The organism is Variovorax sp. P2_H12, from assembly GCF_056403395.1.
On the sequence record NZ_JBFUFO010000017.1, the window covers coordinates 1 to 111939 of the forward strand.

103 protein-coding genes and 1 pseudogene (1 of these 104 only partly in view) are annotated in these 111939 nt (G+C 65.2%); 61 read left to right on the forward strand and 43 right to left on the reverse strand.

Annotation, left to right across the window (positions count from 1 at the left end):
• A partial coding sequence (locus AC1DYK_RS13690) for a PhoX family protein (protein ID WP_478166813.1) occupies nt 1-1134 on the reverse strand: 1134 nt, incomplete at its 3' end.
• Nucleotides 1135-1690: 556 nt separating this feature from the next.
• On the opposite strand from AC1DYK_RS13690, the gene AC1DYK_RS13695 reads away from it, so the two are divergent.
• The gene (locus tag AC1DYK_RS13695) at nt 1691-1942 is read left to right on the forward strand and encodes a hypothetical protein (protein WP_478166814.1); all 252 of its coding nucleotides are present in this window, start codon (nt 1691-1693) and stop codon (nt 1940-1942) included.
• 128 nt (nt 1943-2070) lie between these two features.
• Here the strand turns inward: AC1DYK_RS13695 and AC1DYK_RS13700 are convergent, their stop codons facing one another.
• The 3 genes from AC1DYK_RS13700 to AC1DYK_RS13710 all read right to left on the reverse strand — a co-directional run bounded on the left by AC1DYK_RS13700 (nt 2071) and on the right by AC1DYK_RS13710 (nt 4969).
• Nucleotides 2071-2868 carry an IclR family transcriptional regulator gene (locus tag AC1DYK_RS13700; protein ID WP_478166815.1) on the reverse strand — a complete coding sequence of 266 codons (798 nt, stop codon included), beginning with the start codon at nt 2866-2868 and terminating at the stop codon, nt 2071-2073.
• Nucleotides 2869-2909: 41 nt separating this feature from the next.
• Nucleotides 2910-3971 (reverse strand): Gfo/Idh/MocA family protein, encoded by a 1062-nt coding sequence (locus AC1DYK_RS13705; RefSeq protein ID WP_478166816.1) that lies wholly within the window; start codon nt 3969-3971, stop codon nt 2910-2912.
• An 86-nt stretch (nt 3972-4057) separates the two neighbouring features.
• A complete protein-coding gene (locus AC1DYK_RS13710) occupies nt 4058-4969 on the reverse strand; it encodes a helix-turn-helix domain-containing protein (protein WP_478085338.1) in 912 nt (303 codons plus the stop codon).
• A 107-nt stretch (nt 4970-5076) separates the two neighbouring features.
• Between AC1DYK_RS13710 and AC1DYK_RS13715 the strand changes: the two genes are divergently transcribed.
• From AC1DYK_RS13715 to AC1DYK_RS13725, 3 genes are read left to right on the forward strand one after another with little or no spacing between them, the layout of a single operon-like run.
• Nucleotides 5077-5892, forward strand: coding sequence for an SDR family NAD(P)-dependent oxidoreductase (locus AC1DYK_RS13715; protein ID WP_478166817.1), 816 nt, complete (start codon nt 5077-5079; stop codon nt 5890-5892).
• 23 nt (nt 5893-5915) lie between these two features.
• Nucleotides 5916-7685 (forward strand): FAD-dependent oxidoreductase, encoded by a 1770-nt coding sequence (locus tag AC1DYK_RS13720; RefSeq protein WP_478166818.1) that lies wholly within the window; start codon nt 5916-5918, stop codon nt 7683-7685.
• Nucleotides 7685-8029, forward strand: a complete 345-nt coding sequence (locus tag AC1DYK_RS13725; protein WP_478166819.1) for an NIPSNAP family protein — start codon at nt 7685-7687, stop codon at nt 8027-8029. The genes AC1DYK_RS13720 and AC1DYK_RS13725 overlap by 1 nt, the downstream gene beginning before the upstream one ends.
• Here the strand turns inward: AC1DYK_RS13725 and AC1DYK_RS13730 are convergent.
• From AC1DYK_RS13730 to AC1DYK_RS13750, 5 genes are read right to left on the reverse strand one after another with little or no spacing between them, the layout of a single operon-like run.
• On the reverse strand, nt 8026-9612 hold the full coding sequence (locus tag AC1DYK_RS13730) for an acyl CoA:acetate/3-ketoacid CoA transferase (protein WP_478166820.1): 1587 nt from the start codon (nt 9610-9612) through the stop codon (nt 8026-8028). The two genes, AC1DYK_RS13725 and AC1DYK_RS13730, sit on opposite strands and share 4 nt — an antisense overlap.
• Before the next feature lie 5 nt (nt 9613-9617).
• Nucleotides 9618-10877, reverse strand: coding sequence for an acyl-CoA dehydrogenase family protein (locus tag AC1DYK_RS13735; protein WP_478166821.1), 1260 nt, complete (start codon nt 10875-10877; stop codon nt 9618-9620).
• On the reverse strand, nt 10823-11632 hold the full coding sequence (locus AC1DYK_RS13740; RefSeq protein ID WP_478166822.1) for a sugar phosphate isomerase/epimerase family protein: 810 nt from the start codon (nt 11630-11632) through the stop codon (nt 10823-10825). The genes AC1DYK_RS13735 and AC1DYK_RS13740 overlap by 55 nt, the downstream gene beginning before the upstream one ends.
• A 34-nt stretch (nt 11633-11666) precedes the next feature.
• Complete coding sequence (locus AC1DYK_RS13745; protein WP_478166823.1) at nt 11667-12293, reverse strand: NIPSNAP family protein; 627 nt, start codon at nt 12291-12293, stop codon at nt 11667-11669.
• 9 nt (nt 12294-12302) lie between these two features.
• On the reverse strand, nt 12303-14078 hold the full coding sequence (locus tag AC1DYK_RS13750; RefSeq protein WP_478166824.1) for an FAD-dependent oxidoreductase: 1776 nt from the start codon (nt 14076-14078) through the stop codon (nt 12303-12305).
• A gap of 103 nt (nt 14079-14181) precedes the next feature.
• Between AC1DYK_RS13750 and AC1DYK_RS13755 the strand changes: the two genes are divergently transcribed.
• The 10 genes from AC1DYK_RS13755 to AC1DYK_RS13800 all read left to right on the forward strand — a co-directional run bounded on the left by AC1DYK_RS13755 (nt 14182) and on the right by AC1DYK_RS13800 (nt 24298).
• On the forward strand, nt 14182-14970 hold the full coding sequence (locus tag AC1DYK_RS13755; protein ID WP_478166825.1) for a shikimate dehydrogenase family protein: 789 nt from the start codon (nt 14182-14184) through the stop codon (nt 14968-14970).
• A gap of 224 nt (nt 14971-15194) precedes the next feature.
• Complete coding sequence (locus tag AC1DYK_RS13760) at nt 15195-16949, forward strand: FAD-dependent oxidoreductase (RefSeq protein WP_478166919.1); 1755 nt, start codon at nt 15195-15197, stop codon at nt 16947-16949.
• A 130-nt stretch (nt 16950-17079) separates the two neighbouring features.
• Nucleotides 17080-17925, forward strand: coding sequence for an SDR family NAD(P)-dependent oxidoreductase (locus tag AC1DYK_RS13765; RefSeq protein WP_478166826.1), 846 nt, complete (start codon nt 17080-17082; stop codon nt 17923-17925).
• Nucleotides 17926-17951: 26 nt separating this feature from the next.
• Nucleotides 17952-18803 (forward strand): branched-chain amino acid ABC transporter permease, encoded by an 852-nt coding sequence (locus AC1DYK_RS13770; RefSeq protein WP_478166827.1) that lies wholly within the window; start codon nt 17952-17954, stop codon nt 18801-18803.
• 24 nt (nt 18804-18827) lie between these two features.
• Entirely contained in the window at nt 18828-19814 is a 987-nt protein-coding gene (locus AC1DYK_RS13775) for a branched-chain amino acid ABC transporter permease (RefSeq protein WP_478166828.1), read from the forward strand.
• Nucleotides 19815-19837: 23 nt separating this feature from the next.
• The gene (locus AC1DYK_RS13780) at nt 19838-20557 is read left to right on the forward strand and encodes an ABC transporter ATP-binding protein (protein ID WP_478085360.1); all 720 of its coding nucleotides are present in this window, start codon (nt 19838-19840) and stop codon (nt 20555-20557) included.
• Complete coding sequence (locus tag AC1DYK_RS13785; RefSeq protein ID WP_478166829.1) at nt 20554-21261, forward strand: ABC transporter ATP-binding protein; 708 nt, start codon at nt 20554-20556, stop codon at nt 21259-21261. The genes AC1DYK_RS13780 and AC1DYK_RS13785 overlap by 4 nt, the downstream gene beginning before the upstream one ends.
• Nucleotides 21262-21336: 75 nt before the next feature.
• Nucleotides 21337-22542: an ABC transporter substrate-binding protein gene (locus AC1DYK_RS13790; RefSeq protein ID WP_478166830.1), complete on the forward strand. Its 1206-nt coding sequence runs from the start codon at nt 21337-21339 to the stop codon at nt 22540-22542.
• Nucleotides 22539-23462: an NAD-dependent epimerase/dehydratase family protein gene (locus tag AC1DYK_RS13795; protein ID WP_478166831.1), complete on the forward strand. Its 924-nt coding sequence runs from the start codon at nt 22539-22541 to the stop codon at nt 23460-23462. The genes AC1DYK_RS13790 and AC1DYK_RS13795 overlap by 4 nt, the downstream gene beginning before the upstream one ends.
• Nucleotides 23463-23467: 5 nt before the next feature.
• On the forward strand, nt 23468-24298 hold the full coding sequence (locus tag AC1DYK_RS13800) for an SDR family NAD(P)-dependent oxidoreductase (protein ID WP_478166832.1): 831 nt from the start codon (nt 23468-23470) through the stop codon (nt 24296-24298).
• A 205-nt stretch (nt 24299-24503) separates the two neighbouring features.
• Here the strand turns inward: AC1DYK_RS13800 and AC1DYK_RS13805 are convergent, their stop codons facing one another.
• The 4 genes from AC1DYK_RS13805 to AC1DYK_RS13820 all read right to left on the reverse strand — a co-directional run bounded on the left by AC1DYK_RS13805 (nt 24504) and on the right by AC1DYK_RS13820 (nt 29935).
• Nucleotides 24504-25280, reverse strand: coding sequence for a DeoR/GlpR family DNA-binding transcription regulator (locus tag AC1DYK_RS13805; RefSeq protein ID WP_478166833.1), 777 nt, complete (start codon nt 25278-25280; stop codon nt 24504-24506).
• A gap of 118 nt (nt 25281-25398) precedes the next feature.
• The gene (locus AC1DYK_RS13810; protein WP_478166834.1) at nt 25399-27513 is read right to left on the reverse strand and encodes a phosphocholine-specific phospholipase C; all 2115 of its coding nucleotides are present in this window, start codon (nt 27511-27513) and stop codon (nt 25399-25401) included.
• Nucleotides 27514-27521: 8 nt separating this feature from the next.
• Nucleotides 27522-27827, reverse strand: coding sequence for a hypothetical protein (locus tag AC1DYK_RS13815; RefSeq protein WP_478166835.1), 306 nt, complete (start codon nt 27825-27827; stop codon nt 27522-27524).
• Between the two features lie 11 nt (nt 27828-27838).
• Nucleotides 27839-29935: a LamG-like jellyroll fold domain-containing protein gene (locus tag AC1DYK_RS13820; protein WP_478166836.1), complete on the reverse strand. Its 2097-nt coding sequence runs from the start codon at nt 29933-29935 to the stop codon at nt 27839-27841.
• Between the two features lie 569 nt (nt 29936-30504).
• On the opposite strand from AC1DYK_RS13820, the gene AC1DYK_RS13825 reads away from it, so the two are divergent.
• Entirely contained in the window at nt 30505-30756 is a 252-nt protein-coding gene (locus AC1DYK_RS13825; protein WP_478085847.1) for a hypothetical protein, read from the forward strand.
• A gap of 66 nt (nt 30757-30822) precedes the next feature.
• Nucleotides 30823-32316: a type I glutamate--ammonia ligase gene (gene glnA / locus AC1DYK_RS13830; RefSeq protein WP_478166837.1), complete on the forward strand. Its 1494-nt coding sequence runs from the start codon at nt 30823-30825 to the stop codon at nt 32314-32316.
• On the opposite strand, the gene AC1DYK_RS13835 is transcribed toward glnA, so the two are convergent.
• On the reverse strand, nt 32301-33284 hold the full coding sequence (locus AC1DYK_RS13835; RefSeq protein ID WP_478166838.1) for an aldose 1-epimerase family protein: 984 nt from the start codon (nt 33282-33284) through the stop codon (nt 32301-32303). The genes glnA and AC1DYK_RS13835 overlap by 16 nt on opposite strands.
• Nucleotides 33281-35077, reverse strand: a complete 1797-nt coding sequence (locus AC1DYK_RS13840; protein ID WP_478166839.1) for a glycoside hydrolase family 15 protein — start codon at nt 35075-35077, stop codon at nt 33281-33283. The genes AC1DYK_RS13835 and AC1DYK_RS13840 overlap by 4 nt, the downstream gene beginning before the upstream one ends.
• A gap of 237 nt (nt 35078-35314) precedes the next feature.
• Here AC1DYK_RS13840 and AC1DYK_RS13845 point away from each other — a divergent pair, with 237 nt between their 5' ends.
• The 4 genes from AC1DYK_RS13845 (at nt 35315) to AC1DYK_RS13860 (ending at nt 39321) form a co-directional block, all read left to right on the forward strand.
• On the forward strand, nt 35315-36862 hold the full coding sequence (locus AC1DYK_RS13845; RefSeq protein ID WP_478166840.1) for a GMC oxidoreductase: 1548 nt from the start codon (nt 35315-35317) through the stop codon (nt 36860-36862).
• Nucleotides 36859-38133, forward strand: a complete 1275-nt coding sequence (locus AC1DYK_RS13850; RefSeq protein WP_478166841.1) for an MFS transporter — start codon at nt 36859-36861, stop codon at nt 38131-38133. Before AC1DYK_RS13845 ends, AC1DYK_RS13850 begins: the two co-directional genes overlap by 4 nt.
• Nucleotides 38134-38136: 3 nt before the next feature.
• Nucleotides 38137-38904 carry an SDR family NAD(P)-dependent oxidoreductase gene (locus AC1DYK_RS13855; RefSeq protein ID WP_478166842.1) on the forward strand — a complete coding sequence of 256 codons (768 nt, stop codon included), beginning with the start codon at nt 38137-38139 and terminating at the stop codon, nt 38902-38904.
• Nucleotides 38905-39006: 102 nt separating this feature from the next.
• Nucleotides 39007-39321, forward strand: a complete 315-nt coding sequence (locus tag AC1DYK_RS13860) for an NIPSNAP family protein (protein WP_478166843.1) — start codon at nt 39007-39009, stop codon at nt 39319-39321.
• Nucleotides 39322-39375: 54 nt separating this feature from the next.
• On the opposite strand, the gene AC1DYK_RS13865 is transcribed toward AC1DYK_RS13860, so the two are convergent.
• Nucleotides 39376-40716 (reverse strand): serine hydrolase domain-containing protein, encoded by a 1341-nt coding sequence (locus AC1DYK_RS13865; RefSeq protein ID WP_478166844.1) that lies wholly within the window; start codon nt 40714-40716, stop codon nt 39376-39378.
• Between the two features lie 414 nt (nt 40717-41130).
• On the opposite strand from AC1DYK_RS13865, the gene AC1DYK_RS13870 reads away from it, so the two are divergent.
• The 4 genes from AC1DYK_RS13870 (at nt 41131) to AC1DYK_RS13885 (ending at nt 47513) form a co-directional block, all read left to right on the forward strand.
• Complete coding sequence (locus AC1DYK_RS13870; protein WP_478166845.1) at nt 41131-43008, forward strand: serine hydrolase domain-containing protein; 1878 nt, start codon at nt 41131-41133, stop codon at nt 43006-43008.
• 44 nt (nt 43009-43052) lie between these two features.
• Nucleotides 43053-44969, forward strand: coding sequence for a serine hydrolase domain-containing protein (locus tag AC1DYK_RS13875; protein WP_478166846.1), 1917 nt, complete (start codon nt 43053-43055; stop codon nt 44967-44969).
• 28 nt (nt 44970-44997) lie between these two features.
• Nucleotides 44998-46935: a serine hydrolase domain-containing protein gene (locus AC1DYK_RS13880; protein WP_478166847.1), complete on the forward strand. Its 1938-nt coding sequence runs from the start codon at nt 44998-45000 to the stop codon at nt 46933-46935.
• A gap of 284 nt (nt 46936-47219) precedes the next feature.
• On the forward strand, nt 47220-47513 hold the full coding sequence (locus AC1DYK_RS13885) for a hypothetical protein (RefSeq protein ID WP_478166848.1): 294 nt from the start codon (nt 47220-47222) through the stop codon (nt 47511-47513).
• A 228-nt stretch (nt 47514-47741) separates the two neighbouring features.
• On the opposite strand, the gene AC1DYK_RS13890 is transcribed toward AC1DYK_RS13885, so the two are convergent.
• Nucleotides 47742-48680: a LysR family transcriptional regulator gene (locus tag AC1DYK_RS13890; RefSeq protein WP_478166849.1), complete on the reverse strand. Its 939-nt coding sequence runs from the start codon at nt 48678-48680 to the stop codon at nt 47742-47744.
• 100 nt (nt 48681-48780) lie between these two features.
• Between AC1DYK_RS13890 and AC1DYK_RS13895 the strand changes: the two genes are divergently transcribed.
• Nucleotides 48781-50559 carry an arylsulfatase gene (locus AC1DYK_RS13895; protein ID WP_478166850.1) on the forward strand — a complete coding sequence of 593 codons (1779 nt, stop codon included), beginning with the start codon at nt 48781-48783 and terminating at the stop codon, nt 50557-50559.
• 975 nt (nt 50560-51534) lie between these two features.
• Here AC1DYK_RS13895 and AC1DYK_RS13900 read toward each other — a convergent pair.
• On the reverse strand, nt 51535-52170 hold the full coding sequence (locus AC1DYK_RS13900) for a Crp/Fnr family transcriptional regulator (RefSeq protein ID WP_478166851.1): 636 nt from the start codon (nt 52168-52170) through the stop codon (nt 51535-51537).
• Between the two features lie 216 nt (nt 52171-52386).
• On the opposite strand from AC1DYK_RS13900, the gene AC1DYK_RS13905 reads away from it, so the two are divergent.
• Nucleotides 52387-54396, forward strand: coding sequence for a lipoxygenase family protein (locus AC1DYK_RS13905; RefSeq protein ID WP_478166852.1), 2010 nt, complete (start codon nt 52387-52389; stop codon nt 54394-54396).
• 31 nt (nt 54397-54427) lie between these two features.
• Here the strand turns inward: AC1DYK_RS13905 and AC1DYK_RS13910 are convergent, their stop codons facing one another.
• Nucleotides 54428-58231 (reverse strand): serine/threonine-protein kinase, encoded by a 3804-nt coding sequence (locus AC1DYK_RS13910; protein ID WP_478166853.1) that lies wholly within the window; start codon nt 58229-58231, stop codon nt 54428-54430.
• Nucleotides 58232-58352: 121 nt separating this feature from the next.
• Between AC1DYK_RS13910 and AC1DYK_RS13915 the strand changes: the two genes are divergently transcribed.
• Complete coding sequence (locus tag AC1DYK_RS13915) at nt 58353-60086, forward strand: FHA domain-containing protein (protein WP_478166854.1); 1734 nt, start codon at nt 58353-58355, stop codon at nt 60084-60086.
• Here AC1DYK_RS13915 and AC1DYK_RS13920 read toward each other — a convergent pair.
• Nucleotides 60074-60334: a helix-turn-helix domain-containing protein gene (locus tag AC1DYK_RS13920; RefSeq protein WP_478166855.1), complete on the reverse strand. Its 261-nt coding sequence runs from the start codon at nt 60332-60334 to the stop codon at nt 60074-60076. The two genes, AC1DYK_RS13915 and AC1DYK_RS13920, sit on opposite strands and share 13 nt — an antisense overlap.
• A 107-nt stretch (nt 60335-60441) precedes the next feature.
• Between AC1DYK_RS13920 and AC1DYK_RS13925 the strand changes: the two genes are divergently transcribed.
• The 4 genes from AC1DYK_RS13925 to AC1DYK_RS13940 all read left to right on the forward strand — a co-directional run bounded on the left by AC1DYK_RS13925 (nt 60442) and on the right by AC1DYK_RS13940 (nt 62863).
• Nucleotides 60442-60714: a hypothetical protein gene (locus AC1DYK_RS13925; protein ID WP_478166856.1), complete on the forward strand. Its 273-nt coding sequence runs from the start codon at nt 60442-60444 to the stop codon at nt 60712-60714.
• Nucleotides 60715-60734: 20 nt separating this feature from the next.
• Nucleotides 60735-61160, forward strand: a complete 426-nt coding sequence (locus AC1DYK_RS13930; protein ID WP_478166857.1) for a hypothetical protein — start codon at nt 60735-60737, stop codon at nt 61158-61160.
• A 331-nt stretch (nt 61161-61491) separates the two neighbouring features.
• Nucleotides 61492-62223 (forward strand): hypothetical protein, encoded by a 732-nt coding sequence (locus AC1DYK_RS13935; RefSeq protein WP_478166858.1) that lies wholly within the window; start codon nt 61492-61494, stop codon nt 62221-62223.
• 202 nt (nt 62224-62425) lie between these two features.
• Complete coding sequence (locus tag AC1DYK_RS13940; protein WP_478166859.1) at nt 62426-62863, forward strand: SRPBCC family protein; 438 nt, start codon at nt 62426-62428, stop codon at nt 62861-62863.
• Nucleotides 62864-62982: 119 nt separating this feature from the next.
• Here AC1DYK_RS13940 and AC1DYK_RS13945 read toward each other — a convergent pair whose 3' ends face one another.
• The 8 genes from AC1DYK_RS13945 to AC1DYK_RS13980 form a co-directional block, all read right to left on the reverse strand.
• Nucleotides 62983-64020: an L-idonate 5-dehydrogenase gene (locus AC1DYK_RS13945; RefSeq protein WP_478166860.1), complete on the reverse strand. Its 1038-nt coding sequence runs from the start codon at nt 64018-64020 to the stop codon at nt 62983-62985.
• Nucleotides 64021-64034: 14 nt separating this feature from the next.
• A complete protein-coding gene (locus tag AC1DYK_RS13950; protein WP_478166861.1) occupies nt 64035-65315 on the reverse strand; it encodes a TRAP transporter large permease in 1281 nt (426 codons plus the stop codon).
• Entirely contained in the window at nt 65312-65893 is a 582-nt protein-coding gene (locus AC1DYK_RS13955) for a TRAP transporter small permease (RefSeq protein ID WP_478166862.1), read from the reverse strand. The genes AC1DYK_RS13950 and AC1DYK_RS13955 overlap by 4 nt, the downstream gene beginning before the upstream one ends.
• Nucleotides 65894-65938: 45 nt before the next feature.
• The gene (locus tag AC1DYK_RS13960; RefSeq protein ID WP_478166863.1) at nt 65939-66973 is read right to left on the reverse strand and encodes a TRAP transporter substrate-binding protein; all 1035 of its coding nucleotides are present in this window, start codon (nt 66971-66973) and stop codon (nt 65939-65941) included.
• Between the two features lie 83 nt (nt 66974-67056).
• Entirely contained in the window at nt 67057-68205 is a 1149-nt protein-coding gene (gene dgoD, locus AC1DYK_RS13965) for a galactonate dehydratase (protein WP_478166864.1), read from the reverse strand.
• Between the two features lie 13 nt (nt 68206-68218).
• Nucleotides 68219-69466, reverse strand: a complete 1248-nt coding sequence (locus tag AC1DYK_RS13970; protein WP_478166865.1) for an enolase C-terminal domain-like protein — start codon at nt 69464-69466, stop codon at nt 68219-68221.
• Nucleotides 69467-69491: 25 nt separating this feature from the next.
• Nucleotides 69492-70460 carry a tripartite tricarboxylate transporter substrate binding protein gene (locus tag AC1DYK_RS13975; protein WP_478166866.1) on the reverse strand — a complete coding sequence of 323 codons (969 nt, stop codon included), beginning with the start codon at nt 70458-70460 and terminating at the stop codon, nt 69492-69494.
• A 31-nt stretch (nt 70461-70491) separates the two neighbouring features.
• A complete protein-coding gene (locus AC1DYK_RS13980) occupies nt 70492-71262 on the reverse strand; it encodes an SDR family oxidoreductase (RefSeq protein ID WP_478166867.1) in 771 nt (256 codons plus the stop codon).
• A 173-nt stretch (nt 71263-71435) separates the two neighbouring features.
• Between AC1DYK_RS13980 and AC1DYK_RS13985 the strand changes: the two genes are divergently transcribed.
• A complete protein-coding gene (locus tag AC1DYK_RS13985) occupies nt 71436-72257 on the forward strand; it encodes a GntR family transcriptional regulator (RefSeq protein WP_478166868.1) in 822 nt (273 codons plus the stop codon).
• Between the two features lie 107 nt (nt 72258-72364).
• On the forward strand, nt 72365-73240 hold the full coding sequence (locus tag AC1DYK_RS13990) for a DMT family transporter (protein ID WP_478166869.1): 876 nt from the start codon (nt 72365-72367) through the stop codon (nt 73238-73240).
• 243 nt (nt 73241-73483) lie between these two features.
• Here the strand turns inward: AC1DYK_RS13990 and AC1DYK_RS13995 are convergent, their stop codons facing one another.
• Nucleotides 73484-74491 (reverse strand): hypothetical protein, encoded by a 1008-nt coding sequence (locus tag AC1DYK_RS13995; protein ID WP_478166870.1) that lies wholly within the window; start codon nt 74489-74491, stop codon nt 73484-73486.
• Between the two features lie 183 nt (nt 74492-74674).
• Between AC1DYK_RS13995 and AC1DYK_RS14000 the strand changes: the two genes are divergently transcribed.
• The 7 genes and pseudogenes from AC1DYK_RS14000 (at nt 74675) to AC1DYK_RS14030 (ending at nt 77757) form a co-directional block, all read left to right on the forward strand.
• Entirely contained in the window at nt 74675-74851 is a 177-nt protein-coding gene (locus AC1DYK_RS14000) for a hypothetical protein (protein ID WP_478166871.1), read from the forward strand.
• Nucleotides 74852-74891: 40 nt separating this feature from the next.
• Nucleotides 74892-75119: pseudogene (locus AC1DYK_RS14005) on the forward strand (IS30 family transposase); the annotation flags it as partial.
• Nucleotides 75120-75189: 70 nt separating this feature from the next.
• A complete protein-coding gene (locus AC1DYK_RS14010) occupies nt 75190-75681 on the forward strand; it encodes an N-acetyltransferase family protein (RefSeq protein WP_478166872.1) in 492 nt (163 codons plus the stop codon).
• A gap of 96 nt (nt 75682-75777) precedes the next feature.
• A complete protein-coding gene (locus tag AC1DYK_RS14015) occupies nt 75778-76275 on the forward strand; it encodes a hypothetical protein (RefSeq protein WP_478166873.1) in 498 nt (165 codons plus the stop codon).
• A gap of 44 nt (nt 76276-76319) precedes the next feature.
• Nucleotides 76320-76649, forward strand: coding sequence for a hypothetical protein (locus tag AC1DYK_RS14020; RefSeq protein ID WP_478166874.1), 330 nt, complete (start codon nt 76320-76322; stop codon nt 76647-76649).
• A 32-nt stretch (nt 76650-76681) separates the two neighbouring features.
• On the forward strand, nt 76682-77161 hold the full coding sequence (locus tag AC1DYK_RS14025; protein ID WP_478166875.1) for a GNAT family N-acetyltransferase: 480 nt from the start codon (nt 76682-76684) through the stop codon (nt 77159-77161).
• Between the two features lie 26 nt (nt 77162-77187).
• The gene (locus AC1DYK_RS14030) at nt 77188-77757 is read left to right on the forward strand and encodes a hypothetical protein (protein WP_478166876.1); all 570 of its coding nucleotides are present in this window, start codon (nt 77188-77190) and stop codon (nt 77755-77757) included.
• A gap of 345 nt (nt 77758-78102) precedes the next feature.
• On the opposite strand, the gene AC1DYK_RS14035 is transcribed toward AC1DYK_RS14030, so the two are convergent.
• The 4 genes from AC1DYK_RS14035 to AC1DYK_RS14050 all read right to left on the reverse strand — a co-directional run bounded on the left by AC1DYK_RS14035 (nt 78103) and on the right by AC1DYK_RS14050 (nt 80917).
• Complete coding sequence (locus AC1DYK_RS14035; RefSeq protein ID WP_478166920.1) at nt 78103-78708, reverse strand: isochorismatase family protein; 606 nt, start codon at nt 78706-78708, stop codon at nt 78103-78105.
• Nucleotides 78709-78772: 64 nt separating this feature from the next.
• A complete protein-coding gene (locus tag AC1DYK_RS14040) occupies nt 78773-79600 on the reverse strand; it encodes a pirin family protein (protein ID WP_478166877.1) in 828 nt (275 codons plus the stop codon).
• Complete coding sequence (locus tag AC1DYK_RS14045) at nt 79597-80703, reverse strand: alkene reductase (RefSeq protein WP_478166878.1); 1107 nt, start codon at nt 80701-80703, stop codon at nt 79597-79599. The genes AC1DYK_RS14040 and AC1DYK_RS14045 overlap by 4 nt, the downstream gene beginning before the upstream one ends.
• 49 nt (nt 80704-80752) lie before the next feature.
• Nucleotides 80753-80917, reverse strand: a complete 165-nt coding sequence (locus tag AC1DYK_RS14050) for an SDR family NAD(P)-dependent oxidoreductase (RefSeq protein ID WP_478166879.1) — start codon at nt 80915-80917, stop codon at nt 80753-80755.
• 105 nt (nt 80918-81022) lie between these two features.
• Here AC1DYK_RS14050 and AC1DYK_RS14055 point away from each other — a divergent pair, with 105 nt between their 5' ends.
• On the forward strand, nt 81023-81916 hold the full coding sequence (locus tag AC1DYK_RS14055) for a LysR family transcriptional regulator (RefSeq protein ID WP_478166880.1): 894 nt from the start codon (nt 81023-81025) through the stop codon (nt 81914-81916).
• Nucleotides 81917-81943: 27 nt separating this feature from the next.
• Here the strand turns inward: AC1DYK_RS14055 and AC1DYK_RS14060 are convergent, their stop codons facing one another.
• A complete protein-coding gene (locus AC1DYK_RS14060) occupies nt 81944-83236 on the reverse strand; it encodes a flavin-containing monooxygenase (RefSeq protein ID WP_478166881.1) in 1293 nt (430 codons plus the stop codon).
• 365 nt (nt 83237-83601) lie between these two features.
• On the opposite strand from AC1DYK_RS14060, the gene AC1DYK_RS14065 reads away from it, so the two are divergent.
• Nucleotides 83602-85296, forward strand: coding sequence for a SulP family inorganic anion transporter (locus AC1DYK_RS14065; protein ID WP_478166882.1), 1695 nt, complete (start codon nt 83602-83604; stop codon nt 85294-85296).
• Nucleotides 85297-85311: 15 nt separating this feature from the next.
• Here the strand turns inward: AC1DYK_RS14065 and AC1DYK_RS14070 are convergent, their stop codons facing one another.
• Nucleotides 85312-86142, reverse strand: coding sequence for a patatin-like phospholipase family protein (locus AC1DYK_RS14070; protein ID WP_478166883.1), 831 nt, complete (start codon nt 86140-86142; stop codon nt 85312-85314).
• Nucleotides 86142-86348 (reverse strand): hypothetical protein, encoded by a 207-nt coding sequence (locus AC1DYK_RS14075; protein ID WP_478166884.1) that lies wholly within the window; start codon nt 86346-86348, stop codon nt 86142-86144. Before AC1DYK_RS14075 ends, AC1DYK_RS14070 begins: the two co-directional genes overlap by 1 nt.
• 311 nt (nt 86349-86659) lie before the next feature.
• Between AC1DYK_RS14075 and AC1DYK_RS14080 the strand changes: the two genes are divergently transcribed.
• The 8 genes from AC1DYK_RS14080 (at nt 86660) to AC1DYK_RS14115 (ending at nt 93616) form a co-directional block, all read left to right on the forward strand.
• On the forward strand, nt 86660-87994 hold the full coding sequence (locus AC1DYK_RS14080; RefSeq protein WP_478166885.1) for a ClC family H(+)/Cl(-) exchange transporter: 1335 nt from the start codon (nt 86660-86662) through the stop codon (nt 87992-87994).
• Between the two features lie 134 nt (nt 87995-88128).
• Complete coding sequence (locus AC1DYK_RS14085) at nt 88129-88404, forward strand: DUF2164 domain-containing protein (RefSeq protein WP_478089317.1); 276 nt, start codon at nt 88129-88131, stop codon at nt 88402-88404.
• Between the two features lie 25 nt (nt 88405-88429).
• Complete coding sequence (locus tag AC1DYK_RS14090; protein ID WP_478166886.1) at nt 88430-88852, forward strand: hypothetical protein; 423 nt, start codon at nt 88430-88432, stop codon at nt 88850-88852.
• 273 nt (nt 88853-89125) lie between these two features.
• Nucleotides 89126-89446, forward strand: a complete 321-nt coding sequence (locus tag AC1DYK_RS14095; protein ID WP_478166887.1) for a hypothetical protein — start codon at nt 89126-89128, stop codon at nt 89444-89446.
• 17 nt (nt 89447-89463) lie between these two features.
• Nucleotides 89464-89685, forward strand: a complete 222-nt coding sequence (locus AC1DYK_RS14100) for a hypothetical protein (protein ID WP_478166888.1) — start codon at nt 89464-89466, stop codon at nt 89683-89685.
• Nucleotides 89686-89812: 127 nt separating this feature from the next.
• The gene (locus AC1DYK_RS14105; protein ID WP_478166921.1) at nt 89813-92212 is read left to right on the forward strand and encodes a penicillin-binding protein 1A; all 2400 of its coding nucleotides are present in this window, start codon (nt 89813-89815) and stop codon (nt 92210-92212) included.
• A 143-nt stretch (nt 92213-92355) separates the two neighbouring features.
• Nucleotides 92356-92835: an aminoacyl-tRNA deacylase gene (locus AC1DYK_RS14110; RefSeq protein WP_478156812.1), complete on the forward strand. Its 480-nt coding sequence runs from the start codon at nt 92356-92358 to the stop codon at nt 92833-92835.
• 31 nt (nt 92836-92866) lie between these two features.
• Nucleotides 92867-93616 (forward strand): Mut7-C RNAse domain-containing protein, encoded by a 750-nt coding sequence (locus tag AC1DYK_RS14115; RefSeq protein ID WP_478166889.1) that lies wholly within the window; start codon nt 92867-92869, stop codon nt 93614-93616.
• Between the two features lie 40 nt (nt 93617-93656).
• Here the strand turns inward: AC1DYK_RS14115 and AC1DYK_RS14120 are convergent, their stop codons facing one another.
• Nucleotides 93657-93974 carry a hypothetical protein gene (locus AC1DYK_RS14120; protein ID WP_478166890.1) on the reverse strand — a complete coding sequence of 106 codons (318 nt, stop codon included), beginning with the start codon at nt 93972-93974 and terminating at the stop codon, nt 93657-93659.
• A 360-nt stretch (nt 93975-94334) separates the two neighbouring features.
• Here AC1DYK_RS14120 and AC1DYK_RS14125 point away from each other — a divergent pair, with 360 nt between their 5' ends.
• From AC1DYK_RS14125 to AC1DYK_RS14135, 3 genes are all read left to right on the forward strand, one after another.
• Nucleotides 94335-94748 (forward strand): hypothetical protein, encoded by a 414-nt coding sequence (locus AC1DYK_RS14125; RefSeq protein ID WP_478166891.1) that lies wholly within the window; start codon nt 94335-94337, stop codon nt 94746-94748.
• Between the two features lie 241 nt (nt 94749-94989).
• A complete protein-coding gene (locus AC1DYK_RS14130) occupies nt 94990-95514 on the forward strand; it encodes a P-loop nucleotide/nucleoside kinase family protein (RefSeq protein ID WP_478166892.1) in 525 nt (174 codons plus the stop codon).
• 134 nt (nt 95515-95648) lie between these two features.
• Entirely contained in the window at nt 95649-95876 is a 228-nt protein-coding gene (locus tag AC1DYK_RS14135; RefSeq protein ID WP_478166893.1) for a hypothetical protein, read from the forward strand.
• 67 nt (nt 95877-95943) lie between these two features.
• Here AC1DYK_RS14135 and AC1DYK_RS14140 read toward each other — a convergent pair whose 3' ends face one another.
• The 5 genes from AC1DYK_RS14140 to AC1DYK_RS14160 all read right to left on the reverse strand — a co-directional run bounded on the left by AC1DYK_RS14140 (nt 95944) and on the right by AC1DYK_RS14160 (nt 102939).
• The gene (locus AC1DYK_RS14140) at nt 95944-96198 is read right to left on the reverse strand and encodes a DUF6868 family protein (protein ID WP_478166894.1); all 255 of its coding nucleotides are present in this window, start codon (nt 96196-96198) and stop codon (nt 95944-95946) included.
• Nucleotides 96199-96303: 105 nt separating this feature from the next.
• Nucleotides 96304-98757, reverse strand: a complete 2454-nt coding sequence (locus AC1DYK_RS14145) for an efflux RND transporter permease subunit (RefSeq protein WP_478166895.1) — start codon at nt 98755-98757, stop codon at nt 96304-96306.
• A gap of 21 nt (nt 98758-98778) precedes the next feature.
• On the reverse strand, nt 98779-99876 hold the full coding sequence (locus AC1DYK_RS14150; RefSeq protein ID WP_478166896.1) for a WD40/YVTN/BNR-like repeat-containing protein: 1098 nt from the start codon (nt 99874-99876) through the stop codon (nt 98779-98781).
• Nucleotides 99877-99889: 13 nt separating this feature from the next.
• Nucleotides 99890-101239 carry a DUF1329 domain-containing protein gene (locus tag AC1DYK_RS14155; RefSeq protein WP_478166897.1) on the reverse strand — a complete coding sequence of 450 codons (1350 nt, stop codon included), beginning with the start codon at nt 101237-101239 and terminating at the stop codon, nt 99890-99892.
• A gap of 14 nt (nt 101240-101253) precedes the next feature.
• Nucleotides 101254-102939, reverse strand: a complete 1686-nt coding sequence (locus AC1DYK_RS14160) for a DUF1302 domain-containing protein (RefSeq protein ID WP_478166922.1) — start codon at nt 102937-102939, stop codon at nt 101254-101256.
• Nucleotides 102940-103201: 262 nt separating this feature from the next.
• Here AC1DYK_RS14160 and AC1DYK_RS14165 point away from each other — a divergent pair, with 262 nt between their 5' ends.
• A complete protein-coding gene (locus AC1DYK_RS14165) occupies nt 103202-103432 on the forward strand; it encodes a hypothetical protein (protein ID WP_478166898.1) in 231 nt (76 codons plus the stop codon).
• 68 nt (nt 103433-103500) lie between these two features.
• Here AC1DYK_RS14165 and AC1DYK_RS14170 read toward each other — a convergent pair whose 3' ends face one another.
• Nucleotides 103501-104532, reverse strand: coding sequence for an AraC family transcriptional regulator (locus AC1DYK_RS14170; RefSeq protein ID WP_478166899.1), 1032 nt, complete (start codon nt 104530-104532; stop codon nt 103501-103503).
• A gap of 160 nt (nt 104533-104692) precedes the next feature.
• On the opposite strand from AC1DYK_RS14170, the gene AC1DYK_RS14175 reads away from it, so the two are divergent.
• The 7 genes from AC1DYK_RS14175 to AC1DYK_RS14205 form a co-directional block, all read left to right on the forward strand.
• Nucleotides 104693-106129, forward strand: coding sequence for an FAD-binding oxidoreductase (locus AC1DYK_RS14175; protein ID WP_478166900.1), 1437 nt, complete (start codon nt 104693-104695; stop codon nt 106127-106129).
• 55 nt (nt 106130-106184) lie between these two features.
• On the forward strand, nt 106185-107678 hold the full coding sequence (locus tag AC1DYK_RS14180) for a tetratricopeptide repeat protein (RefSeq protein WP_478166901.1): 1494 nt from the start codon (nt 106185-106187) through the stop codon (nt 107676-107678).
• Nucleotides 107587-108336, forward strand: coding sequence for a DUF899 domain-containing protein (locus tag AC1DYK_RS14185; protein WP_478166902.1), 750 nt, complete (start codon nt 107587-107589; stop codon nt 108334-108336). The genes AC1DYK_RS14180 and AC1DYK_RS14185 overlap by 92 nt, the downstream gene beginning before the upstream one ends.
• Nucleotides 108337-108582: 246 nt before the next feature.
• A complete protein-coding gene (locus AC1DYK_RS14190) occupies nt 108583-109170 on the forward strand; it encodes a dihydrofolate reductase family protein (protein WP_478166903.1) in 588 nt (195 codons plus the stop codon).
• Nucleotides 109171-109357: 187 nt separating this feature from the next.
• Nucleotides 109358-110065 (forward strand): alpha/beta hydrolase, encoded by a 708-nt coding sequence (locus AC1DYK_RS14195; RefSeq protein WP_478166904.1) that lies wholly within the window; start codon nt 109358-109360, stop codon nt 110063-110065.
• Nucleotides 110066-110224: 159 nt separating this feature from the next.
• Nucleotides 110225-110650, forward strand: coding sequence for a MarR family winged helix-turn-helix transcriptional regulator (locus AC1DYK_RS14200; protein WP_478166905.1), 426 nt, complete (start codon nt 110225-110227; stop codon nt 110648-110650).
• Between the two features lie 128 nt (nt 110651-110778).
• Nucleotides 110779-111939: the 5' portion of a class II 3-deoxy-7-phosphoheptulonate synthase gene (locus AC1DYK_RS14205; protein WP_478166906.1), read on the forward strand. Its footprint extends 198 nt past the window's final position; 1161 of the gene's 1359 nt are visible here — the first part of the coding sequence; its start codon is at nt 110779-110781; its stop codon lies beyond the right edge, outside the window.

Genomic DNA, 111939 nt, shown 5'->3' on the forward strand with positions numbered 1-111939 from the left:
AAGCATGCCCGTGGCCAGGTCGTACTCCCATACCGCGCCTTCGCCGTTGCCGCCCGCGCCCGCGTCGTTCACCCCGGTCGCGGTGTCGACGATGAACAGCTTGCCGTCGTGATGCCAGATGCCTTCGCCTCGCGCCATGCGCAAGCCGCCCTGCGCCCAGCCCTGCGCAAACGGGCCGGCCACCGATGTGGTGCCCGCGAAGCCTGGCAGCGCAATCGACGCCGGGTTGGCATCGGGATCGGCGATGTCCACCCATTCGAGGCTGTGCGTGTCGCCGGTCGAGGCGACATTGAGGTCGGCGTTGGCCTTGCCGACCACCTTGGCCATCTGCAGCTTGCCGCCCGCTTCGTAGCTGCCCGGGCGGCCGCTCGCATCGTTGGGGATGAAACGATAGAAGCCCGACTTGTTGCGGCTGTCCTCGGTGAGGTAGGCGAAGCGCGTCTTCGGGTCGACGGCGACGGCCTCGTGGCTGAACCGGCCCATCGAGACGATCGGCTTGCCCGTCGTCTCGGCCGCGTTTGCGCGCACCTCGAACACGTACCCGTGCTTCTTGCCGCCTTGCGACTCGAGGTTGCTGCCGGTCTCTTCGCAGCTGAGCCAGGTGCCCCAGGGCGTGGGACCGCCGGCGCAGTTGGTGAGGGTGCCGCCCAGGCTCGCCTCCATGCCGAGCCACTGGCGGCCCTTGAAGCGCAGGTTGGTGGTTCCGCCGCCGGCAAATCGACCGTTCACGCTGCTCGAGGCGGTGTCGTACATGGCCGGCGCCTGGATCAGGCCTGTCGATTGGCCGCGCTCGTGGTTGCGCACCAGCACCACGTCGACGCTGTTGCCGCGACCGTACGAAGCGATCACCGCCATGCCGTCGTGATTGCTCGGGCAGGGTTGGCCGTTGTTCATCGGGTCACCGGTCCAGCCGTAGGACCGGTAGGCAAAACCCTCAGGCAGCTGCAGCAGCGGCAGGCCCGTGGCTTCATCGAGCGCAGGCGCGACGGGACCGTACGGGCTGGCGACGAGGCCGGTGCTGCCGGTGGCGGCGTTGGCGTTTCGAGCTTGCAGCGCCTGCATGGTGCCGATGAACGAGAGGGCGGCAACCGAGGTCGAGCCGCGCAGAAAACCGCGGCGGGAATTTAGCGACATGAGAGCTCCTGAGGGTGTGGGGGGTGCCCCGCATTGAAGAGCGTCGCTGTGACAGCGCCGTTACAGGCCGCGGTTCTTGGGGGTTATGGTGAGCGAGCCTGGTCAAAGTTGTTGAGCCAGCCGTCCCAGATGGCGAGCTTTCCCAGACACGCGACACTTGGGGCCTCTTCCCGCGAAGCCGCTTCCGGGCCCTGATCGGCTGCTGATGGCTGGGCCGCCGGCAGCAGGGCGCCTCACCTCTATTGATGAGGTCGAGCCTGAGGCGCGCCAGTTTTTCTATCAATTTTCGGTTCCCGCCCTAGACTTCACGTCGCGGCCGCTACGTCGTGCACATCGACAGGTTCTTTCGGTGCCCTGTCGGCCACAACGGCGATTGGGTTCGAGTCGAGGTGGCAAACGCGGTTTTCCATCGCACAACCTCGACAGCGATGTGGCGGTCTCCGGCGCTGGTAGGGGACGCTGAGGCGCCGCTCTTGACCGAGCGGATTCCCCGATGCCGGGGACCGCCTTCCCGACCGGTCTGGGTAGGTGCTGACCATCGTTCGAGGAGTCTGCCATGCCGATGCCGCTAGAGTTGCTCCAGGCGCTCGCTGATGCCGAACCGCCGATCGACATCGTCAATCCATCAGTCCATCGGGAACTGCGAATCCTTCATGAGGCTGGCCACATCATCTGCAGCTTCCCGCCGCTGGGGACGGCCCGGCCGCAACCCGCCTGCGTCCACATGGTGACGGCGCTCGGTCACAAGGCGCTCAGGTACTTCGGGCCAGGAGCGTCGTGGCGCAAGAGCGGCGATGCAGCTTGGTGAGAATGTCGGAGAGTGGGCACGTTTTTTTTCATCTAGTCTCGGCCCAGCTCCGCACCTCTCGGCAAGTCGATCGGAGCCAAGAGGCCGATCGATGTTACAAGTACGCTGCGTCGGCTCCCTCGGAAAACTTAGTATCCCGCGCCTGCATGGGCGCGATTGAGCAACGGCGAGGCCGCACTCACGGCCGCAATTTCGTTAGCGGCCTCCGTCAACGCCGGGGCGAGTTCCCGAAGCTTCTTTTCATTCAGGCGGACGGTCGGCCCGGAAATGACCAACACGCCGACTGCGCCCTTGTTGCCAGGCCGGATCGCGACTGCGACAGACGCCAGCCCTTCCACATAGGTCTCGCTCGTGATGGCATAGCCATCCGCTCGGATTCGGCGTAGCGCCTTCATCAGCGCGGCAATGGAAGGGGGGGCCTTGGGACCGAAGCGCTCCGGCTTTCCCAGCCCCTGTTTGGTAACGAGTGCAATTGCATCGTCGTCGCTCAATGTCGCGAGCCAGCACTGCCCTGAAGACGTACAAGACAGCTGTGCGTCGATTCCCATGTCGGGGTCGTACTTCAAGCCGCTGCGCGCGCCCTGTGAAAGCGCCACCCAGGTCAGGTGATCCACATCCACCACGCCGAGGCGCACCAGTTCGCCGCTGGATTCGGCCAGCCGGTCCAAGATGGGCTGGCACAGATCCACGACACCGGAATACTTCAGGTAGTTGAGGCCGAGAGAAACCAGTTTTGTCGTCAAGACATAGTCTCCGCGCTCTCGCGACTGCCGAACGTATCCTTGCGCTGCAAGTTCCAGGAGCAAGCGATGGGCCGCGCTGCGCGGCATCTCCAGCTCATCGGCCAGGGTGGCGAGGGAAACGCCGTTGACGTCGGCGGCCAGCCGTTCGAGGATACCCAGGGTTCTTTGCAATACGCCGGACATTCGGATCTGCCTTCAGCGGCCTCGAGGCGCGCGTGGGTTGTTTAAATGGCCAAGCTTACCGGTTGTCGGGTCTGCGCCGCCCGAAGCACAGCCTGGATCGCCTGGAGGGTCCGCAACGCGTCGGGCCCCGAGCACACCGGCGTCTCCTGACCTTCCGCTACGGCACGGAAATGGCGCAGTTGTTCGGTGTAGGGGTCGGCGGCGTGGACCGCCGTGCGTTCGTGCGTCAACGGAGCGTGCCAGCCGCGGCTGCCACTGTAGCGCCACACATCGAGCCGCGGCAATGTCAGCGAGCCTTCCGTGCCGGAGATGAAATGCGAGTTCACGTCCTGCTGCGCATAGTGTGATGCTTCTCCGGCGGCCAGATCCCAGTTCCACGGCGAGACTGCCGCGTCCGAAACGCACATCGTGCCGAGCGCCCCGTTGGCGAATCGCAGCGTCACTGCCGCAGTGTCCTCGACCTCGAAGCCGCGCAAGGCGTTGGAGGTGAGCGCCTGGACTTCTGCGATTTCGCCCAGCAGGTAGCGCAGCATGTCGATGTCGTGAATCAGATTGATCAGCACCGGGCCTCCGCCCGGCTGCCGCCGCCAAGCCAGGTCGTAGTAGCTGTCGGGCTTGAGCCAGGTCGCCATCGCGTTCACGCTGACCGGGCGGCCCAGCACGCCATCTGCGATGAGCGCCTTGGCCGCACGCATGATCGGATTGTGGCGCCGCTGGTGACCGACCATCAGCGGCACGCCGTGCGCCGATGCAGCATCGCACAAGCGCTTCGCTTCTTCGGCGTTGTCGGCGACCGGCTTTTCCATCAGGACGGGAAGCCCGCGGGCGATGCAAGCCAGGCCGATTTCGGCATGGGTGGCGTTGGGCGTGGCGACGATCGCGCCCTCGATCGGCGCGCGTGCAAGCATGTCGCGGAAGTCGGCGAACCATGGCACTGCCAGGCGGTCGGCCAGCAGGCGAGCGCCGTCGGTCGGGTCGGCGATGGCGCCCAGCGCGACCACGTCGTGTCGCGCAAGACGTTCGATGTGCATGCGACCGATGGCACCCGCTCCGATCACGCCGATGGGGAAGCGGGTATGAGGTTCGCAAGCAGATGAAGACATGTCAGATCCCCGATGCGGGTGTTGGAATCAAGTTTAATTTCTGAATAGTATTCCAAGAAGCAGGATCGTGCAGTGACGTCCTCGCTCTACGGCTTGAGCGTTCGCTCCGGGTTGCGCATGGCCTCGGCCGCGCGAGCGCGGAACTCGCGTGGCGTCATGCCGGTTCGCTTGCGGAAGAATCGACTGAAGTAGGCCTCGTCCGCAAAGCCGAGCCCGTCGGCCAACTGGCGGACGCTGCTCGCGGTATAGACGAGTTCCCGCTGGGCCTCGTGGATCAATCGGGCTTGCACCACTTCCAAGCCAGACATGCCCAGTGCGTCGCGGCAGAGACGTGTCAGCTGGCCCGGTGTGACGCCCAGCTGCGATGCGTACGCCTGCATCGGGAGGTGCTCCTTGAAATGCCGGTCGACGAGGGCCCGGAACTTTTCGATCTGCACGGCCTTGCGTGAAGCGAGCCGCACGGGTTCCGTCGCCTGGATAGCCTGCAGTCGTGCAATCTTCACGAGCAGGGCGATCAACAGTGACATGCCCGCCGCCACATGCCCGGTGGCGTGGAAGCGACTCTCGCGCTCGATCGCCAGGAAGAGTGGCATGAGTTCTTCAATGTCGCGTTCGCTTGGCAGAGCGGTGGCGCCCGGCTTGTGGACCGTCTGCAGCAACTCCGGCATGAGGACGCCGGCCAAGGATTCCAGGGGGCGTTGTGCAGCCGTGATCACCGGGCCGTCGACGTCGGGAGAAAAGTGAAATCCATGCACGGTTTGTGCAGGAATCAGAAGAATGCAGGGCGACGCCAGCTGGATCCGTGCCTGATCGAGCAGCACTTCGACCGAGCCCTGCGTCAGGCAAAGGATCTGGATGAATGCATCGTGCGTGTGGGGTCGGATCTCCCAGTTGTAAGGGAGCGAGCGCTCCGGGATCCATTCGAAATCGAAGAAGCTCTGCCAGGCTGGCAGAGCTTGATCCCCGTAGAGGGAGTAGTTCGGAATGTCCCGCGCCATGTGATTTCCGTCGAAGCCTGCACGAATTGTCCTGACATTTGCTGGATTCGTCAAAACCAGTCAGCGCGGGCATGCCAACAATTTGGTCTTCAAAAAAAGGAGACCTCATGACCCCCAACTCTCGGCCGCACTGGCTCGGCCTGGAAGGACAGGTGTGCGTCGTGACCGGCGCCGCCAGCGGCATCGGCGCTGCCGTCGCCCGCAGCCTGGCGCAGGCAGGCGCAAAGGTCGCGCTGCTCGATCGCGATCTTGCGGGGGCACAGGGCGTGGCCTCGGAACTCGGCGCCTCCGGTCTGGCCGTGCGCTGCGACATCGCGGACGAGGCCAGCGTGGAGGCCGCTGCGCAGCACGTGCGGGCCGAACTCGGCAACTGCCGAGTCCTTGTCAACAACGCCGGCCTGCTGCGCCCGGGGGGGTTGGCGGATGTGAGCCTCGCCGACTGGAACCATGTCCTGTCGGTCAACCTCACGGGCTACCTGCTGTGCGCACGGGCCTTCGCAGAGCCCATGCGAGAGGCCGGGTGCGGCAGCATCGTCAATGTGGCTTCCATCTCGGCCCTCTTTCCGCAGACGGGCAGCGGCGCCTACAGCGCCAGCAAGGCGGGCGTGCTGCTGATGTCGCGCCAGATGGCGGTGGAGTGGGGGCCCGAAGGCGTGCGCAGCAACGCCATATGTCCCGGAATGATCCGAACGGCGCTTTCGGCCGGCTTCTACGAGCAGGCCGGCTTCGAGGCCCGTCGCGCCGCCGTGACCGCCAGCCGCCGGATCGGGGAGCCGCAAGACATCGCCGACGTGGCGCTATTTCTTGCCAGCCCGCGCTCGGCGTACGTGAACGGCGCTGAGCTTTCGGTCGACGGTGGCATGTCCTCCATGTTGATGGACATGGTCCCGCGCCCCGGATTCAACAACGCTGTCGTCCACTGAACCCGCGAACGGAGATCGAGAAAATGTCCCAAGACTTCAAGTGCGATCTGATCGTGATCGGCTCCGGCGCGGCCGGCCTTGCCACCGCCATCACGGCAAGAAAGCGCGGCCTCGATGTGGTGGTGCTGGAGAAGGAGCCGGTGTTCGGCGGCACCACCGCACTTTCCGGGGGCGTGCTGTGGATTCCGATGGGCCCGCATGGCCGCAAGCAGAATCCGGCCGACACGCGGGAGGCCGTGCGAACCTACATGATGCAGGAGACGGGCGCGTTCTACGACGAAGCCGCGGTCGAAGCGTTCCTCGACTTCGGCCCGCGGATGGTCGAGTTCTTCGAACGCGAGACCGACATGAAGTTCGTGCCGACACTCTATCCCGACTACCACCCCGATGCCCCGGGCGGTGCAGACATCGGTCGCTCGATCCTGGCGGCCCCCTACGACATCCGCGGTCTTGGCAAGGACATGGCGCGCTTGAAACCCCCGCTCAAGACCATCACGTTCATGGGCATGATGTTCAACTCGTCGAACGCCGACCTCAAACACTTCTTCCAGGCGACGAAGTCGCTGACCTCTTTCCTGTACGTCGCCCGGCGACTCGCAACGCACATGAAGGAATTGCTGCTCTACCGTCGCGGCATCAACGTGACCAGCGGCAATGCGCTGGCGGCACGTCTGGCGAAATCTGCACTGGATCTGGGCATCCGGATCCTCACGAGCTCACCCGCGAAGCAGGTGCTGCTCGAAGGCGGCAAAGCGGTCGGCGTGCTTGCGACAGGCCCGCAGGGCGACTGCCGGATCACCGCACGCCATGGCGTGGTACTGGCCTGCGGCGGATTTCCGCACGACATTCAACGCATCGCCAAGGCCTATCCACACGTTCAGCGCGGCGCAGAGCACCTGTCGCCTACGCCTGTCGGCAACACCGGCGACGGCCTCGCGATGGCTGAGGCCGCCGGCGGCACGGCCGACATCCGCTTCGCAGACAGCGCGGCTTGGATGCCGGTGTCCCGCGTGGACTATGGCAAAGGCGAAATCGGCGTGTTCCCGCACCTGCTGGACCGCTACAAGCCGGGCGTCATCGGTGTGTTGAAGAACGGCAAGCGCTTCACGAATGAATCGAACTCCTACCACGACGTGGGCGCGGCCATGGTGCGCGCCTGCGCCGGGCAGAAAGAGACAGCGATGTGGCTGGTGTGTGACAAGGAGACGCTCGGCAGGTACGGCATCGGCTTCGTCAAGCCTGCGCCCATGCCAATCGGAAAACACCTTCGCAGCGGCTATCTGATCCGAGGGGCGACGCTGTCCGAACTCGCGAGAAACGCCGGCATCGACCCGGCGGGTCTGGAGGCGACGGTGCGCGCGTTCAACGTCGGCGCGGTCAAGGGTGAGGACCCGGAGTTCGGCCGCGGCACCACCTCGTTCAACCGCTATCTGGCAGACCCCGAGAACAAGCCGAACCCGTGCGTGGCGCCGGTCGAGAAGGGGCCTTTCTTCGCCGTCAAGCTCATCATGGGAGACCTCGGCACTTTCGACGGCATCAGGACGAGCGTGGTCGGCGAAGTGCTCAAGCGCGACGGCACGCCAATTCCAGGGCTGTATGCCGTCGGCAACGACCGCGCCAGCGTGATGGGCGGAAACTACCCCGGGGCCGGCATCACGCACGGCCCGAACATGACTTTCGGTTTCGTGACCGGCAATCACATTGCCGACAGGGCAGCAGCGCGCAAAGGCGGTGGCCGGACATCTGCAGGCATGGATGCGCGCATCTCAGCGCACAGCGTCGAGGTTGTCTGATGAACGCGATCAACAAGCCACTCGTCGATCACCGCATCTACACCATCGCGCTGCGCAAGATGCCCGAGTTTCTGGAGGTTTTCAACCGGCTCGCCATGCCGGTTCTGCTGGAGACGCTCGGCCATCCGGTCGGCTTCTACACCGCATGGGTCGGACCGCAGAATCAGTTCGTTCACCTTTGGGGCTATGACGATCTGGCGGACTACGAGCGCCGGTGCCAGGCCCGCGATGCGCACCCGGATTTCCCCGCCTACCTGGCGGCGTCGGGCCACCTGATCACCGCTCAGGAAACGCGGCTGATCAAGCGGGTGGATCTCCCCGGCTGGTGGTTGCAGCCCATCTAGGCTTCCGATGCCAGAAAGTGCTTCGCGGCCATGATCTCGACTTCGTGCGCCATCCTCGGCGTGAACCCCATCTGGTCAAGCACGTCGCGCTGCAGGTCGATGCCCGGCGCAAGCTCAAACAGCTCGATGCCCTGTCGCGTCAACCGAAAGCTGGCGCGCTCGGTCAGGAACAGCACCTGCTGCCCGCGCTGGAGGGCTTGAGGCCCACTGAAGGTGATCTGCTCCACTTGCGCGACGACCTTTCGCACGCTGCCTTGTTGGCGTACCTGCATCCGTCCATCGCCGGTTTCCAGTTTGACGCCCTTGGCCGCGAAGGTGCCGCAGAACACGACCTTGCGCGCGTTCTGCGCGATGTCGATGAATCCTCCGGGGCCGACCGTCAATCCGCCCAGCCGCGATGCATTGACGCTCCCCTGGGCGTCGAACTCTCCGAAGCCCAGGAAGGCGATGTCCAGGCCGCCGCCAGCGTAGAAATCGAACTGCGTGGCCGCGTCGAGCATGGCGCTGGCGTTGCGCGCGTAGCCGAAGAGCACGCCGTCAAGCAGGGTGCCGCCGTAGGTCCCGTGCTCGATCGTCTGGTAGATGCGGCCCATTTCGCCGCGCGAGGCGATCAGTTTGGCCACGGCATCGGGCACGCCCACGCCGTAGTTCACGACCGGTCGGAGCTTTCCGGTGTTGAACAGCTCCAATGCGGCTCGGCGTGCGATGGCCTGGCGTTCGCCGAATGCCTCGGCCGCCGCCGCCTTCTCGGCTTCGTGGTCGCGCCGTTCGCTGGCGAGGCGTTCGGCGCCGGACAGCTCACCGCTGAGGGCTGGGTCGAAGGGTATGTCGTAGCTGGCTCGCTGCTCGGCATCGACCACGATGGCATCGACCCAGGCGGCTGGGATCCGCACCTCACGCGCCTTCAGTGCGCCGTGCGCCAGCCGCTCCTTGACCTGCACGATGACTTTGCCGCCGCTGTTGCGAGCCGCCAGCGCCAGCGATTGGGCATCGAGGTTGGCCGCTTCGTGCTCAAAGCTGATGTTGCCGTCTTCGTCGGCCGCGCTGGCGCGTACCAGCGCGACGTGGATCGGAAAGGGCTTGTAGCGCAAGTATTCGCGCCCGTCCATCTGCACCACCTCCGACAGGTCTTCCTTCGCCGATGCATTCATCCTGCCGCCGCCCTGGCGCGGGTCGCACACGGTGCCCAGGCCGACATGGGTGAACAGGCCGGGGCGGCCGGCGCCGATCTCGCGCATCAGCTGGCTGGAGACGCCGCCTGGCAGGATGTAGGCCTCGATCTTTTCGTCTTCCGCGAGCTTCTGCATCGCGGGCGACCAGACCCAATGTCCGCCGATCACGCGCGCGACCAATCCTTCGTGCGCAAAGCAGTTCATCCCCTTGGTCTTCTTGTCACCGATGCCCAGCGCGTGAATCATGGTCAGGCGTCGCGGATGCTGCGTGGCGAGGTACCGGGCCTGGACGGCTTCGAACAGGCAGGTGGCTTCCATCAGGCCGCCACCGCCGCCCATCAAGCCAACCGTGTCGCCGTCGCGGATCAGCGCTGCGGCCTGCGCAGCCGTCATGAATTTTTCGTTGTTCATGGCTTTCACCGGTTCACGTCGAACAGCTGCGCACCCTTGCGCAGGGCGCTCTTGGCGATGACGCCGCGGTGAATCTCGCTGGTGCCGTCGAAGATGCGATAAATGCGCGCGTCGCGGTAATAGCGTTCGATCGGCAACTCCTTGCAGAATCCCATGCCGCCGAAGACCTGAACCGCTCGATCCACCACACGACCCAGCGTCTCGGCCGCGAGGACCTTGACCATGGCGATCTGTTCTCGTGCATCCAGGCCCTGATCGAGCATCCAGGCGGCGTGGTAGACCATCCACCGCGCGGCGTTGATCTCGATCACGCTGTCCGCAATCATCTGCTGAACCATTTGGAAGTCGCCGATGCGGGTGTTGAACTGCCTGCGCTCGTTGGCGTAGCCCACCATCAGTTCGCAGACATGCGTGGCTTTGCCGACCGCGCGAGCGCCAACTTGCGCCAGCCGCACCACGTTGAGAGCGCCCATGGCGAGCTTGAAACCTTGACCGGCTTCGCCGAGCAACGCCTCGTCCTCGAGTGCCACGTTGTCAAAGAAGAGTTCCAGGTGCGGTGTGCCGCGGATGCCCATCATCTTCTGGTCCTTGCCGACGGTGAAGCCGGCCAGGCCCTTGTCGACCATGAACATCGATATCTCCTTCTCGCCGGTCTTCGCCGAGACGAGGAAGAAATCGCTCCATTCGCCATCGCTGATGAAGTGCTTGCTGCCGTTGAGCACCCAGCCGTTGTCGGTCTTCTTCGCGTGGGTCTTGATGCCCGCGGCGTCCGAGCCGGCGCCCGATTCCGTGATGGTGATGGCGCAGGTTCGCTTTCCTTTCACCGAGGGTAGAAGCCATCGCTCCACCTGCGCGCCCTTGCAGTGCAGCAGCGGCTCGTACACATTGCCAAAGGCTCGGCGAATCAGGTAGTCGCTGGTATGCCCGAATTGCTCCTCGCACAGGATGCGGTCGAGGTTGGAGAGGCCGCCTCCGCCCAGTTCGGTGGGCATGTTCAGTGCATACAGGCCGAGTTCCTTTGACTTTTGATGGACGGCGGCAGCCTTGGCGTCGTCAAGACGGCCCTGGTTCTCCAGTTCTTCTTCGAGGGGGCGAAGTTCTTCGGCGATGAATCGACGCACCGTGTCGATCATCATTCGTTGCTCGTCGTTGAGGGCGAAGTCCATGGTTGCTTGTCTCTCTGGATGATGTGTTTCGGGGAGGATGCTGCTCAGTTCTTCGGATCGGTGAACGGGCGGCTGTGAGCCAGGCATTGCCGCGCCCATTCGGTCTGGCCCACTTCGGCCATTCGCTCGAGGTGAACGACTTCTACGCTGATGGGCAGGTCGGCCGGCAAGGCGTGGAACAGCCCTTGCAAGTCGATGCCGCCCTCGCCGGGCTGCAAGCGCTCGCAGCGTGCGGTATGGATCATTTCTTCGATGGCGAATGGCCTGCCGTGCTGAGCCTGGGTCGGCGCGTCGCAGATTTGCGCGTAGTGCAGCAGCGAACGCGGAATGGCCCGGATTTCTTCCAGCGTGGTGTCGGAGCGGTCAAAGTGCAATGCGTCGACCAGGATGCCGGCGTTGGCCGGGTTGTCTGCGGCCTGTATGACCCGCAGCGCGGCCTTGACGTCGGGCACCGCTGTCCAGGGCATGAACTCCAGGTCGGCGGTCATGCCGTAGGGACGCATCAATTCGCACAGGCGAGCGTAGCCTTCGCTGAGGCGCGCCTGGTTCGGGTCATCGCCGGCCACCAGCACGGCCTTCGCACACAGTGCCGCGCCGGTTTCCAGCAGCGCAAGGAAGCTTCGAGCTTCGAAGCCTTCGCCGATCCGAATGATCTCGAGGTCGAACACGCCGACGCCCGTATCGCGGAGTACTGAGACGGTTTCGCGCATCTGCTCGGGGCGGTCGATCAGGAATTGCTGCTGCGCGCCGGCTGCATTGGGCAGGAGGCGAAGGCCCACATGATCATAGCCAAGCTGCGCAGCGAGGCGCACGGCTTGCGACGGAGAGAGCATGCAGGAGCTGAGGTAGGCCAAGGAATGAACGCGCGACACGATGTGTTTCTCCGACTCACTTCAACGGCGAGACCACAGTCGGCAACGCGATGATCGAGGTCATTTGCGTCGTCAGGTGCGCAGGTCCGCCTTTGGGCGGCCAGATCCCTTGTGCGACCGCCTCGGCGCGTGCCTTGCTGCGCGCGTCGAGTGTCGGGTAGGCCCAGATGTTGGTGAAACGCAGGGGACCGTCGAGCCCGACCATCGCCACCACGCAGGGCGAAATCTCTTCTCGCGCAGGCAGGTACTGCTGCCACAGATCCAGGGTCGGCTGAACGCCGCCCGGCTTGATCCCGTAAGTGCGTATCTCATACACCGGGCCGCCGATACCCGATTCGGTGCTGGGGCGCACCGGCTTCATCCAGCTGAAGCCCTGGTAGCTGTGCTGCTCCATGCCTTGGAAGATGTCACCGCAGCCGAACGGGCTTGCGTCACGTTGCGTGCGATCGCGTTCGAGCTGCAGCGTGGCCAGGTCGTCGAAGCCGCGCATGACGATCATCTGGTTGAGTGGGCCGATGTCAGTCGACCAGCAGGCGAGAAACTCGCCGCGGGCCTGGTTCGCCGCGGCGAAGGCCTGCACGTTGGCTGCCGCCTGTGCGGCAGTGCCCATGGGCAGGGTCATGGTGGTGAGTTCGTAGTACATGGCGGTTCCTCAAAGTTCGGGATCAATGCACGCGTGCTCGCGCTCCCCACGCGAGGGGGCTGCACGGCCTGTGGTTCTGGATGTCGCGGCGTGGTGCGCGGCGATGAAGCCAAAGGTCATGGCTGGGCCGAGCGTGATGCCGCCGCTGGGATAGCGCCCCCCCATCACGCTGTTCATGTCGTTGCCGCCTGCATAGAGCCCGGCGATCGGATTGCCTTGCGCATCCAGCACTTGCGCGTTGGCGTTGACCTGCAGACCTGCGAAGGTACCGAGGCTGCCCGGCAAGATCTTGACGGCGTAGAACGGCGGCTTCAGGAGCGGGGCCATGCAGGGATTGGGATGGCCAGCAGCCACGTCGCCCTGGAGGCGGTTGTAGGGCGTTTCGCCCTTTCGGAAGTCAGCGTCCTGGCCGTCCATCGCTTGCGCGTTGTAGCGCAGCACGGTGGCTCGAAGCATTGGCGCGTCGATGCCGCACACGCCGGCCAGTTCGTCGAGCGTACGGCCGCGCTTCAAGTAGCCATTGCGAAGCAAGCGCCCGCGCGGCATGGGTGCGGGCTTGACGGCGCCAAGCCCGTAGCGGCGAAGGAAGCCGTGGTCGCAGACCAACCAGGCTTCGACGGGATCGCCGGCGGGAGTGGCGGCCAGCAGGTCGCACATGAAGTCGTGGTACGAATCGGCTTCGTTCGTGAAGCGCCGGCCGGCGCGCGTCACCGCGATCAACCCGGGTTTGGCGCGCTCGATCAGGTGAGGGAAGTGCGTCACCGTGCCATCGGCCCTTGGCACCAGGGACACCGGCGCCAGCGCCGCGGCGTGCGCCAGATCCGTCGCCACCACACCGCCCGCCGCTTCGCCCAGGCGCAGGCCATCCCCGGTATTGCCGCGTGACGCAGCCGACCAATGTGCATGGCCGGTTCGGGCGTGCGCAAGCAGCACCCTCTTGCGCTGCACATCATGAGGGAAACCTCCGCAAGCCAGCATCACGCCGCGGGTGGCCCAGATGTCGACTTCGCCCGCTGGCGTAGCGATCAAGGCACCGGCCACGCGGCCATCGCGCTTCAACAGCCGAAGCGCCGGGCTTCCGACGCGGATCTCGACACCGGCGTCGAACGCCGAAGCGGCCAGGCCCGCCACCAGGGCGTTGCCATTCACGAGGCGCATGCCGCGCCGATGCGCCAGCAGATCGCGCCAGTGGCTCAGTACGCGCCTTGTCACATGACGGAACGACGCCGCGGATCGCATCGCGTTGAGGAAGTGGCGCAACTCACCGGACGCGATACCCATGCCCCACAAGGTCGTTTCCTCCAGCGGGGGCTTGAGTTGTGTGATGTGGTCGCCAAGCCGCCGTCCGTCGAAGGGCGCGGCGCAGAGCGAGCGGCCGCCGGTCGCGGCGTCGACCGTCCGGCCGTGGAAGTCGGGAACCCCGTTGCCGTCGATGAACTGCAGTGCGGTGCGCGAACTGAAGAATTCGACCATTCGCGGGCCGTTCTCCAGGAAGGCGCGGGCGAGCGACTCGTCGAACCGAGCGCCGAGTTCATGGCGCAGGTAGGACAGCGGCTTGCCGATGTCTTCGTCGATGCCGGCGGCGATTGCCAGCGGATTCCGCGGAATCCACATCCAGCCGCCAGACCAGGCGGTGGTGCCGCCGTACTGCGCCTCCTTCTCCACCACCAGCACCTTGAGCCCGAGGTGCGCCGCTGTCACTGCGGCGGAAAGGCCCCCGGCGCCAGACCCGATCACGAGCAGGTCGCAGTTGTCGACGGATCCGCGAGAGGGCGTAGAGGGCATGGCGCGATCCTAACGAAAAAAAGAATTACGTTCAATACTTGAACACAATTCCATTTTCACCTACGATCAGCCCCAACCGATCCCGTTCGCAGGAAACATCACCATGACTCTCGACGGCGCCACACGCGTCCACTTCATCGTCGGAGACCCGATCGCGCAAGTGAAGTCACCGGCCGCTGTGACGCGGGCCTATCAAGACCGCGGGCGCAACGCCATGGTCATGCCGGCGCACGTTTCACCTGCCGACCTTGCCGCCTGGCTGGCCGGCGTCTCGCTGTCCAAGAACGTCGACGGCATCATCGTCACGGTGCCGCACAAGTTCGCCTGCTTCGACCTGTGCGCCACGTCCTCGGAGCGGGCGGCATTTCTGCATACCGCGAACACCATGCGCCGCAATGCGAACGGCAGCTGGCACGGCGACATGTTCGATGGCTTGGGTTTCGTCGCCGCCCTGCGCGACAAGGGTTGCGCGCCCGAAGGCAAGAAAGCCTTGCTGGTCGGCGCGGGCGGTGCCGGCTCGGCGATTGCTCATGCACTGGTGATGGCGGGCGTGAGCGCGCTCGCCATTCACGACGAAGACGCGCAGCGCCGCCACGCGCTGGTGGCGCGGCTGGGCGGCCTGGACAAGTGCCCGGTCCACGAGGGCTCGGCCGATCCGGCCGGCTACGACATCGTGATCAACGCGACGCCCGTTGGCATGAAAGACACCGATCCACTGCCGCTGGCCACGGACAAGCTTGCCGCCAACACATTCGTGGGCTGCGTCATTACCGCGCCGGCCATCTCGGCACTCATCGCCGCGGCACGCGCCCAGGGCTGTCCCACCCTGACCGGCGTTGACATGTTCGCGAAGGTGAGCGACCTGATGGTCGACTTCCTCCTCGAGGTCTAGGATGAAAAACCCCCGAAGCGCCTGCGGCGCCCCGAGTCGCTGCCAGAGGCAGCGGCTCTTCGAGTCCGTCCAAGCCTGCGCAGGCAGGCTTGGAGCCGCGGACCTCAGCCCCTCGAGGGGGCGATACCAGCGGCCCGGCAAAGCCGGTTCCGCGGTATCCCTGGCATTTGGCTGCGCCGGTTTCATGCGTCGCGGGTCACGCGATCACGTGGTGGAGCACTGAGATGCGGATTTGCCAGAACGACCTCGCCGCTGTTCACGACGGTGCCCGCTACGACATCGTTGTGATCGGCGCCGGCGGCGCCGGCATGGCGGCTGCGCTCTATGCTGCGATCGATGGCAAGAAGGTCTTGCTTGTCGAACGCACGGAGTATGTTGGCGGCACCACTGCTCGCTCCGCCGCGACAACGTGGGTGCCCGGCACGCATCACGCGGCCTCCGTGAATCCGACGGACACGCTGGAGGACGCCGCACGCTATCTGACAAATGCAATCGGCGAGCGCACGCCGGCGTCTATGCGGCAGGCCTTCCTGGACAACGGCGCGCAGGCGGTCAAGCAGATCGAAATGCATTCCGAAGTCAAGTACCGGCCGTACCCGAAGCATCCCGACTACATCTCCGACCTTGGCGGTTCAACCCTCAACGGCCGTGCGCTCGAGCCGCTGCCCTTCGATGGCCGCAAGCTCGGCCCGCTCCTGTCCTTGGTGCGGCCGCCGATCCCCGAGTTCACGGTCTTGGGCGGGATGATGGTCGATCGCAACGACATCAACCACTTGCTTGGCATGACTCGATCGATGGCGTCATTCAAGCATTCGGCCAAGATCATTTCGCGTCATGCGAAAGACCGGCTGACCCATCCGCGCGGCACGCGCCTGGTCATGGGCAATGCGTTGATCGGGCGCTTGCTGTATTCGCTGGCGCAGCACGACAACGTCACGCTCGCGCTGAACACATCGATCGAAGGCATCGATCGTGAAGCGAACGGGGAGGGCGCCATCGATGCCGTCACGCTGGAGCAGAACGGCGAGCGGCGCAGGGTGCGCGTCGACGGCGGCGTCATTCTGGCCAGCGGGGGCTTCAATCGCCACGCCGACCTGCGCAGGACCCTGCTGCCGGGCATCGAGCCGGACTGGAGCCCGGCCGCGCCAGGCCACACGGGTGCCGCGCACGATCTGGTGCGCAAGCTCGGTGCGCGCTACGGAAATGGCGGCCTGTCGCACGCATTCTGGGCGCCCGTGTCGCTGCGCCAGCGCGCAGATGGCAGCATGGCGTCGTTCCCGCATTTCGTGATGGACCGCGCCAAGCCTGGCATGCTGACCGTGAATCAAGCGGGCCGGCGCTTCGTCAACGAAAGCACTTCATACCACCTGTTCGGGTTGGCGATGCAGACGGCACACGAAGTGTCGCCGTCGATTCCAGCCTGCTTGGTCTGCGACGCCGAGGCATTGCGAAAGTACGGGATCGGCATGGTGCGCCCCGGCGGCAAGGGCCTCGCGCCGTTCCTTGCCGACGGCTATCTCACGCGGGGCAAGACGCTTGATGAATTGGCGGCCAAGCTCGGTATCGATGCCGCCGGCCTGAAGGCCAGCGTTGCCGCGATCAACAGCTACGCGGAAACGGGCGTCGACCCTGACTTCCAGAGAGGCGAGACGGCCTACCAGCAGAACATCGGCGATGCCGCGTGGAGCGGCAAGAACCCGAACATCGGGCCGTTGAAGCGGGCGCCTTACTACGCGATACGGCTCTACCCCGGCGACATCGGTGCTTCCACCGGCTTGGCGACCGATGCCGACGCGCAGGTGCTGGGCGAGAACGATCGACCGATTCCCGGCCTGTACGCGGTCGGCAACGACATGCACTCGATCATGGGCGGCGTCTATGTCGCCCCTGGCATCACCCTCGGCCCCGGCCTCGTTTTCGCCTACCTCGCGGCACGGCATGCCGTTGCGCGTAGCGGCGCTCACTTAGGGAAAACCTGACTCGAGCGCGCACGAAAAGTCCTGCTTTCAGCCGCAATCGTCGACTGACGGCGAGGCTCGGCAAAACATCATTGCCTATCGCGGCGCCGAGTTGAACGGCCTGCACGAGACCGAACAGGAGACAAAGAGAATGCAAGCCAAACGCCCGGATTTGATGCCGGAATCGGACGAGCCTCCGCCTGCACCATCCGTCCAACGCGTCGCGGTCATTACGGGCGCCGCCGATGGCATCGGCTGGGCCACGGCGCAGCGCCTTGCCAGTGACGGCTGGCGCGTCGCGCTGCTCGACCTGCGGACCGAGGCGGTGGAGGCGCGCGCCGGCGAACTCGGGCAGGGCCACCTTGGCCGGGCCTGCGACGTGACCGATGCCTCCAGTGCGGACGCTGCCATTGCCGCCGTCGCCGCGGACATGGGCCGAATCGATGCACTCGTGAACAACGCCGGCATCGGCGACCAGACCCGTCCGACCCTCACGCAATCGATCGAAGCTTTCGATCGGGTGCTGGCTGTGCATCTGCGCGGCACCTTCCTGATGAGCCAGGCCACGCTGCGAGTCATGCAAGAGCAGCCGCGCGACGGCCGAGGCAACCGCGGCGCCATCGTCAACTTGGGTTCGATTGCCAGCTTGGGTGGTATCCCCGGCCGCAACGCTTACTGTGCCGCCAAGACCGGCGTCGTGGGGCTCACGCGCGCATTGGCCAGCGAATGGGCGCGCGAGGGCGTGCGTGTCAACGCCGTGGCGCCCGGCTATGTGCGCACGGCGATGGTGGCGCGATTGGTGCGCGAGCGCGCGATCGATGGCCTTGCCATCGCGCACCGCACGCCGTTGGGCCGCATGGCCGAACCGGCCGAGGTCGCCGAGGCCATCGCCTTCCTTGCCTCGCCGCAAGCCAGTTACGTCACTGGCGCAGTGCTGCCGGTGGACGGAGGCTGGTCCGCCTTCGGCGCCCCCGAAAGTGCGATGCCCGCACTCTGACTCAAACACACCCAGGAGGCGAACCCATGCTCACCATCAACATCTTCAACGGCCTCGTATACGGCGCATTGCTTGTCGTGATGTGTTCCGGCCTGGCGCTCATCTACGGACTGCGCCGCGTCGTGAACTTCGCCCATGGCTCGCTCTATATGCTGGGCGCGTACCTGGGCTACTCGATCGCGCTGCACAGCAATTTCTGGGTGGCACTGTTGGCGGCTCCTGCCATCATGGCGCTGTTCGGCGTGTTGCTGGACCGCTATGGCTTTCGCCTGCTGCAGGATCGCGACCCGCTCACGGTGGTCCTGGTGACCTTCGGCCTGCTCCTGATCATCGAGGACTTCGTCCAGACGGTGTGGGGGAAGAGCAATCTCACGGTGACCATGCCGAGCGCGCTGGCCACGTCGTTGGATTTCCTGGGCACGCAGCTGCCGGCCTACCGGTTGGCCGTGATCGGCGTCGGCGCGCTGGTAGCGCTCGGGCTGACCGCCTGGCTGCGCATGTCCAAGATCGGCCTGTTCGTGCGGGCTGCCAGTACCGACCCCACCACGACGGCCATGCAGGGCATCAACACCGACCTTCTCAGCGCGGGGGTGGTCGGCCTGGGCACAGCCCTCGCGGGCCTGGCCGGCGTCGTGGCCGCGCCTTTCCTGTCGCTGTCGCCCTCGATGAGCAGCGACGTGATCATCGATTCCTTCGTCGTGGTGGTTGTTGGCGGCCTCGGGTCGCTGGCAGGCGCCTTCGTTGCCGCGATGGTGCTGGGCATGGTGCAGGCGCTCGGCGCCGTGTACGTGCCTGATCTGTCCGCGGTGTTGCCCTTCGTGATCATGGTCGCGGTGCTGATCTGGAAGCCATCGGGCTTCGCAGGCAGCCGTACCTGAGTCGCACAACCTGGAGACATCGCAATGACAAAGCTTCGATTGGGAACGAGCGCCGCCGGTGCGCTGGCAGCAGGCGGGGTCGTGGCCGCATTGGTCGGCTCGGGCACCGTGTTGTCGCTGCTGACGCAAGCCGTCATCTTCGGCGTATTTGCCCTGGGCGTGGGCCTGCTGCTGCGGCAGAACGGCATGGTCAGCTTTGGCCATGCGCTGTTCTTCGGCCTGTCCGGCTACTCGATGGGCATCGTGCTGGAACTGGGCTGGATGCCGGCCGAGCTGGCCATCCTTTGCACTCTCGCCATGGTGGCGCTCTGTGCCTTCGTCGTCGGGCTCGTGATCGTGAGAGTGCCGGGCGTTGCCTTCAGCATGATGACCCTGGCCATCGGCCAGATGTTCTTCCTCACCGCCTCGCGCTCGCGTGGACTGACTGGCGGAGCCGACGGCATGAACGTCAACTGGCCCGCCACGCTGTTCGGAATTCCGCAGTCGCTGCTGCACAAGCCGGTGGTGCTCTTTCTGATCTGCTGGACGGTCCTGGTCCTGCTGATGCTGGCGCTCGCGTTAATGCTGCGCAGCCGCTTCGGCAGCGTGACCGAGGCGGTCCGAGACAACGAGGAGCGCGCCCGCTTCATCGGTGTGCGCACGCTGCTGCCGCGCGCCGCCGTGTATGCGTTGTCGGCAACCGTGGTGGCGTTGGCCGGACTGCTGTCGGCGCTGAACACCGGCTTCGTATCACCCGAAGCGCTGCATTGGAGCGTGTCGGGCGTGGCGTTGATGATGGTGGTGGTGGGCGGCTACAAGGCGCTGTGGGGCCCACCGCTTGGCGCCATCGTGTACTTCCTGTTTAAGGATGTGCTGGGCGACTACGCCAATCACTGGATGGCGATCTTCGGCGTCGCACTCATCACCGTCATCGTGTTCTCGCCCACCGGCATCGCCGGCGCATTCGAGCGCCTGGGCAAGGGCAAGCACCGCGAGGTGGACGCCCCGGGCCGGCCGGCCTCGGTGCACTGACAGTCAGAGAGGAGACGACAACCATGAACGACTATGTGTTGCAGGCCGACGATGTCGCCATCCACTATGGTGGGGTGAAGGCGGTGGACGGCGTGGGCCTGACCTTGGAGCGCGGCCAGATACGCGGCTTGATCGGTCCCAACGGCGCAGGAAAGTCCACCGTGATCGACGCCATCACCGGTCGTCGCCGCCTGACGCGCGGCAGGGTGATGCTGGGCGGTCAGGACGTGACCGCCCTTGGTGTGGTGGAGCGGCGCATGCGCGGGCTCTCACGCAGTTTCCAGCGCACGAGCATCTTCGGCCAGATGAGGGTGCGCCGACAGGTCGAATTGGCCTCGCACCGCATGAATCCAGAGGGTTACGAGGCCGACGCCGAGGCAGTGCTCAGGGAGTTGGATTTGCACCCGCGCGCCGACGACGTGGCCGATGACCTGGGCTACGGCGAACAGCGCCGGCTCGACCTGGCGCTGGCGCTGGTCGGCCGGCCTGCCGTGCTTCTGCTGGACGAGCCGATGGCCGGTCTCTCGGTCAAGGAATCGCTGGACCTGGCCCAGCATCTCAAGGCGCTGACCTCGCGCTGGAACGTCTCGGTGCTGCTGGTCGAGCACGACATGGACGTGGTGTTCGGCATCTCGGACGTGGTGACCGTGTTCGAGCTCGGCCGCGTCATCGCAAGTGGCGAACCGGCCGCCGTGCGCGCCGATCCGCGCGTGCGAGAAGCCTACCTGGGGAGCGCGGCATGACAAGCTCCTTGCTGGAACTCGAGAAGGTCAACGCCTTCTACGGCTCGGCCCACATCCTGCATGACCTGAGCCTGGCAGTGCACCCGGGCGAGCGCGTGGCCCTGGTCGGGCGAAACGGGATGGGCAAGACAACGGTGGTCAACACCATCCTTGGCTTGGCAGCATTGCGCAGCGGGCGGGTGCAGGTCGGCGGGAAGTTGCTGGCGCGGCCGCGAACCTACCAGGCGGCCCAGCAGGGCGTGGTTGTGGTTCCGCAGGGACGCCGAATCGTGGCCAATCTCAGCGTCGAGGAAAACCTGCAACTCGGCGCTGCCGTCGGCCGCAAGGGTCCGTGGACCGTGCAGGAGATCTACAAACTCTTCCCCATCCTGAAGGAGCGTTCCCACACGCCTGGCACCGCGCTCTCGGGCGGCCAGCAGCAGATGCTGGCCGTGGGCCGCGCGTTGATGGCGAACCCCTCCCTCATCCTGCTGGATGAGCCGACCGAAGGCCTGGCTCCGGTGATCGTCGACCAGTTGGCCGTCATCTTCAACCGGGTGGCCGGCCAGGGCACCGCGCTGCTGCTGATCGAACAGAACATGAGTCTCGTGGTGCGCGTCGCCAGCCGCTACTACGCGATGGCGAAGGGCTCGGTCGTCGCACAGGGGCCGGTCCGCAACAGCCGTGAAGGCCTGCACGACCTCGAAGCGCACGTGATGGTCTGAGCCTGCGGCGGTCGATGCCCCGTTCTTTCGTTACGGCCGCCGGACCGCCTCCGGCGTTTGATTCAGGAGACACACATGCCCACAAAGAAACCCCTCTTGCAGCTCTGCGCTGCATCCGTCCTTGCGCTCGGCGCGGCACTGCCCCTGGCGGCGCTCGCACAGGGCAAAGAGCCCGTCAAGGTCGGCCTCGTATCGTCCAAGTCGGGCGTGTTCGCCCAGCAGGGCGAGGAGGTGATGCGCGCGGTCAAGTTCGCCATCGAGGAAGCCAACAGCAAAGGCGGCGTCGACGGCCGGAAGGTCGAGGTGCAGGAGGGCGATGACGAAGGTACGCCCGATGCCGGACGGCGGGTGGCCGAAAAGCTTGCGCGCGATGGCAACAACCTGCTGATCGGCGCAATCCCGTCGTCGATCTCGCTGGCGATCGCCCAGAATCTGGACCGCTGGGATGCTGCCTATTTCGTGGTGGCCAGCAAGTCCGACAAGCTCACGGGCGACACCTGCAAGCCGCGCAGCTTTCGCACCAATCATTCAGACGCGATGGACATCGCGATGATCAACGAGTGGGCCAAGGGGCTCCCTGAGAAAAGCTTCGCAGTACTCGCCGCCGACTACGTGTGGGGCCGCGATTCGGGTGAATCCTTCAAGAAGGCGGCCGAAGCCGCGGGCAAGAGCGTCAAGCTGAGCCTCTACGTGCCGCTGGGTACCAAGGACTTTTCGCCCTACATCGCGCAACTGAAGGACGCCAACGTCGAGGCGATCTGGGTTGCAGAGACCGGCCGTGACGCGATCGCCTTCGTCAAGCAGGCGGAGGAGTTCGGCCTGATCCCGAAGACCAAGCTGATCGGCCATGCATTGATTCAGAACTTCATGATCAATGCGACCGGAAAGGCGCTCGAAGGAACTCCCGGCAACACCGCCTTCACAGCGACGCTCGACAACCCGAACAGCAAGGCGTTCGTCGCGGCTTGGAAGGCCAAGTTCAACCGTGTCCCCACCGACAACGAAGGTCAGGCCTACAACGGCATGCAGGTCATGTTCGAGGGCGTGAGGAAGTCCGGAAGCGTCAAGCCCGCGGAGGTCAGCAAGGCACTCCGCGGCGCGGAGATCGAGACGATCTACGGCAAGGTCACAATGCGCGCTGCCGACAACCAGCTCTTGCTGCCCAACTACGTCGCGCGTGCCAAGTCGGTCGACGGCGCGATCGTTCCGGTGATCGAGCACATCTACCCCGCCTCGCTGACACCGCCACCGTCGCCGCTGTGCAAGATGGCCCAAGGATGACGGCGCTGACTGCCGGAGGAACACAGTTGAAGAGAGTGCTGGTCACGGGCGGCAGCGGCTTTCTTGGCGCCTGGATCGTGCGTCGCCTGAGCATGCGTGGCATTCAGGCGCGCGTTTTCGACGTCCAGGAGAGGCGCAGCACAGTGGCCGCCATCGCTGGCGACTCCCTGGCCCGGGAACTCGACTGGCGAGTGGGTGACATCCGCCGGGCCGACGACGTACGCCAGGCCATGGGCGGCTGCGACGGTGTCGTTCATCTGGCCGGTGTGCTGACACCGGACTGCAGTGCAAACCCGGTGCTTGGCGCCGAGATCAATCTGATCGGTTCGCTCAACGTGTTCGACGCCGTGCGTGCCCAGGGCATCGGCCAGCTCGTCTACGCGAGTTCCGCTGGCGTCTATGGTCCGGATGATGCGCAGCGTCCGATGCCCGCGACGCACTACGGTGCCTTCAAGCTGGCGGTCGAAGGATCTGCGCGTGCCTACTGGCATGAGCATCGCGTGGCGAGCGTCGGCCTGCGGCCATTCGTCGTCTACGGACCGGGGCGCGAGACCGGCGTGAGCGCCGGTCCCAGCCTCGCGTGCCGCGCCGCGGCACGCGGTGAGGCGTTCACGATCGGCTACACCGGCGCATCGGGCCTGATCTTCGTCGAGGACGCAGCGCATGCATTTGAACAAGCGTTGCTGACGCCGACGCAGGGCGCCAATGTAGGCAACCTGGTTGGGGAATCGGCTACCGTGGAAGAGTTCATTGCCGAGATTCGGCGCCAAGTTCCGGGGGCCCGACTCAATGCAGAAGGTCCACCACTCACCATTGCTTCAGGCATTGCGGAGGAAGGATTGGACGCCCTGTTGCCTCCCCGCCAGCGCACAAGCCTTTCTAGCGGGATCGCGTCGACTATCCGGCACTACTTCCAATAGGCCTCATGAAAACCGAAACATTCCATCTGCCTCCCGTTCATGCCCTTGTCACTGGCGCCACCGGCGGCATAGGTCGTGGAATCTGCTTTGCGCTGATCAAGCAGGCGCGCGAGGACGGCGCACCGATACACATCAGCGCCGCCGCCTCGCAAGGAGGCAAAAAGCTCGATGGCCTGCTCGAGGAGCTTTGCGCCGCGGGTGCTACTGCAAGCGGCGTCACGGGGGACATCACGGATGCCGCGCAGTGTTCAGCGCTTATCGCGCAGGCGTCGAATAAAGGCGGAGACTTGACGACACTGATATGCAATGCTGGCGCCTCCGGCCCCGGGAAGCTGGCCGACCTGCCGTTGGCCCAGTGGGACAAGACCTTCAATCTCAACGCCAGATCGTGCTTCCTGCTATCGCAAGCCGCACGACCACAACTGATGCGCACGGGGGGAAGCATCACCGCGGTGGCCTCGATGTCGGGCTTATTGCCCCATCCCGGCTACGGCGCGTACTCGGCATCAAAGGCTGCACTCATCATGTTATGCCGCCAACTTGCACAGGAGTGGGCGGTCGACCGGATCCGCGTCAACACCGTGTGTCCGGGCATGATTCGTACGCCTCTGACGGAGGCGGTCTATCAGGACGACGCGATACTCGATCAACGCCTGTCGTTGGTGCCGATTGGGCGCATTGGTACGGCGCAGGAGATAGGTGCGGTCGTTGCATGGTTCGCTAGCGCGGGCGCGGCATACGTGACCGGGCAGAGCCTGACAGTTGATGGCGGTATCTCGGATCGAATTCTTTCGCTTATCCCCGGACGGCCCGGAAGGGGGCCGGTCGTGCAGTGAGGCCTCGGGAGTGACCCCCTCGGGGTGGACAGGATGGTGCTCGCGAATTGACCTGGCGTCGGGCGTGCAGTTGCTCGAATTGGCTCTGACTGACCTTTCGGGTCGCCCGGCAACACTCCGGGAGCGCTGGCCTTAGCCACGCAACTCGCCACTGGCCGCAGGGCGGAATGATGACGCCCTGTCCCCGGCCGGGAGACCCGCTGCGTCAGGCGATGATCACGCGATGGCAGGTCTTGCGCAACAAGGGCAGGGCGGGCAGTTCGCGGGCCTTGGCGTCGGTGACGACGACGTCGATGTCGGCCGTGCGGATGTAGGTCACGCGGCTGGCCTGTCCGATCTTCGCGTGGTCGGCCAGGATGACCACCTGCTGCGCCTGTTCGGCCATGGCACGGGCGACCGCGGCTTCGTGGTGCTCGAAGCTCATGGCGCCAAGCCTGGCATGCAGGCCCACCGGCGACAGCAGGGCGACGTCGGCGCGGTAGCGGTGGATTTTCTCGATCGTGGTGTCGCCGTGCGTCGCCTGCGTCTTCACGTCGATGTGGCCGCCCAGCAAGATGGTCTGGTTGCCCGTGAGGCGCCCTTCGCTGGCGCCTGCGAGCTTGAGCGCGATGCTCAGCGAATTGGTGATGACGGTCATGCCGCTGAGCGTGCCGATCTCCTCCGCGAGCATCGAGGTGGTGCTGCCGGCGTCCAGAAAAACCGTCTGCCCCGGCTGCAGCAGCCGGATCGCAGCCTTGGCGATGGCACGCTTTTCCCGTTGGCGCGCCACCAGCCGCACCGCCAGCGGCGGCTCGGGTTCCGCGCTGGTGGCGATGGCGCCGCCGTGGACACGGCGGAGTTCGCCCAATCCTTCGAGTTCGAGCAGGTCGCGGCGCACTGTCTCGCGCGACACCGCCAGGTCCTGGACGATGCGCTCGACGCTGAGCCGCGAGAACGTGGCGAGAAGGCTGCGGATGCGCAGGAATCGTTCGTCTTGAAGCATGGGGATGCCGGCGTGTGAAAGAAGGTTGCAGCGGGACGCCGTGCCGACCCGCAAGCGGACGGGCGCGGGACGGGTGCCATTGTGCCGATCAATGCACCCGTCGGGGCGAAGCCGAGTGTCAGGACAGCACGCCCATCGCCGGGTCGCTGATGCCGTCCGCGCCGGTTTCCACGCGGCCCGCAAAGCGCCGCAGATAGGTCGTGCCGTCGTCCACATTGGCCGACACGCTGAAGTCGTACCAGTGCTTGCTGTAGGCCAGGTCCCATTGCTGCGTCAGCACCTGACCGGGCGCGAGCGCGAAATTCCACGGGCCGTCGGTGCGGTAGGCGGTGGGCGCGACCGCGACGGTGCAGCTGATGTTGCCGAGGTTGTGCATTTCCAGGTGCACGTCGCCGTTGGCGGTGTCATAGCAGACGCGGATCTCGGGCAGACCGGCACCGCCCGCAAGCGACTTCGGCAGCTTGCCGCGGAAGCGGCGGAAGTAGCCGTTGGGCCCGAACACCGACAGGTCGTAGCTGCCGTCGGAGGTCGGCGTCCAGCTGTCGTTGAGCAGCTTTCCCGGCTCCACGGTGTAGCGGCGCGGCAGGTCGCCCAGCGACAAGTGGTTGTAGACGTGGAAGACCGCGCCCGCCTTGCCGGTGTTGCCGAACACCAGCCAGTACTTCTGCCGGTCGACGTCGGGCCGTCCGCTGGTGTGCAGCTCGTAGGGCAGCGCGCGCGAGTAGCGCACGCCGGTGGCCTGCAGCGGCATCGTGCCGGTGCCGGGCGTCGGCGCGACCGGCGTAGGCAGCAGCAATTGCATCGCGATGGCGGCATCGGCCGCGGCGCTGTCGATGGTCGGCAGCGCCGGCAGCTCGGCATTGGGCGTCGCGAAGTTGAAGCACGAGGTGAGATCGCTGCTGACAGAGCGTCGCCACGCGCTGATGTTGGGTTCGGTCACGCCGAAGCGCGTTTCGAGAAAGCGGATGACCGAGGTGTGCTCGGCGACCTGCGAGTTGACCCAGCCGCCCTTGCTCCACGGGCTCACCACATACATCGGCACGCGCCAGCCCATGCCGTAGGGCGAGCCGATGTACGGCGCCTTCAGCTCGTTGCGTTCGCCGAGCGTGGAGACGGTGCTCTTGCCCGCGTCGGTGCCGTCGGGGTTGCGCGAGGGAATGGCGGGCGGCGGCATGTGGTCGAAGTAGCCGTCGTTCTCGTCGAACATGATGAAGAGCACCGTCTTGCTCCACACCGCCGGGTCGGACGTGAGCGCGTCCAGCACGCGTTCGGTGTACTCGGCGCCCCACAGCGGCGACGACGGGCCGGGGTGCTCCGAGTACTTGGCGGGCGCCACGATCCAGCTCACCTGCGGCAGCAGGCCGTTCTTCACGTCGTCGGCCAGGTCGGCCAGCGAACGCGTCGACAGGCCGCGTGCCTTGAGCGAGCGCTGCGCTTCGGTCGGGGCCGCTGCATAGTAGGCACGGCGGAAGGTGTCGAAGCCTTCGAGCGGGTTGTCCGTGAAGTTGTCCGCCATGTCCTGGTAGATCTGCCAGCTGACGCCGGCCGCTTCCAGCCGCTCGGGGTAGGTCGTCCAGCTGTAGCCGGGGGTGTTGGCCAGGTCGTCGTTGGTGTTGTCGATGGCCGGGCCGCCGCCCTGGCCCAGCGGATCGTTGCTGCCGGTCCAGAGGAACAGCCGGTTCGAGTTGGTGCCGGTGAGCTCGCTGCAGTGGTAGGCGTCGCACACCGTGAAGGCGTCGGCCAGAGCGAACTGGTAGGGCATGTCGCTCTGCTGGTAGTAGCCGAGTGCGCGCGCCGACTTCGCCGCCACCCACTGGTTCATGCGCCCGCCGTTCCAGGCTTGCTGGCCGTCGGCCCATCCGTGCGCCATGCCGGTGGTGCGTTGCGCGCTGGTGCTGGTCGTGTCGTAGTGAAAGGGCAGGCAAGTCCCGCTGCCGGATGCCGGCGGCTGGTTCCAGACCGGCTTGCCGTTGGCCAGCGGCACCGGAAAGCGGTCGCCGAAACCGCGCACGCCGCGCAGCGTGCCGAAGTAGTGGTCGAAGGAGCGGTTCTCCTGCATGAAGATCACGACGTGCTTGACGTCGCTGATGGTGCCGGTGTCCTGTGCGGCCGGAATGGCCAGGGCACGGCGGATGCCTGGCGGCAGCAGGCCGAGTGCGGCAGCGGCACCGGCGGTGGTGGCGGCACCGCGCAGGAAGCCGCGTCGGGAACTGGAGGTGTGCTTGTCTGTCATGTGCGATCTCAGGGGGCACAACGCACCGACTCGGGACGGCGAGCGGGTGGTTTGTTGTCGGGCGTGGCACCGGGCGGCGTCACGGCTTCGGCCGGAGGCCCGGCGGTGGCCGGGTCGTTCGGGGTGACCACCACGCCGGGTGGCGCGGCCGTGCTCGACGGGTTGCCGGTCGGGGTGAGGGGCGCATTGATGCCGCTTCCTCCGCCGCCACCGCCGCACGCGCCCAGCGCGGTGGCGGCGACCAGCGTCGCGAATGCAAAGAGGAGGCGTCGGCCCGCGGTCGGGCGCGCGGTGGGCGTGGGGTCGCTGTGCATGCGCATCTCCATCAGGGAACCAGCGTGGTCAGCGAGGTGCCGGAGCGGCCGATCGATTCGACCTCCGGAGCGGTCAGCACGCGGTTCCAGGTGCCGAATTCGCCGAAATCGAAACGGCCGCCGATGGTGTTGCTCGCATTGCCGTTGCGATAGCCGGGGCCATAGCCGCCGTCGCCGTCCTCGTTCAGCGTGAAACCGTTGTTCAGGCCGTTCAGGGCCGCGACGTAGGCGCTGGTCAGGGGTACCGATGCGCTCTGCATGCCGTAGACCGGGTCGTACACATAGAACCTTGCCGCCAGGCCCGGCACATCGACCACCATGGCGGCGTACACCCAGGTGTTGGCGCTGAAGTTCAGGTCCTTGTCGCCGGCCCGGGCGCCGCCGCGGCCGATGTTGAAGCGCAGCGTGCTGCCGTACTGGCCGATCGCCAGGCCCGCGTTGTTGCCGCTGCCCCAGTCCTTGTTCGAAACCACAGGCATGCCCGAGCGGGTGGCGTCCGAGCGGAACCAGAAGCCGAAGCTGAAGGGTGCGCTGGTGCTGCTCACGTTGGCCGTGGGAATGCGATAGCCGCCATCGCAGGCGGTGCAGACGGTCGGGCCGGCATAGTTGGTCGATTGCAGCGCGCTGTCGGTGCCGCCGAACGGGCCGTCGCCCGCGGCGGTGTAGATCGGCGTGGCGCCGCTCACCCAGGGTGTGAAGGCCAGCGCGCCGTTGATGCGGTCGGCCAGCGTCGTCTTCAGTGCGAACAGGTGCGTGAGGCCGGTGGCCACGCCGGGCATCAGCGAGATCGGCTTCACGTAGTCGAGCGTGGCACGCAACGAAACCGGCGTCTGGTCGGCGACCACGGTGTAGTTGTAGGTGAAGAAGCCGCTGGCTGCAGGCGCCATCGTGGTGTCCTCGAACTCCAGGGCGTTGCCGGGCAGCGTGGCGACGGCGATGCCGTCGCGCATGACGGCGATGGCCGCCGGCGTGGCCGGCAGGGTCCATGTCAGGCGAATGCCGCTCCGCTTCTTGTTCATGTCAGCGGCCAGCTGGCGCACACCGGCGGCGCCGGTCAGCGGGCTGCCGTCCATGGCGTACTTGTCGGCCCCGGGGCGTGCCGAGAGATGCGTCAGCACCGTGGGCGTGATGTCCGTCGCGGCGGCGTAGACGTACCAGGGCTCGATGGCCACCGGCAGCGTGGCGGGTGCGGCCGCCGCCAGGTTGGCGGGCTTGTCGATGGCGATGACCGTCGCCAGGTTCGACGCGATCGGAATGCCGTCGGCCACGCCGGTGGCACCCAGGCCGTGCGTGGTGGTGACGATCACCATCCAGTCCTCGCCGGGCTGGGCCGCGCGACGCTTGGCGAGCGAAGCCTTGAGCGTCGCGATCTGCCGGTCGACTTGCGCCAGCGCGTTTTGGTAGTCGGTGCCGTAGCCGGCCACGTCCGCCACCTGTGCCGGGCCCTGGTAGTCGGCCACGATCAGGTCGTAGCCGCCGCCCTCGATGGCCGCGGCCGCCTCGGACGAGACGCAGCTGTCGTTGCCTTCGCAATCCTTCACCAGGTCCAGGTAGCCGGCGGCCCTGTCGGCGCGCAGCAGTTGCGGCAGGCCGCTCCAGCTGGCAATGGCCGCGGTACGCGCCGAGGCGTGGCTTTGCTTCAGCAGCTTGAAGACGGTGTCGGCCTTGAAGCTCTGGCCCTCGTAGTTGGAGCGGATCTCATGGCGGTCGGCCCAGGCGCCTGTCAGGAGCGTGGCCCACGCCGGGCCGTCGGTCGCCTGCTGTTGCGTGGTCTTGCCCTTGATGCCCCCGGTATAGGCAGGGAGCACCACGCCAAGCCCCTGGAGGGACGGCATGCGAGCGGCGACTAGCGCGTGCTGCAGGGCCTCGTACTGCACGCCGTCGATGCCGATCACCAGCGCCTTGCCTTGCGGCGCTGTGCCGGGCGCAGGCGCTGGCGCTGGCGTTGGCACCGGCGCGGGAGGCGCTGCGGAAGCGGGTGAGGGCGCTGGTGTGGGCGGGAATGGGAATGCAGGCGTCGAGCCTCCACCGCCGCCACAGGCGACCAGCAGAAGCAACGGGCTCATGCTCAGGGCGGCACGCGCGAGGCGGCCTCTCAGTGTGTTCATCAGGGATCTCCGGCAAGGTAGGACACCGGAGGTCGCGGGGGACCTGTCCGGCCTCGAATGAGAACGTGGTTGCGTCAGGCACTTCGCGGAATTGCAGCTACCGGGACCTGTGCGCTTCCAAGCTATGTGCAATAAATGCCTCAAACGCAACCAATGCCTCGGATGTTGCGGGAATCAAATGACAGAGCTTTGACAGCGCCGGCTCATGGCCGAACACGAACGGCTGAATCGGACGCGCTATGAGGCCCACTTCCTCACGGAACCATCCCTCTGTTGCCGGCGAGCAACTCTGGGCTGAATGCGTGCCTGAGGCGCAGGGGGCCGTCGGACTTGTCAGTCAAGTGGAGAGGCGCCGTGCATCAGTGGCGTGTCGCTGGGGGTCCGGACCGAAGCGCCGCGGACGGTGCAGCCGCTCGCGCCAGCCGCGTCCGCACGGCGAGCCACGAATGTCGGAACTTCACCGTCAGCGGTTCGTCAAATTCCTTCTGACGTGCGCCTTCTGGTCGCGCGCGAGCGCATCGGGATGCATGAAGGCGCCTGGTTCTGTCGGATACAAGGAGAGCGCGCGCATGGAAAAAATGCTTCACCTGCTCGAGACTTTTACCGCCCGCGGAAGTGATGGACTGACCTACCGCGTCCAGGCCTATGAACACCTCGCCCGTCTCGACGCGGTTCCCGACACGCAAGGACAGTGGGAGCCGACGGGGCTCACCGAATACAAGCTGGCCGATGGTCGGCATGTCGGCGTCGACAAGGATGGCGTGATGACGTTGGCCGGCACGGGGATGAGGCTGAATCGCGACCCTTCCCCGCAGGACTGAGAGTGATGCCCGCGTGAGCGGGAGTCGTGGTGGATTTCTGGGTGACCCCAACCCGAGGAGAGGACCATGCCCACCGAGAAAAAGCGCCTGATCGCCCAGTTCGAGCCCGGCGTCTACCGGGTGAATCCGCCGAAGAATGCGAAGGAGGTGATTGCCCTCGTGCAGGAGCACGGAGTCCAGATCGTCGACCTGAAGTTCACCGATCTGCCCGGACTGTGGCAGCACTTCTCGATCGGGCTGCCGGAACTCAACGACGAACTGTTCAACGATGGCATCGGGTTCGACGGCTCCTCGATCCGCGGTTTCCAGGAGATCCACGAGTCGGACATGCTGCTGCAGCCGGACCCGACCACCGCATTCATCGATCCGATGTGCGAGACCCCGACGCTTTCGATGATCTGCAACGTGATCGACCCGGTCCGGAAGGGGCCCTACACGCGCGATCCGCGTTTCGTGGCCCGCAAGGCCGAGCGTCACTTGAAGGACACCGGGGTCGCGCAGACCTGCTACTTCGGCCCGGAGCTCGAGTTCTTCATCTTCGACTCGATCCGGTTCGAGCAGAACACGCATTGCGGCTACTACTACGTCGATTCGGTCGAGGGCGCATGGAACTCGGGCCGGGACGAAGGCGCGTTCGGGGGCGGGAATCTCGGCTACAAGCCGCGCTACAAGGAAGGCTATTTCCCGGTGCCCCCGCACGACACGCTGCAGGACATCCGCTCGGAGATCGTGCTCGGGCTGATGAACGCGGGTGTGCAGGTCGAGATCCACCACCACGAGGTGTCGACCGCGGGCCAGAACGAGATCGACATGAAGTTCGCGCCGCTCGTACGAATGGCCGACAACGTGATGGTCTACAAGTACTTCGTCAAGAACATCGCGCGCCGGCACGGCAAGGTGGCCACGTTCATGCCGAAGCCGCTCTTCGCCGACAACGCGAGCGGCATGCACTGTCACCAGAGCCTGTGGAACGAGAAGCGCAATCTCTTCTACGACGCCAAGGGTTGGGCACTGACCTCCGAGCTGTGCCGCTGGTACATCGGCGGACTGCTCCAGCATGCCCACGCGCTGATGGCGATTTGTGCGCCGACCACCAACTCCTACCGTCGGCTCGTCCCGGGCTACGAGGCGCCGGTGAACCTGGTGATGTCGCAGCGAAATCGCTCGGCCGCGGCGCGCATTCCGATGTATTCGGAATCGCCGAACGCGAGGCGCGTCGAGTTCCGTTGTCCGGACCCGACCGCAAATGCCTACCTCGCGTTCGCCGCAATGCTCATGGCGGGCCTCGACGGGGTCGCCAACAAGACCGACCCGGGCCCGCCGCTCGACAAGAACATCTACGAGCTGCCCCCTGAAGAGGCCAAGGGCATCGCGAAGGTGCCCGGATCGCTCGAGGAGTCGCTGCGCGCGCTGGAGAAGGATCACGACTTCCTGATGCGCGGAGACGTGTTCACCCAGGACGTGATCGAAACCTGGCTCGAATACAAGTGGAAGCACGAGGTCGATCCCGTGAGGCTGCGCCCGCACCCGTGGGAGTTCTATCTCTACTTCGATGCCTGAGACTCGGCGCGATCCCGATCGCCCTTGCCGCGGAAGGCCCAGTCCGGCACCAACCCCCAGCGGCCCTCGACGAGTTGCCCTGGCTCCATTTTCAAGAGATCGATCCCTGAACGAAGAGCATTCGGTGGGCACGTCATTGGCTCGATCGCAATAGCGCGTCGTCGACGCGAGACGGCCTCGAGCTTGTCGCCCGTGTAAACCATGAGGTATCGGAACAACGAGTCGGCCCAAAGGCTTGCACTACGGCCGTCGTCGGGCCCTGCCACGGATGCGCGCGCGAGGCCGTCGGCCCCTCGCACGAGGGCCGTATAGCCAGTATCGAGCCGCATCGAACCGATCGACTTCGGTTCGGTGAAATCCCGGTCCGACCCGGCGACCGCTTCGTCTCCGATCGGCAGCCCGCGGTCGTCCATCACCAGGCATCGGGTCGCCGGGATCTGCAGGACCGCGTCATCGATGGCGGTACCCACTGTCAGGTAGGGATGGAAACCGATTCCGAAGGGCGCGGGGACGCTCGAGGCGTTGCGCGCCCGGAAGGAAACCGTCAGGCCTGTTTCATCGAGTCGATACCCAACCTGCAGGTCGAGCCGCCACGGGTACCCCGGCTGCGGATGAAGGGCGCAGGTCAGCTCGACTTCATCGGATGACCTCGATACGGTTTTCCATGGGAGCCATCGCACCAGCCCGTGAATCGCGTTCTGCAACTCGGGCTCGTCGAGCGCCGCTCGGCCGCCCCGACCCTCGAACCGGTACTGCCCGCGGTCGAGGCGGTTCGGCCAGGGAGCGAGCACCTGTCCGCGGCCGCTGGGCGACCACTCTTGCATCCCGAATCCATCGATGATGTCCGCGTCCTCCACCGAGTAGTGGCGCAGAGTCGCGCCAACTTCGGTCACGATGGCCCGCTGCGAGCCGTGACGGATTTCGTACTGCGCGCCCGAGTGCGGCGAGACCGCGTAGACCGAGCTCATCGGTCCGGGGCGGTTGAGCCGCGAGCACCGGTAGCCTCCGAGAGGGTCATGGCGCTGGCGATGAGCGTCAGGTGAGTGAACGCCTGAGGGAAGTTGCCGATCAGTCGCAGGTGCTGCTGGTCGTACTCCTCGGAGAAGAGTCCGAGATCGTTTCGAAGAGAGAGCAAGCGGTCGAAAAGCGCCTGGGCCTCTTCGAGTCTCCCGAGCATGGCCAGGTCGTTGACCAGCCAGAAGCTGCACGCGAGGAACGCGCCTTCCCCCGGCGGCAATCCGTCGGCCGCGTCCTTGTCCGGGATGTATCGCATCACGAACCCGTCGTGCACGAGCTCCCGTTGGATGGCTTCCACGGTGCCCACCACACGCGGGTCGGTCGCCGGCAGGAACCCAACCTGCGGGATCAGCAGCAGGGCCGCATCGAGCTGCGTGGACCCGTAGTACTGGGTGAACGTGTTTCGCTCGGCGTCGTAGCCCATCCGGCACACCTCCTCGTGGATGTCGTCCCGCATCCGAAGCAACGCCTCCGGCGCGCCCTCATGACCCGACGTTTCCAACATCTTCACGACGCGGTCGGCGGCGACCCAGGCCATCACCTTCGAGTGGACGAATTGACGCCGAGGGCCCCGAACCTCCCAAATGCCATCGTCAGGTTCGCGCCAATGGCGCTCGAGCCACTGGACGAAACTTTGCGTGGGATCCAGCGCTGCGGCGACGGGCGTCATGCCGAGCCGCCGTGCCCGATAGATCGCGTCGGCCAACTCGCCATACACGTCAAGCTGCAGTTGCCCCGAGGCAGCGTTTCCAACCCGCACAGGGGCGGACCCCTCGTAGCCCGCCAGCCAGCCGAGTTCGTACTCGTCGAGGCGGCGCTCTCCGCCGATCCCGTACATGATCTGCAGATCGTCAGGGTCGCCTGCGACGGCGCGGATCACCCAGTCGCGCCATTGGGTCGCCTCCTCCACGTAGCCAGCCGCCATGAGCGCGTCGAGCGCGAGCGCCGCGTCCCGGATCCAGCAGAACCGGTAGTCCCAGTTCCGCACGCCGCCGAGGAACTCGGGAAGCGACGTGGTGGGGGCGGCCACGAGCCCGCCGGTGGGCGCGTGTGTGAGCGCCTTGAGCGTGATGAGGGAGCGTTCGACCTCGTCCTTCCACGCACCCTTGTAGGTCGAACGACCCGACCAGGCGCGCCACCAAGCCTCGGTTTCGGCCACGGCAACGACCGCTTCGATCGGCGGCGGCGTGTCTTCCCAGGAGAGGTGCCACGTGAGAACGAAGCAAGCGCGCTCGCCCGCGCGCACCGAGAAGTCGGCTTCGAGCCGACGCTCCCGCGGCGTGATCGGCACGTCGGCCCGCAACTCCACCGCCTCGGGCCCCGCGCCGGCGCTCACCGCCTGATCCCTGGCGATGATCCACGGGGCGGTCTTGCCGTAGTCGAACCGCGGGTTGAGCCGACTGGACATCGGTACGGTGCCGCGCACGCCCTCCACGATGCGGACGATCCGTGGATGCGATACCCGCAGGGCCATGCAGTCGATGATCCGAACCATGCCTTCGGCCGTCTCGAACTCGGTTTCGAGAACGAGCGTCGAGGGCCGGTACCGTCGCGTCGTGGCGACGATGTCTCCGGCCGGAGCGATGCGCCATCGACCGTTCTCCTGCGTGCCCAGCAGATTCGCGAAACACGCGGAAGAGTCGAAGCGCGGCAGACACAGCCAGTCGATGGAGCCATCGATGCCGACCAGTGCCGCAGTGTGCATGTCGCCGATCAGTCCGTAGTCCTCGATGCGAAGAGCCATTCGACCTCCCGTAGGGCAGCCGGCGCCGAGGCGGATTCGGCGATGGCACCGGTTTGTCAGTCTAGTCGGTCGAGCCGTCCGTTGGAAGCCAACTTCCATCCTGATTTTGGCGCGGCGGTTTGCCCGCTCGCGTGCGGCACCGACATCGTCCAGTTACCAACGTAACGATTTCCGACCCTGTCGGAGACGGAAGAGGCGCCCACTCCTGAAGTTAGGTTCCACCGGCAGGGAAACCTCATGCAAAGCGATGATCACTACGATTTCATCATCATCGGCAGCGGCGCCGGTGGCGGCACGATCGCCCTCAAGCTGGCGCCTTCCGGCAAGCGCATTCTCATTCTCGAACGCGGCGACTACCTGCCGCGCGAGAAGCAGAATTGGGATCCGACCGAAGTCTTCGTGAAGAACCGCTACGTGTCGCAGGACGCGTGGTACGACTCGGAGGGCAAGCCGTTCCAGCCGGGCGTGCATTACTTCGTGGGCGGCGCGACCAAGATGTTCGGCGCTGCGATGTTTCGGTTGCGCGAACGGGATTTCACTGCCCATCGCACTGCCGACGGCTCGACGCCCGACTGGCCGATCCGGTACGAGGAGTTTGAGCCCTACTACACGCAGGCAGAAAAGCTCTACCACGTCCATGGCCAGCGCGGCGACGACCCCACCGATCCACCGGCCAGCGCGCCTTATGCGTTTCCACCTGTAAGCCATGAGCCGCGCGTCCAGGAGATTGCCGATGGCTTGAAGCGCGCGGGTTATCGACCGGCGTACGCGCCGACGGGCATCATGCTCGACGAGGCGGACCGTCCCCACAGCCGGTGCATACGCTGCAATTCCTGCGACGGCTATCCCTGCCTCGTCCACGCGAAGGCGGACGCTGAAGTCATCGCCGTCCGGCCCGCGTTGCAGTACCCCAACGTGACGCTGGCAAGAAACGCCCACGTCCAGCGGCTCGAAACCGACGCCGGCGGACGCGCGGTGACCCGCGTGATCGTGCAACGCGACGGCCGGCGGGAGGCGTACACCGGCAGCATCGTCGTCGTCGCCTGCGGCGCCGCCAATTCCGCACGGCTGCTTCTCATGTCGGCGGACGAAAAACATCCGCGCGGCCTGGCCAACGGATCGGACATGGTCGGTCGCCATTACATGTTTCACAACGCCGTCGCGCTGGTCGCCCTTTCCCGGCGCGAGAACCCGACCGAGTTCCAGAAGACGCTCACGATCAACGATTTCTATTTCGGCGCGCCGGACTATGAGTTTCCGCTCGGCAACATCCAGATGCTCGGCAAATCCCAGGGGCCGATGTTCAAGGAGGATGCGCCGGAGTTCGCGCCCGGCTTCACGCTGGATCAGATGGCCCGGCACGCGGTGGATTTCTGGCTCACCAGCGAAGACTTGCCGCTTCCGCAGAATCGCGTGACGGTGAATTCCGGAGGCGAAATCCAGCTTCACTACGAGTTCACGAACGTGGAGCCGCTCAATCGCCTGCGAAGGAAATTGCAGGCGATGCTCGAGCACATGGACATGCATCCGCACCTCATCCCGAACACGCTCTACATGGGAAAGCACATTCCCATCGCCGGCGTGGCTCACCAGGCCGGCACCTGCCGCTTCGGCATCGACCCGAGGTCCTCCGTACTCGACGTCAACTGCAAGGCGCATGAGCTCGACAACCTGTACGTTGTGGACACGAGCTTTTTCCCGAGCATCGGGGCGGTGAATCCGTCGCTGACCGCCATTGCGAACGCCTTGCGCGTCGGCGAGCATCTGCTGCAACGCGTTCGATGACAAATCAACCGATCGTTCGGCGCAAAGAGATCGCAGCCGTGTACGGCGCAGGCTTGATACAGGGCGTGGCGCTGGTCACGTTTCCGGCCGCGAGCGCCGTCTTCACGAGCGCGAGCGATTTCGGTCTGTCGAGGACGGAGTACGGCGGCATGTTCGTGCCCCAGGCGGCCACAGCCATCGGCTCGGCCCTGCTGGGCGCCGGTTTGGCACGACGCCTCGGCGCCAAGCGCATCTACCTGATTGGACTCGTCGCGAATCTGGCGTCGATGGCGTTGCTCGTTCTGAGCCGGTTCGTGATGAGCGAACACGCAGTCGCTTACGTGGTCCTGCTCGTCGCCACCGGCTGCCTCGGCGTCGGTTTCGGGTTCACTGTGCCGACGCTCAACACGTTCGCCGCCGCGTTCTTTTCCCAGAAAGTGGACAAGGCGGTGCTGGCGCTGAACGCCCTGCTTGGTTCGGGAACCGCGCTGGCGCCGATCCTGGTCGCGGTGTTCGTCGGCTTGGGTATCTGGTGGGGACTGCCGGTGCTGGTTGGCGCGTTGATCCTGGGATTGCTCATGTTCAGTGCGCGATTGCCGCTCAGTCCGAGTGTTGGGGCCGACAGCACCGGGGTCATGAGCGGGTGGACGAAATTTCCTTCCCGGTTCTGGGTCTTCGCCGGATTCGCGCTCTTGTACGGTGTCTGCGAAACGACGAACGGCAACTGGGCCTCGCTCTACATGACGAGGGAGCTCGGCGCAAGCGCCACGCAGGCCTCGCTCGCTCTCACCGTGTTCTGGGGGATGGTGACCGCGGGGCGCATCCTCTTCGCCGTCATCGAGAAATGGTTTCCCGAGCGTGCCGTCTTCCAGGTCTTGCCGCTGCTCGTGGCCGCTGGCTTTGTCGTCATTGCCTTCCTGCGGCCGACCCGGCCGCTCTTCGGCATCCCGGCCTTTGCCCTGGCAGGATTCGGTTGTTCGGCGTTGCTGCCGCTGGTGATCAGCTTCGGTCAGGCGGAACTCAAGACCATCGGCGCATCGGTGGCGGGCGGCTTGATTGCGTCCTACCAGATCGGCTACGGGATTGCGGCCTTCGGCGTCGGCCCTCTCGAGTCCCGGTTGGGCTTGAGCCTGGGCGCGATCTATGGCGCGACCACCGGCGCCGCGCTGGCACTCGCCGTGCTCGCCGTGCTCATCACCCGCCGCCCGCCCATCTCCACTCGTCACGGAAGTGCTGCGCGCGCGGATTCAAAGCTCGACCCGGACCTCAACCATCACCCATCAAGGAGATGAACCATGAACCTGAAAGGCAAAGTCGCCGTCGTCACCGGCGGCAACAGCGGCATCGGTCTCGCCATCGTCCTGGAACTCGCCAAGCAAGGGGCCAACATCGTCATCGACTATGTCGTGCATCCCGAAGCGACCGAGGCCGCAGAGAAGCAAGTCCTCGCCTTGGGAGACCAGTCGATCGGGGTAGAAGCTGACGTGAGCAAGGTCGCCGACTTGCAAAGGCTGGTCGCCACTGCCGTCAAGAGGTTCCGCCGCGTCGACATCATGGTCAACAACGCCGGGATCGAGACACGCACCTCCGTGCTCGACACGGACGAGGCGGGTTACGACAAGGTGCTCGCCATCAATCTCAAGAGCGCGTTTTTCGGCACCCAGTTCGCCGCGCAGCAGATGATCAAACAGGGAGGAGGTGGGCGCATCATCAACGTCAGCTCCGTGCATGAGGACTGGCCGATGCCGGGCAACGCAGCCTACTGCCTGTCGAAGGGCGGGATACGCATGCTCACGCGCACGGCGGGCGTCGAGTTGGCGCCACACAACATCCTCGTTGTCGGCGTCGGTCCTGGTGCCGTGGCCACGCCGATCAATCGGTCGACCATGAACGATCCGGTGTTGCTGAAGAAACTCAACTCGGCCATTCCGCTGGGCCGCATGGCGCGTCCGGAGGAAATTGCGAGCGTGGTGGCGTTCCTCGCGAGCGATGGCGCGAGCTACCTGACGGCTACCACGATCTTCGCGGACGGCGGCATCATGCAAAGCAGTCCTGGACTGTGAGGGGATCGACGTGGCCGACACTTTGGCCCTGCAAATGTCGATTGCCCCGCAAGCGTCCAAGTGCTTCAATATCGGTCTCTTGCTGTGACGAAGGAGACTTCCATGGCCTACGAAGCACGATATGTCCTGCGACCCAACCCCGGCGCCGATCTCGGGGCCGTTATCGAAGCCGTGAAGGTGGGCGCGGCACTCTGGAAGAAGCATGGCGCCCCCAATCCGCAGTTCTGGAGCGTGGCCGCGGGCGAACTGGGCAACTATGTTCTGACTGTGCAGTTCGAGAACGCGACGGCGTACGCCAAGGTCACGGACCCGTTGTCAGCCGATCCCGAATTCCGCCGCTGGCAAGCGAACAACGTCCAGTCCGGGGCGTTCACGTGGGTGCGAAGCAACCTCATGCGCGAGCTTCCTCTGCCGTAAGGACATCCGTACTCGGGCAGCGCGTTGGGGGGCGGGGTGACTAAGGGCTTTCTTTCAGCTTCGCGCAATGGGTAGCAGGTCGTCAGGCAATAGCGCCGTGGCAATCCTGACGAACAGGTTCTCCGCTTCGTTGCCGTTCTTGTAGTCACCCGCGTCGTTGAAAGCCTCGGGTGTGTAAGTCACGGCCACAGCAATGGCCAGCCGGCTGCCTTCGTGATAGCCCGCGACCGCCGAGTACCCGCCGAACATCGGGGGCTGGAGCACCCAGTTGCCACTCGTGACCACGCCGAGCCCGAAGGCGTAGCCCTCCCATTGGCGAAGGCAGGTCACACACCCGGGAACCGGGGTGCTCTTGCCACGCAGCGCGGTGGACACTTGGGCCGCGTGAGATTCGGGGGAGAGGATTGTGCCCCTGCCAAAGGCAATTGCACTGGTGTGCAGGTCGTACAGGTCGGTCACCTGCACCGCACCGTGCGTGATGGTCCACGACGGGTCCCAGAAGGTGGACTCCTCATAGAAGGGCGTACCGGCCGCAACGCCGAGAAATTCTCTGCGCTCTGATGAGAACGCACGCAGCACCGGTTCGGGGATGGAGGCGCTTTCCGGGTCGGAGGTCTGCGTCATGCCGAGGGGGCCGAGCACCTTGTCCTGCATCAGGTCTTTGACCGAACGGCCTGTGAGCTTCTCCAGGGCGAGGCCGAGGATGATGTAGTTCGTGTGGGCATAGGCCCAGTTGGTGCCCGGTTCGAAGAAAAGCGGCTTGTGGATCGCGAAGGCAAGAAGTTCGTCAGGTGTCCAGCGCCGGAACGGGTCCGCAAGGAATGCATTGACGAAATCCGGGTCCCGCACGTAGTCCGCATAGCCGGCGGTCATCTGAGCCAGGTGCCTGAGGGTCACGCGGTCTCCATGCGGGAGCTTCGGCAGCCAGGTGGCAACCTTGTCATCGAGAGCCACCTTCCCCTCGTCCACCAGTCGCAGCAGCAGCATGGCGACCAGTGCGATGGCCACCGCACCATTGCGGAAATGCATGTCCGTGGTGGCCGGCACCCCGGCGGCGGACTCGCCGAAGGCCTCGGTGATGATTTCCTTGCCATCCACCGTGACGCGCACCAGGACCGCGCGCGCAAAGCGGGTCTTGAGGGTGGCGCGTGCGATGGCACGCACCGTCTCGGCCTTCACTGGGTCGGTGGAAGCCATCGGCATGCGGCTCGTCAGGGGGGCGCCGGCACCGCCGATCACCGTACTACCGGTGCCGCCGCCGCCGCAAGCGGGCAGCATCCAACCCAATCCGGCACCGGCGCCGACACCCAGAAGGCGGCGGCGGGTGAGGGCGGACGACATGGAATCCCACAGGCCGTTCGTGCGGAAGTCGGGTCGCTGGTCAATTTCGTTCATGGTGTGGTGTCGGGATTCGCGAGCGCTGCCGGAACGGGATCTTGCGGGCTTGATTGAATCAATAATACGTATTATATTGCCACGATATGTCAGCGTTGCAACAATGTCAGACGCCGATCCGACGCCAGAGCAGTGGGACGCATCCCGCTGGCGGCCGGCACGCGTGCCGTCCTGTCCGATTCAGCCGCCGCTCGTGATCGGCCCCAAAGCCGCCGCTGCCCGCAGCAGATCGAATCTGCACGTCGATTCGAGGCGAAGGCCTCGGCACGTCCTGGCCAACCATCCTCAGCGCGTTGTCACGCGCGCGTTCCATGCCCGGTGCCACGTGATCGGCGATCGCGCGGACAGGATCGCCAGCGTGGCGGATGGGCGGGCGAGCGACCTCCATTCACCCCACACAGACAGCCCGTCAGCATGACCTCTGCACCCACTTCGCTCGAATCCTCCGCCTTCCCTGCATCCCGCCTGTCGCGTCGGCAGTGCCTGGGCCTGGCCACGGCGGGGCTGGCCGCCCCGCTGTTGCAAGCCTGCGGCGGAGGCGGGTCCGGCACGTCCGCCTTTCTTTCGGTCCCGCCCGATGCTGAATCGGTGCGCTGGTGCCGGGAGGCCATCCTCAAGACGCTGAACCGCAGCGACAGCGCCACCACCGCCGTGTCCGTGGCGCTGCTGGCCGACAACCGCGTGGTCTGGCGCGAAGCCTTCGGCCAGGCCAACCGCGAGACCGGGCTTCTGGCGGCCCCCGACACGCGCTTCAACATCGGTTCGGTGGCCAAGGTCTTCGCTGCCCTGGCCGTGATAGTCCTGCGCGACCGGGGGCAGCTCGCCCTCGATCAGCCGGTGGTCGAGCTGCTGCCCGCCTTCGGCATGCGCTCGGGCAACTTCAAGCAGATCACCGTGCGCCACCTGATCTCCCACTCTTCGGGGGTACCGGGCGTCAACTTCCGCAACGTCTTCAATTTCGCCCCGGTACCGGGCTATGCGCAGGACACCCTGCAGTCGCTGGCGTTGTCGCGCATGAAGCACGAACCGGGCGAACTCACGGTCTACTGCAACGACGGCTTCACGATGGTGGAACTGCTGGTGCTCCAGCTCAGCGGGCTGTCGTATCCGGCCTTCATCCAGCGCGAGTTCTTCGACCCCCTGGGCATGAGCCTCTCCGGCTTTGCGCTGGCACCCGCCGCCGAAGGCACCTTCGTGCACCCTTGGTACAAGGGCCGGACCTTGTCGCAGGAGATGCCCGCCGCCTACGCGACCGGAGGCGCCATCAGCACGCCCACCGACATGATGAAGCTGGCGCGCCTGTTCCTCGACGCAGGCGTGTACGAAGGCCGCCGGATCGTCTCCGCCGAGTCGATCCGGGACATGGGCGTCAACCAGGTCCTGCGCACGCGCATCAACCTCACGCCCACCTTCAGGGTGGGACTGGGATGGGATACGGTGGGGCAGCTGGGCATGGAGGCGGCAGGGCTGCGGGGCTGGTCGAAGAACGGCGGCACCACCTTCTTCTCGACCGAGTTCTTCGTGCTCCCCGAGGCCCGGCTGGCCATGATGATCACCGGCAACGGCTTCGACTACGGCTCGCTGGCACTGACGGAGGGCTTGCTGCTGCGCACGGCCGCGGAGCGCAGCGCGATCCAGGCGATGCCTGCCGCGATCGTCCCCATCGTTGCGCCGGCGGTGTCGCCTGGACCGGACCGCGCAGCGCTGGTGGGCATCTACGCCAATCACAGCGCACCCGCGCAAGTGCTCGCCGCAGACGATGGTTCGCTGACTGTGCGCAGCTGGGGCGAGGCTGGCTGGACCACCGTGCAGGCGCAGCTGCGCGCACGCACCGATGGCCGCTGGTGGTCCGATGGCCAGCCCTCCGTCTGCTATCGCTTCCAGACGATGGAAGGCCGTCGCTACCTGATCCGGCGCAGTCTCTCCGACAACCAGCTGTACTGGAACGAATCACCCGTGGGCGAATGGCTGCCGGCGCTGGACGCGCCACTGCCGCCAGCGTGGCAAGCCCGGCGGCGCAGCCGATGGCTCAGTGTCAACGACGACCCGGCTTCGGTCGAAGTCCGGCTCGGCCCGAGGATCTGGCTCATCGACGAGTTGGCCGAGATGCCGGGCTACGTCCTCTGGGACAACGCGCAGCTGCTGCGGGTGATCGACGACAACGAAGCCGGCATGACCATCAAGGTTCCCGTCAACGCAGGACGCGAGCTGGTCGAGTTGCGCATGGTGATGGTGAACGGGCAGGAAGAAATGCACAGCGGCACGCTGGTGTTCCAGCGGATGGCGACCTAGGCAACGCACGCATGCATGACCACGACCCCGACACACGACGCCCGATGACCACACCACACGCCACGCCGGACTCCCCTGCACCATCGTCCCTTCGACTGTCACGCCGCGATTGCCTGGGCTGGGCGACCGCAGGACTGGCGACGCCACTGCTGCAGGCCTGCGGCGGCGGCGGCTCCAGCCCCGGCGCCGCAGCACTGCTGCCCCAGCCCGATCCCGAGTCGGTGCGCTGGTGCCGCGAGACCATTCAAGCGACGCTGAGCCGAAGCGACATCGCCACCACCGCCGTGTCCATCGCGCTGCTGGCCGACGACCGCGTGGTCTGGCGTGAAGCCTTCGGCTATGTCGATCGCGACAACGGTGTGCTGGCCACCCCGGACACACGATTCAATATTGCCTCGATCTCCAAGATGGTCGCGGCCCTGACCGTGATGATCCTGCGCGACCGCGGGCAACTGGCGCTGGACCAGCCGCTGGTGGAACTGCTGCCCGCCTTTCGCATGCGCTCGGAGGGCTACACCCGCATCACCGTGCGCCACCTGATCTCGCATGCGTCGGGCGTGCCGGGCAACAACTACCGCAACGGCATCAACTTCGTCCCTTACCCGGACTACGCGAAGGACACCATGGAGGCGCTGGTGCAGTCACGCATGAAGCACGAGCCGGGCGAGCTTGCGATGTACTGCAACGATGGATTCACGATGGTGGAGCCGCTGGTGAAGCAACTCACCGGGCTGACGTATCCGGAGTTCGTCCGGCGCGAGATCTTCGCCCCTCTGGCCATGAACCTCTCGGGCTATGCGCTCGCACCCGCGGCCGAGGGCACTTTCGTGCACCCTTACGACAAGGGGCAGCGACAGTCGCAAGAGTTGCCCGCGAACTACGCGAGCGGGGGCATGGTCTCCACGCCCACCGACCTGCTGAAGCTCGCCCGCCTGCTGCTGGACGAAGGGGTCTACGAAGGCCGGCGCATCGTCTCGGCCGAGGCGGTGCGCGAGATGGGCAGGGACCAGAGGGCCCGCACACGCATCATGCCCGACCCCGCTTCATCATTGTGGCGCTGGGGACTGGGATGGGACACGGTTCAACAGCCGGGCCTGCATGCGGCCGGCCTGCGGGGCTGGAACAAGAGCGGCGCGTTCGAGTTCTTCGGGACCCAGTTCTTCGTGCTGCCCGAGGCTCGGCTGGCCATGATGATCACCGGAAGCGGGCTCGACTACGGGCCGCTGGAGCTGGCCGAAGGGCTTCTGCTGCGCATGGCGGCCGAACGCGGCGTGATCCGCACGATGCCTCCCGCCATCGCCTCCGTCGCGCCGCCGCTGGCGTCGCCTGCGCCGGACCGCACCGCGTTCCTGGGCATCTACGCCAACAGCAGTGGCCCGCTGCAGGTGCTCGCCGCGGCCGACGGTTCGCTGACCTTGCGCCGATGGAGCCTCGATGGCTGGACCGCCGTGCAGGAACGCCTGCGCGCGCGCAGCGATGGCTGTTGGTGGGCCGATGGGCAAACCCGCATCTGCTATCGCTTCCAGACCCTGGCGGGGCATCGCTATCTGAACCAGCGCACGCTCTCGATCAATCAGCTGTACTGGGACGAAGAGCCCATCGGCGAATGGCTGCCGCCACTGAGCACGCCGCTGCCGGACGCATGGAAGGCCCGGCTCGGCAGCCGATGGTTGCGCGTGAACGATCTGAACGATTCGATCACGCAGGCCACGCAACGGAAGGTGCCTTGGATCTTCGAGATCGACCAACTGGCCGAGTTGCCCGGCTACGTCCTGGCCAACACCGCTCAGTTGGTGCGCGTGATCGACGACAACCAGGCCGGCATGACCATCCAGATCCCCTCCGCCGCAGGGCGCGACCTGTTCGAGCTGGACATGGTGATGGTGAACGGCAAGGAAGAACTGCACACCGGCGTCCTGGTGTTCCAGCGAATGGACGCCGAGAAACCTCGCGCACCCTGAAGCCCACAAGCCTTGCGAACCTGCTGCCATGACCTCATTGCCTACCCATACCAGCACCAACACCGACCCGGACGAATTTTCTTCACCGCGCCTTTCGCGTCGCGGATACCTGAGCCTCGCCACGGCGAGTCTGGCCACGCCGCTGCTGCAAGCCTGCGGCGGCGGCAGCTCCGGCACGCCAGTCTTCGCAACCGGCACCGTGGACCAGCTCCACCCCGAATCGGTGCGCTGGTGCCGCGAGGCCATTCAAGCGGCACTGAACCGAAGCAACAGCACCACCACGACCGCGGTTTCCGTGGCCCTGCTGGCCGACGACCGGGTGGTCTGGCGTGAGGCCTTCGGCTACGCCGACCGCGAGCGCGAAGTGCAGGCCACCACCGACACCCGCTTCAACATCGGCTCGGTCTCCAAGGTCGTGACCACCCTGGCCGTGATGATCCTGCGCGACCGCGGCCAGTTGACGCTCGACCAGCCGCTGGTCGAGCTGTTGCCCGGCTTCCGCATGCTCTCGCCGGAGTTCAAGCAGGTGACAGTGCGCCACCTGTTGTCCCATGCCTCGGGCTTCCCCGGCAACAACATGCGCAACAACGGGGCCTTCGTGCCTTATCTGGACTATGCCCAGGACACCATGCTGGCGCTGGCGCAGTTGCACCTGAAGCACGAGCCGGGCGAACTCGCGGTCTACTGCAACGACGGCTTCACCATGGTGGAGCCACTGGTCCGCGCGCTGAGCGGGCTGCCTCTCTACGAATTCGTCCAGCGGGAAATCTTTGGCCCCCTGGGCATGACCCTGTCCGGCTATCCGGTGACGCCTGCCGCCGAAGGCACCTACGTGCACCCCTATTTCAAGGGTCGCAGCCTGTCACAGGAAATGTCCACGCCCTTCGCGTCCGGCGGAGTTTTCAGCACACCCACCGACATGCTGAAGCTGGCGCAGATGTTCCTGGACCAGGGCGTCTACCAGGGCCGGCGGATCGTCTCGGCCGAGGCGGTGCGGGAAATGGGCGTCGACCAGAGTGCCCGTACACGCATCAACCCGTCTGCATCGTCGTGGCGCTGGGGGCTGGGGTGGGACTCGATGCAGCAGGCCGGCTTGAATGCGGCCGGGCTGCGGGCCTGGAACAAGAACGGCGGCACCTTCTTCTTTTCCACCGATTTCTTCGTGCTGCCCGAAGCCCGGCTGGCCCTGTTGATCAGCGGCAGCGGGCACGACTACGAGCCGCGCCTGCTGGCAGAGGGGCTGCTTCTGCGCGCCGCGGCGGAACGCGGAGCGATCCAGGCGCCGCCCGCCGCCATCGTCTCCACGGTGCCGCCTTTGGTGTCTCCTGCTCCAGACCGCGCCGCCCTGGTGGGCGTCTATGCCAACTCCATCGCCCCCGTGCAGGTCTTGAGCGCAGCCGACGGTTCGCTGACGCTGCGCCGCTGGAGCAAGGACGAACGCCAGTGGGACACCGCGAAGCAGGAGCAGCTTCGCGCGCGAGGCGATGGGAACTGGTGGCCGGATGGTCAAACCACCGTGTGCTACCGCTTCCAGACCGTGCTGGGGCACCGCTACCTGATCGGGCGCACGCTCTCGGCCAACGCGCTGTACTGGGGCGAGAACCCCATGGGCGAATGGCTGCCGCCGCTGGAAACACCGCTGCCGGCCGCGTGGAAAGCGCGCGTGGGGAGTCAATGGCTCTATGTCGGCGACTCCCCCGATTCGCTCGTGAGCCGCCTGCTCCCGCCGGTGATCTGGCGCATCGACGAATTGGCGGAAATGCCGGGCTACGTCATGCTGGACAACGAACAGTTGCTGCGCGTGGTCAACGACAACGAGGCCGGCATGACCGTCAAGGTCCCCGGCAACGACGGCCGCGACCTGGCCGAGCTTCGCATGGTGATGGGGAAGGACCTGGAGGAAATGCACATCGGCGGCCTGGTGTTCCAGCGGGTTGGGGCGCAACCTCCCGTTCGAGCGCCTTGACCTCACGCGGCGCCTCTATCTGGAGAACGTCAATGTCGTTCGTGCGGCGCAGGCCGCGTCGACCGATTGCGCTGCGTCGCGCTCACCAGCGCACCTTCATCCCCACGCTGGCGTTCAGCCCCCCCGGTGCGGGTGGTGCCGCCGCTGGCGCGCAGCTGCTGCACTGGCGACGGTCCGGTTCCGGGGCCGGGAACGACGGGCGTTTGGCGCTTTTCTCTGACCCTGGGTGATTGTTGCGTCACAGTGCCATGTCAGCCACGCCCACTTCAACAAGGAGCTTCCCCATGAACAGGTCCATCGTTCGTATCCTGCCGGCCGCAGTGACCCTGGCATTCGCGTGCATCGGCGTGTCGGCCGTCGCACAAGGCGCCACCCAGAAGCTGGAAAAAGACGCCGAGAAAGCCTGGGACGCGACCAAGACTGATACCAAGAAGGCCGAGAAGGCGACCGGCAAGGCGGTCGACAATGCGGCGTCCGACGCCGCGTCAGACACGCGCAAGGTCGGCAACAAGATCGGCGAGAAGGTTCCGGGCACGACCCAGAATGAAGCTGTCAAGAAAGAAGCTGCCAAGCCCTGATCCGCACGCGGCTCCCGAAACGAGATACCCGCTTTCGACGGGCCTCGGCGCCGCCATCGGCCAAATGCTTGGGCCGCATCGCCAGCACCGGTTCGATCCATGCATCCCCGAATCCCCATAGCTTCGTAGCCTTCTGTGGCTCCGTTGGGGCATTCCGCGGCTTCCGCCAAAGACGCGCGACGCCGTAGATCACTGTGAGGCCCAACCTTCCACCCCAAATCGTGCACGTCAGTGGCGCAGACGTCGATCCGGGTTGCTCTCGTCCCTGCTGTACTGGCCACCCAGTGTTGCTGCCAGGTCGATGGCCCGCGCAGCCAGAGGCGACAGGCTGCGGCCGCGCAACCAGAATGCGTGTATCTCCGCGATCAGCGGGGCCGTGGCGCTCTCCGTTGCGATGCGCCGCAATGAGCGCCCTGCACTCGACGCCAGTTGATGCGGCAGCACCGCCAGCAGATTGCTCTGGAGCGCGAGCCGCATCAATGTATTGAGATCGTCGCACTCCAGAGTGACCGGCAGCGGCTCGGCCGGTCCGAAGCCGAGCGCACTGGCAACCAGTGCCCGCACCGTCGATGTTGCCGAGACCATGCCGATGCCATGCTCCTTCAACGCTTCGCGCTTCGCGGGAGTCTTGCGCGCAAGAGGGTGCCCGCTCCGGCAATAGAGGCCTCCATGCACTTGACCCAGCGCCCGCGTCCGCAAGCGCGTATCTGGCTGCATCAGGCGAGGGTCGGCAATGAAAAAGTCGATGGCTTCGGCATGCAGCAGATCGAGCAGGCTGGTCAGGTTGCCGCTGCGCATTCGGAGTACGACACCCGGGCCAGCCTTGCGCAACTCCGCCAGCAGTGGCGGAACCAGGGTGGCGGCCGGAATCGGGCCGGCGCCGAAGTTCAGTTCGCCCAGTGCCCCGCCGCGCAACAAGGAAACGTCGCGTTCGAAGCAGTGATCTTCGAACACAAGCTGCCGGGCCCGCATCAGTACCGTCTGGCCGGCCACGGTCAATTGCGCTCCTGCGGGAGTTCGGTCGAACAGTTGCACGCCCAGTCTGGTCTCCAGGGCCTTGATGCTTCGGCTGAAGGCTGCATGGCTTAGATGTACCCGTTCAGCCGCGCGGGCAAAGCGGCCTTCTTCGGCCAGCGCGATCAGGTGGTGGAGTTGTCGCAAATCCATGTTGTGTCAAACGCAATGGAACGTAATGAATTGTGCACTGGACGTCATATCGCCGCACCGGGATGATCGGCAACCTACTAGAGATTCATCGGAGACTGTGTTGTCAAGATTACTTGTGTTGGCGGCGGCGGCCGCACTCGCCGTGGGGCCCGCCTGGAGCGCCGTTCCCAAGCGTCCGAACATCGTGATGGTCGTTCTGGATGACGTAGGCATGAGCGATCTCGGTGCCTTTGGCAGCGAGATCGCCACGCCGGTGCTGGACAAGCTCGCCAAGGATGGCGTGCGCTTCACCAACTTCCACGTCGCCGCAGCCTGCTCGCCGACCCGGGCCATGCTCATGACCGGTGTCGACAACCACCGCGCGGGGGTGGGCACGCTGGAGAACGTGATCGCCGACAACCAGAAGGGCAAGCCGGGCTACGAGGGCTATCTCAACAATCGCGTCGTTTCGATCGGCAGCCTGCTCGCCGGCGCTGGCTACCGTACCTACTTTTCGGGCAAGTGGAATCTGGGCGAAACCGGCGACAGGTCGCCCGCCACGCACGGTTTCCAGAAGTCGGTGGCCTTGGCGCAGACCGGCAGCGACAACTTCGAGAGCAAGCCCTATGCGCCGATCCACGAATCGTCGCACTGGTTCGAGGGCACGCGCGAAATGACCTTGCCCAAGGACTTCTACTCGAGCCGCTACTACGTCGACCGCATGATCGGCTGGCTCGATGCCGACAAGGCCCAGGACAAGCCATTCTTTTCCGTGGTTTCGCTGCAGGCGAATCACTATCCGCACCAAGCGCCAAAGGAATACATCGATCGCTACCTCGGCCGCTATGACCAGGGCTGGGACCAGTTGCGCGCGGAGCGCTACGCGCGCCAGGTGCAGATGGGCCTCTTCCCAGCCGGACTGACGCCGCGTCAGAGCCCCAACGCGCGTGCATGGACTGACCTGAAGCCACAGGAGCGGCGGGACTACGCGAAGCGCATGGCCGTCTACGCTGGCATGCTCACGGCGGCGGACACTGAAATTGGACGCCTGCACCAGCACCTGCAACAGACCGGCGAGCTGGAAAACACACTCTTCATCGTGCTGTCGGACAACGGCGCCGATCCCTATCGCCTCGACAAGACGTTCTGGTTTTGGTATCCGTTCAATTACTCGGTGGACTACGAGAACTTGGGCGAGAAGGGGTCGTTCTCTGCCTATGGCCAGGAGTGGGCACAGGTGTCCAACACGCCGCTGCATCTTTTCAAGGGAAATGCCCATGAAGGTGGCGTGCGCACACCCCTGATCGTGTCGTGGCCGGCGCGCTTTGCCGGCGGTCGGATCAGCGAAAGCCTCACTCACGTGAAAGACATCGTGCCTACCTTGCTGGAGTTGGCCGCCGGGGATGAGCCCAATAGCTCCTATAAGAACAGCGAAGTGCTGCGCCCCGAGGGTTCGAGCATGCTCGCACACTTGGACGGACAGAGTTCAACTGTTCATCCGCCAGATCGACCCATTGGCTATGAAATGGCGGGCAACTCGGCCTTGTTCAAAGGAGATCTCAAGCTGGTCAAGGACCTGGCGCCTTTCGGTGACAACGCCTGGCACCTCTATGACATTCGCCGCGATCCAACGGAGTCGAGGGATCTGAAGGAGCAGCAACCCGAAGTGTTCAAGTCCATGCAGGCGGATATGCAGGAATACCTGGCGAGCAACGGTGTGGTACCTCTGCCCGACAACTATCACCCGATACGCGCGCTGGTCAAGAACAATGCAGGATTGCTGTTCAAGATGTTGTGGCCTTACCTGCTGACATTGTTCGGCGCGTTCGGCCTCATGAGCTGGGGAGCTTGGCGGCTGGGCAGAAGCCTTCGCCGCAAAGGCAGAGTCACAAACTCATGATCCAGGGCGCACGTCGTGGATACGGCTTTTCCGAACACGTACGTGGAAATATGTGGGCATCGATCCCGCGGGCAACGTCTGGGCGTCGAACAACTGGCAGGATCCCCAGTCATGCTACGGCAAGTCTGACGAAAGTCGGTCTACGCGCTGCGGCGGCCAAGGCATGGTCGTTTTCTACGGCATGGCAAAGCCTGTTCGCTCCCCGCTGATTGGGCCGGTCCGAGGTTTCTGACGGCTTTGCGATCTTTCGGCTGGTTTCGAGCATCGACCGATTTCCTGGTCTACCGCGAAGCTCCCAGGTCGCCACGGTCATGTCGAGCGCAAAGCTGATGAGATGCCCCGGGGCGCAGCGGCCCCGGAACCTCGCGGCGCCCTGATCAGCTGATGCCGCTGTGATCTCTATTGCGTCATGGGCGTCAGCTGGCGGGGCGTTTTTCGGTAGGAATGAGTGAGCGAACGAACGCCTGCTTTGCCGTCGCGAGAACTGTTCCTCGGGAAGCCCCATCCAGTTGAAGTTGTTGCCAACAATGTTCTCGTCAGCCGAATGGCGCTTGAGGCCCAGGCAGTGGAGCTTGCATCATCGGATCGATTCGCTAAGTCATGGGCGTCAATTCGTGCGCTGCTCTTGGCTTCGGCAAGCTGCGTAGATGAAGCAGTCACCAGGCTCCAGGGAGATGTTCCGATGGGGAACGCAGTCACCGTCGCGGGTGGGTGACCTGCAGCCACAGGTCAGCATCGTCGTGCGCATCAACCAACAGACCGCCACCGTCGCGTGGGCAATGGTCACTCGTGGCGCGTTCCGTTCCATATGCTGCGCCAGGTCGTCGACATCTGAGCGTTTGTCACGGTCAAGAGGGTCTTGGGGAGACGCTTACCCGTCGTCCTGAGCGCTCTTGGCCCACCCTCCTTTGTCGCCTTGGCCATGATCGAGTCGCTGCACTAGTCATGGTATTTACGTTTCCGTCTGCGAGTGACTCACCACTTCGGCGGCAACTTTCTGAGCAGCACGATGCGCTCGCGCGAGACTTCGATGTAGCCACCCTTGGCCAGGTCGGTCAGCAACCGGTTGACCATCGCCTTCGAAGCGCCCACGCGCTCAGCGATGCGCTGCTGGCTCAACGGCCCGGGCACCACGCGCAGGCCTTTGTCGTCGACCGCCAAGGCGTCGAAGAGCCCCACGAGCCGGCCGTAGACGTCTACCGAAGCCAGGCGGCCCACCGTGCGCGTCAGGGTGCGCACGCGCTGCACCAGGCGCTGGATCATCTGAAACGCAAGCTCGGGCCGCTGCGCCAGTACGCGCTCGGCCTGGGCCCGTGTCACGCGCGTCAGCCGCGCTCGCGTGGTGACCTGCACCGTGGCGGAGCGAAGTTCACCACTGAGCATCAGCTCGCCGAAGAGTTCACCCGCGTGCAGCGTATTGAGCTCCACCACGCGCCCGCCGTCCCCGACCACAAACGCGCGCAGCTCGCCTTCGTGGATGAGATACATGCAGTCGGCAATGTCGCCCTCGGTCACCACCGAGGCACCAGGCTCCCAGGTACGCGTCTCGCCCAGCCGCGCCAACTCGGCCAGGAAGTCGCCGGAATTCTCTGCCCTCGACCCTTCAAACATGCCTGCTCCTAGCTTGCACCTGAGGCCGAGACTGTACGGCACGGCCCGCCGGTCGCACGCCTTGCTCGAACGCTCGGGGCCTGGGCGCAACTCGCCAGACGGTCCGCGCATGTGATGGCGGGCCGGGCCTAGCTTTAAATCCACGCAAATGTCCACGGAGCCGTTAGTCTTGCCGACTGCGCCTTTGAAACCGTCTGCGGACCCGGAGAACCCATCATGCCAGCGATGAACGTACCCATTCCCACCTTGCCAGGTCAAGGCACCGCGGCGCGCGCGTTGCAGCTGTCGCTGTCCCGCACGGCCTATAACTACGTTCGAAGCTATCCCCATCTCGAGGAAGTGCCGATGTGCGCGGGCGTGCCGCCTGGCGAGGAGTTCAGCGCCGCCTACAACGCGCTGGTCGCGCAGATCAGCGCGCAGATCGCCGAGAACTTCGCCCGGAATGCGCGCAGGTTCCTGGCGCAGGAGATCGAGAAGGACATGGACAGCATCCAAAACGACATACCCTTCCATGCCTTGCGACTCAGTACGGATTTACGCCAACTCGAGCAGGATGTTCAAAAGCTGGTCGACGGCATCTTTGCCGCCGCCGCCGAGACGGTGGAAAAGGGTCCCACGGCGATTCTCAAGTCGACCCTGTTCGACCTGGTACGGTCGCCCTTCCTCGAGGCCAAGGCAGAGTCGGACTACGAAAGCCTGATCGCCACGCTGCCCACGCCCCAGATGTTGGCGATGGAGGAAAAGGATTGGATGCGGGGGAAAGACAAGCAATGCGAGCAGGATTGGTTCTTCGGCTATCTGCAACTGGCCGGCTTCAACACCACCAATTTGCGCCGCGTCGTGCAGGACAAAGCGACGGGCAGCAAGGCCCTGGCCTGGAGCGAGCTGAAGGCGAAAATGACGATCCCCGATACGGTGAAAGTCCTGAGCCGAGGCGGCTCCACCACCCTCTCGCTGGCCGAGATGATCAGCGACGGCAAGCTCTACGCCTGCGACTACGCCGCGCTGATCGGCGACGGGAAGCTGGAACCCAAAGAGAGCTGCCTGCACGACAAGCACCGCTACCTGCCGTCGCCCATCGCCCTGTTCTATTGGAACGAGTCACCTCCCGAGGGCTATCCGCCGGCCTACGGGCAAAGCCAAGCCGGCGTGTTGCAGCCCATCGCGATCCAGTTGGGGCAGTCCCCGGACTCTGCCATCTTCAGCCCGAACGATGCTTTCGAAGCGAACGATTCCAATCAACTGAAGTGGAAGGTCGCCAAGTACTTCGTCAACGTGGCCTGCGCGATTCAACACGAATCGGTCGCCCATCTCGGGGATTGCCACTTGATCATGGAGGCCGTCGCGGTGGCCACGCACCGCCAATTGGCAAAGGAACACCCTCTGTTCCATCTGCTCGAACCGCATCTGCGGTTCACCATCAGCATCAACGATGGCGCCGCGCACAACCTCATCGTCCCGGGTGGCGTGGTGGCCGCCAACGTCGGCGCCCACATCGATTGGACGCTGCAGATGGTCAACGACGCGCGCATGGCCTGGCGCTGGGGCGAGAACAGCCCGGACGAGATCTTTTCCCTGCGCGGCGTAGACCAGCTGGCGGCCTACCCGTTTCGCGACGACACGCTGCTGCTGTGGAAGGCCATCAAGGATTTCGTCACCGGCTACGTGGCGATCTACTACACCAACGACCACGCCGTCAGTACCGACCGGGAACTCAAGGCGTGGGTGGACGAACTTGGCTGCGCCCAGTACGGCAATCTGCCGGGGTTTCCCGCGACGCTGAACACCCGGGACCAACTCGTTGAAGTCGTCGCGCAAATGATCTACACCGCAGGCCCTCTGCACGCGTCGGTCAACTACGGTCAATATCCCTTCGCGGGCTTCGCGCCCAGCGTGGCCGCGGCGATCTACAAGGCCGCGCCGACACGCGACGACCTGATCGACAAAGAGGAGCAGTATCTGGATTGGCTCCCGCCGCTGGACGTCGCGCTGTACACCGTGTCGTTCGTGTACCTGCTCAGCAGCATCCAGTTCGACGCGCTGGGGCACTACGCCAGCAACCCGCAATATCCGCACTTCGCGCACCGCCCGGCCCAGAAGGCCCTTGAGGCTTTTCAGGCGGCGTTGGCGCAGTCCGAGATCACGATCCACCAGCGCAACCTCGAACGGCCGATTCCCTATCTTTTCCAGTTGCCGTCCAGGGTACCCAACAGCATCAGCATCTAGGCCGCGCGCAACCAGCGTGCCCCGTGGGTTGTCAGCAGGCCTCGGGCTGGCATCCCGGTGCCAGCATCTCGGTCGTTGCTTCGACGTCGATCACGCCTTGGCTGTGCATGACGGCCTCTGCAGCGATCACCAGCGCGCGGCCTGCCTCGCCGCCCATCCACTGCCCCTGCCTGCGCCGCGCGGCGGCGCTGTACAGCTTCAATCCCGTGGCGTCGAAGGTCACTGTCGCAGCCTGCAGCCACTCTGCCGCCCGAGCCGGTTGCCGCTTTTCGCACGCCAGGCCAGCTTCAAGCACCGCGGCCCAACCGGGCAGGTGGGGCAGGCGGGTCTTGTTCATCAGCCTGACAGTCGTTCTGGCAATCTCCAGACCTTCGGCGACGTCCGTCGAGCGTTGCCGCGCGGCAGCCAGTGCACAACCGGCTCGGTAATAACTCATCAACCCGAACGCAGTCTTCATGCGCAGGAGCTGCGATTTTTCAAGCGCCGACCACTGTTGCGCTGTCAGCAAGACGCCTCGCGCCGGCTGGCCCTCGTAAAGCGCCAGGTTCAGATCGGCCAAGAGGATCAGGTAGTCAGCCCATTGATAGATGCTTTGAACTTGATAGCTGGCCTTGGCCTGGCCGATCCGCGTGCCCGCGTCGGCAAGTCCGCGGTGCGCCAGCAAGGCAGGCGCCGCAAAACCGACCACGCCGCAAGCCAGATACTGGTCGCCCCGTCGCAAGGCATTCTCGACAATGCCAGGCGCCGTGGTCGAGGTCTGGGCATAGTCGCCAAGATGATTCGCCGCATTCACGCAGTAGAGTTGGGTGCCGGCCAACTCGAACGGCACCTCCGTGCATTGAGAGCCCAGCCACTCCAGGGCGTCTTGCAGTACCGGTTGGGCTTCGGCAAACCGACCTTCATGAGCCAGTACGCAGCCGCGAATCTGGCGCACCCAACCCGTCAATTCGTTCTGCGACACCTCGCTGGCCAACCGCTCGGCTTGCAGCATGATCGGGTCCGTCTTTGCGCGCGTGCCCAGTCCATCGAGGCTGACCATGTAGGCCTCCATGGTCAGGGCCCGCGCAGCATGCGCACGTGAGCCCGTGTTCAGGGCCAGCCGCGCATAGCGGGCCGCCATGTCGACCATCACGAATGCATTGTTGCCGACCGAGCCTTGGACCACCGACCACATCGCGCCCAGCCGGGCTTGATCGCCTGGTCCGGGTGCTGCGTTTTGGTCGATCTTCAGCCCCCTGCACATCAGCAGAAAGCGCGAAGCCAGCGCCGCGACGATCGCTGCCCGCGGCGACCGCGGCATGGACAGGCCGATGGCGGCAAGCACCTCGCCCAACAGAACTCGCGCCTCGTCGGTAAAGCCACTGGTGCTGAGCAAATGTGCCGCTGCGCGCTTGTGTTCGAGCGCTTCCTGCGGCGGAGCACCGATGCTCGCAGCGCGATAGACCTCTGCGGCCTCGCGGCTGTTGCCCATCGATGCCAGCATCGCGGCGAGCTTGACTTGCACATGCCGGAACCGCGCAGGGTCGGCACCGATGAGGTCCAGGCACTGTCGATACTGGCGGGAAGCGAACTCGAACGCCAGCGCGGCTGCAAAGACATCGCCTGCCTTCTCGTAGTAGACGCTGGCACGCTGGCTGTCCCCGGCGCCATGAAAGTGCAACGCCAGGTGCTCCGGCTCCGAGTCCTCCTGCACGGACAGCGCTTCGGCCAGGCGGGCGTGTATGCGGCGCAGGGCGTCGGGGGTCAAACCGTCGGCCACGGACTCGCGAATCTTGTCGTGATAGCACTCCAGCACGCGACTGTGCGCACTGACCCTGGCGGTGCGTACGAGCCGCTCGAACAACAAGGCGTCGAGGGTTTCATGCGTCGCATCGGCGGCATCCACGGCCAACTGCGCTGCCATCGGGCGCCCTGCCACTGCCAGCACGTTCAGCACATCGCGCGCTTTCGCGGGCAGCAGGCTGACGTGCCTGTCCACGGTCTGGCCCAGCGTGAGCGCGGTCGGGGCGGCCCCCGTCAGCCGGGCCGAGAGCGCCTGGCGAACCAGTTCACCGACGAAGAAGGGACTGCCTCGGCCCTCGGCCGCGATCGACGCGGAGTCCGCGGCGCTGGCCGAACCGAGCAGGCGCTGCGCCAACAGCACCGAAACTGCCGGCGGCAATGGGCCCACGTGCAGAGAACGGCACTCCACCCGCGGACTTTTGGCCGCGATGCCCAGGACTTGCTGCAAGAGCGCGTTGTCCTTGGCGCCTTCGCTGCGGTGCGTCGCCACCCACAGGAACGGCGTCGGTTCCGGCTGGCTGAGCAGGTACTCGAAGACGACGATCGAATCGCTGTCGGTCCATTGCAGGTCGTCCACGAAGATGACCAACGGCCGCCGGTCGCGCATGCGTCCGAGCAGTTCACTCAGCGCGGCGAACGCGCGCAGCCGCAGTTCCTGGAGATCGGGGATGACCTTCCTCGGCCCCTGGGCCACGGCGTCGACACGCTCGAGCACGGGGAAGAGGCGGGCCAAGGCGTACATCTCGCGCGGCATCAGATCGCCGGCTTCTTCGCGCGTCAGCCCGTGCAGGTGGCTGCTGAGCTCGTCCATCACCGAGTCGAAGGCCTTGAAAGGCACGCTTTCACGGTCGTAGCAGCGTCCCTCGAGCGCGACTGAGCGTCCACTGGCTCTCACCTGGTCGAGAAACGCCTGCAACAGCGCACTCTTGCCCATGCCCGATTCGCCGCTGACAAACATCGCGACCGGACGGCCGGCCAGCATGGACGCATGGGCGGCGTGCAGCGCGGCCATTTCGCTCTCGCGTCCGAGCAGGATGTCGGCCCGCAGCGCCATGCCCGTCAGTTCCGCATGTGCAGGGCCCGATACGGGGGCCACTTGGCCTGGCGCGTCCGCCCGGTCAAGGGCTGCCTGCAGCTGGGCCGCATCAGGCCGCGCTGCCGGGTCGCGCTGCAGCAGCGCATCGCACAGCTTGGCAAGGTCGTGCGGCGCGTCCGCACACAGGCTGTGCACGCGGGGTGCGGCCTGGTGCCGTTTGAGCTCGAGCACGTCACGCAGCGGCCCTTCGAACGGCAGCCTGCCGGTCAGGGCAACGAACAACATCGAGCCGATCGCGTACAGGTCGCTGGCGGTCGTCGGAGCCGAATTCGCCGCGCTCGAAGTTTGCTCGGGTGCCAGGTAGCCGGGTGTGCCGCTGAAGCCGACTTCGACCGCCGGGCGCCCGGCCGCCCTGGCATGCCAGTCCACGACCAACCCGAAGTCCAGAATCACGACCCGCCCGTCCTTTTGAACGAGGACGTTCGACGATTTCAGGTCCCGGTGCAGCATGCCGGCGCCATGGATCGCCACCACGCCCTGCAGCAACTGTTTCAGGGCGGCGCGCAAGCGCTGCTCATCGAGCCGCCCGTCAGGACGCACCCACTCGTTGAAGCGCTCGCCGTCGACGAGCTCCATGCTGAAGAACCAGCCCTCGTCGCTGAACAACTCGTGCAGACGGCACAGGTTCGGGTGGTTCATGTCGGCCAGCGAACGGAACTCGTTCTTCAGCCGGTAGACGCTGCCCGGGTCGAGCCAACTCAGGGTCTTGATCGCGACGGCGCTGCGCCTGAGGTCGTCATAGGCTTCAAACACCACCCCCATGCCGCCCTCGCCAATCTGGCGCAGGATGCTGAATCTGCCGTCAAGCACGCTGGTTCCGGGCAGCGGTCGGAAGGCCGAGCCCAACAACTGCGCCCCGGGGATCGGCGAGGCTTGCTGAAGCATGTCCAGAAACGACCCGCCGCGACCCTCGACCGTGAGATCGAGCCGGGCTGGTTCAGTTTCTTTTTGTGACATGACGCCTTCGGAACCACCATGGAGTGCTTAAATCATTATCAATGAACATCAAGACAGTCGGTGACCAGTTGCGGGGTTTTGCTACGGATTCACCTCCGCCGCCATCCTTCTCGGGTGTGCCGTGCGCCTGATCCTGGAAGCCGCTGCCGCAGGTGCCGTCAAGCGCCTGGAGTTCTGCACCGCTGAACCTGTGACGATCGGGCGCTCGCCCGGCTGCCAGATCCAGCTCGACGCCGACCAGGGCAGCGTGTCTCGGCTGCATGCCCAGCTCGTACCTACCGCACGAGGCTGGGTGGTGGAGGATCACAGCAAGGTCGGAACCCTGGTGAACGGCATGAAGCTTGGGCATGGACAGCGTTGTGCGCTGCGCATGCACGACGAGTTGCGGGTCGGACCCCTGCGCCTGCGGGTGCTTGAGCTCGGGGGCCAGATCGAGCAGACGCTGGCCACCGAGCTCAAGCTGACGGCGGTCAACTTCGCGACGCTGGACCCGCAATTGATCCTGAAGTCGGCGCTGGAACTGCCTCGTTTGTTCGGTGAGGCGCATGCCGAAGGCGAGGTGCTGCAGAAGGCTTGCGCCTTTCTGGTGCAAGTGCTCGCGCCCGTCGTCAGTTCGGCCTATGTCGTGGAAGCGCATCCGGAGAGCATGGAGTCGTCGCGCATGCTCGCAACGTACTCACTGAACGGAGAACGCGCCCCGGTGCTCAGCCGCAGAGTCATCGGCGGCGCGCTCCACCTTGACGGCTCGGTCGCTTTTTTCAACCACGCCACCTCGACCGAAATCGATGCCACCGTGCACGACACGACGCGCACGGTCGGGGCCTGCCTGATCGAGCGCAGCACCGCCGGCGAGCCCATCGTGATCTATGTCGTCGGCGAGCGAACCTTGCCGAACGACAACACCGACATGGCCGCCGGTTACCTCAGCCTGGTCAGCACGCTCACGCGCCAGCACCTGGTGGCCCAAAGGCAGGCCCATCTGACCCAGTACTTTTCGCCCAAGGTCGTCGATCTGCTGATGCGCCCTGGCGGACGCTCGAGTGCCGAAGGCGACCCTCGCATCATGGAGGCCACCAGCCTGATCTTCGACCTTCGAGGTTTCTGCCTTTCCACCGAGGCGGCGGCAACAGACTTGCTTCGATGGCAGAAAGAACTCCGAAACACGATGGACATCGTCTCGCGGGAAGTCTTTGCTCACGAGGGAACGGTGATCGACTACCAGGGCGATGGGTGTTTCGCCGCTTGGGGGGTGCCGTTCGAGCAACCCGGCCAGGCCCAACTGGCCGTTGACTGCGCGCTGCGGATTCTCGAGCAGTTGAAGACAACCCCTTTGCAGTCCTTGTCGTCGCCGTCCGGCCCGGTGTGTGGCATTGCCATTGCCAAGGGGCAGGTGCTGGCCGGTTCGATGACATCGAGCCGGCATTTCAAGTACGGGTTGCTGGGCACTTCGGTCAACTGCGCATCCCGTGTGGAGACGCTCACCAAACCCGGCCGACTCGACGCGCCGCTGCTCGTCACCGAAGAGGTGGCCAGGCTTCTGGACGCGACACGCACGCCATTCGTTCGGGCAGCCCGCGTGGCCTTGGCAGGCATGGAAACCCTCGTCGATGTCTACGAGGTGCTCGATCCCGCACGAAGCCTGTCGTCGGCCGGCCATGCAGCACGCTGGGAAGCCCTTTTGTGCATGCTGGAAGGGGTGCGCCAGGTAGCCGATCTGCAAGAGCTCCAAGCGGCGATTGGCGCGCCCGCGTGGGCAGACGATCCCCGCGTGCGCTGGCTGCAAGCACAGTGCAGACAGTTGGAAGACCCGGAGCAGCTGTCCCGGTGGGACGGCGTCGTGCGCTACGAAAAATAGCGCAGTTGCCAGCGGAGTGGCAGCTTTCCGAGCCGCACGATGCGCTCGCGCGAGACTTCGATGTAGCCACCCTTGGCCAGGTCGGTCAGCAGCCGGCTGACCAGCGCCTTCGAAGCGCCCGCTCGGCCTGCGTGCAGCGTTTGAGCTCCACCACGCGCCGTGCGTCCGGGCCTGATCCAACGCGCGCCTGACTGGGGCGGAGGCCTGTCGCAGGCGCGGCCCGGCCGGCGGCCGTCTGCTTGAGTCATCTCACAACGACGCCAGGGCCCGCCGGTCAGTATTGAACGTTGGCGCGCCGGGCAGCTCAGGCACCACGACCATGCCTCCATCCGTTGTTCAACCCAAGGAGACTTTCATGATCACCGCCAAGACCATCCCTTCCGTCGCCAACCTCGAAGTCCTCGACGCCGGCCACGAGACCACACCCCGCGTGCCGGAAGCCTCCACGCTGATGGGAGAACTGCGCAAGGCGGTGACCCACGCGACCCAGTGGGTCACTGGCTTGGACCCCGAGCAGGCCCGCGACCGCTTCCTCGCCGAAGCCACGGATCTGGCCGACTTGGAGCGCCGCAGCGTTGACTGGGAACGCGCGCAGGAGACGCGCCGCGCGCTGCCGCCGGTGCTCTGAAGCCCAAGGAGAGCTTGTCAATGTTCGATCGATCCCTTCGATACCTGACCACTGCCGCAAGGCGGAGCTCCCCACGCTACGTCGTGGCGCTGCTCGCCTGCGTTCTGTTGGCGCTTGCCTTGCGCGGTCCGACCGGGCATGTCGAGGCAGCGATGAAGCATCCTCTGCCCAACGGCGGCGCCGCATCCGTTTCCACGGATTCCCGCTTCGATTCACTGCGCAACGAGGCAGCGAGCGGTGACGAACGCTCCAACCTCGAACTCAGCAGTGCCTTGATGGACAGGTACGACCTGGCGGGCGATTCGAACGACCTCTATGAGGCACTGGAATGGGTCGACAGGCGCTGGGACGTGTCCGACCACACGGAACTGGTCAGCCGCATCGTCGCGAAATACTGCGGTCATCGCGTCGTGAAGTGGCATCGCCTGTGCGTGCTGGGCGAATGACCGAGGCAGCGTAGCGCATGCCGTACGGCTGTCCTCCGGGCTCGCCTGCGAACGATTGGCGAACGGCAGCTTGCGCCCAATGCGCCTCTCGACGCAGGAAAGTCGACCCCTCAACTGCTCACGTCCGTGATCTACGAGTGCGAGCGGCGCGCATTGCGGCGGCAGTTGAGCGTGGACGACACATACCGGTGCGATTACACGAGGAAGTTCTCGGAGGACCGCATGTTCGGAGGCGATTCGGGTCGCATGGGAACGTGGCTCGCGGAGCAGCGGTACTTCGTCGAGGCCGAGTTGACGCCTTGATGCAGGTCGAGGAGACGGGGTCGTCGGCATGAGCTTCAAGCCCGACACCTTCATCGCGGCGAACGATCCGGGCCTCGCGCACGCGGTCGCGCGGAGCTTCCTGACGGCCGACGCCGCGGAGACGGCCGCGCGCCATCGGCGCGTGGAGCGCCTCGGTGCAAAGGCTGGAAGTCTCGCAGCATGGCGCGCCTTCTTCGCCGAGGACATCGTCGCCGAATCGGTCCTTCGCGGCTACGGCGATCGTGCGCTTTGGACCGTCGCCGGCTACGCCACGATCGATTTCGGCGAGGCGCTGTCGTCCGGTCACGGTCTTCACGTTCACGCTGTCGCCCGGCAGCGCAGCGTCGATTTCTCGCCGATCGCGGTGACGTCCCACGCGGTCGCCCGGATGATGGCGCGCACGCTCCACCAGGCTGATCGACAGCTCGTGAAGGCGACGCTGATGCCGTTCTTCCGCGCGTGGTGGGCGCAGCTCGCCAACGCGAACGTCGCCGACGAGCTGCCGGAGGGCGCCGAGGTCGCGCTGTGCTGCCCCCGCGGCGCCCTCCTTGGATTGGCGTGTGCCTCGGGGATTCGCTCGCGGTGGGGCGCGGTCCTGAAGACCTGGGTCGACGCCGAGGGCGCCGCCGATCCAGTTCTGCGTCGGATCTGCGCCGACCTCGCGCCGGCCTTTGTCTGCGGCCTCTACCGCCTCGGGACGGGTTCACGCTGGGCGCCGTTTACCACGGTGGATACGATGGTCCTGAGCCGAAGCTCCTAGTCAACTGGAGCATTGAATTGGCTGTGTATGCGAACCTGCTGTTCAGATTGTGGCCGAGTTCAGGTTTGGCTTGCCATGAAGGCGTCGGGCACTCTCTTCGACAGGAGGAAGCCGCGTCCAGAGTATCCCGCATCGCCCAGCTTATTCCGCAGATTCTGCGGGATACATTACGTCAGGCTTCGCAATTCGTTTCACCCTTCCTATGCATATCGAAGAACGCATCCACATCGCGGTCCCGCCCGCGGTCATCGACCACATTTGGAGCGAGGTCGACCGATGGCATCTTTGGGACCCAGACACAAAGCAAGCCCGACTCAATGGGCCATTCGCAGTTGGAACAAGGGGCCGGATTTCTCCCAGCAAGGGCATGGGCGTGCCGATGGCTGTCACAGAGCGTACCGAGGGCAGATCGTTCACCGTAGAGGGTTACATCCCTCTATTTCGCATGCACTTCGAGCACACGGTGTCTCCGGTAGCCGGCGGGTCGGAAGTGACTCACCGCGTGTGGTTCACTGGTGCCCTTGCCTTTCTGTTCGAGCCAGGCGTTGCCAAGCAGGTTCGCGAGGGGCTTCCTCGAACCATGCAGTCACTTAAAGCATATGCCGAGCAACGCCACAAGCCCTTCAACAGCGATGCCTAACCCCTGGCTGGATCCGACTCGCAACGGCTGGCCATTTCAGGCTCCCAATTCATTCTGGGCCTTTTGTGCCCATTCGCCGCTCGCGGCTCAGCTCCTTCGACTGTCGTGGCACGATCGACTCAATCAAAGTTCAGCAGCACCTTCATCGCCTGCGATCGATCGGCGGCCAATGCGAAGGCGCGCGAGGAATCGCGATACGACAGGGTGGCCGAAATCAGCGGCTTCACGTCCACCAGCTTCCTGTTGAGCAGCTCGACCGCGGTGGCGAACTCCTGGTGAAACCGGAAGGTCCCGCGCAGGTCGAATTCCTTGGCCACGATGGTATTGATGGGCAGGTTCATCTCGCCGCCACTTAGCCCGAGTTGCACGATGACGGCGCGCGGGCGCAGCACGTCGAACGCGCCGCGCAGGGCGCGCTCGTTGCCGCTGGCCTCGAGCAGCACATCGAACTGACCTTTGTCGACAGCGAAGCGGGCGAGGCCTTCCGGCTGCTCCGCGACGTTGACGACCTCGTCGGCGCCGACCTTCAGTGCCTTGCTGAGCGGGTGGGCACCCATGTCGGTCGCCACGATATGGGCGGCGCCGGCGCGTCTCGCTGCGACGATGGCCAAGGCACCGATCGGGCCGCAACCGGTCACCAGCACCTTCTTGCCCAGCATGGGCCCTGCGCGCTGAACGCCATGCAGAGCCACCGAAAGCGGCTCTGCCATTGCGCCTTCGCCGTCGCTGACGTCGTCGGCCAGCAGATAGGCCTGATGGGTTTCGACGACGATCTGCTGGCGGAATGCGCCCTGGACGTGCGGGGTTCGCATCGCGCTGCCGTAGTAGCGCATGTCCAGGCAATGGTTCTGCAGTCCTTCCTGGCAGTAGCGGCACAGGCCGCAGGGGCGACTCGGACTGACCGCGATGCGCTGACCCGCCGCGAAACCGGTGACGCCGGCGCCGACGGCTTCGATGACGCCCGCGACCTCGTGGCCCAGGACCATCGGTTCCTTGATGCGCACGGTGCCGAAGCCGCCATGCTGGTAGTAGTGCAAGTCAGAGCCGCAGATGCCGCCGCAGCGCACGCGTACGAGCAGCTGGCCGGGACCGAGCTCGGGCGTGGGGACCTCTTCGACGCGCAGATCGCCAGGGGCGTGGATTACGAGGGCTTCCATGTCTCATTCCTCTTTCATCGGGTCATCATCTTGAGCGGCCACATCACGATCTCGGGGAAAACCACGAGCAGCAGCATGACAAGGGTCTGGGCAATCATGAAGGGCATCACCCCGCGTATCGCCCCGCTCATCGGGATCTTGGCCACGCCACAGACGACGTTGAGCACCGTGCCCACGGGTGGCGTGACCAAGCCGATCGCGTTGTTCATGATGAAAAGCACGCCGAAATAGACCGGGTCGATGCCGGCCTGCTTGAGAACGGGCATCAGCACCGGCGTCATGATCAGCACCGTCGGCGTGAAATCGAGCGCCGTGCCGACCACGAGGACCAGCATCATCAGCGCGAAGGTCAGCAGCATCTTGTTGTCCATCAACGGCTCGACCAGGTCCGCCAGCTGCTGCGGGATGTTGGCCGTGGTGATGAGCCACGCCGAGACGCCGGCGGCCGACACCAGGAACATGATCACCGCGGTGGTTTCCGCCGCGCGATAGAACAAGCGGAACAGTTGGTTCGGCTTGATTTCGCGGTAGACCACGAGCCCCACGAAGAGTGAGTAGACCGCCGCGATCACGGCCGCCTCCGTCGGCGTGAACAGGCCGACCTTCAGACCGCCAACGATCACGATCGGCAGCACGAGCGCCCAGAGCGCCTGGCGGGTCGCGGTCCTGCGCTCCGCCATCGTTCGTTTCGGCTCGACCTTGACCTTGTCGCGCTGGATTGCCCAACGCCATGCCAGCATGATCGCGAGACCCATCATGACGCCAGGGACGATGCCGGCAATGAAGAGCTTGGTGATCGACACGCCACCCGTCACGCCGAACAGGATCATGCCGATCGAGGGCGGAATGACCGGTGCGATGATGCCGCCGCAGGCGATCAGGCCGCAGGACCGGTTGACGTCGTAGCCGGCGTTTCGCATCAGTGGCACGAGCACCGAGGCCAATGCGGCTGTATCGGCCACGGCGGAGCCCGAAAGGGACGCCATGATGATCGCCGCCATCACGGCCACATAGCCCAGGCCGCCACGGATGTGTCCGACCCAGGACATCGCCATCATGATGATGCGTCGCGTCATCCCACCGGCGTTCATGAATTCCCCGGCGAGCATGAAGAACGGCACCGCCAGCAGTGGAAAGCTGTTCGCGCCGTCCCACATGTTCTGGATGACGATCTGCGGGTCGGTCACGCCCATGTAGAGCATCATGGCCAGGCCACAGCCGATCAGCGCGAACGCGACCGGCATCCCGAGGGCCATCAGGCCGAGCAGCGAGCCGATGAAGACGAGGATGGTCATGACTTTCCTCCCATCCGTGAGCGTTGCTCTTCCATCTCGTGCTCCGCCTCGATCGCCTCGCTCATGCCTTCTTCGTGCACGTCGATGAGTTCCTCGTCGCTGACCTTTCCTGCGAACAGACGCACGAGGTTGGACAGGCAGATCAGGCCGATGGCCGTGCCCGTCAGGTAGCTCACGCCGAACACCCACAGCGTGCTGATCTGCGCGACCGGCGACGCGGTCCCCGCGATGATGTCGTGCTGGAGCCACGTGCCATAGACGATGTAGACGCAGCACACCAGCATCACCGCCTGGCTGATGGCCCAGCATACGCGCCGGCCCAGCACGGGGAGCGCCAGCACGAGCATGTCGACGCCGAGATGGGCACGACGTCGCATGCCGACAATCGCACCGAGGAAGGTCATCCAGACGAACGCGAAACGCGGGATCTCCTCCGACAGGTCAATGCCGGTATTGAAGAAGAGCCGGAGCACGACGTTGCCGAAAACCATCACCAGCATCACGACGAGGCACAGGACCATCACGATCTCGAGTGCACGGGTGAGCGCGTCGGCGATCGACTTCAGAGTGTTTGCCATGGCAACCCCTGTTGTTGTGTTTGGAGGCGGGCGCCTGCGGGGTGCTTACTTGCCGGCGGCTCGAGCCTTGGCAATCTCGTCGTAGAAGCCTTTGACGAAATCGTCGCCGATGATGGGCGAGTACTTGGCGACCACAGGCTTGACCTTCTCCTGCATGCGCGCGAGTTCGGCCGGGCTCATGGTGTTGACTGTCACGCCCGCTTCCTTGAACTTGGCGATCACATCGGCGTTGCCTTCATCGAGCAGCTTGCGTTGGTACAAGCCCGCCTCGACCGCCGCCTTCTGGATGCCCTCCTTGTCGGCCGGCGACAACGTGTCCCAGAACTTCTTTGACGCGACCAACGCGACCGGCGTGTAGACGTGGTTGGTCACCGAGATGTACTTCTGCACCTCCTGCATCTTGTTGGCGTACATGTGCAGCAGCGGATTTTCCTGGCCATCGAGCGCCTTGATCTCCAGGGCGGGGAAGACTTCGGCAAAGGCCATGGGGACCGCGTTGGCGCCAATGGTCTTCCAGGTCTCCAGCGCCACCGGGTTGGCCATCACGCGAACCTTCAGGCCGTTGACGTCCTCCACCTTGTTCACGCTGTGCTTGCTGTTGGACAGGTTGCGAAAGCCCATTCCGGTCCAGGTGAGACCCACCAGACCGCTCGGCTCGATCTTCTCGAAGATCTTCTTCGACGACGCGCCGTCGAGCACCGCGTAGACCTCGCGGTCGTTCTGGAACATGAAGGGCAGGTCCCATACCTGCACTTCCTTCACCCGCGTGGACAACGGCGCGAGCGTGCCGATATAGAACTCCTGGGTGCCGGCCTGCACGGCCTGGAGCTCTTTCTCGTCGCTCCCCAGCACGGCGCTGGAATAGGTCTGGATCTTGACGTTGCCCTTCGTGTAGGTGCTCGCCAGTTCGGCGAACTTCTTCATCGCCACCGCCTGCGGATGGCTGTCAGGCATCGCGTGGCCGAGCTTGGCCTTGACTTCGGCCAGGGCGGCCGTGGAACAACACATCGCGAGGGTCGCGACCGCGGCGAGGGCGATGCGGCGCCCGGTGTGGAAGGAAGTGCTTTGCTTGCTGCTCATGGTTTGTCTCCGCTGGTGAAATCGAGGTTGGAAGTCGAAGGGCATGGCGCCATTCGGCGAGGAAAGTCGTGCGGGTTGTGGAACTACCACTCCGCGACGCTGCCGTCCCGGTGCCGCCACACCGGGTTGCGCCAGTCGGGCGGGTGCTGGCTCGCGTGGATCACTCGCTCTTCGTCGATCTCCACGCCCAGTCCCGGCTTCGGGAGGGCCGCGATGCTGCCCTCGTGGATGCGGAAGTCGTCCTTGTTGATCACGTAGTCGAGCAGTTCCGCGCCGCGGTTGTAGTGAATGCCCATGCTTTGTTCCTGAAGGACGGCGTTGTGGGCGACGAAGTCGACCTGCAGGCAGGCCGCGAGCGCCACCGGGCCGAGCGGGCAATGCGGCGCGAAGGCCACGTCGTACGCTTCGGCCATCGCAGCGATCTTGTGGCATTCGGTGATGCCGCCAGCATGCGAGAGGTCGGGTTGCAGGATCGCGATGCCGCCCTCGGCCAGCACGCGCTTGAACTCGTAGCGCGAGTACATGCGCTCGCCGGCCGCGAGCGGGATCGAGGTCATGGCGGCGAGCCGCGGGTAGTGCTCGACCTGTTCGGCGAGCACCGGTTCTTCGACGAACAAGGGACGGAAGGGCTCCAGCGCCTGCAGCAATGGCTTGGCCATCGGCAAAGAGACTCGGCCGTGGAAGTCGACACCGAAATCCACCTGCATACCCAGGGCGTCGCGAACGCCCGCGATCTTGGCCATCGCCGCGTCGATGGCGCGTGGTGAATCGAGCAATGCCATCTCCTCGCAGCCGTTGAGCTTGAAGGTGTCGATGCCGCCCTCCAGCAGTCGCTGCATGTCCTGCACGATGTCGGCAGGCCGGTCGCCGCCGACCCAGCTGTAGACCTTCATCCGGTCGCGGACCTTGCCGCCGAGCAGTTCGTACACCGGAGCGCCGTGCGCCTTTCCCTTGATGTCCCATAACGCCTGGTCGATACCCGCGATGGCGCTCATGAGAATCGCGCCGCCGCGGTAGAAGTTGCCGCGGTACATGGTCTGCCAGAGATCGTTGATGCGGGCCGGATCCTTGCCGATGAGCAACTCGCCGAACTCGTGCACGGCGGTCTCGACCGTACGGGCGCGGCCCTCGATGACCGGCTCACCCCAGCCGCTGATGCCTTCGTCGGTCTCGATCTTCAGGAACATCCAGCGCGGCGCGACGCGGTAGGTTTGCAGGCGGGTGATCTTCATCGCAGCCTCGCAACTAGGGGGTTTGCAGCGTGCCGTCGGCCAGGCGGGTCTGTGTCCAGGTCGTCACCGTGTTCTCGCAGGGGTACTTCTTCGCCTCGGCTTCGTCGAGCTCGACCCCGAGGCCCGGCTTGTCGTTCGCGTAGACATGGCCGTCCCTGAATTCGGGCAGGCCCGGGAACACGTCGAGGAGGGCGCCGCGCGGGCCCTTGAGCTCCTGGATCACGAAGTTCGGCGGCTCGATACCCGACCATTCCTGCACGCCGAAGTTGCGGGCGGCGAGGTCGATGTGGATGTTGGCGGCGTGTCCGAGCGGAGACATGTCGCCGGGCCCGTGCCAGGCCGTCTTCACGCCGAACTGCTCGGCGAAGATCTGCAGCTTGCGTCCGGGCGTGATGCCGCCGATCTGGCTAAGGTGGACACGGATGTAGTCGATCAGCTGTTCGGTGATCAGGAACTTCCACTCCGCGGGGTTGTTGAACAGCTCGCCCTGGGCGAGGGGCGTCGTCGTCTTTTCCCGCAATTGACGGATCCAGGTGACCTCTTCGAGCGGGATCGCGTCCTCGAGGAAGAACAGGTCGAAGGGCTCAAGCTCGCAGGCCAGGCGGATCGCATCGACGGGCTTGAGGCGCTCGTGCACGTCATGGCACAGGGCGACTTCGAAGCCGAGCTTGCTCCGGATACCCTCGAAGAGCGCGATCGTCTCGCGCATGTACTTCTTGCCGTCGAGGTAGATGCCGGCCGCAGCGCCGCGCGGTGCGCCGGCCGGCGCGCGCCCGAAGCCACCGCCGCCGTAGCCGCCGCTCTGGCAGCGCACGTGCGTGATGCCCTGTTCGCGGTACTTCTGGATGTTGTCGCACAGCTCGCTCAGGCTGGCGCCATCGGCATGGCGGTAGATTGGTACGCCCTCGCGGCACTTGCCGCCGAAGAGTTGGTAGAGCGGCATGCCCGCCATCTTGCCCTTGAGGTCCCACAGCGCCATGTCGACGCCGGAGATCGCGTTGTTCTCGATCGGTCCGTTGCGCCAGTAGGCGTTCTGGTGCATGAGCTGCCAGAGTTCCTCGATGGCGGTCGCATCGCGGCCGACCAGCAGGGGGCGCAGGTACTCCTCGACAAGACACTGGACGGCGAGGTGCCGGTACGAAAAGGTCGCGCAGCCCAGACCGAAGAGGCCCGGCTGGTTGGTCTCCACTTTGACGACGACGAGGTTGATGCCTTCGGGCGCCGTGAGGATGACCTTCACGTCGGAAATGATGGTTGCCATGGTGCGTTTCGCTCGCTGTCGAGGGTCACTTCTGGATGCTGAGTCCGCCGAGGAGCTTCTTGAAGTAGTCCGACTGACCGTTCATGAAGGTCTGGAATTGCGGTCCGTCCATGTACGCCGGCTGAAGGTTGGCGCGCGTGAGTGCGTCGCGGAAGGCCGGATCCTCCGCGGTCTTGCCCGCGGCGTCGCGCAGAACCTGCACGGTCGCTGGCGGCGTGCCCAGCGGCACGCCGAGCCCCCGCCAGGTGCCGAGCACGAGATCCGTGCCCTTTTCCTTGAAGGTGGGCACCTTGTCGTACGGGGCGGCGAGACGGCGGTCGGCCATCGAGACGAGCACGCGGACCTTTCCGGCCGCGACGAAAGAGCCGATTTCCGCCGGGCTCACCGTGATGGCGTCGACGTGCCCGCCGACCAGTGCCATGACGCTCGGCGCCGCGCCCTGGTAGGGGACATGGTTGAACTTGACGCCAGTCTTCTCTTCGACCGCGGCTGCCGCGAGGTGCCAGATCGTGCCTGTTCCCGCGTTGCCCATGGTCAGGCTGCCCGGCTGCTTGCGCGCCTGCGCGAGCAGCTCGTCGATCGACTGGAGGGGCGAATCCGCGCGAACGGCGATCAGTCCGGGGTCGGCGTTGAGCCGCGCGATCGGGATGAAGTCCGCGGTCGTGACCTTCGTCATGTTGAGGTGCGGGATGATCGCGAGTTCCGAGATCAGCACGGCCACCTTGTAGCCGTCAGGCGTGGCACGCTGAACCTCGGTCATCGCGATGCCGCCGCTGGCGCCGGGCTTGTTGCTCACGACGATCGGTTGCGAGATGTACTTCTTGGCCGTGTCGGCGAACAGGCGCGTCATCACGTCGGTACCGCCGCCGGCCGACGACGGAACGATCATTTCGATGGGGCGGGTCGGATAGTCGGTGGCGGCAGCGGCCATTGCGGCGGGCAGGGCCGCCGCAGCGGCAAAGAATGCCGGCAGCGCGATGCGTAGCAGTTTCATGCGGGTCTCCAGTGGAATCCGGGGGAGCGGGCTACAGCACAGCGAGCATGCCGCCGTCGACGTAGAGGATCTGGCCGTTGACATAGTCCGATGCGGGGGACGCGAGGAAGATCGCGGTCCCCGCCAGTTCGTCCGGGCGGCCCCATCGGCGCGCCGGCGTGCGCGCCTTGACCCAGCCGTCGAAGGTCGGGTTCTGCAGGAGCGCGGTGTTCATTTCGGTGGCCATGTAGCCGGGCCCGATCGCATTGGCCTGGATGCCGTGCTCCGCCCATTCGGCGGTCATGGCGCGGGTCAGCATCTTGATGCCACCCTTTGCCGCGGTGTAAGGCCCCACGGTGGCGCGGGCGGCCTCGCTCGTGAGCGAGCCGATATTGATGATCTTGCCGCCGCGCTTGCGCTCGATCATGCGGCGCGCGGCTTCGCGGCCCACGAGGAACGCGCTCGTGAGATTGGTGCGCAGCACCTGGTCCCACTCAGTCAGCGAAAGCTCGACCAGAGGTTTGCGCAGCTGGATGCCCGCGTTGTTCACCAGGATGTCGATGGCAAGTCCCGCAGCGTCGAGACGGCTGAAGGCCTCGACGACCGCGGCCTCGTCTGTGACGTCGAAAGCGCTCGACTCGACCTGATTGCCTTTTGCACGCAGCGCTTCGCAAGCCTGGGCCAGACGCTCGGGATCGACGCCGTTGAGCACGACCCTGGCGCCCGCCTGCGCCAAGGCCTCCGCAATCGCGTGGCCCAGCCCTCGCGATGAGCCGGTTACCAGCGCGGTGCGACCAGAAAGATCAAAGAGAGGGTGAGACATGGGGTGGCATCCAGACTGAGAATGAAATGAAGAATACTGTGATATTTCACGATATTCCTACGTGTTTACCCTGCGATCTTCAAGGGGCGGGCGGTGGTCGTATATTGCCGAGTTCCCCTCGTAAATGTGACGGCGATCGATGCGCGTCAGTGATGTATCAAGGTATGCTCAGCATGATCAGTTCACCCGCAGGCAAACAAGTGATGGCGACCTCTTCAACCACCCGCGCACGGCGCGGACGCGCCCAACCTGACGACTCGGCGTCGCCGCGACCGCATGGCCAGATCAATCTGTCCGAGCTGGCTTACGAACGCCTGGAGGAATTGCTCGTGTGTTGCGAACTACGCCCCGGGCGCTTCCTCGCGACGCATGAGCTGCAGTCGATGGTCGGATACGGCCGCACGCCGGTGCTGCAAGCCGTCAATCGGCTCGCGGCCGACACGCTGGTGGCGGTCACGCCGCGGCACGGCCTGCAGATCGCGCCGGTCGACCTGACGCGCGAGCGCGTCCTGTTGCGACTTCGCCGCGACATGGAGCGCTTCGTGATCCGGCTGGCCACGGAGCGCTCGGGCGCCTCGCAGCGTAACCAGATGCTGCACCTCAAACGTCAACTGATCGAGCATCGCGCTGAATTGAGCCTCGACCAGTTCAACCTCGTAGACCGTCGCATTGACAAGCTTCTGCTTGCCTCGGCGGGTGAGCCGTTTGTCGAGAGCACGTTGCGCCCCCTCCATACGATCTTCCGTCGCCTTGGATGGATCTATCACATGCAGACAAATCGAGGCGTCGACCTGTCCGATACGATCGATGGTCACATCGCCGTCATCGATGCTGTTGCGGATGGCAAGGCCGACGCCGCCATCGCTGCTTCCGATCACCTGATGGATTTCGTCGAAGGCATGTTCGACGTGCTCGAACGCGAGGTCGACCCGTCCTTGCTCGATTGCAGCTTGGAAAGACTCGACGAGAATTTCAATCAGTTGGCGAGCCAGTGAGCGATGGGCCATCTTCGCCGGTTGATCAGGACAGGATCCCCATCGTTTCGCGGCCGCAATCAGTGACGCCGCCATCTGGACGGCACTCACCCGACCACGGCAACCGCTTGTCGGCCTTGCTGCTTTTCGTCACCGCGCTCTGGGGCTTGAACATGACGGCGATGAAGACCATCGCCTCCTACTTCGACCCGGCTGTGATGGCGACGGAGCGCGCAGCCATCGCCGCGACGTTCTTCGGCCTGATGCTCTGGCGCCAGCGCCACACGCTGCGGCGCGCGCGAATGACCGGGCGCCAGCTTGTCACCGTCCTGGCCTGCGCCGTGCTCATGGTCTACGCCAACCAGATACTCATTGCTGGCGGTCTGGTGAGGACCACTGCCACGAACGCTTCGGTGGCGATCGCGCTGAGCCCGCTGGTGTCGTCGCTGATGGCCGCTCTGATCCTGCGCGAGCGCCTTGGCTTGGTTCGCCTCGCGGGTGTGGCGCTCGGGTTCGGCGGGGTCCTCATCGTCGTGCTGCATTCCTCCGGCGCTCGGCTGGCGGGCGCTGGATTCGGTGATGCCATGGTCGTGGCATCGGTCGTGACCTTCGCGATCGGCGGCGTTCTGATCCAGAGGCTCGCAAGAGAGACCGATGCGCTCTACGCGAGCGCCATGATCTATGCATGCGGCACCTTGATGCTGGCGCTGCACACGATGGCTGTCGGCGCGGCACCCGACCTCGGCGACTGGTTGCCAGGCTTCTGGCCCCTGATGCTGGTGTTGTTCTCGGCGTTGATCGCAACGGCGTTCGGGAATCTCGCCTGGAACCACGCCATCGTGAAGATCGGGGTCGCGCGCGTCTCGCTATGGTTCTACTGGGTGCCCGTTTTCGGCGTGGGCTTTGCCGCGCTGTTGCTTGGCGAGACGCTGACCATCTGGCACGGTGTGGGTCTCCTGGTCGTGATCGTCGGGACTGCGCTGGGTACGTACAGCCGCGCCTGAAGCGCTCAGGTCGAGGCAGTGCTCGTCACGGGGATGACCAATTGGAGACCGTGCTGGCGATCGAGCTTCGGGCATTACAGCGTGCCGCCCACTTCATCATGAGCCGGGCAGAGGGCTGGCCGGTCGAGCAACCGATCGTGGACATCGGGTGGTCCTGGCCGACTACGGCTGTAGGCACGCGCGCAGTCTATGACTGCTTACGCTGCCGAGCCGCTGTCCAGCAACCGATAGCGACCATCATGTCTAGAACCGCACCCCGAGCCCGGCCTGGATCAGGTCGGCGTCGTGGTCGTATCGTGTCGCAAAGCGATTCCATGTCACGCGCGCCACCCACCGCTTGCCGAACTTGTAGCTCGCCGAGACCGAGACAAGGGCGGACACCCGGCCGTCGCCGGTGCGATCCGTAGGAATGTTGTCCTGGGTGACGGCGACGTAAGGGCCCACGCCTGCAGACAATGCAAACCGATCGTCGAAGAAGGCGTTGGTTGCCCAGATCTGTGCCGCGATGCCGTAGCGCCGCGCCTGGAACTGGCCGCTTTCGTGCATGAGCGACGCGCTCACGTCGACATAGCGGCCAAGCCCGTGTCGATACTCTAGGGTTTCGGCAGGAGACGAATCCGATTTGTCGCTGTTCTGGATCGAAGCGCCGAGCATCAGGGTGAGTTCATTGCCAGTGACATTCGAATCTCGCACGACCGGGCGCTCGCGCGGACCCGACTGCTCCGAGCCCTCCAACTGATAGCCGACGCCGAACAGGAGCGCCGTCGTGTCCGGACCGCCGTTGACTTTCACGCGATTCAGCTCGATCTGTCCGATCCAGCGGCTGTCGAAGTAGTAGGCGGCGCGCAGGCTCAGGAGCGCGCCCCAGCCGTGGGCATTGACAAAGGCGCCGTCGGCGCGGCCGGTGACCGTGTCGAAGTACCGGTACGGGCCCACGCCGGCCGACAACTCCCATCGGTCCAGAAGCGGAAGACGTCCCCAGATCTGAAGTGCCTGCCCGTCGCGGTGATGGTTCGGGAGGTGTCCTTCGTTGAGCCACGAGAAGCTCCAGGCCGCGTAGGTCCCGAGACCCGACCGATAGGTGCCCTCCCACGAATAGGTGCTTTCGCCACTGCTCCTGAGCGAACCCGCAAGGAGCGACAACTCCTGCGCTCTGCCGACAACCGCGAAAGTGACGCAAATGGTCGCGACGACGAAAGTTCTGACAAACGAAGCCCGAAGGGGTCGAGTGTGGATTTTCGAAGCTGTCATGGACGTTTCGACGGGTCCCGAACGCTCAGGCCGATGGACGGCCAGAGGATACCGCCTTTCGCCGCAAACGGCCGAACATGTGCTCCGGACTGATTGCGTTCAAGCGTCGAACGCGAGCGGCAAGAATGGGCCGACTGCGGGCGGTCAATGTTGATAGCGTGCGTTCAGGAGCGATCATTGCACTTGGCTCCGCCCTTCATGATGCTGGTGCACCACGACGACGCCGCGCGCGAATACGACACGGACTCGACGATGAGCGTCTTTTCGGACGCCCTGATGGCTCTGGCGAAACAGCGCAATTGGTGGGTTGCAAGCATGAAGAACGACTGGAATCGCCTCTTCGCGTGGCAGCCGGAATGACCCGGTCCGAGAGTCGACCTCTCAGATGGGGCCAGATCAGACCGACATCCAGGTCTGCTTCTGCGATCCGCAGAATCCCTGGCAGCGCGGAAGCAACGAGAATACGAACGGCCTGCTGAGGCAGTACCTTCCCGAGGGAATCGATGTCTCGACCTACTCGCAGGCCAAGCTGAATGCAGTTGCGAGAAGGTTGAACGAGCGGCCAAGGAAGACTCTCGCCTTCCGGACGCCGGCCGAGATGTTCAGCCAACTTGTTGCATGGACCGGTCGAATCCGCAGCCAACACCGGATCTGCCCTCGGGCACTCATTGAACGACGTCAACCTCTCTTCGCTAGTCATGAACATCCAGGAAGCGCGCCCCTCCGATGCACCGATGATTGCCTCCGTTTTGCAAGAGGCGGCGCAGTGGCTCGTCAGCGACGGAAGAGCGCTCTGGTCGGCAGACGAGACTAGCCACGAACGCGTTCTGCGAGACACAAGCGCTGGACTCTTCCACGTCGCCCGTGACGGCGACCAACTGGCTGGCGTCATGAAGTTCGAACTGGAGGACGCCTATTTTTGGCCCGAGATTCTGCCGGGCACCTCGGCCTTCGTTCACAAGCTCGCCGTACGCCGAGCGTGGGCGAAGAAGGGAGTCTCGACCGAGCTGCTGTCATATGCTCGAACTCGAGCTCAACAGTCTGGACGTGCTCACCTTCGCCTGGACTGCGTCGCGGACCGCCAAGGGCTGCGAAATCTCTATGAAGGCTTCGGCTTCGCCCTGCACAGCGTCGTCCAGATAGGGGCCTCCTCGTTTGCACGGTATGAACTCCAGACGGCCACACCGTAGGAACGCGAAGGCGCCGACCGGCTACAGTCGGCCAAGACCGGACCTCCAGCCGAGGTAGCCAGTGCGACCTGCATGGCTCTTCAAGGACCGCAGAAGATGAGCCTCTCGGAGAAGGCAACGATGTTTGAGTATCGAGTTACCAAGTACAACCCGGCCGTTCGCAGCGAAGGAGGACGGTACACCGAATGGACCTCCATCAGCGATGTTGGGGCCACCTTTGACGGGCAGGTGCTGACTCAATCGGCCTATGAGGAAGTCGAGGCGGCGTACATCGGGGTCGCCACAGCGTTCCTTCGGGAAGCGGAAGCCGCTTCCGTGTCAATCCGAGGCCTGGAGGACCGAAAGGACAAGGGGGCATCCTATGCGGAAGGAGATGCCCTCGCTCCGATGGACGCCAGGGCAATCATGGCCCAGGTCCTCCGCGAGGAGCTCTGGTGCAGGCTCGAAGGGGATAGGGGGTTCGTCCATTTTGGATTGGACTATTACATGTACGTCGGGGTCGCATCGGCTTGTCCGGAGGCACAGCGTCTGGCGGCGCAGCTTGGCTTGTTCGTTGAAGAAATGCGGTCGCCGTACCACCCCGAGGACGAATAGCAGCCACCTGGTACCGTTGTGCGATGACCGACACAAACCGTTCCTTGTCCGCCTCCGAGCACGCGCTGGCGCGTTGGATGCTGGAGAACGGCACTCCCGAGGCTCTCGCATTTCTCGAGCAGCTCGAGGGTGCCGAAGTTACGTCGTGGCGCTGTCCATGCGGCTGCGCAAGCATCAACTTCCATGTCAGGGGCCGCGCGCCGGCGCCGCCGGGAGTGCATATCCTCGGAGACTTCGTTTGCGGTCCTTTGGACGCACCAGCAGGTGCGTTCATCTACGAGAGTGGAGGAACGCTCGGCGGCATCGAGGTTTACTCGCTTGCGAGCGACGCGCCGTCTTTGCTGCCCGCCGCCCCGCTGCGCCCGTTCGGATAGAGTTCTTCCGGCCAGAAGCCGCCGAGGACCTCATGGATATCCAAGTTAGACCCGCGACGGTAGACGACGCAACCGCCGCTTGCAGTGTCATTCGAAGCTCGATACTCGAGTGCTGCAGCGACGACCACCGCGGCGATGCCACGGTGCTTGAAGGGTGGCTGAGAAACAAGACGCCTGACTTCGTGCGAATGCTCGTCTTAGCACCAACCGCGTTTTCGGTCGTCGCCATCGTTAACGAGGCGGTGGTGGGGTTCGGCTCTGCGTTGCGGACCGGTGAGGTGACGCTTTGCTATGTCGCCCCGTCTGTGCGCTTTACCGGCGCGGGCAAGGCGCTACTCGCAGCTATCGAGCACCACGCAGCTCGGTCGGGCATCAAGGCCCTGCGCCTGGAAAGCACGCGCACGGCGCGGGCGTTCTATCTCCGCAACGGATTCGTGCCGGAGGGCCCTCCGGTTTCTGCGTTTGGCATCGAGGGCCATCCCATGCGAAAGCAGCTCAGTCCGATGGGCTAAGGCGCGTTGGCGGCGGTGGGAGATGGGTGATAGAAGCGCTTAAGCCGACCGGTTCTGATTTTTGGGAAGATCGCTGGGAAGTCGGCGATCGGGAACGCAAAGATCGGAAAATATGGCAAGTCACGTACGCTCGGATTGCTAGCAATGCGCCCACCTTCGATCGCCCAATGATCGATATGTCCACACTGAAGCGGCGCCTAGCGAACACGTTGGAGCAAATAGGAGACTTCGCACGCAAGCAAAAAATGGAGCACTTTGCCTCGGCGTTTGATGCTGGATTGGCGCAGCTCAACTCGGAATGCCCTGGGAAAGACCTGTACCACACAGATCTCGCGCCAAATGGTGTACTCCCGATTGATGCGGTCCAGCTACTTGGAGCAGTCCAGGCAGCGTGGGTGTTCGGAGGCATGGGCTCTTGGAACGATGTCGGATTCGAGGGAGACGACCAGATTCTCTATGAACATCTCTCCGAAAATCTTTTTCTATCACTCAACGAAGCCATAGTCGCTGCTGCAAACGCAAACGAGGGGGCAGGCGCAGGCCCTCCATCAAGCCCGCAGGACCGTTCGAGGCCGTGGTGGAAGTTGTGGGGCTGAACGGATTCCGTCCGTGCCGGCGAACGACCGCTTTCACGAGACCGCTGCGTCCGCTCAGGGCAGAGGTTGTGTGTAGACGGCCTTTGATTTGCGAGTATGCCGAACACGCGGCCTTGTGGTCGTCGTCGGCGCCACGGAGTGTCATCCACTGGTCTCATCGCTCGAGCGCAGGGTTACGTCTGTCGCCAGTGCGCTGCATGAGGCGAAAGGGCATTGAAGGGGCCTACGCCCCCATCATCCTCAACGCCTTCATCGTTCTGGCAATACCCAAGATCGCGATCACCAACTTCAGGTTGTAAGCCAGCACATGCAGGCTCATGGCTTCGGCCCGCAGTTGCTGGCGACTCAGGCGATGCCAGCACCCAGCGCCGGGAAGACGTCGGAGAACAGCAGCCCGATGAGCTGCTGGCCGGCGGGCGTGGACCAGTCCTGCGCGATTTCTGCCATCAGCGTGTTCGTCGCCGTCAGCACGACGCCGGCATCATGCATGCGCTGGCGCGAGAACTCTTCGCTCAAATCGCTCGGCGAGCCCGAGGCATCCATCACGGCCTGCACGCCGAAGCCTTCCTTCGCGGCATCGATGGCCGGGAAGATGAGACAGACGTCGGTGGTCACGCCAGCCATGATGAGGTTCCTGCGTCCGGTCGCGAGCACGGCCTTTTTGAAGTCAGGGTAGGCCCAGGCGTTCACCACGCCCGGACGCTTGACGCGTGCCGCATGCGCTTCCGGCAGGATTTGCGCAATCTCCGGCAGGATGGGGCCCTGCGCCCGGTCTTCCTGGCTGGACGTGATGATGACCGGCATATTCAGGATCTTCGCCATCTTGGCCAAGGCAATCGACTGCTTGGCAGCAAGGTCCTTGTCGATGTTCTTGATGAGCTGCATGGTGCCGACCTGGTGGTCGATGAGCAGCAAGGCAGAGTTCTCGGCGGTGAATTGTTCAGATTTCATGATGTCGCTCTTAGGTTGTGGATGGGGCGGATGGGACCCGTGCCCCGACAGTGTGTGGCTGCCCTTACAGGCTTCCCATATCGCCACGGTGATAGGCGGCCGTCGCAGCGGCCAGGTTGTCTGGGCTTGCGAAGGCCATCGGGCCATTCGACAGGACGGGTTGGTGCAGCGGTTTGCCGATGAAGACGGCGACCTTGGCGCCGCCCGCCTTGGCCACGAGCCTGTGCGTCGACGCATCGGCACCAGTCGGCAGGATGGGCGCGCCCAGGTCGTCCAGGCCGAAGCTCTGGCCATCGATTTCGGCGCTGCCGAACACCGGCATGAAGAAGGCGCGTCGCCCCGCTGGGACGGGCACCTCGAGTTCGGCGTTTTCCTCCAGCGTGACGTCCAGCAAGGTGACGTCGGTCGGCGGTGCCAACGGCGAGCGGGCGCCACCGAAGCTGCCCAGGGGCACGCGCACCCGTGCTCCGGGGCGTTGCACAACGGGCACGTCCTGCGGCCGCAAGGTCAATGCGAACGGTGCCTCGGTCTGGCGGCTTTCGGGCAGGTTCACGAAGATCTGCAGCAGGTGCGTCGTGCGCCCCAGCACCGCCGGATTCTCTTCATGCACCACGCCGCGCCCTGCGGCCGTCCAGTGCAAGCCACCAGGCTCAATCAAGGTCTTGTGACCCCGCGAATCGCGGTTCGCAATGCCCGTCTCCGAATCGAGGAACAGGTAGGTCACTGCAGAGAATCCCGCATGCGGATGCGGCGGGAACGTGGGTGCGCTCATCCAGGCGTGGTCGATGCCCATGAAGGGATCGAGCTGCGCGGGGTCAGAACCGTGCAGGCGGTAGGCGCGGAACTGCGTTCCCCGATTGGCGCGCTGCATGCGGGCGATGGTGGCGGTCATGCATAGGCTCCTCGCGGCGTCAAGCCACTTCGATCGACCTCGGCAGGGACCAGCGCTGGGTAATCAATGTAGCCCTTGGCGGTCGGCGGTGCGAAGAAGGTGGCGCGGTCCGGCGCGTTGAGCTCGGCGCCCACGCGGAAGCGTTCCGGCAGGTCCGGATTGGCGAGGAAGGGCGCACCGAACACAGCGGCATCGGCCTTGTTGGCCTTGAGCAGCGTCTCGGCGGCCTCCTGCGTGAGGCCGCTGCCAATCAGGTACGCGCCGTCGAACCGTGGACGCAGCAGCGCGTGGTAGTCGACCTTGGGTGTCCCGAACAGGGCCACGTGCAGGTAGGCCAGGCCCCAACCCTTCAGCTTGTCGACCAGGTAGGTGTAGGTCTCTTGCGGAGCAGCATCGGTGATGCTGTTGTAGTTCATCTCCGGCGAAATCTTGATGCCAACGCGGTCGGCACCTGCTTCAGCGGCCATGGCGTCCACGACATCCAGGACGAAGCGAGCACGGTTCTCGACCGGGCCACCGTACAGGTCCTGCCGCTGGTTGCTTCCGGACGATAGGAACTGTTCGGGCAAGTACCCCGACGCCGCGTGCAGTTCGACACCATCGAAGCCGGCTTCGATGGCGCGCCGCGTTGCTTGCTGGTAGTCGCCGATGACGCCCGCAATCTCCTTGAGGCTCAGTTCACGCGGTGCCACGAAGTCAACCTGGCCCAAGGGGGTCCAGGCCTGTCCTTCGGGCTTGATGGCAGAAGGGGCCACAGGGGTGGCGCCGTTCAGCAGCGAGGGGTGCGAGACCCGGCCGCAGTGCATGACCTGCATGAAGATGCGGCCGCCGCGAGCGTGCACGGCCTCGGTCACCTTCTTCCACGCTGCGACCTGTGCCTCGGTCTCGATGCCTGGCGTGTTCACGTAGCCCTTGCCCATGGCAGAGGGGAAGACACCCTCGCTGATGATGAGCCCGGCACTGGCGCGCTGCGCGTAGCACGCGACAGTCATGTCGCCGACGACACCGTCGTCGCTCGCACGGGAGCGCGTCATCGGCGCCATGACGACACGGTTCGGGGCGACGAGGCGGCCGATGCGCACGGGGGTGAGAACTTGCTTCATGGTCAATCCTTCAATCTGGGGGTGGTTGGACGCAAAGGGGTTCGGCGGCTCACAGGCGGAATTTGCGGCCAGCGGCTTCGACGAGCGCCTTTGTGGCCGATGCCTCGACGACATCGGCGACGGCAATGTCGAAGCCGGCAGCGGCCAGCCGCTGGGCGAAGGCCTCGCCCATGCCGTTGGCGGCGCCGATGACAACTGCAGTGCCTTTGGACATTGAATCTCTCCTGTTTGGAATGCGATGTGGCGATGTTCGTTTATTCCTCTATGGAGATAAACACGTTAAATTGGCAAACATTGGTTCAAAAATGGAGCAATCACATTGGAGCTGTTGAACGACATGGCGCTGTTCGTGGAAGTGGCCCGCGCCCGCAGTTTCCGGGGGGCCGCCGATGCGTTCGGGGTGCCCAATTCCACGCTGTCGCGCCGCATCAGCGCGCTGGAGAAGGCCATCGGCTTGCGGCTGCTCCACCGCACGACGCGCAAGGTCGAACTGACGGAGGCCGGCCAGGTCTACTACGAGCGCTGCCGGCGCATCGTGGACGAGGCCCGCATCGCCCATGAGCAGTTGGGAGAGATGCTGGCTCAACCCAGCGGCGTGCTGCGCGCCTCGCTACCGGTGGACTTCGCGACCATCTACATGGCGCCCCTGGTGGCGGAATTTGCGCGACGCTATCCCGGCATCGCCTTCGACTTCGACCTGACGCCGAGGCGCGTGGACCTGGTCTCCGAACCCTTCGATGTGGCCATCCGCATGGGCGAACTCAGCGACTCGAACTTGATTGCTCGGCTTCTGGCGCGTTTGTCGGTCCACGCCTATGCCTCGCCCGGCTACCTGAAGGTCGCGGGCGTGCCTGGTCATCCGTCGGAACTGTCTCGGCACGAGTGCCTCGGGTTCGCGAAGGCAGCGACATGGGAACTGCACCGCGGCGCCGAATCCGTCCAGGTCGAGGTCGGCGGGCGCTTTCTGGTCAACAGCGTCGGCATGTTCCGTCGATTGGCCACCCTGGACCTGGGTGTCGTACTTCTGCCTGTTGAAATCGTGGCCGATGACGTGGCCGCAGGTCGCCTGAAGAGGGTGCTGGCGGAATGGGAGGGCAAGTCGACGCCGGTCTACGCGTTGACGGAGACACGGTTGTTGCCTGCCAAGGTGCAGCGCTTCATCGAGTTCCTGCAAGAGCGCCTTGGCCAGCGCGACGAAGCTGCGCAGGCTTGAACCGGTGCCGGGCTCCGCGCGGCGACCTCAGAGCAATGGGTACGGCTGGTCGTCCGGAGCGCCCAGCGCCAAGTCGCGATAAAAGTCCCAGCCCCGCTCTCCGGCGTACGTGCCGGAGTCCCGTTCGGCGAGGTAGCGCGCGATGTCGAAGTGGTTGAGCCTGCCGGCGACCGGCGCCATGTCCAACTGCGCCGTGCCGCGGATGTGCGACATGACGGATCGCGCCATCAGCATGAAGGCCCACGGCGCGGAACCGATGCCATCCAAGCCGACGCCCGGGAAATACAGATCGGGCGCATCCAGGCTGCGGAACATGCACGCGCAGCGCGAGGCCAGTTCGTCGACGGTGCAGATGCGTGCAATGCGCGGCTCTTCGAAGTACGAGAGGTCGGTCTGGTAGCCCGTGCCCCACAGGAGAACATCCACCGCGAGGCGCGTGCCGTCCGACAGCGTCACGTCGCGCCCCTCGACGGTCTCGACGCTGCCCGGATGCCGCTCCAGCTCGCCGAAGCTGGCCAGCATGCGAGCGCGGCCGGGAATGAGTTGGTCTTGCCGCACATCCAGCGGCCTTTCAGGCTGGATCGACTGGATGCCGAACTTTTCATAGCGGCTCTCCAGGTCGGCGCCGATCATCGCGTTCTGCTGCGCGACGGTCATGCCGTTCACTTGCATCTTCGCGTACGGCCGCACGCTGCCGGCGATGATCTTCGGCTTGCCGGTCGGGGTGAACCAGCGCAAGCCCCGGTACGCCCAGACGATCCGGCGCGCCTTGTACTCGAGGCACAGGTCGAGCAAGTCGAAGGCCGAGGCCCCGCCGCCGACCACGAGCACCTCGCGCCCGGTCAGTTCGGCCGGATCGCGCAGGGCGCTGGAATGCAGTTCTCGCACCGCGCTTTCGCGACGCGGCACATCGGGAATCACAGGCGTGTTGTGGCCACCGGTGGCCGCCACCAGATGACGGGCGCGCACCGTGCCTTCTCTCGCATCGAGTTCCCAGCACGTGCCGGTGTAACGCGCGCGAGACACCGGGGTGTCGAGCCGGATGCGATCAGCGAGGCCGAAGCGCTCGACCCATGCCTCGATGTTGGCGACGATGTGCGGCTGCTTCGGGCCAGCCAGCGGCAGATCGCCGACGGTCCAGTCGGCCGGGCTGATCTGGATGTCCTGCCACTGCGGAAGCTGGCGCCACAACCCACCGACGCCGTCCTGCTTTTCGAGCAGCAGCGCATCGAGGCCCGATTGTCGCGCGTAGTGCAGGTGGATGACGCCGGCGACACCTCCGCCCACGATGGCCAGATCGAGCAACGGGGTGGCTTGCATGGGTGCTCCTTCTCATTGCCCAAGGGCGCTGTGCACGCAGGGAGATTGCCTGGCAGATGGGTGGGGCGATGATGCGCTTGATGTTCCGGGGGCGGCAATAGCGCGGCATGAGATCGACCGAGCGCTGAACCCGTACCCGCATTCCGCTGCGCAATTGATACGTTGTTGGCTGCGGCGCTCATGAAGAATATGCTGCGGTTGCGCAGTCCCGACCAGGTGGTGTCGGACGGATCGCGCACCGCACAGGGAGGACAACGTGATCGGGATGGAGAAACCAGCTTTGCCACGATGCATTCGGACTCGCAATCCTTGCATGCAGGGTGCTTGGCGCCGGCTCGGCCAGGGACCGGGCTAGCGGCGGCGCCATGCGAACCTGGTTCTTCACGACGCTGCGCGGCTATCGGATCGAAGGGTTGCCGGGCGACCTCGTCGCTGGACTGATGCTGGCAGCCATCGCCATCCCCGGGCAACTCGCCACTGCCCGGCTCGCGGGGATGCCGCCGCAGACGGGGCTCTATGCGTTTGCCGCCGGCTCCATCGCATTCGCCGTATTCGGAGCCAACCGCTTCATGTCGGTCGCAGCGGACTCGACGATTGCGCCCATCTTTGCCGGCGGCCTGGCCTCGATCGCCACTGTCAGCGCCGTCCCGTATCCGCAGCTGGCTGCGCTGCTCGCCCTGATGGTCGGCTTCGTTCTCGTCGCCGTGGGCCTGTTCAGGGCTGGCTGGCTTGCGACGCTGCTGTCGATCCCGGTGACGACCGGTTTCCTGGCCGGTATCTCGGTCCATATCATCGTCGGCGAGCTGCCCACCCTGTTTGGGGTTCCTGGCGAGCAGGGGCATCTGCTCGCGCGCCTCGTCGCCGTCCTGGGCCGGTTCGGGGAGGCCAATCCCTATGCGCTCGGATTGGGCGCTGGGGTCCTGATCGTGACGCTGGTCGCGTCGCGCATCAGCCCCCGTATCCCGGGGGCCCTGATCGGACTGGTCGTGGCGGGCATCGCCGTGGCCTGGTTCCACCTTGGCGCCCGCGGCGTCAGCCTGCTCGGCGCCTTGTCGGTGCCGCTGCCGCACGTCGCCTTGCCGACGCTGCCGGACGTCGAGGCGTTCGGCCGCATGGTGCAGCTGGCGCTGGTGGTGGCGGTGGTCTGCATCATGCAGACGGCAGCGGTGGCCAGCACGTTTCCATCCGATGAGGGGAAGTCGGACGATGTCAGCCGCGACTTCGGGGCTGTCGGCGCGGGCAACGTCGTGGCCGGGATGATCGGCGCCTTCGCCGTTGACGCAAGCCCGCCGAGCACCGCGATCGTGCGCGAGTCGGGCGGGCGATCGCAGATCTCGTCGCTGACGGCCGTCGGCCTGATGATCGCTCTGGCGGCGCTGGCGTCGGGTCTGATGGCCTACGTGCCCCACGCAGCGCTCTCCGGCATCCTGGTCTACATCGCCCTGCGCATCTTCCGTGTCGACCAGATGATCCGGATCTATCGCCGCGGCGGACTCGAGATCCTGTTGGTGGCAGCAAGCGCCGGGCTCGTGATTGCCCTGCCGATCGAGACCGGCATGCTGCTCGCCATCGTGATGTCCTTCGTGCACAGCCTGTACATCGTCGCGCGGCCCTACTGCGTCGAACTGGCCCGGGTGCCGGGAAGCACCGTGTGGTGGCCTCCTGCCCCGGGCGCGCCTTTCGAGCGGGAGGCCGGGGTTCTCGTTTTCGCTCCCGGCGCGCCGCTCAACTTCAGCAACGCCGAGCGCATCTGCACCGAACTGAAGTCGGCCATCGCCAGGCAGCGCCTGCCCGTGAATCTGCTGATCATCGAGGCCAACGGCATCATCGACATCGATTACACGGGTTCGCAGGTCCTGCTGCGCGCGATCACCGAACTTGTGGCTGCTGACATCGTCGTCGCCATCGCCAGGCTGTCGGTCGGGCGGGCGCAAGCGCAGGCTCGACGAACGGGCCTGATAGAAGCGATCGGTCCAGACCGTGTGTTCAAGTCGGTCGAGGAGGCAGTGCTCAAGCTGGCTCGGCGTGCGCAGAGCTTGAGCGGCGAATCGCCGGAATGAAAAGACGGTTTCGTGTCATGGGGCAAGGCCTGTCGGTGCGCCGTAGACGGGCTGCGCATGCAGGCTGGTCAGCGGCCGCTGATAGTCCGGGTTGTTCCGCAGCAACTCGCGCCCCGTCGCAATCAGCCGCGCCACCTGTTCCTTGTCCAGCACGAAGCTGGTCGGAATCTCGTTCAGGAACCGGCGCATCTGCACGTCGGGCACATCTTCGAAACTCAATCGGATGAAGTAAGAACTGACGGGCCGTTCGGGCGTCGAGAGGTCTCGAGTCCACTGGTCGAGGCTTTGCTGCGTCTGCTCGAGCGTGGCCACGTTGTAGCGATGCAATTGGACATTGGTGACGGCGTTCATCGTCTGCTCGAAGGTCGGTTCGCGGCGGCTCTCTCCGATGCCCCCGACTGCATCGGCCGCTGCATTGACTGAAATGATGGCGGTGCGGCGCGGCGGCGCGATGCCCTGCGCCTGGATGAATTTCTCCGCACCACCGGCCAGATCGACGGCGCCCAGGAGCGCGCGAAGTCCCAGGTTGTCGGTAATGCCGCCGTCGACCAACTGGGCGTACTTGTGCCTGACCTTGTTCTGGTACGAGAGGTCGTCCTGCACGACCATGGTCAAGTCGCTGCGTAGAAATCGCTCCTCGTAGTCGACGAAGATGCGATCGCCGTACAGGCCGTAGTAGGCCGACGTGAAACTGCCCCCTGAAACCGAACTGATGACCGTGATCGCATCGAGCAGCCTTTGCTCCTTGCCGTTCATCTGCACGTGCGTGTCACGCAGTTCCTGCATGACGCCATAGGACAGGGCTGCGGCGCGCGTGCCGCCGCCCGAGAAAGCGACAGCCAGCATCAACTCGCCGGAATGGCGCTGCGGATTTTTGACAAACCACTCAGCGCATAGACTGGACCAGGGTGGTCTGGAACCAAAGGCAAGTTCTCGACGACCCCGTAGGTGGTACAGCCGCCGAAGCCGAGCGTCATGCCCATCAGCAGTGTTCGCAGCCGGACGTAGTCTGTCGCTGGCGCTTTCATGTCGCCGTTGACGAGCCGGAACATATGACCTCCTGAGCTTCTGGCCCGCCAAGTCAAGCCAAGCCAAGCCAAGTCGATGCCGATTCTCGATCCGTTCACACCGAGGGGACATCCCGGGTGCCACCTATCTCCACGTACGTGGCACACATGATGCGCCTCGCAAGGAGGCGCATCGGCGACTGAAACGTTGCTCGCACGTTTTCAGCCTTCCGCCTAAACTTGTCTCCCGTCTGTCGCCGCGCTTCGCGCGATCCAAGGCTCCTCAATGCGCGTTCTGCATGTCCGACGACTTCATCAGGCCCGACTCGGCAGGCATTGGCCTCGGGTGACGACAGGTGGAACCAAGCCCTGATCAGGACGGACATCGGGCGAGCACGCTGGTCCTCGCGCTGCTGTCGCTGCTCGTGGGATGTGTCACCGGGTTGGTCTGCGCCCTGTTCCGGATCCTGCTTCGACAAGCCGATACCTTGCGAAGCGAGTTCATCGCGTTTGCGCATCAGCAGGGGCTCCTGGGCCTTCTGCTCGTCGTCGCCAGCGCCGCAGCCGCGACCGCCGCCGCAGCGGCCCTGGTGAGCAGGATCTCCCCGAACGCTGCAGGCAGCGGCATACCCGAGGTCGAGGCCGCGATCAGCGGTGGCGATCCGGGCAGGCCCGTGCGCACTGCCGCCGTCAAGTTCTTCGGCGGATTGCTCGCCATCGGATCCGGCCTGGCTCTCGGGCGCGAGGGACCCAGTGTGCAGATGGGGCATTCGATTGCCGACATCATCGGCCGGTTGTTCCGGCGCAACCAACTCGACGCCCGCGTGCTGTTCGCAGCGGGCGCGGGCGCGGGACTCGCGACGGCCTTCAATGCGCCGATCGCCGGGGCGGTGTTCGTCCTGGAGGAACTCCTGCGGCGATTCGACACGCGTACAGCGGCCGCAGCGCTGGGCGCCTCGGCGGGCGCCATCGCAGTGGCCCGCGTATTCCTTGGCGTGGATCCGGATTTCAGCGTCCCGGCACAGGCCTTTCCGGGCTTCGCGGCGGTGCCGGTCCACATCGTCCTGGGTGTCATTGCAGCGCTGGCGGCTGCCGCCTATGCGCGAGCCGTCATGGGCGCGCTGGCGATGGCCGATCGAGCGACCGGACTTCCGGTGACGGCTCGGGCGGCATTGATCGGCGGCGGGGTCGGCCTACTGGCCTGGCTGGCGCCGCAATGGGTTGGCGGAGGCGACGCGATCACTCAGCAGACGCTGCTCAACGTGGGATCGCTGTCCACGATCGGCCTGATATTCGCAGTCCGCTTCGCGCTCGGTCCGCTGTCATACGCGTCTGGCACGCCCGGCGGCTTGTTCGCGCCGATGTTGGTCCTCGGCGCGCAAATCGGGCTCGTATTCGGTCGACTGTACGACCAGTGGTTTCCGGGCGGCGCGTCCCCGACCGCCTATGCTGTCGTCGGCCTGACAGCATTTTTCACTGCGGTGGTCCGCGCCCCGCTCACCGGCATCTGCCTGGCGGTCGAGATGACGGGCAGCGCCAACCTGCTGCTGTCGATGCTGGCCGCCTGTTTCGGCGCCATGGTCGTGATGAACCTGCTCGGTATCCCGCCGATCTACGACCTGTTGCGCGATCGGGCCGAGCGCGCTCGCAACCAGCCTTCGACGAACGTCGGTACCGCAACCGAGAGATGACCTTCGCGCGGGCTGCGCTGCGGCAGTTCTTGGTGTGTTGCATCGACCGGTTGAATCCGAAGCCCAATGCGGCGGCTGTCTCGCAGTGCAGAATTGGCCCCCAAACCCACACGCAAACCTGGAGGAGGGTCGCCATGACCATTGAACTGAGCAAGGAAGCACGGAAGGAAGCCATCGCCTCCATCGAGAGGTACTTCCGCGAGAACATGGAGGAACCCATCGGCAACATCGCTGCTGGCGCACTCCTTGGTTTCTTCCTGGAAGAAGTGGGCCCCACGATCTACAACCGAGCTGTCGCTGAAGTTCAGGAGCGGCTCCAGGCCAGGGTCTCGGAGCTGGACATCGAAGCCCATGAGGAGGAGTTTCAGTACTGGAGCAAGCATGACCGAAAGGCGCGGGAGCGAAAGTGAAGGGCGGGCTTTGAGGAAGCTCAAGATGTCATCTTCCATGTTCGGTGCCATAGGCTTTACGGTCGCACTCCTCGTCACGACGGCCTACTTCATCCTGGGATCGATTCCGCTTCTCGTACTGAAGCATGACACGCCGCTCGACGCCCGATTTGTTCGCGGATTCTTCAATACCTACTACATCGCCGCGTTTGCGACTGCGACCGCGACGGCTGTCAGCTTTGCGTTTGCGGGTCGGCCCGGGATTGCAGCAGGCGCCGCAGGATTGGCGTTGATTGCCATCTTGCTGCGCAAGAACATCATTCCCAAGATGGACGCGCTCGGAGTGCAAATCGAGTCGAACTGCATGGATGCGATTCCAGGATTCCGCAGAACTCACATCACCGCGATTCTGATCAACATCGCCCAGCTCGTCGCCATCGTATGGAGTCTCGTGACCTTGAGCCGATAGCTCTCGCATACACGGACCACCACCCCGATGGCCCCATCGCACCTCAGCGACTCGGCGACCTGCTGCTGCGCCTGTACCGACTGTCGTGGGAACAGCCGATCCATCTAGGGTCGACCCCGAGCTGCAGAACACGCCGGCCGACCTCTCCCGTAACTTTTGCGAACAGCTTTGCCCGTGCGATCTGTAGTCCAACGGGAACTTCCCGTCGCTGTTCGAAACTCACGATGGCTTCATTGCGGTGAGCTCGATGCGTTTGTAAAAAATTGAACCAAGATGAATCAAAACAAGGAATTGATCAAGTCGATCTTCGAAAACTTGAAAAACCTGGTCCTGTGCGCCTTGTTGATCGCTGCAGGACTTTTTGAACACGAAAATTCAACAGGCTTCATGGGCTGGATTGCCATGGACAGAATTCTTGGCGCTGGGTTGATAGTGTTCGGATTTGCGCTCGCCTTGCTCAATCTCAGGGAAGGCATATCTCAGCTGGCCAAGCTCCCGTTTCGTCGAATTTCCATGACCCTTCTCTCATGCGTTTACGTGCTCGCCTCCGCGCGGCTCATCATCGTAATGACTGCATTTCGATCTGCGAACTGACGTTCCTGGCCGGCGAGATGAGGGACGACCTGGTGCGCGTCGAGGCGCCGCTCAACGACGCCCACACCCAGGCGGTGATCGCGCAAGCCAAGACGCGCGCGGTGGCGCGAAAACCCGTTGGCGACGAGGGTGACCGGACGCAAACGGAGTCCGACCGCGTCATCATCCTCTGGCGGCCTTCCTGCCTTCTGCAGACCGCATCCACTGCTTCACTTTGGAGCGAAAAGCAGCGACCATAGCGTCCTGCTTCCTCTGGCGGCAGGGACAACTGGCCATGGGAAGCTGAGTTGAGGCCGCTTGGCTCGGGACATGCGGCCAGTGGCATTTTTGGCGACACTTGCCATCCGGGCCTTTTTGCTTGCTGTCATGGCCGACCGATCGCAACTTGCGGGACACGCGGACAAGCCGGTTTCGAGATCCTGGCGATCCTGGCTTCTGCGCGTGGTGTTCTGGGTCACAGGGCTGGCCTTGGCCGGGGCGCTGGGCATGTCATTCGTCGTCTTGACTGCACTCGTGGTGGCCTATCCCAACCTGCCGAATATTTCCGACCTCCAGGACTACCGCCCGAAGCTGCCGCTGCGGGTCTTCTCCTCAGAAGGCATTCTGATTGGCGAATTTGGCGAAGAGCGCCGCGAATTCACGCCGGTCTCGACAATTCCCAAGCTGATGAAGGACGCCGTGCTGGCCGCCGAGGACGCGCGCTTCTATGACCACATCGGGGTCGACTTCAAAGGCATGGTGCGCGCCGGGTACGCAAACCTGAACCGGGCAAAGAGCCAGGGCGCCTCGACCATCACGATGCAGGTGGCACGCAACGCGTACTTGACTTCGGAGAAAACGGTTGTCCGCAAAGCCTACGAGGTCCTGCTCACATTCAAGCTGGAGCATCTCCTCACCAAGGATCAGATCTTCGAGATCTATCTGAATCAGGTCTTCCTGGGCAAGCGGGCGTACGGCTTCGCGGCGGCCTCAGAGGCCTATTTCGGCAAGCCGCTCAAGGACATCTCGATTGCACAAGCCGCCATGCTGGCGGGTTTGCCCAAAGCGCCCGGCGCCAACAACCCGGTCAACAATTCCGCGCGGGCGCGAGAACGCCAGCTCTATGTGATCGACCGAATGCAGGAGAACGGTTTCATCACGCCTGAGCAGGCGGCGCAGGCCAGGCAAGAAAAGCTTCATCTGCGCGACCCCCCGGGCCCCGCCCTTCTGCGCGCCGAATACGTCGCCGAAACCGTGCGCCAGCTGATCTACGCGCAGTATGGCGACGCCACCTACACCCGGGGGCTCAAGGTCTACACCACGATCTCCGCAGTCGACCAGACGGCCGCCTACAAGGCCTTGCGCGACGGCATCATGGGTTACGAGCGAACCCAGGTCTACCGTGGACCCGAAAAGTTCATAGATCTGCCCGACGATCCGAAAAAGCGCGCAGACGCGATCGACGACGTGCTTGCAGATCACCCCGACAACGGCGACCTGATTGCTGCGGTGGTGCTCAAAGCCAGCGCCAAGGAGGTCACGGTCGTTCGTGCGAACGGCGAGACCTTGCACGTCACCGGAGACGGGCTGCGGCCCGTCCAGTCGGGATTGGCGGACAAGGCGCCACGCAACCTCATGATCCGTCGCGGGGCGGTCGTCCGACTTGCAAAGACGCCGAAAGACTCATGGGGATTGACCCAGCTGCCCGAGGTCGAGGGAGCGTTCGTCGCCATGGACCCGCGCGACGGCGCCATCAAGGCGATGGTGGGCGGCTTCGATTTCAACAAGAACAAATTCAACCATGTCACGCAGGCGTGGCGTCAGCCAGGATCGAGTTTCAAGCCGTTCATCTATTCGGCAGCGCTTGAAAAAGGATTCACGCCAGCCACCGTGGTCAATGATGCCCCGCTCTACTTCGATGCAGCCACGACCGGCGGGCAACCATGGGAGCCGAAGAACTATGGAGGCACCTTCGCCGGACCGATTGCGCTTCGCGCGGCGCTCATGAAGTCCATCAACATGGTCACGCTTCGCGTCACGCAATCGATCGGTATCCGCTATGCGCAGGACTGGATCACGAACTTCGGCTTCGACCGCGAGAAGCACCCCGCCTATCTGCCTATGGCGTTGGGCGCCGGTGCGGTCACGCCAATGCAGATGGCAACGGCCTACTCGGTGTTTGCCAATGGCGGCTATCGCGTCAATCCCTACCTGATCACTCGCATCACGGACCACAAGGACAGGATACTGGTCGAGCCGCAGCCACCCATGCTCAACGAGACGATGCGCGCCATTCCGCAACGCAATGCCTTCATCATGGACACGCTGCTGCAAAGCGTCGTCAAGGGCGGCACCGGCGCGAAGGCGTATCAGGCGTTCAAGCGCGACGACCTCTACGGCAAGACGGGAACCACCAACGACTCGATCGACACCTGGTTCGCAGGCTTCCAGCCGACGATGACCGCGATCGCGTGGATGGGGTACGACGCACCTCGCAGCCTGGGAGACAAAGAGACGGGCAGCAGCCTGAGCTTGCCGATCTGGATCAGCTACATGCAGACCGCGATCAAGGGTGTGCCCGTGACTGAACTTCAGGCGCCCGAAGGGGTGGTCCAGGTCGGCGGCGAGTGGTACTACGATGACTACGCGCCGGGCAGTGGGCTTGCCAACCCATGGGGCATGTCTGCGCCGGCACCCGCCGAGGCGGCCCCGCCAACGAAGCCAGAGCCGATTGCGGACCCGTTTCTGGTCGAACGCAGCCGGATTCTTGACCTGTTCCGCAACTAGCCAGGGCGCTTCTCCTGTGCGCCGTATTGGACGCTACGCTCCGATAGCGACAGGCTGAAACACGACAAATTTGCGATCCTCCGCCGGCGGGAGCAAACTGACGGGACGGCGACCTGCCGTGTTTGCGAACAAGGAGGATTGCCATGTCCATTCCTTCCCATCTGTCCAGCTACCTCGACCAGCGTGGCACACGCTATGAGGTCTCCATGCACGGACACAGCCATAGCAGCCTGGAGACCGCCCGCTGCGCCAACGTCAGCCCGGGTCAACTGGCCAAATCGGTCATCCTCGAGGACGAAGACGGCTGCGTGATGGCCGTCGTTCCCGCCGACAAGATGGTCATGCTCGGCGAGTTCTCCCGTTTTGTCGGTCGCCACAAGCTGAAGCTGGCCGGCGAGGCGCGGATTGCAGCGCTGTTCGATGACTGCGACCCTGGTGCGATACCGCCAATCGGAATGGCATGGGGCCTGCCGACCATCGTCGATGACGAACTCGAATCCAATGACGTCGTCTACATGGAAAGTGGCGATCACGAGCGGCTGCTGCGGATGTCGCACGAGCAGTTCAGTGCGCTGATGCGTGCCCAGCCGCACGGGAGCTTCTCCAAGACCCCGGAGCTCTGAAGGCTCCTGACGGGCGCGCTGACCGGCAGTGATGGTCACGGCGACCTTCCGGTTCTACGAGGAGCTGAACGACTTCCTCGCGCGTGAGCGGCGAGGGCGCGAGTTCTCCTGCCGGTGCGCGCGAATGGCGACCACCAAGCACATGATCGAGGCGCTCGGCGTTCCGCATACCGAGGTCGAACTGGTGCTGGTCAACGGCCTGTCGGTGGGCTTCGAGACCTTGCTGCGCGACGGCGACCGGGTCGCCGTCTTTCCGAAGTTCGAAGCCCTCGACATCACGCCGCTGCTGCGCGTTCGCGAGCGCGCATTGCGCGTGACCCGTTTCGTCGCCGACGCGCACCTGGGGGGCCTCGCGCACCTGCTGCGCATGACCGGGTTCGACACGCTGTACGACAATCATTTTCGCGACGAGGAGATCGAGCGTATCGCCCGCGCGCAAGGACGCATCGTGCTGACGCGAGATCGAGAGCTGCTCAAGCGCCGGGGCATCACGCATGGCTGCTATGTGCATGCGTTGCGGTCCGCGCAACAGCTGCGCGAGGTCTTTGATCGACTCGACCTTGCGCGCGGCGCGCGGCCGTTCACGCGATGCCTGGACTGCAACACGCCCTTGCACGAGATCGAAAAGTCGCTGGTCGCCTCGAACTTGCCGGCGATGGTGCGCGACCGCTACCAGCGTTTCAGCACTTGCGATGCCTGCCGGCGCGTCTTCTGGGAGGGCTCGCATTGGCAGCGGATGCGCGCCATGGTGGACGAGTTGGTGGCGCCAGCGCAAGGATGAGGCCGCCCGGAAGCCGGAGGACGGCGCAAGCCTCATGGGTCTAATCGAGCGCTGCCTTCCGGTACTCAGCCAACGCCGTTCCGCGGAATTCGCCCACTGGAATCACCTTGTCGCCCAAAGCCGGAAAGCGCGCGCGAATGTTCGCTTGCTCGCGGATCCAACATCCGCGATAGGTTTCCCCATCCCACGCCGTCAGGTAGCACAGCCGATGTGGCGCGGGGCATTCCTCTTGCGCATCGGTCAACTGCAGCATTTGGTACAGCGTTCCGTTCGCCACGAACATGACGCTTGGCTGCAAGTCGCAGCCAAGAACGAGCGTGCAACCGGCGACGACTGCCACGACTGAAGACGTCTTCATGTCGCCCCCTGACGATGTCGGCTAAAGGTTGATTGAGCGCCTTGCCATGGCGGCGGTCAACCCCAAAGTTTAGGGCACCCTGGTGCCGGCGATAGTGATCGTCGGGAACGTTCGCTCTCAAGCGAATTTCTCTGAAGTCGGCCGACCCTTGCGCTTGGTGCCTGTGCATGAACAGACAAACGTCAACACGCACATCCGTGAAGGACAGATAATTTTCGTCCGCTGGCCCTTTCCCCCGCCAGCGTCAGGTGTGTCTCGCCGCTTCTCGTTCTGTCGAGAGCAAGACGCCTTGGATCTCAGCAGGGGATATCCGGTCGCCGTACACCGATCCTGTTTGACCGGGATCAGAAGGGAACCTCTATGAAGACGAAGATCCACACCTTGATGGCCTCCTTGGCTGTCGCATCCGCCGCCCTCATGGGCGCCACGGGCACCGCGACAGCGGCCGACGAGTGGTTCGTGCTCGGTGAGCAGGCGATCAAGTCCGCCGATCCAAGCGTGCAGATCAAGAGCGCGGGGGGTCGATGGGACAAGGACGTCAAGCAGGTGAAGCTCTCCGCCGAGGGCGCTGACGTGCAGATCACGCAGCTCGTCCTCAATTGGGACAATCGCCGAGACGACACGTTGAAGGACGTCGGGGTCCTGAAGTCAGGGGGACAGACTGCTCCGGCGGATGCTCCGGGACGCAAGGGGCGTCTCACATCGGTGACAGTTCAGTACAAGATCCTTGGTGACAAGCCAACAGCCAACCTCAAGGTCTGGGGACTGGACTGAGCGGGGCGTGACCTCCGACGCGCATCGAACGCGTTGCACGACCTTGGTGCATGCGCGGCAAGCCGAGGCATCTGGCATGCACTATCCTTGCCCGCCATGGCTTGCTCGCAAATCGCGTCGATGATTCGCTCCATCCGAAGGATGGTGGGTTGGCGCGCGGCCTGAGCGACCATGGCAACCCGCCCCATGAGGCGGGTTTTTTCTGTCTCGTGGGGCTTGTCAAAAGCTGCTGGAGATTGAAATGCTCGAAATCGACGAAACGGCGCAAACGGCCAGCTCCCTTTCCCCGCAGGCGGTCCTGCACATGGTCTGTGGAAAGATCGGGGCTGGAAAGTCGACGCTCACCAGGCGCCTCGCCTCGGAGCCACAGACGATTCTCATCAGCGAGGACGATTGGCTCGCGCGCCTGTACCCGAACGAGATTCTCGCCATCGCCGACTACGTTCGCTGCGCCGGCAGGCTGCGCGAAGCGATGGCTGGCCACATCGAGGCACTTCTCAAGGCCGGCACCTCGGTCGTCCTCGACTTTCCCTCGAACACCCCCAGGACAAGGGCTTGGGCCCGCGGCGTCTTCGAGAAAGCGGGTGCGGCCCACCTCCTGCACTACCTGGACGTCCCCGACGAAGTCTGCAAGGCCCGCCTGCGTGCACGCAACCTCTCGGGAGAACACCCGTTCGAAACGACGGATGCGGAGTTCGATGAAATCACCAGTCATTTCGTCGCACCAACGGCGCAGGAGGGCTTCAACGTCGTCCACCATGGCTGAACGAATGCCCGTTGGAACCGTCGCCGGCCGCGGAACGCAGGATGCGGCCCGTGTGCGGAAACAACCCGCTCTTTTTCTGCTTCTGGATGGGGACAAGAGCACGTCGGGAATCTGCTTCAGCGGTATCGTGAGCCATGGCAATTCGGGTCGAGTGCTGCGCCGGCTATCGCGGTGAGCCGGAGCCGTTCGCTTTCTGGCTCGGCGAGCGCCGAATCGCCGTGCGCGGCATCGTCGACCGCTGGTTTGCGCCGACGCAGCGCTGGGTCAAAGTCGACGCGGATGACGGGCATCTGTACGTCCTCCGATTCGACGAGATGACAGGCGACTGGGAGCTTGCCGCCTTCACGCTTGGGACCGGATAAGTCCAGAAGCTGCCGCCATCGCTCGAGGCGTTCCTGCACCCCCAGTCGTCGGAGGAAGCGCACCTGGTCAGCCGATAGGACTCCCCGCGATGCGCAAGGCAACAAAGGGCACAACGTTGAAAAGAAGGATCCCGACCTTGTAGATGGCCATGCATGCGTAGTGAATGCCATCGAAGCGCTCTTCCGATATGTGAAACCATCGACCGTGCAGCCTTCGCATCCAGGCATGCGCAAACCTGAAGGCGACAAACCACGCAAGCAGAACGGCGTAGTTGAGCACTGCGCTCCACATCAGAAAGTCGCTCGCAAACTGAAGCGTCATGGGCCGTTCTCCTTGATGGCTCGTTCGCGGCCGACGCCAGTCGGTCGCGGCACCGGAGTCTACGTCCGGTCCCGCTGCACGACGCGCGTGTGCTCGACGATGTCCTCAGGCCGGCGCGGCGCAAGGGGCTTCGCTCGACAACGCTTGCGGCGTGCGCGGGCGCAGCAGGAAGTGCGACAGCGCCGGGATCAGCAGCACGGCGCCGACCATGTTCCAGATGAACATGAACGCCAGCAGGATGCCCATGTCGGCCTGGAACTTGATGGGCGACAGCGCCCAGGTCAACACGCCCGCGGCCAGCGTGACGCCGACCAGCGCGACCACCTTGCCCGTGAATTGCAGGGCGTGGCGGTAGGCCTGGCCGAGCGACGCCCCCGCACGCTGCTGGGCGAGCTGCACACTGAGCAGGTACAGCGCATAGTCCACGCCGATGCCCACGCCGAGCGCGATCACCGGCAGCGTGGCCACCTTGACGCCGATGCCGAGCCAGACCATCAAGGCCTCGCACAGCACCGAGGTGATGACCAGCGGCACCACGGCCACGACCACCGCGCGCCAGCTGCGGAAGGTGATGAAGCACAGCACGATCACGGCGGCGTAGACCAGCATCAGCATCTGGGTCCAGGCCTTGCGGACCACGATGTTGGTGGCCGCCTCGATGCCGGCGCCCCCGGCGGCGAGCAGGAAGCGGCGATCCGGGCTGCCGTGCGAATCGGCGAATTCGGCGCTGGCGCGGACCACGCGATCCAGGGTTTCGGCGCGGTGGTCCGAGAGGTAGGCGATCACCGGCATCACGGAGCACTCGGTGTTGAACAACTCCGGGTTGTTGACGCTGGCCTGCTGGGCCCCGTAGTTCAGCACGTCCTGGTTGCGCGCGATCGTCAGCCACTTGGGGCTGCCCTCGTTGCTGCCCGCGGTGATCTGGCGCACGGCGTTGGTGAGCCCCACCGTGGTCTGCACGCCCGGCACCTGTTGCAGCGTCCAGGCCAGCCGGTCGGCCTCGATCAGCGTCTCGTACTTCAGGCAGCCTTCCTTGGCGGTCTTGACGATCACGGCGAAGGTGTCGCTCGACAGCGAGTAGTTGGCCGTGACATAGGCGTTGTCGCGGTTGTAGCGGGAGTCCGGCTGCAGCTCGGGCGCCCCCGGGTCGAGGTCGCCGATCTTCAGGTGCGTGCTCACGGCGAGGCCGACCGTCAGCAGCAAGGCGGCCGCGGACACCGTGCCGATGGCCCAGCGCCGCTCGGCGAAGCGGTCCAGCCATGCATAGATCCGGTCGAAGCCGCGATCACCCTGCGCACCGCGTTCGGCGCGCAGGCTGCGCTGCGCGGCGGCGTCGCTGACCCCGATGTAGGACAACAGGACCGGCAACAGGATCAGGTTGGTCACGATCAGCACGGCCACGCCGATGCTGGCGGTGAGCGCGAGGTCCTTGATGACCGGGATGTCGATCAGCATCAGCACGGCGAAGCCCACCGCATCGGCCACCAGTGCGGTCAGGCCGGCGAGAAAGAGACGGCGGAAGGTGAAGCGCGCCGCCACCAGGCGGTGCGCGCCCCGGCCGATGTCCTGCATGATCCCGTTCATCTTCTGCGCGCCGTGCGACACGCCGATCGCGAATACGAGGAATGGCACCAGGATCGAATAGGGATCGAGCTCGAAGCCGAGGCCGGCCACGAGCCCGAGCTGCCAGACCACGGCCACCAGCGAGCACGCCACCACCAGCGCGGTGCTGCGCATGCATCGGGTGTACAGGAAGATGATGAGCGTCGCGACCAGCGCGGCGATCCCGAAGTAGAGCGCCACCTGGTACAGGCCGTCGATCAGGTCGCCGACCAGCTTCGCGAAGCCGATGCTGTGCACCCGCAGCCCGGTGGGCTGCCCCTGCGCGTCGGTCTCGTAGCGCACGCGCATCTGCTCGAGCGCATGCGACAGCGCGCGGTAGTCGATGCGCTGGCCGGTCGCGGCGTCCTGGTCCATCAGCGGGACGACGATCATGCTGGACTTGAAGTCGTTGCCGACGAGGCTGCCCGCCAATCCGGCACGCGCAATGTTGCCGCGCAGCTGCTCGATGGCGGCCTGGGAGCCGTCGTAGTTGTCGGGCATCACCGGCCCGCCGCGAAAACCTTCCTCGGTCACTTCGGTCCAGCGCACGCCCGGCGCCCACAAGGACTTCATCCAGGCGCGATCCACGCCCGGCGTCAGGAAGAGTTCGTCCTGGATCTTCTTGAGCGCGCCGAGGTACTGGGGGTCGTAGACGTCGCCACGCGTGTTCTCCACGACGATGCGCAGGGAGTTGCCCAGCCCGCGAAGATCCGCGCGATGCTCGAGATAGTTCTGGATGTAGGGGTGGCTCTGCGGAATCATCTTCTCGAAGCTGGCATTGAGCGTCAGCTTCGTCGCGGCCACCAGGCCCAGCAGCAGCGTGATCAGGGCGCAGGCGATGATCACCGCGAACCGGTGATTGAAAACCAGCCGTTCGAGGCGCGAACCGGAGCCAGTGTCGAACTGCTCGAGCGACATCGGCGCGGACACGTCCGCGTGCGTAGGGGGGGTGTGCATGTGCGTTCTCGGACGGCCCGCTCAGGGCAGTGAAAGTGATTGGGCGCCGCGCGGCCCGGCGATGACGAGCTGGCCCCCGGCGGAGGTCGCCACCGCCGCGGCGGGCACCGCGCGTTCGACGGGCGCGGCCGTGAAGCTCGCGCCGTCGTCGCTGCTGGCCAGCACGTGGCCCGCCTGGCTGACGACAAAGAGGCGCCCGTCGCCTGCCTGCGTGCTGGCCGTCAAGCCGACCTGCAGGCCCGTGGGAACCGGCTGCCAGCTTCGCCCGCCATCCGTGCTGCGCAGCAGCGTGCCGCGCAGACCATGCGCGATCACGACACGTGTGTTGCCGGTGACGCCGAACAGGGTGCCCTTGTAGGGCGCCTCGAGCGCGCGAAAGCGTGTGTCGCCGCGCTCGAGCTTGAGCAGCAATCCCTGCTCGCCCGCGATGTAGACGTCGGAACCGATGCCCCGCACCGCGTAGAGGTGCAGGCCCTTCGGATTGTCGACGGCATGCAACCAGGGTTCCCAATGGCGCCCGCCGTCGGCGGTGCGCAGCACCAGGCCGAATGCGCCCACGATGAAGCCATTGGATGCATCGCGGAACCAGACGTCGAGAAACGGATTCTCGGCGCCTTGCGCCTCGAAGCGCCGGGCTTCCTCGAGGAGTGCCGCGGCGCGCTTCGGGTCGTTGGCCGAGAAGGCATCGGCGTCGCGCGAGTAGTACCGCACCATGAGCTCGCCGACCTGCCGGCCGTCGAGCTGGCGCTTCCACGTCAGGCCGGCATCGGTGGTCTGCAGCACCACGCCATCGTGTCCCACGGCCCACCCGTTCGCGGCGTCGGGGAAGCTGACGGCGACCAGGTCCGAGCTGACGGGCACCTCGGCCTGCTGCCAGCGCTTGCCGGCATCGTCGGAGTAGACGATGTGGCCGCGCTGGCCCACCGCCACGATGCGGCTGCCGGCGCTGGCGAGCCCGTTGAGCAATGCGCGCGATGCGAGCGGACTCTTGATCGCCGGTGTGTCCAGCACGTCGCGCCAGCCCTTGTCGGCGGCGGCCTGCACGCCCCACGTCGCGGCGCAGGCGGCGAGCGCCAGGGCCAGCAGGCCAGCGCGCTGGGTGACTCGCTTCGCGTTCATCGACGAGTCTCGTTCAGCGAACGCCGGATCCGGCGAGCGAATCGGCGGTCCATTCGCGGTCGGTCAGCGCCTTGGTGTGGCGAAGGCCGCCGGTTTCCGCGATGTAGCCGGTCAGCGAATAGATGCGCGAGACGAAGTCGTAGTGGCCGAACATGTCGGTGTATGGCGCCGGCAGGTCGTAGCTGGGCGCCATGTAGGCGAATCCGGCACGGTAGAGCTGGCCGCGGGCGTCATAGTTGTCCGAGGCCAGTGCCGCCCACGAATCCTCGTCGAGGTAGAAGGTGCGCTTGCTGTAGACATGGCGCTTGCCCTCGCGCAGGGTCGCTTCCACCACCCACACGCGGTGCAGTTCCCAGCGCACCAGGTCCGGGTTCAGGTGATTGGGCTTGAGCAGGTCGTCCTGCTTGGACTGGTACACCGCGCCGTAGGCGTTGTAAGGCACGAGCATCTCCTTCTTGCCGACCAGCTTGAAATCGAAGCGGTCCATCGAGCCGTTGAAGATGAAGGTGTCGTCGAAGGTCGTGGCGCCGGCGGTGCCCGGGTTGGGCGTGTCGTGGGACAGGTCGGGGGCGACCTTGACGCGGCGCTGGCCGGGCAGGTAGCTCCAGGCACGGCGATCCTTCTGGCCCATGTCCAGCGGGTCGACGATCAGCAGGGCCTCGCCGGCGCGGCGCGCCGGTCCGGTGTAGGTGAGCTTGATGCGCCAGTAGGTGTCCGCGTTGCTCCTGGCCGTATCCCAGAAGGGGAAGTCCTGCACGCTCATCCCTTCGGTGGCCAGTGCCGGCCGTCCGCTGGCGTCGACGTTCAGGTTGCGGTACTTGGCCTCGTAGCTCTGGCCGTTGAAGCGCACGAGGTGGTTCCACATGGCCTCGTAGCCATCCTTGGGAATCGGGAACGGGAATCCGGCATGGGCGCCGTCGATCGAGCGTCCTTCGTTGACCGTCTTGGCCTGCTGCGCGCCGGCTGCGGTGTTGTCGGTGACGAACTTCGGAAAGGCGACGGTGCGATGCGTCGGATAGACGTCGACGCGGAAGCTCGGGTACTTCTGCAGCAGCGCCTTGGTGCCGTCGGTCAGGCGGTCGGCGTGCTCGGCCATGTTCTTGGCGTCGATCACCAGGCGCGGCTTTTCGCCGGCGAAGGGGTCCGGCCGGATGCCGTCGCCTGCCTTGTAGCCGCCGGGGGCGCTTTTCAGGCCGCCGGTGTAGGCGGGGATGGTGCCGTCCTTGTTGGCGGCCTTGTCCGCGCCGACGGGCGTGAGGGTGGTGCCGAGCGCCTTGGCCTCGTCGGCGGTGATCGCCGCCTGGGCGGCCAGGCCTGTCGATGCGGCAACGAAGCCGGCAAGGAGCGAGTGGGAGAGTTTCATGATCGGAGTGATCCTCAGAAGGTGGTCTTGAAGGTGAGGCTCAGGAAACCGCGGTCCTTGAGCAGGGTGGTGAAGCCGTTCTGCGCGGTGACGGCGAATCCGTTGTCCTTGTAGTGGCCGACGTAGTCGATGTATTTCAGGTCGAAGCGGTATTTCTGGCGGACGTCGACACCCAGGCCGACGCTGTAGTTGCCGTTGCCCTGGTTGCCGCCGAAGACCGTCGGCGCGTTGCCGCTGAGACCCACGGCATAGGTGAGCGGTGCCGACAGGTCGATGCCGGGAAAGACCTGGAACCAGGTCGGCGTGAACGAGAAACCGGCGCCGAAGTAGTTCTTGGTCGTGCAGCCGTCCCACTTGTCCTTGCCGATACAGGGCGCGAAGCCCTCGGCGAAGAACAGGTTCTGGCCGCTGCGGACCTTGCCCCAGCTCGCCCAGACCAGCTCGGCGGCCCAGGAAGCGGTGTCGAAGAGGGCGGTCTTCGGCACGATGCCGACGGCGTTCACGAGGCCGTGGTAGGTGTCGCCGCGCGGGCCCTTGGTGTCGCCCTGCGCGGGCAGGCCGGGCGCGATGCCGAGCACCGTGCTGTTCAGCGGCGTGTTGTGGCGCAAGGACAGCTCGGAGCCGAAGCTGATGCCGCCGATGTTCTTGGCCAGGCTGACGCCGTACAGGTCGACGTCGTCGGCGTAGATCAGGTTGTAGCGGCTGATGCCCGGCCCGACGCGCGTCAGGAAGGTCTGCGGCAGCTTGTCCGAGAACCTGCGGTAGTAGACGCCCATGGTGCCGTCGAGCCACTCGGGGCTCCAGCGGGTGGACAGGCCGCCCTCCTGGCCGCGCTGCTTGGGGTCCGACGGCGCGCCGCGCTGGGCGAAGCCCAATGCCGGCGAGATGAACTGGCGGTCGGGTCCGTTGAAGGCGAAGTCCACGGGACCGAGGTAGGTGCCGCCTTCGGGGTAGCGGAAGGACTCCCACTCCAGCATGTACTGCGCGGCGACCGAGACGGTGTCGGTGAGTTGCGCCTGCATCGAGAGCTGGTTCAGCGGCCGGAACAATTCCTTCGCTTCCACGCCGGGCGTGGCAAAGCCCTTCTGGAGGTCCAGCGGGTTCTGCGCGTAGGCGATGCCGTTCAGGTTGCCGGCAAGGAACAGGGATTCGCCCCAGTACAGCGAATGGCTGCCCAGCTTGGCGTTCACGGGCACATCGCCGATGTCGACGCCACCGAAGACGAAGGCGTCGAGCCACTCGCCCGACGCACCGCGGTAGTAGCGGTCGGTGTAGGGGCTGTATTTCTTGTTGACGTAGCTGGGGATGTTCGTGAAGGGCGGGAACGGGTTGGTCCTGCTGTTCGGGCCGTAGGCATGGTCGTACCAGCCGGCTGCGCTCACGCGGGCGCCGTAGCGCTTCATGTAGGTCAGGTCCAGTTCGCTCAGGAGGTCCAGCCGGTTCGCGACGGTTTGGCCGCGGTTGAAGCTGTAGGTGCCTTCGTCCGCGATCACCGTGTTGCCGATCTTCTGGTCGCGGCTCTCGACGCGGTTCGCGTAGTTGTAGCGAACCGTGTTGTCCCACCGGATCGACACGTCGGGATTCCCGGTGTCGAATTCGAACGCACTTGCGCCCCCCGGGGCGAACGTGACGAGAAGGACGGCAGCGGTCGTGGCTGCGATTCGAAAGGACGAGCGGGCTTCAATGGATCCCGTCTTCAGTTTTGGGTGGTACACGTGTCTCCAGTGCGTGGTCAGTGGGGGGAGCCCCTGGCATGCGATGGGCCGGGGAACGGGCGGAATTTTGAAGTTCAGGAGCGTGCGCACCCCCCTCCTTGGGGGAGGGGGGCGGGGGGTGGGAAAGCCTCAACCCCGCCGGGAAACTGTCGTTCCCGGAGGCCGGATCCGGCGCCCAGGGATGGCTGGGCATCGGCAACGACGGGCCGGTATAAAGTCGGCCTCCGATCCGAGGCAAGGACTATCCATGGCAGTACGAACAAACGAATGGGCGGCCAAGGTGCTGATGCTGCTCAAGGGCGGCAACATCGACGCGGCGCTCGCGCAGATCAAGGTCGCGCCGAGCGTGAAGGACATCCTGGCGCTCAAGGCGGCGCTGGCGGGTGCCCGAGTGCCCGGGCGCCGGCGCGACGTGGACGACACGATCCAGCAAAGCATCGATGCGCTGTCGGCGCCGCGCCTGCACCGCTCGCCCTGAGGCCCCGAGGCGAAAAGGTGCCGCCAGGGCGGCCGGCGCTCACCGCCTGAAGGGCGGAATGCCCCGGTTCACACCGCGCGGGGCTGCTGCGCCAGGTCGATCCCCGCATCGCGTTCCCGGCGCCAGGCGCCGGGTGGCATGCCGACCAGTCGCTTGAAGGCCCGTGCGAACGCGGCCTCGGACTCGTAGCCGACGTCCAGCGCGATCGCGGCGACCGTGGCGCGGGTGTCAAGCAACTGGCGCGCCGCCGCCTGGACGCGCCACAGCGCCAGATAGTGGATCGGCGGCATGCCGATCAGGTGGACGAAGCGTTCGTGCAATGCCGAGCGCGAGAGACCGACGCTGCGTCCGAGCTCGTCGATGGTCCAGTCCTGCGCGGGCTTTTCGTGGATCAATGCCAGCGTCCGGCCGACATAGCGGTCGCGCAAGCCCGCCAGCCACCCCGCGCTGTGCGCCGGCAGGAGGTCGGCGTAGCGCCGGACGGCATCCACGAACATCAGTTCGCTCATGCGGGCGAGCATCGCCTCGCCGCCCGGACGCCGTGCATGCGACTCAGCCACCGCCTGCTGGGTGAACTTCGGGATCCAGGCATCGCCCTCGGTGGCGCGCAAATGCATCAGGTGCGGCAGCGCAGCAATCAGCGGGTTGAAAGGCTGCAGATCGCAACCGAGAAAGCCGCAGACGATGGTCGCGTCCGCGTCCGCGTCCGGATCCGGCGGCGCCGAACGCATGACGCGCCGGCCGTTGTAGGCAAGGCGCAGCGGCAACTGCTCGACTTGCGCGCCGGCGAACCAGCTGAAATCGCTGTCGCCGCGCATCCCGGGCGCGCTCGACACCACATGGGCATCGCCGTGCGGGAACATCACGACGTCGCCGGCGAAAAGCTGCACGGACGGCCCGCCGGGAATTCCGGCCCAGCAGCTGCCCTGCGCGACCGCGTGGTACTCCATCACATGGTCGACGCCATGCATCAGCAGGGGCGCGAGTTCCTTCGTCGACGGGGCCTCGGCGGCCCATTCGCTGTTGCCGCTGATGCTGAAGAACACCGCGCCGCGCAGGCGCACGCCGCGCAGCACGTCCGACAGCGTGTCCTGGCTCATCAGGGCCCGGGGGATGGCGCGCGAACAAAGGAGGACGCGCAATCAAGTGCCGAGGAGCCGCGGTCAAGCACCGGACCGCGCAAACAAAAAGAATGGGACCACCCGTTGTGGCCGAGGCGCGGCGGCATGTCCCTCAATGCATTCATTTCAGGAGCACTCCATGCAATCTTTGACCTACCTTACGCTGGACAAGGACGTCCGGCAAGTCCGGCAGGCGGACGTCGACGCATTCGCCGCGCAGCTCAGCGCCGGCGTGCTCGGCATGGGCGACGCCGCGTACGACGAAGCGCGCAAGGTCTGGAACGGGAGCGTCGATCGCCGCCCCGCGCTGATCGCCCGATGCCTCACGGAAAGCGATGTCCAGGCGGGTGTGCGCTTCGCGGCCACGCACCGGATGCTGCTGAGCGTGCGCGGCGGCGGCCATCACATCGCGGGCAATGCGGTCGCCGAAGGCGGGCTCATGCTCGATCTTTCGGGCATGCGGGCGATCCAAGTCGACGTGGCGAAGCGCACCGCCCGGGTCGGCGCGGGCGCGTTGCTCGCCGACTTCGATCGCGAATCGCAAACCCATGGCCTGGCGACGCCGCTGGGCATCAACTCGACCACCGGCGTCGCCGGCCTGACCCTCGGCGGAGGCTTCGGCTGGCTGACACGTCGCCATGGCATGACCGTCGACAACCTGCTGAGCGCCAACGTGGTGACGGCCGACGGCACCGCGCGCGTCGCCTCCGCCACCTCCGAGCCCGACCTGTTCTGGGCCCTGCGCGGCGGCGGCGGCAACTTCGGCGTCGTGACGTCGTTCGAGTTCCAGCTCCATCCGGCCGGGCCCGAGCTCTACGCCGGTCTGGTCGTCTATCCGTTCGCGCAGGCCCAGAAGGTTCTGCGCGCTTGGCGCGACTTCAACACCGGCTCGCCCGACGAACTGAGCGTCTGGGCGGTGCTGCGCAAGGCGCCGCCGCTTCCGTTCCTCCCGGCGTCGGCCCACGGCACCGAGGTGGTGATCTTTCCCCTCGTCCATTGCGGCGAGGTCGCGGCGGGCGAGCGGGCGGCCGCGCCGGTGCTGAAGTTCGGCGATCCGATCGGGACCGCGCTGGGGCCGACGCCCTACGCCGGGTTCCAGTCCGCCTTCGATCCGCTGCTGACCGCCGGCAGCCGCAACTACTGGAAGTCGAACAACTTCAACCGGTTGACCGACGAGGCGCTCGACGTCGTGATCGCATCCGCCGGCCGCCTGCCGGGACCGGAGTGCGAGATCTTCATCGCGCAGCTCGGCGGTGCCATGGCGCGCGTGAAGCCGACGGCCACGGCCTTTGCCGGCCGCGATGCGAACTACATCATGAACGTGCATGGCCGTTGGTCCGACGCGGCCGACGACGAGCGGGTGCGCGCCTGGGCGCGCCAGGCCTTCGAGGAGGCCGCGCCGCACGCCACGGGAAGCGGCTACGTGAACTTCCTGACCGAGGATGAAGCCGAGCGCGTCGCAGCGAGCTATGGCGTGAACCACGAACGCCTTCAGGCCGTGAAGCAGCGCTTCGACCCGGACAACCTGTTCCGCATGAACCTGAACATCGCGCCTTCCGCGAAGGTAATTCCATGAGCCGCCGGGCCGCTCCCAAGGCGAATACCGAAGCGCTGCTGCGCGAGGTACTCCAATGAGTCGAATCGACGACCGCGGGTGCCGGATCACCGGCGCCACAGCGTCCGCAGGGGTGGCGTACGAGCGAGCGCTCGCCGCATTCCAGAGCTGGCGCGGCGGCGTCGACGCGGAACTTGCCATGGCGCTGCAGGCGTCGCCTGACTTCGTGATGGCGCACGCGCTGCAGGCCTACCTGCTGATCGGCAGCCGAGATCCGCGACGCGTGCAATCGGCGCGGCCGGTGCTCGCGCGCGCTGCCGGCCTGCCGGCCAACCGGCGCGAACGGCTGCATCTTGCCGCGATCGCCGCGGTGCTCGACGACGACTACGAAGGCGCCAAGGAGCGACTCGGCGAGCTGCTTCGCCTGGAGCCGCGGGATGCGCTGGCGCTGCAGGTGGCGCATATGTTCGACCACGTCACCGGCGAATCCGCGCGGATGGTCCATCGCGTGGCGGCGGTGCTGCCGGCCTGGTCGCGCGATATGCCGGGCTACCACGCCGTGCTGGCGATGCATGCCTTCGGGCTCGAGGAGTGCGGCGAGTACGACCGCGCCGAGGAACTCGCGCACGCGGCGCTGGCCCTGAATCCGTTTGACGCACGGGCGCACCATGTGCTGGCGCATGTGTTCGAGATGACCGAGCGCCCCGACGCAGGCGTGCGCTGGATGAACGCGCACCTGGACTGCTGGGACGGGGATACCGTGGTGGCGACCCACTGCTGGTGGCACTTGTCGCTGTTCCGGCTGGCGCAAGGCCGGATCGACGAAGCGCTGTCGTCGTATGACCGGCGGGTCTGGGTCGATCCTTCGAACCCGATCGCCGAACTGATCGATGCCGCCGCGCTGCTGTGGCGGATCGAGCTCTGCGGCGGCGACACGGGCACGCGCTGGGCCAGGCTCGCGGCCGCCTGGGCCTCGCACATCGACGACGGCTTCTGCAGCTTCAACGATCTGCACGCCACGCTCGCATTCGTCGGCGCCCGCGACTGGGATCGGGCGCGGCGCCTCGAGCTGGGGTTGCTCAGGGCGCAGTCGTCGCCGACGCGCCACGGCGAAACGACGCGGCAGCTCGGGCTTTCCTCGTGCCGGGCGCTGATCGCGTTCGGACGCGGGGACCAAGCCCTCGCGATCACGCTGCTGGCGAGCCTGCCGGCGTTGGCCCACCGGCTCGGCGGCAGCCATGCGCAGCGCGATGTGCTGAACCTGACCCTGCGGGAGGCCTTCGAGCGTCTCCAGGGTTGCAAGGAGCGACGGCCTCGGAATGCCGCCACATTTGTTACTCCTCGCGTTCGGTCTCCGGTGCCAAACTGTCTCACGGCCAACGACGAGCGATGCGCGGCGAATGGAATCACGCTTCAGCCAGGAGGCCGGAATTTCGCCCACATAGGAGATTTCAGCCATGACGACGTCAACCCAATCCATGCCCACACCCGCGGTCGTGTCGCCGCAGGCGTGGGAGGCGGCCCGCGAGCAGCTGCTCGTGAAGGAAAAGGCCCAGACCCGCGCCCGTGACGCCCTGGCCGCCGAACGCCGGCGAATGCCGTGGATGGCCGTGGAGACGGCCTATGCCTTCGAGGGGCCTGCGGGCAAGGTCAGCCTGCTCGACCTGTTCGATGGTCGGCGGCAGTTGATCGTCTACCGCGCCTTCTTCGAGCCGGGGGTGTTCGGCTGGCCCGACCACGCCTGCCGGGGCTGCTCCATGGTGGCCGACCAGGTCGCCCATGTCGCCCACCTGAACGCCCGTGACACCACCCTTGTCTTCGTCTCGCGTGCACCTCAGGCGGACATCGCGCGGCTGAAGGCGCGGATGGGCTGGGAGGTGCCGTGGTTCACCCTCACCGACCGCTTCGACGCCGACTTCGGCGTGGACGAGTGGCACGGCACGAACGTGTTCTACCGCGACGGCGACCGCGTGTTCCGCACCTACTTCATCAATAACCGCGGCGACGAGCAGATGGGGGGCACCTGGAACTACCTCGACCTCACGCCGCTGGGCCGGCAGGAGGTCTGGGAAGACTCGCCCGAGGGCTATCCCCAGACGCCGACCTACAAGTGGTGGAACTGGCACGACAACTACACCGCAGACGCAGTGCCCGACAAGCAGTGGGTCGAGGTGTCGGACGCCGGAGAGGCGGCGTTCCGGAAGGTTGATCCGAACACCCAGCCATGAGCCCGGCCGCTCAGTCGGCGCTGGGCCGGAGTCGGGATCATCTTGTCGTCGGCGGCCACGAGATACCGACTCGGCTTCGACTTCCAGGCGGGCTCCGTCACCGGGCAACGTCGCTCGCAAAGCATGCCCGTCGATCCCGACGCAGGGCTCCTCGGGTTGGAAGATGGATCACGAGCAGGCCCGCGCCACCCATTCAAGCGGCGGGCTCACCTTGTTGGCCTGCCTCATCGGCGGTATCTTTGCGTCATGCGACCTCTTCGGTATTCGATCAACGTCACTTTGGACGGGTGCTGCGATCATCGTGCAATGCTCTCGGACGAGGAGTTGCATCGTCACGCGATCGAGAACCTCCAACGAGCCGATGCGCTCCTGTTCGGGCGAGTGATCTACGAAATGATGGAGGAGGCGTGGCGGCCGGTGGCGCGGACGGGCGTGAGGCCTGACTGGATGCCCGCGTGGATGGAACCTTTCGCCCACACCATCGACGCGGCAAAGAAGTACGTTGTGTCGAGCACGCTGACCCAAGTCGATTGGAACGCGGAGTTCGTGCGCGGCGATCTAAAGACCGCCGTTCAAAAGCTCAAGCGGGAGCCCGGCAAGGGACTGTTCGTGGCGGGCGTGAAGCTGCCGCTGGCCTTGGCGGAGCTCGGATTGATCGATGAGTACGAGTTCGTGGTGCATTCCAGGCTGGCGGGGCAGGGGCCAACACTGTTTGCGGGACTGTCGAAGCCTATCGACCTGAAGCTCGTGAGCCGGCTGGAGTTCAGCTCAGGGGCGGTGGCGACGCGGTATGAACCGAGAACTCGGCCATTGGCCAATTCAGCGAGCCACTGACGGCCACAAGCCCAAGAGTCTTCATCGTCGATCCCGATGGGAATGTCGACACGGTCTGGGAGGCGATGCAGCTTGAAAACAAGGCGTTACATCTTTGAAGTAGCACGCTAATCATTAGCACGCTACATTAATCCCCGTGGCAAGACCACATTTCCTCTTCAACTTCATCTATCTAGGAGAACTCATCATGACTGCCATCGCATTGAGCATCGTTCTGGTCCACGGCGGTTTCGTCGACGGCTCGGGCTGGGAAGGCGTGCACGACATCCTCAGCAAGGACGGCTACAACGTCACCGTCGTCCAAAACCCGACCACGTCGCTGGCCGACGACGTCGCCGTTACCCAGCGCGCCATCGCCGCGCAGAAGGGCCCGGTCCTGCTGGTCGGCCACTCCTACGGCGGCGTGGTCATCACCGAGGCCGGCAACGATCCCAAGGTCAAGGGCCTGGTCTACGTCGCCGCGTTTGCGCCGGACAAGGGCGAATCGGTGGCCTCGCTGATCAAGAATCCGCCTCCCGGCGCGCCCGTGCCGCCCATCCTGCCGCCGCAGGATGGTTTCCTGTTCCTCGACCAAGCCAAGTTTGCAGCCTCTTTCGCCGCTGACGTCGGTGAAAAACGCGCCCGCTTCATGGCTGCGTCGCAGGTTCCGTGGGGCGTCGAGGCTCTGGGCGGCGCCGTCACGCAAGCCTCGTGGCGCAGCAAGCCGAGCTGGTACCTGGTGGCCAAGGACGACAAGATGATTCCGCCACCCGCGCAGCGACAGATGTCGCAGCGCGCCGGTTCGAGCGTCACCGAAGTGCCCGGAAGTCATGCCGTGTACGTTTCGCGTCCGGAGGCCGTCGCCGAGGTCATCGAGAAGGCGGCACGGGAAATCGCCGGGAAGCAACCGGGCTGAGTGCGCGTGCATCACCTCGGGCGTGCCCCCTGCCATCGGCAGAGGGGCACTTCCTATCGATCCGGTTTGATAGCCTTCAGTCTTCAGGATTTAGAGGAAAGCATGTCTGTTGCATCCAGCAAGAAGGCCCGAGACTCGGGCCATACGAAGTTCCCGACCTTGGACCAGAAGCTTTGCTTCGCCATTTACGCCAGCTCGCTGGCGATGCTCCAGAGCTACAAGCCTCTGCTTGCCGAGCTTGGCATCACCTATCCGCAATACCTGGTCATGCTCGCGCTCTGGGAGAACGATGGTGTTTCGCTCAAGCATCTGGCTGAGCGGCTCGGGCTTGATTCGGGTTCGGTGACTCCGTTGGTCAAGCGCTTGGAAGAAGCATCGTTCCTGACGCGCGGACGCGACCCGCAAGACGAACGCAATCTCGTTGTGAAACTGACGCGTGAGGGGCGCGCGTTGCAGCTCAAGGCCGAGCAAGCGAGCAGCCGGTTTGAGAACGCATGCAGTTTGAGCCGCGATGAAGGTGGGGACCTGCGTGACAGGCTCGCAGCGTTGACCGAAAAGCTCCGCGCTGTGGAAAAGAAGGCATAGCGCTCTGGGGGCAATACAAGAGGGCGTGGCTCGGATGGGGAGAACGTTGTAACTTCGAACCTCGGATCGACACAAGATGGCCGGCACGAGGCGCTCTTGTCGGGTTGGCCGAAATAGGAGCTCCCTCGATGTCTCATCGGCAAGATTGGCATCCATCCTCCTGGCGAGGTCGTATCGCGCTGCAGATGCCGACGTATCCCGATACGCGTGCGCTCCAGGAAGCAGAGCGGCGCATTGCAGGCCTGCCATCGCTCATATTTCCCGGCGAGATCTCGCAGCTGCGCGAACGCCTGGCGGCCGTCTCGCGGGGAGAGGCTTTCCTGCTTCAGGGCGGTGACTGCGCCGAGAGCTTCGACGAGTTCGGTCAGGAGCCGGTGGAATCCACCTTCCGCGTGATTCTTCAGATGGCGGTTGTGCTTACTTATGCCGCTGCCTGCCCGGTGGTGAAGGTAGGGCGCATTGCCGGCCAGTTCGCCAAGCCGCGGTCCTCCGACGTCGAAACGCAGGATGGGGCGACGCTGCCCTCCTACCGCGGGGACATCATCAACGGCAGCGAGTTCACGGCGCAAGCGCGGCAGCCGGATCCGTCCCGCCTGCTGATGGCCTACTCGCATTCCGCGACCACGCTGAACCTGCTGCGCGCCCTGGCCCAGGGCGGCTTCGCCGACTTGCACGAAGTGCATCGGTGGACCGCGGACTTCGTCCGATCGAGCCCGCAGGGCGAGCGCTTCGAAGAGCTCGCGGACCGCATCACCCAGTCGCTGGCTTTCATGGAGGCTTGCGGGTTCGACGCCTCGCGGGCCCCGCAGCTGCATGCGGTGGAGTTCTACACCTCGCACGAGGCCTTGCAACTGCACTACGAGGAGTCGCTGACCCGCTTCGACAAGCGGACCGCCAGGTGGTACGGAGGCTCGGCCCACATGCTCTGGCTGGGCGAGCGCACGCGCCAGTTCGATGGCGCCCATGTCGAGTACATGCGCGGCGTGAGCAACTCGATCGGCGTCAAGCTGGGGCCGACGGCCAGTCCGGATGACGTGCTGCGCCTCATGGACGTGCTGGACCCGGAGCAGGAGCCCGGCCGTCTGGTGTTGATCGCGCGCATGGGAAGCGACAAGGTCGCCGAGCGGCTGCCGCCCCTGCTGCGTGCCGTGCACCGTGCCGGCCGCACGCCGGTGTGGTGCTGCGACCCCATGCACGGCAACACGGTGACCTCGACCAGTGGCTACAAGACCCGCGACTTCGAACGCATCCTCCAGGAACTGCGGGTCTTCTTTGCCGTGCACGGACAG

Bases quoted from the DNA above. Each gene is read 5' to 3' on its own strand.
- AC1DYK_RS13800 (WP_478166832.1), top strand. From the start codon at position 23,468: ATGAAAACCGAAACATTCCATCTGCCTCCCGTTCATGCCCTTGTCACT.
- AC1DYK_RS14050 (WP_478166879.1), bottom strand. From the start codon at position 80,917: ATGTCCAAAGGCACTGCAGTTGTCATCGGCGCCGCCAACGGCATGGGC.
- AC1DYK_RS14015 (WP_478166873.1), top strand. From the start codon at position 75,778: ATGAGCCTCTCGGAGAAGGCAACGATGTTTGAGTATCGAGTTACCAAG.
- AC1DYK_RS14175 (WP_478166900.1), top strand. From the start codon at position 104,693: ATGCAATCTTTGACCTACCTTACGCTGGACAAGGACGTCCGGCAAGTC.
- AC1DYK_RS13810 (WP_478166834.1), bottom strand. From the start codon at position 27,513: ATGACAGACAAGCACACCTCCAGTTCCCGACGCGGCTTCCTGCGCGGT.
- AC1DYK_RS13975 (WP_478166866.1), bottom strand. From the start codon at position 70,460: ATGAAACTGCTACGCATCGCGCTGCCGGCATTCTTTGCCGCTGCGGCG.
- AC1DYK_RS13760 (WP_478166919.1), top strand. From the start codon at position 15,195: ATGCGGATTTGCCAGAACGACCTCGCCGCTGTTCACGACGGTGCCCGC.
- AC1DYK_RS13725 (WP_478166819.1), top strand. From the start codon at position 7,685: ATGAACGCGATCAACAAGCCACTCGTCGATCACCGCATCTACACCATC.
- AC1DYK_RS14125 (WP_478166891.1), top strand. From the start codon at position 94,335: ATGAAGACGAAGATCCACACCTTGATGGCCTCCTTGGCTGTCGCATCC.
- AC1DYK_RS14025 (WP_478166875.1), top strand. From the start codon at position 76,682: ATGGATATCCAAGTTAGACCCGCGACGGTAGACGACGCAACCGCCGCT.
- AC1DYK_RS13920 (WP_478166855.1), bottom strand. From the start codon at position 60,334: ATGACTCAAGCAGACGGCCGCCGGCCGGGCCGCGCCTGCGACAGGCCT.
- AC1DYK_RS13910 (WP_478166853.1), bottom strand. From the start codon at position 58,231: ATGTCACAAAAAGAAACTGAACCAGCCCGGCTCGATCTCACGGTCGAG.
- AC1DYK_RS13765 (WP_478166826.1), top strand. From the start codon at position 17,080: ATGCAAGCCAAACGCCCGGATTTGATGCCGGAATCGGACGAGCCTCCG.
- AC1DYK_RS14120 (WP_478166890.1), bottom strand. From the start codon at position 93,974: ATGAAGACGTCTTCAGTCGTGGCAGTCGTCGCCGGTTGCACGCTCGTT.
- AC1DYK_RS14165 (WP_478166898.1), top strand. From the start codon at position 103,202: ATGGCAGTACGAACAAACGAATGGGCGGCCAAGGTGCTGATGCTGCTC.
- AC1DYK_RS13925 (WP_478166856.1), top strand. From the start codon at position 60,442: ATGATCACCGCCAAGACCATCCCTTCCGTCGCCAACCTCGAAGTCCTC.
- AC1DYK_RS13980 (WP_478166867.1), bottom strand. From the start codon at position 71,262: ATGTCTCACCCTCTCTTTGATCTTTCTGGTCGCACCGCGCTGGTAACC.
- AC1DYK_RS13960 (WP_478166863.1), bottom strand. From the start codon at position 66,973: ATGAGCAGCAAGCAAAGCACTTCCTTCCACACCGGGCGCCGCATCGCC.
- AC1DYK_RS14115 (WP_478166889.1), top strand. From the start codon at position 92,867: ATGGTCACGGCGACCTTCCGGTTCTACGAGGAGCTGAACGACTTCCTC.
- AC1DYK_RS13955 (WP_478166862.1), bottom strand. From the start codon at position 65,893: ATGGCAAACACTCTGAAGTCGATCGCCGACGCGCTCACCCGTGCACTC.
- AC1DYK_RS14105 (WP_478166921.1), top strand. From the start codon at position 89,813: ATGGCCGACCGATCGCAACTTGCGGGACACGCGGACAAGCCGGTTTCG.
- AC1DYK_RS14070 (WP_478166883.1), bottom strand. From the start codon at position 86,142: ATGCTGGCTGTCGCTTTCTCGGGCGGCGGCACGCGCGCCGCAGCCCTG.
- AC1DYK_RS13770 (WP_478166827.1), top strand. From the start codon at position 17,952: ATGCTCACCATCAACATCTTCAACGGCCTCGTATACGGCGCATTGCTT.
- AC1DYK_RS13940 (WP_478166859.1), top strand. From the start codon at position 62,426: ATGCATATCGAAGAACGCATCCACATCGCGGTCCCGCCCGCGGTCATC.
- AC1DYK_RS13855 (WP_478166842.1), top strand. From the start codon at position 38,137: ATGAACCTGAAAGGCAAAGTCGCCGTCGTCACCGGCGGCAACAGCGGC.
- AC1DYK_RS13780 (WP_478085360.1), top strand. From the start codon at position 19,838: ATGAACGACTATGTGTTGCAGGCCGACGATGTCGCCATCCACTATGGT.
- AC1DYK_RS13825 (WP_478085847.1), top strand. From the start codon at position 30,505: ATGGAAAAAATGCTTCACCTGCTCGAGACTTTTACCGCCCGCGGAAGT.
- AC1DYK_RS14090 (WP_478166886.1), top strand. From the start codon at position 88,430: ATGTCATCTTCCATGTTCGGTGCCATAGGCTTTACGGTCGCACTCCTC.
- AC1DYK_RS14035 (WP_478166920.1), bottom strand. From the start codon at position 78,708: ATGAAATCTGAACAATTCACCGCCGAGAACTCTGCCTTGCTGCTCATC.
- AC1DYK_RS13730 (WP_478166820.1), bottom strand. From the start codon at position 9,612: ATGAACAACGAAAAATTCATGACGGCTGCGCAGGCCGCAGCGCTGATC.
- AC1DYK_RS13865 (WP_478166844.1), bottom strand. From the start codon at position 40,716: ATGAACGAAATTGACCAGCGACCCGACTTCCGCACGAACGGCCTGTGG.
- AC1DYK_RS14075 (WP_478166884.1), bottom strand. From the start codon at position 86,348: ATGTTCCGGCTCGTCAACGGCGACATGAAAGCGCCAGCGACAGACTAC.
- AC1DYK_RS14170 (WP_478166899.1), bottom strand. From the start codon at position 104,532: ATGAGCCAGGACACGCTGTCGGACGTGCTGCGCGGCGTGCGCCTGCGC.
- dgoD (WP_478166864.1), bottom strand. From the start codon at position 68,205: ATGAAGATCACCCGCCTGCAAACCTACCGCGTCGCGCCGCGCTGGATG.
- AC1DYK_RS13850 (WP_478166841.1), top strand. From the start codon at position 36,859: ATGACAAATCAACCGATCGTTCGGCGCAAAGAGATCGCAGCCGTGTAC.
- AC1DYK_RS13985 (WP_478166868.1), top strand. From the start codon at position 71,436: ATGATCAGTTCACCCGCAGGCAAACAAGTGATGGCGACCTCTTCAACC.
- AC1DYK_RS13970 (WP_478166865.1), bottom strand. From the start codon at position 69,466: ATGGCAACCATCATTTCCGACGTGAAGGTCATCCTCACGGCGCCCGAA.
- AC1DYK_RS14135 (WP_478166893.1), top strand. From the start codon at position 95,649: ATGGCAATTCGGGTCGAGTGCTGCGCCGGCTATCGCGGTGAGCCGGAG.
- AC1DYK_RS13905 (WP_478166852.1), top strand. From the start codon at position 52,387: ATGCCAGCGATGAACGTACCCATTCCCACCTTGCCAGGTCAAGGCACC.
- glnA (WP_478166837.1), top strand. From the start codon at position 30,823: ATGCCCACCGAGAAAAAGCGCCTGATCGCCCAGTTCGAGCCCGGCGTC.
- AC1DYK_RS13885 (WP_478166848.1), top strand. From the start codon at position 47,220: ATGAACAGGTCCATCGTTCGTATCCTGCCGGCCGCAGTGACCCTGGCA.
- AC1DYK_RS13820 (WP_478166836.1), bottom strand. From the start codon at position 29,935: ATGAACACACTGAGAGGCCGCCTCGCGCGTGCCGCCCTGAGCATGAGC.
- AC1DYK_RS13845 (WP_478166840.1), top strand. From the start codon at position 35,315: ATGCAAAGCGATGATCACTACGATTTCATCATCATCGGCAGCGGCGCC.
- AC1DYK_RS13930 (WP_478166857.1), top strand. From the start codon at position 60,735: ATGTTCGATCGATCCCTTCGATACCTGACCACTGCCGCAAGGCGGAGC.
- AC1DYK_RS14010 (WP_478166872.1), top strand. From the start codon at position 75,190: ATGAACATCCAGGAAGCGCGCCCCTCCGATGCACCGATGATTGCCTCC.
- AC1DYK_RS13795 (WP_478166831.1), top strand. From the start codon at position 22,539: ATGACGGCGCTGACTGCCGGAGGAACACAGTTGAAGAGAGTGCTGGTC.
- AC1DYK_RS13945 (WP_478166860.1), bottom strand. From the start codon at position 64,020: ATGGAAGCCCTCGTAATCCACGCCCCTGGCGATCTGCGCGTCGAAGAG.
- AC1DYK_RS13750 (WP_478166824.1), bottom strand. From the start codon at position 14,078: ATGCCCTCTACGCCCTCTCGCGGATCCGTCGACAACTGCGACCTGCTC.
- AC1DYK_RS13875 (WP_478166846.1), top strand. From the start codon at position 43,053: ATGACCACACCACACGCCACGCCGGACTCCCCTGCACCATCGTCCCTT.
- AC1DYK_RS13995 (WP_478166870.1), bottom strand. From the start codon at position 74,491: ATGACAGCTTCGAAAATCCACACTCGACCCCTTCGGGCTTCGTTTGTC.
- AC1DYK_RS14130 (WP_478166892.1), top strand. From the start codon at position 94,990: ATGCTCGAAATCGACGAAACGGCGCAAACGGCCAGCTCCCTTTCCCCG.
- AC1DYK_RS13705 (WP_478166816.1), bottom strand. From the start codon at position 3,971: ATGTCTTCATCTGCTTGCGAACCTCATACCCGCTTCCCCATCGGCGTG.
- AC1DYK_RS13695 (WP_478166814.1), top strand. From the start codon at position 1,691: ATGCCGATGCCGCTAGAGTTGCTCCAGGCGCTCGCTGATGCCGAACCG.
- AC1DYK_RS14155 (WP_478166897.1), bottom strand. From the start codon at position 101,239: ATGAAACTCTCCCACTCGCTCCTTGCCGGCTTCGTTGCCGCATCGACA.
- AC1DYK_RS13715 (WP_478166817.1), top strand. From the start codon at position 5,077: ATGACCCCCAACTCTCGGCCGCACTGGCTCGGCCTGGAAGGACAGGTG.
- AC1DYK_RS14100 (WP_478166888.1), top strand. From the start codon at position 89,464: ATGAGGGACGACCTGGTGCGCGTCGAGGCGCCGCTCAACGACGCCCAC.
- AC1DYK_RS13900 (WP_478166851.1), bottom strand. From the start codon at position 52,170: ATGTTTGAAGGGTCGAGGGCAGAGAATTCCGGCGACTTCCTGGCCGAG.
- AC1DYK_RS14085 (WP_478089317.1), top strand. From the start codon at position 88,129: ATGACCATTGAACTGAGCAAGGAAGCACGGAAGGAAGCCATCGCCTCC.
- AC1DYK_RS13785 (WP_478166829.1), top strand. From the start codon at position 20,554: ATGACAAGCTCCTTGCTGGAACTCGAGAAGGTCAACGCCTTCTACGGC.
- AC1DYK_RS13840 (WP_478166839.1), bottom strand. From the start codon at position 35,077: ATGGCTCTTCGCATCGAGGACTACGGACTGATCGGCGACATGCACACT.
- AC1DYK_RS13700 (WP_478166815.1), bottom strand. From the start codon at position 2,868: ATGTCCGGCGTATTGCAAAGAACCCTGGGTATCCTCGAACGGCTGGCC.
- AC1DYK_RS13790 (WP_478166830.1), top strand. From the start codon at position 21,337: ATGCCCACAAAGAAACCCCTCTTGCAGCTCTGCGCTGCATCCGTCCTT.
- AC1DYK_RS13735 (WP_478166821.1), bottom strand. From the start codon at position 10,877: ATGGGCGCGGCAATGCCTGGCTCACAGCCGCCCGTTCACCGATCCGAA.
- AC1DYK_RS13720 (WP_478166818.1), top strand. From the start codon at position 5,916: ATGTCCCAAGACTTCAAGTGCGATCTGATCGTGATCGGCTCCGGCGCG.
- AC1DYK_RS14190 (WP_478166903.1), top strand. From the start codon at position 108,583: ATGCGACCTCTTCGGTATTCGATCAACGTCACTTTGGACGGGTGCTGC.
- AC1DYK_RS13745 (WP_478166823.1), bottom strand. From the start codon at position 12,293: ATGTACTACGAACTCACCACCATGACCCTGCCCATGGGCACTGCCGCA.
- AC1DYK_RS13835 (WP_478166838.1), bottom strand. From the start codon at position 33,284: ATGAGCTCGGTCTACGCGGTCTCGCCGCACTCGGGCGCGCAGTACGAA.
- AC1DYK_RS13815 (WP_478166835.1), bottom strand. From the start codon at position 27,827: ATGCACAGCGACCCCACGCCCACCGCGCGCCCGACCGCGGGCCGACGC.
- AC1DYK_RS13935 (WP_478166858.1), top strand. From the start codon at position 61,492: ATGAGCTTCAAGCCCGACACCTTCATCGCGGCGAACGATCCGGGCCTC.
- AC1DYK_RS14095 (WP_478166887.1), top strand. From the start codon at position 89,126: ATGAATCAAAACAAGGAATTGATCAAGTCGATCTTCGAAAACTTGAAA.
- AC1DYK_RS13880 (WP_478166847.1), top strand. From the start codon at position 44,998: ATGACCTCATTGCCTACCCATACCAGCACCAACACCGACCCGGACGAA.
- AC1DYK_RS14140 (WP_478166894.1), bottom strand. From the start codon at position 96,198: ATGACGCTTCAGTTTGCGAGCGACTTTCTGATGTGGAGCGCAGTGCTC.
- AC1DYK_RS13860 (WP_478166843.1), top strand. From the start codon at position 39,007: ATGGCCTACGAAGCACGATATGTCCTGCGACCCAACCCCGGCGCCGAT.
- AC1DYK_RS14045 (WP_478166878.1), bottom strand. From the start codon at position 80,703: ATGAAGCAAGTTCTCACCCCCGTGCGCATCGGCCGCCTCGTCGCCCCG.
- AC1DYK_RS13805 (WP_478166833.1), bottom strand. From the start codon at position 25,280: ATGCTTCAAGACGAACGATTCCTGCGCATCCGCAGCCTTCTCGCCACG.
- AC1DYK_RS13950 (WP_478166861.1), bottom strand. From the start codon at position 65,315: ATGACCATCCTCGTCTTCATCGGCTCGCTGCTCGGCCTGATGGCCCTC.
- AC1DYK_RS13890 (WP_478166849.1), bottom strand. From the start codon at position 48,680: ATGGATTTGCGACAACTCCACCACCTGATCGCGCTGGCCGAAGAAGGC.
- AC1DYK_RS14195 (WP_478166904.1), top strand. From the start codon at position 109,358: ATGACTGCCATCGCATTGAGCATCGTTCTGGTCCACGGCGGTTTCGTC.
- AC1DYK_RS14180 (WP_478166901.1), top strand. From the start codon at position 106,185: ATGAGTCGAATCGACGACCGCGGGTGCCGGATCACCGGCGCCACAGCG.
- AC1DYK_RS13870 (WP_478166845.1), top strand. From the start codon at position 41,131: ATGACCTCTGCACCCACTTCGCTCGAATCCTCCGCCTTCCCTGCATCC.
- AC1DYK_RS14040 (WP_478166877.1), bottom strand. From the start codon at position 79,600: ATGACCGCCACCATCGCCCGCATGCAGCGCGCCAATCGGGGAACGCAG.
- AC1DYK_RS13775 (WP_478166828.1), top strand. From the start codon at position 18,828: ATGACAAAGCTTCGATTGGGAACGAGCGCCGCCGGTGCGCTGGCAGCA.
- AC1DYK_RS13710 (WP_478085338.1), bottom strand. From the start codon at position 4,969: ATGGCGCGGGACATTCCGAACTACTCCCTCTACGGGGATCAAGCTCTG.
- AC1DYK_RS14065 (WP_478166882.1), top strand. From the start codon at position 83,602: ATGCGAACCTGGTTCTTCACGACGCTGCGCGGCTATCGGATCGAAGGG.
- AC1DYK_RS13755 (WP_478166825.1), top strand. From the start codon at position 14,182: ATGACTCTCGACGGCGCCACACGCGTCCACTTCATCGTCGGAGACCCG.
- AC1DYK_RS14145 (WP_478166895.1), bottom strand. From the start codon at position 98,757: ATGCACACCCCCCCTACGCACGCGGACGTGTCCGCGCCGATGTCGCTC.
- AC1DYK_RS14110 (WP_478156812.1), top strand. From the start codon at position 92,356: ATGTCCATTCCTTCCCATCTGTCCAGCTACCTCGACCAGCGTGGCACA.
- AC1DYK_RS14185 (WP_478166902.1), top strand. From the start codon at position 107,587: ATGCCCACACCCGCGGTCGTGTCGCCGCAGGCGTGGGAGGCGGCCCGC.
- AC1DYK_RS14150 (WP_478166896.1), bottom strand. From the start codon at position 99,876: ATGAACGCGAAGCGAGTCACCCAGCGCGCTGGCCTGCTGGCCCTGGCG.
- AC1DYK_RS14060 (WP_478166881.1), bottom strand. From the start codon at position 83,236: ATGCAAGCCACCCCGTTGCTCGATCTGGCCATCGTGGGCGGAGGTGTC.